Source organism: Nonomuraea antri, from assembly GCF_013283785.1.
Lineage (GTDB): Bacteria > Actinomycetota > Actinomycetes > Streptosporangiales > Streptosporangiaceae > Nonomuraea > Nonomuraea antri.
In genome coordinates, this window is record NZ_JABCPZ010000004.1 from 1 (window position 1) to 114,397 (window position 114,397).

Annotated in this window: 103 protein-coding genes, 4 tRNA genes and 2 pseudogenes; 48 read left to right on the plus strand and 61 right to left on the minus strand. The window is 67.1% G+C overall.

The window, feature by feature from the left end; all coding sequences use genetic code 11:
• Positions 1 to 420: 420 nt before the first annotated feature.
• Entirely contained in the window at positions 421 to 609 is a 189-nt protein-coding gene (locus tag HII36_RS56270) for a helix-turn-helix domain-containing protein (protein WP_236003103.1), read from the minus strand.
• On the opposite strand from HII36_RS56270, the gene HII36_RS56275 reads away from it, so the two are divergent.
• On the plus strand, positions 592 to 858 hold the full coding sequence (locus HII36_RS56275) for a hypothetical protein (RefSeq protein WP_236003104.1): 267 nt from the start codon (positions 592 to 594) through the stop codon (positions 856 to 858). The genes HII36_RS56270 and HII36_RS56275 overlap by 18 nt on opposite strands.
• A gap of 386 nt (positions 859 to 1,244) precedes the next feature.
• Here the strand turns inward: HII36_RS56275 and HII36_RS01935 are convergent, their stop codons facing one another.
• Positions 1,245 to 2,036, minus strand: a complete 792-nt coding sequence (locus HII36_RS01935; RefSeq protein WP_173521276.1) for a helix-turn-helix domain-containing protein — start codon at positions 2,034 to 2,036, stop codon at positions 1,245 to 1,247.
• An 88-nt stretch (positions 2,037 to 2,124) separates the two neighbouring features.
• Here HII36_RS01935 and HII36_RS01940 point away from each other — a divergent pair, with 88 nt between their 5' ends.
• From HII36_RS01940 to HII36_RS01950, 3 genes are all read left to right on the plus strand, one after another.
• Complete coding sequence (locus tag HII36_RS01940; protein WP_173521277.1) at positions 2,125 to 2,505, plus strand: nuclear transport factor 2 family protein; 381 nt, start codon at positions 2,125 to 2,127, stop codon at positions 2,503 to 2,505.
• 155 nt (positions 2,506 to 2,660) lie between these two features.
• Entirely contained in the window at positions 2,661 to 2,924 is a 264-nt protein-coding gene (locus HII36_RS01945) for a Tn3 family transposase (protein WP_328807564.1), read from the plus strand.
• A 144-nt stretch (positions 2,925 to 3,068) separates the two neighbouring features.
• Positions 3,069 to 3,272 (plus strand): hypothetical protein, encoded by a 204-nt coding sequence (locus tag HII36_RS01950; RefSeq protein ID WP_173521279.1) that lies wholly within the window; start codon positions 3,069 to 3,071, stop codon positions 3,270 to 3,272.
• Between the two features lie 33 nt (positions 3,273 to 3,305).
• Here the strand turns inward: HII36_RS01950 and HII36_RS01955 are convergent, their stop codons facing one another.
• Positions 3,306 to 3,830, minus strand: coding sequence for an STAS domain-containing protein (locus tag HII36_RS01955; protein ID WP_173521280.1), 525 nt, complete (start codon positions 3,828 to 3,830; stop codon positions 3,306 to 3,308).
• A 152-nt stretch (positions 3,831 to 3,982) separates the two neighbouring features.
• Between HII36_RS01955 and HII36_RS59100 the strand changes: the two are divergent.
• Both HII36_RS59100 and HII36_RS01965 read left to right on the plus strand, forming a co-directional pair.
• Positions 3,983 to 4,216, plus strand: a pseudogene (locus tag HII36_RS59100) (recombinase family protein); the annotation flags it as partial.
• Between the two features lie 140 nt (positions 4,217 to 4,356).
• On the plus strand, positions 4,357 to 4,821 hold the full coding sequence (locus HII36_RS01965; protein ID WP_236003106.1) for a hypothetical protein: 465 nt from the start codon (positions 4,357 to 4,359) through the stop codon (positions 4,819 to 4,821).
• A gap of 755 nt (positions 4,822 to 5,576) precedes the next feature.
• Here HII36_RS01965 and HII36_RS01970 read toward each other — a convergent pair.
• Positions 5,577 to 5,729 carry a hypothetical protein gene (locus tag HII36_RS01970; RefSeq protein ID WP_173521283.1) on the minus strand — a complete coding sequence of 51 codons (153 nt, stop codon included), beginning with the start codon at positions 5,727 to 5,729 and terminating at the stop codon, positions 5,577 to 5,579.
• Between the two features lie 451 nt (positions 5,730 to 6,180).
• Here HII36_RS01970 and HII36_RS01975 point away from each other — a divergent pair, with 451 nt between their 5' ends.
• From HII36_RS01975 to HII36_RS01990, 4 genes are all read left to right on the plus strand, one after another.
• A complete protein-coding gene (locus HII36_RS01975) occupies positions 6,181 to 6,378 on the plus strand; it encodes a hypothetical protein (RefSeq protein ID WP_173521284.1) in 198 nt (65 codons plus the stop codon).
• 192 nt (positions 6,379 to 6,570) lie between these two features.
• A tRNA-Ser gene (locus HII36_RS01980) sits at positions 6,571 to 6,633 on the plus strand.
• Positions 6,634 to 6,714: 81 nt separating this feature from the next.
• Positions 6,715 to 6,788 (plus strand) — tRNA-Ile (locus HII36_RS01985).
• Between the two features lie 109 nt (positions 6,789 to 6,897).
• Positions 6,898 to 8,502, plus strand: coding sequence for a TROVE domain-containing protein (locus tag HII36_RS01990; RefSeq protein ID WP_173521285.1), 1,605 nt, complete (start codon positions 6,898 to 6,900; stop codon positions 8,500 to 8,502).
• A 283-nt stretch (positions 8,503 to 8,785) separates the two neighbouring features.
• Here HII36_RS01990 and fxlM (HII36_RS01995) read toward each other — a convergent pair whose 3' ends face one another.
• Positions 8,786 to 10,003: a methyltransferase, FxLD system gene (fxlM, locus tag HII36_RS01995; RefSeq protein ID WP_328807557.1), complete on the minus strand. Its 1,218-nt coding sequence runs from the start codon at positions 10,001 to 10,003 to the stop codon at positions 8,786 to 8,788.
• Between the two features lie 278 nt (positions 10,004 to 10,281).
• Here fxlM (HII36_RS01995) and HII36_RS02000 point away from each other — a divergent pair, with 278 nt between their 5' ends.
• On the plus strand, positions 10,282 to 12,090 hold the full coding sequence (locus tag HII36_RS02000) for a recombinase family protein (RefSeq protein ID WP_173521286.1): 1,809 nt from the start codon (positions 10,282 to 10,284) through the stop codon (positions 12,088 to 12,090).
• 27 nt (positions 12,091 to 12,117) lie between these two features.
• On the opposite strand, the gene HII36_RS02005 is transcribed toward HII36_RS02000, so the two are convergent.
• The 3 genes from HII36_RS02005 to HII36_RS02015 form a co-directional block, all read right to left on the minus strand.
• A complete protein-coding gene (locus HII36_RS02005; protein ID WP_173521287.1) occupies positions 12,118 to 12,978 on the minus strand; it encodes a DUF4062 domain-containing protein in 861 nt (286 codons plus the stop codon).
• 599 nt (positions 12,979 to 13,577) lie between these two features.
• Positions 13,578 to 14,156 (minus strand): ImmA/IrrE family metallo-endopeptidase, encoded by a 579-nt coding sequence (locus HII36_RS02010; protein WP_173521288.1) that lies wholly within the window; start codon positions 14,154 to 14,156, stop codon positions 13,578 to 13,580.
• Between the two features lie 4 nt (positions 14,157 to 14,160).
• Positions 14,161 to 14,391, minus strand: coding sequence for a hypothetical protein (locus tag HII36_RS02015; protein ID WP_217369066.1), 231 nt, complete (start codon positions 14,389 to 14,391; stop codon positions 14,161 to 14,163).
• A 70-nt stretch (positions 14,392 to 14,461) separates the two neighbouring features.
• On the opposite strand from HII36_RS02015, the gene HII36_RS02020 reads away from it, so the two are divergent.
• From HII36_RS02020 to HII36_RS02030, 3 genes are all read left to right on the plus strand, one after another.
• The gene (locus tag HII36_RS02020) at positions 14,462 to 14,728 is read left to right on the plus strand and encodes a multiubiquitin domain-containing protein (protein WP_173521289.1); all 267 of its coding nucleotides are present in this window, start codon (positions 14,462 to 14,464) and stop codon (positions 14,726 to 14,728) included.
• Between the two features lies 1 nt (position 14,729).
• Positions 14,730 to 15,122, plus strand: coding sequence for a hypothetical protein (locus HII36_RS02025; RefSeq protein ID WP_173521290.1), 393 nt, complete (start codon positions 14,730 to 14,732; stop codon positions 15,120 to 15,122).
• Between the two features lie 197 nt (positions 15,123 to 15,319).
• Positions 15,320 to 16,552 carry a ThiF family adenylyltransferase gene (locus tag HII36_RS02030; RefSeq protein ID WP_217369067.1) on the plus strand — a complete coding sequence of 411 codons (1,233 nt, stop codon included), beginning with the start codon at positions 15,320 to 15,322 and terminating at the stop codon, positions 16,550 to 16,552.
• 59 nt (positions 16,553 to 16,611) lie between these two features.
• Here the strand turns inward: HII36_RS02030 and HII36_RS02035 are convergent, their stop codons facing one another.
• The 9 genes and pseudogenes from HII36_RS02035 to HII36_RS02070 form a co-directional block, all read right to left on the minus strand.
• A complete protein-coding gene (locus HII36_RS02035) occupies positions 16,612 to 20,073 on the minus strand; it encodes an ATP-binding protein (RefSeq protein WP_173521291.1) in 3,462 nt (1,153 codons plus the stop codon).
• Complete coding sequence (locus tag HII36_RS02040; RefSeq protein WP_173521292.1) at positions 20,070 to 21,305, minus strand: metallophosphoesterase family protein; 1,236 nt, start codon at positions 21,303 to 21,305, stop codon at positions 20,070 to 20,072. The genes HII36_RS02035 and HII36_RS02040 overlap by 4 nt, the downstream gene beginning before the upstream one ends.
• Positions 21,306 to 21,775: 470 nt before the next feature.
• Positions 21,776 to 22,216: a hypothetical protein gene (locus tag HII36_RS02045; protein WP_173521293.1), complete on the minus strand. Its 441-nt coding sequence runs from the start codon at positions 22,214 to 22,216 to the stop codon at positions 21,776 to 21,778.
• Positions 22,216 to 22,665, minus strand: coding sequence for a PASTA domain-containing protein (locus tag HII36_RS02050; RefSeq protein WP_173521294.1), 450 nt, complete (start codon positions 22,663 to 22,665; stop codon positions 22,216 to 22,218). Before HII36_RS02050 ends, HII36_RS02045 begins: the two co-directional genes overlap by 1 nt.
• A gap of 15 nt (positions 22,666 to 22,680) precedes the next feature.
• Positions 22,681 to 23,133 (minus strand): NYN domain-containing protein, encoded by a 453-nt coding sequence (locus tag HII36_RS02055; RefSeq protein ID WP_173521295.1) that lies wholly within the window; start codon positions 23,131 to 23,133, stop codon positions 22,681 to 22,683.
• A 107-nt stretch (positions 23,134 to 23,240) separates the two neighbouring features.
• Positions 23,241 to 23,531 (minus strand): protein kinase domain-containing protein, encoded by a 291-nt coding sequence (locus tag HII36_RS57705; RefSeq protein ID WP_328807565.1) that lies wholly within the window; start codon positions 23,529 to 23,531, stop codon positions 23,241 to 23,243.
• A 26-nt stretch (positions 23,532 to 23,557) separates the two neighbouring features.
• Positions 23,558 to 23,836, minus strand: a pseudogene (locus HII36_RS59105) (protein kinase domain-containing protein); the annotation flags it as partial.
• 138 nt (positions 23,837 to 23,974) lie between these two features.
• Positions 23,975 to 24,340, minus strand: a complete 366-nt coding sequence (locus tag HII36_RS02065; protein WP_173521297.1) for a hypothetical protein — start codon at positions 24,338 to 24,340, stop codon at positions 23,975 to 23,977.
• Positions 24,341 to 24,418: 78 nt separating this feature from the next.
• Positions 24,419 to 26,977 (minus strand): HelD family protein, encoded by a 2,559-nt coding sequence (locus HII36_RS02070; RefSeq protein WP_173521298.1) that lies wholly within the window; start codon positions 26,975 to 26,977, stop codon positions 24,419 to 24,421.
• Between the two features lie 329 nt (positions 26,978 to 27,306).
• Between HII36_RS02070 and HII36_RS02075 the strand changes: the two genes are divergently transcribed.
• From HII36_RS02075 to HII36_RS02100, 6 genes are all read left to right on the plus strand, one after another.
• Positions 27,307 to 29,751: a type I restriction-modification system subunit M gene (locus HII36_RS02075; RefSeq protein WP_173521299.1), complete on the plus strand. Its 2,445-nt coding sequence runs from the start codon at positions 27,307 to 27,309 to the stop codon at positions 29,749 to 29,751.
• Positions 29,744 to 31,021: a restriction endonuclease subunit S gene (locus tag HII36_RS02080; RefSeq protein WP_173521300.1), complete on the plus strand. Its 1,278-nt coding sequence runs from the start codon at positions 29,744 to 29,746 to the stop codon at positions 31,019 to 31,021. The genes HII36_RS02075 and HII36_RS02080 overlap by 8 nt, the downstream gene beginning before the upstream one ends.
• An 86-nt stretch (positions 31,022 to 31,107) precedes the next feature.
• Positions 31,108 to 34,263 carry a type I restriction endonuclease subunit R gene (locus tag HII36_RS02085; protein ID WP_173521301.1) on the plus strand — a complete coding sequence of 1,052 codons (3,156 nt, stop codon included), beginning with the start codon at positions 31,108 to 31,110 and terminating at the stop codon, positions 34,261 to 34,263.
• A gap of 7 nt (positions 34,264 to 34,270) precedes the next feature.
• A complete protein-coding gene (locus tag HII36_RS02090) occupies positions 34,271 to 34,987 on the plus strand; it encodes a M48 family metallopeptidase (RefSeq protein WP_173521302.1) in 717 nt (238 codons plus the stop codon).
• A complete protein-coding gene (locus HII36_RS02095) occupies positions 34,987 to 36,795 on the plus strand; it encodes an N-6 DNA methylase (RefSeq protein ID WP_173521303.1) in 1,809 nt (602 codons plus the stop codon). The genes HII36_RS02090 and HII36_RS02095 overlap by 1 nt, the downstream gene beginning before the upstream one ends.
• Before the next feature lie 15 nt (positions 36,796 to 36,810).
• On the plus strand, positions 36,811 to 38,250 hold the full coding sequence (locus tag HII36_RS02100; protein WP_173521304.1) for a protein kinase domain-containing protein: 1,440 nt from the start codon (positions 36,811 to 36,813) through the stop codon (positions 38,248 to 38,250).
• Between the two features lie 41 nt (positions 38,251 to 38,291).
• Here HII36_RS02100 and HII36_RS02105 read toward each other — a convergent pair whose 3' ends face one another.
• From HII36_RS02105 to fxlM (HII36_RS02130), 6 genes are all read right to left on the minus strand, one after another.
• Positions 38,292 to 39,437, minus strand: coding sequence for a hypothetical protein (locus HII36_RS02105; protein ID WP_173521305.1), 1,146 nt, complete (start codon positions 39,435 to 39,437; stop codon positions 38,292 to 38,294).
• Positions 39,434 to 40,267, minus strand: a complete 834-nt coding sequence (locus HII36_RS02110) for a thiopeptide-type bacteriocin biosynthesis protein (RefSeq protein ID WP_173521306.1) — start codon at positions 40,265 to 40,267, stop codon at positions 39,434 to 39,436. The genes HII36_RS02105 and HII36_RS02110 overlap by 4 nt, the downstream gene beginning before the upstream one ends.
• 15 nt (positions 40,268 to 40,282) lie before the next feature.
• On the minus strand, positions 40,283 to 41,515 hold the full coding sequence (locus HII36_RS02115; RefSeq protein WP_173521307.1) for a lanthionine synthetase C family protein: 1,233 nt from the start codon (positions 41,513 to 41,515) through the stop codon (positions 40,283 to 40,285).
• The gene (locus HII36_RS02120; RefSeq protein ID WP_173521308.1) at positions 41,512 to 44,580 is read right to left on the minus strand and encodes a lantibiotic dehydratase; all 3,069 of its coding nucleotides are present in this window, start codon (positions 44,578 to 44,580) and stop codon (positions 41,512 to 41,514) included. Before HII36_RS02120 ends, HII36_RS02115 begins: the two co-directional genes overlap by 4 nt.
• 94 nt (positions 44,581 to 44,674) lie before the next feature.
• Entirely contained in the window at positions 44,675 to 44,779 is a 105-nt protein-coding gene (locus HII36_RS59110; protein WP_407940730.1) for an FxLD family lanthipeptide, read from the minus strand.
• Positions 44,780 to 44,962: 183 nt separating this feature from the next.
• A complete protein-coding gene (gene fxlM, locus HII36_RS02130) occupies positions 44,963 to 46,171 on the minus strand; it encodes a methyltransferase, FxLD system (protein ID WP_217369069.1) in 1,209 nt (402 codons plus the stop codon).
• Between the two features lie 226 nt (positions 46,172 to 46,397).
• Here fxlM (HII36_RS02130) and cutA point away from each other — a divergent pair, with 226 nt between their 5' ends.
• A complete protein-coding gene (gene cutA, locus HII36_RS02135; RefSeq protein ID WP_173521309.1) occupies positions 46,398 to 46,733 on the plus strand; it encodes a divalent-cation tolerance protein CutA in 336 nt (111 codons plus the stop codon).
• Here the strand turns inward: cutA and HII36_RS02140 are convergent.
• Entirely contained in the window at positions 46,696 to 48,024 is a 1,329-nt protein-coding gene (locus HII36_RS02140; protein ID WP_173521310.1) for an XRE family transcriptional regulator, read from the minus strand. The two genes, cutA and HII36_RS02140, sit on opposite strands and share 38 nt — an antisense overlap.
• A 254-nt stretch (positions 48,025 to 48,278) precedes the next feature.
• Here HII36_RS02140 and HII36_RS55500 point away from each other — a divergent pair, with 254 nt between their 5' ends.
• Together HII36_RS55500 and HII36_RS02150 are read left to right on the plus strand one after the other, a co-directional pair.
• Positions 48,279 to 48,761 carry an ATP-binding protein gene (locus tag HII36_RS55500; protein WP_217369070.1) on the plus strand — a complete coding sequence of 161 codons (483 nt, stop codon included), beginning with the start codon at positions 48,279 to 48,281 and terminating at the stop codon, positions 48,759 to 48,761.
• A gap of 71 nt (positions 48,762 to 48,832) precedes the next feature.
• On the plus strand, positions 48,833 to 49,135 hold the full coding sequence (locus HII36_RS02150; protein ID WP_173521311.1) for a hypothetical protein: 303 nt from the start codon (positions 48,833 to 48,835) through the stop codon (positions 49,133 to 49,135).
• Positions 49,136 to 49,194: 59 nt separating this feature from the next.
• Here the strand turns inward: HII36_RS02150 and HII36_RS02155 are convergent, their stop codons facing one another.
• The 3 genes from HII36_RS02155 to HII36_RS02165 all read right to left on the minus strand — a co-directional run bounded on the left by HII36_RS02155 (position 49,195) and on the right by HII36_RS02165 (position 52,497).
• Positions 49,195 to 49,467: a hypothetical protein gene (locus HII36_RS02155; protein ID WP_173521312.1), complete on the minus strand. Its 273-nt coding sequence runs from the start codon at positions 49,465 to 49,467 to the stop codon at positions 49,195 to 49,197.
• Between the two features lie 111 nt (positions 49,468 to 49,578).
• Positions 49,579 to 51,471 (minus strand): S9 family peptidase, encoded by a 1,893-nt coding sequence (locus HII36_RS02160; RefSeq protein WP_173521366.1) that lies wholly within the window; start codon positions 51,469 to 51,471, stop codon positions 49,579 to 49,581.
• Between the two features lie 18 nt (positions 51,472 to 51,489).
• Positions 51,490 to 52,497: a helix-turn-helix transcriptional regulator gene (locus tag HII36_RS02165; RefSeq protein WP_173521313.1), complete on the minus strand. Its 1,008-nt coding sequence runs from the start codon at positions 52,495 to 52,497 to the stop codon at positions 51,490 to 51,492.
• Positions 52,498 to 52,756: 259 nt separating this feature from the next.
• On the opposite strand from HII36_RS02165, the gene HII36_RS02170 reads away from it, so the two are divergent.
• The 3 genes from HII36_RS02170 (at position 52,757) to HII36_RS02180 (ending at position 55,888) form a co-directional block, all read left to right on the plus strand.
• Positions 52,757 to 53,770: an AfsR/SARP family transcriptional regulator gene (locus tag HII36_RS02170; RefSeq protein ID WP_173521314.1), complete on the plus strand. Its 1,014-nt coding sequence runs from the start codon at positions 52,757 to 52,759 to the stop codon at positions 53,768 to 53,770.
• A 797-nt stretch (positions 53,771 to 54,567) separates the two neighbouring features.
• Positions 54,568 to 55,488 (plus strand): helix-turn-helix domain-containing protein, encoded by a 921-nt coding sequence (locus HII36_RS02175; protein WP_173521315.1) that lies wholly within the window; start codon positions 54,568 to 54,570, stop codon positions 55,486 to 55,488.
• A 61-nt stretch (positions 55,489 to 55,549) separates the two neighbouring features.
• Positions 55,550 to 55,888 carry a ParB N-terminal domain-containing protein gene (locus tag HII36_RS02180; RefSeq protein WP_173521316.1) on the plus strand — a complete coding sequence of 113 codons (339 nt, stop codon included), beginning with the start codon at positions 55,550 to 55,552 and terminating at the stop codon, positions 55,886 to 55,888.
• 71 nt (positions 55,889 to 55,959) lie between these two features.
• On the opposite strand, the gene HII36_RS02185 is transcribed toward HII36_RS02180, so the two are convergent.
• From HII36_RS02185 to HII36_RS02225, 9 genes are all read right to left on the minus strand, one after another.
• The gene (locus HII36_RS02185) at positions 55,960 to 56,520 is read right to left on the minus strand and encodes a C40 family peptidase (RefSeq protein WP_173521317.1); all 561 of its coding nucleotides are present in this window, start codon (positions 56,518 to 56,520) and stop codon (positions 55,960 to 55,962) included.
• A complete protein-coding gene (locus tag HII36_RS02190) occupies positions 56,520 to 57,428 on the minus strand; it encodes a replication-relaxation family protein (protein ID WP_173521318.1) in 909 nt (302 codons plus the stop codon). The genes HII36_RS02185 and HII36_RS02190 overlap by 1 nt, the downstream gene beginning before the upstream one ends.
• Positions 57,428 to 59,740, minus strand: a complete 2,313-nt coding sequence (locus tag HII36_RS58510; protein ID WP_173521319.1) for a type IV secretory system conjugative DNA transfer family protein — start codon at positions 59,738 to 59,740, stop codon at positions 57,428 to 57,430. The genes HII36_RS02190 and HII36_RS58510 overlap by 1 nt, the downstream gene beginning before the upstream one ends.
• Before the next feature lie 41 nt (positions 59,741 to 59,781).
• Positions 59,782 to 61,503 carry a VirB4 family type IV secretion system protein gene (locus tag HII36_RS02200; protein WP_173521320.1) on the minus strand — a complete coding sequence of 574 codons (1,722 nt, stop codon included), beginning with the start codon at positions 61,501 to 61,503 and terminating at the stop codon, positions 59,782 to 59,784.
• Complete coding sequence (locus tag HII36_RS02205; RefSeq protein ID WP_173521321.1) at positions 61,500 to 62,477, minus strand: PrgI family mobile element protein; 978 nt, start codon at positions 62,475 to 62,477, stop codon at positions 61,500 to 61,502. The genes HII36_RS02200 and HII36_RS02205 overlap by 4 nt, the downstream gene beginning before the upstream one ends.
• The gene (locus HII36_RS02210; protein ID WP_173521322.1) at positions 62,461 to 64,011 is read right to left on the minus strand and encodes a hypothetical protein; all 1,551 of its coding nucleotides are present in this window, start codon (positions 64,009 to 64,011) and stop codon (positions 62,461 to 62,463) included. The genes HII36_RS02205 and HII36_RS02210 overlap by 17 nt, the downstream gene beginning before the upstream one ends.
• 31 nt (positions 64,012 to 64,042) lie before the next feature.
• Positions 64,043 to 64,432: a pilin gene (locus HII36_RS56285; protein ID WP_236003107.1), complete on the minus strand. Its 390-nt coding sequence runs from the start codon at positions 64,430 to 64,432 to the stop codon at positions 64,043 to 64,045.
• A gap of 182 nt (positions 64,433 to 64,614) precedes the next feature.
• Positions 64,615 to 65,406: a sigma-70 family RNA polymerase sigma factor gene (locus tag HII36_RS02220; RefSeq protein ID WP_173521323.1), complete on the minus strand. Its 792-nt coding sequence runs from the start codon at positions 65,404 to 65,406 to the stop codon at positions 64,615 to 64,617.
• A 321-nt stretch (positions 65,407 to 65,727) separates the two neighbouring features.
• Positions 65,728 to 65,913, minus strand: a complete 186-nt coding sequence (locus HII36_RS02225) for a hypothetical protein (RefSeq protein WP_173521324.1) — start codon at positions 65,911 to 65,913, stop codon at positions 65,728 to 65,730.
• 366 nt (positions 65,914 to 66,279) lie between these two features.
• Between HII36_RS02225 and HII36_RS02230 the strand changes: the two genes are divergently transcribed.
• From HII36_RS02230 to HII36_RS02255, 7 genes are all read left to right on the plus strand, one after another.
• Entirely contained in the window at positions 66,280 to 67,137 is an 858-nt protein-coding gene (locus tag HII36_RS02230; RefSeq protein WP_173521325.1) for a DNA methyltransferase, read from the plus strand.
• 9 nt (positions 67,138 to 67,146) lie between these two features.
• Positions 67,147 to 68,001 (plus strand): TRM11 family SAM-dependent methyltransferase, encoded by an 855-nt coding sequence (locus tag HII36_RS02235; protein ID WP_173521326.1) that lies wholly within the window; start codon positions 67,147 to 67,149, stop codon positions 67,999 to 68,001.
• Between the two features lie 249 nt (positions 68,002 to 68,250).
• On the plus strand, positions 68,251 to 68,382 hold the full coding sequence (locus HII36_RS57710) for a hypothetical protein (protein WP_268959425.1): 132 nt from the start codon (positions 68,251 to 68,253) through the stop codon (positions 68,380 to 68,382).
• Positions 68,379 to 70,037, plus strand: coding sequence for a recombinase family protein (locus tag HII36_RS02240; RefSeq protein WP_217369071.1), 1,659 nt, complete (start codon positions 68,379 to 68,381; stop codon positions 70,035 to 70,037). Before HII36_RS57710 ends, HII36_RS02240 begins: the two co-directional genes overlap by 4 nt.
• A gap of 427 nt (positions 70,038 to 70,464) precedes the next feature.
• Positions 70,465 to 71,361: a DUF2637 domain-containing protein gene (locus HII36_RS02245; RefSeq protein ID WP_173521327.1), complete on the plus strand. Its 897-nt coding sequence runs from the start codon at positions 70,465 to 70,467 to the stop codon at positions 71,359 to 71,361.
• Entirely contained in the window at positions 71,361 to 71,660 is a 300-nt protein-coding gene (locus HII36_RS02250; protein ID WP_173521328.1) for a hypothetical protein, read from the plus strand. Before HII36_RS02245 ends, HII36_RS02250 begins: the two co-directional genes overlap by 1 nt.
• Positions 71,657 to 73,828, plus strand: a complete 2,172-nt coding sequence (locus HII36_RS02255) for an FtsK/SpoIIIE domain-containing protein (RefSeq protein WP_173521329.1) — start codon at positions 71,657 to 71,659, stop codon at positions 73,826 to 73,828. Before HII36_RS02250 ends, HII36_RS02255 begins: the two co-directional genes overlap by 4 nt.
• A gap of 169 nt (positions 73,829 to 73,997) precedes the next feature.
• Here the strand turns inward: HII36_RS02255 and HII36_RS02260 are convergent, their stop codons facing one another.
• The 13 genes from HII36_RS02260 to HII36_RS02320 form a co-directional block, all read right to left on the minus strand.
• Positions 73,998 to 75,140 carry a hypothetical protein gene (locus HII36_RS02260; protein ID WP_173521330.1) on the minus strand — a complete coding sequence of 381 codons (1,143 nt, stop codon included), beginning with the start codon at positions 75,138 to 75,140 and terminating at the stop codon, positions 73,998 to 74,000.
• 4 nt (positions 75,141 to 75,144) lie between these two features.
• On the minus strand, positions 75,145 to 77,235 hold the full coding sequence (gene fxlM, locus HII36_RS02265) for a methyltransferase, FxLD system (protein WP_173521331.1): 2,091 nt from the start codon (positions 77,233 to 77,235) through the stop codon (positions 75,145 to 75,147).
• 7 nt (positions 77,236 to 77,242) lie between these two features.
• Complete coding sequence (locus HII36_RS02270; protein ID WP_173521332.1) at positions 77,243 to 78,523, minus strand: lanthionine synthetase C family protein; 1,281 nt, start codon at positions 78,521 to 78,523, stop codon at positions 77,243 to 77,245.
• A complete protein-coding gene (locus tag HII36_RS02275) occupies positions 78,520 to 81,486 on the minus strand; it encodes a lantibiotic dehydratase (RefSeq protein WP_173521333.1) in 2,967 nt (988 codons plus the stop codon). Before HII36_RS02275 ends, HII36_RS02270 begins: the two co-directional genes overlap by 4 nt.
• Before the next feature lie 221 nt (positions 81,487 to 81,707).
• Positions 81,708 to 81,851, minus strand: a complete 144-nt coding sequence (gene fxlA, locus HII36_RS02280; protein WP_173521334.1) for an FxLD family lanthipeptide — start codon at positions 81,849 to 81,851, stop codon at positions 81,708 to 81,710.
• Positions 81,852 to 82,485: 634 nt separating this feature from the next.
• Positions 82,486 to 82,926, minus strand: coding sequence for a hypothetical protein (locus tag HII36_RS02285; RefSeq protein ID WP_173521335.1), 441 nt, complete (start codon positions 82,924 to 82,926; stop codon positions 82,486 to 82,488).
• A 178-nt stretch (positions 82,927 to 83,104) separates the two neighbouring features.
• Positions 83,105 to 83,944 (minus strand): SAM-dependent methyltransferase, encoded by an 840-nt coding sequence (locus HII36_RS02290; RefSeq protein WP_173521336.1) that lies wholly within the window; start codon positions 83,942 to 83,944, stop codon positions 83,105 to 83,107.
• 73 nt (positions 83,945 to 84,017) lie between these two features.
• On the minus strand, positions 84,018 to 84,686 hold the full coding sequence (gene tmk / locus HII36_RS02295) for a dTMP kinase (RefSeq protein ID WP_173521337.1): 669 nt from the start codon (positions 84,684 to 84,686) through the stop codon (positions 84,018 to 84,020).
• The gene (locus tag HII36_RS02300; RefSeq protein ID WP_173521338.1) at positions 84,661 to 85,278 is read right to left on the minus strand and encodes a 3'-5' exonuclease; all 618 of its coding nucleotides are present in this window, start codon (positions 85,276 to 85,278) and stop codon (positions 84,661 to 84,663) included. Before HII36_RS02300 ends, tmk (HII36_RS02295) begins: the two co-directional genes overlap by 26 nt.
• Positions 85,271 to 86,437: a radical SAM family protein gene (locus tag HII36_RS02305; RefSeq protein WP_217369072.1), complete on the minus strand. Its 1,167-nt coding sequence runs from the start codon at positions 86,435 to 86,437 to the stop codon at positions 85,271 to 85,273. Before HII36_RS02305 ends, HII36_RS02300 begins: the two co-directional genes overlap by 8 nt.
• Positions 86,438 to 86,564: 127 nt before the next feature.
• Positions 86,565 to 87,443: a helix-turn-helix domain-containing protein gene (locus tag HII36_RS02310; RefSeq protein WP_217369073.1), complete on the minus strand. Its 879-nt coding sequence runs from the start codon at positions 87,441 to 87,443 to the stop codon at positions 86,565 to 86,567.
• A gap of 23 nt (positions 87,444 to 87,466) precedes the next feature.
• On the minus strand, positions 87,467 to 87,991 hold the full coding sequence (locus HII36_RS02315; RefSeq protein WP_173521339.1) for a DUF6879 family protein: 525 nt from the start codon (positions 87,989 to 87,991) through the stop codon (positions 87,467 to 87,469).
• Positions 87,988 to 88,242, minus strand: a complete 255-nt coding sequence (locus HII36_RS02320; RefSeq protein ID WP_217369074.1) for a hypothetical protein — start codon at positions 88,240 to 88,242, stop codon at positions 87,988 to 87,990. Before HII36_RS02320 ends, HII36_RS02315 begins: the two co-directional genes overlap by 4 nt.
• A gap of 425 nt (positions 88,243 to 88,667) precedes the next feature.
• On the opposite strand from HII36_RS02320, the gene HII36_RS02325 reads away from it, so the two are divergent.
• Positions 88,668 to 89,123 (plus strand): YdcF family protein, encoded by a 456-nt coding sequence (locus HII36_RS02325; protein WP_328807558.1) that lies wholly within the window; start codon positions 88,668 to 88,670, stop codon positions 89,121 to 89,123.
• 824 nt (positions 89,124 to 89,947) lie between these two features.
• Here HII36_RS02325 and HII36_RS02330 read toward each other — a convergent pair.
• From HII36_RS02330 to HII36_RS02365, 8 genes are all read right to left on the minus strand, one after another.
• Positions 89,948 to 90,247, minus strand: coding sequence for a hypothetical protein (locus HII36_RS02330; protein ID WP_173521340.1), 300 nt, complete (start codon positions 90,245 to 90,247; stop codon positions 89,948 to 89,950).
• 103 nt (positions 90,248 to 90,350) lie between these two features.
• A complete protein-coding gene (locus tag HII36_RS02335) occupies positions 90,351 to 90,884 on the minus strand; it encodes a helix-turn-helix domain-containing protein (protein ID WP_173521341.1) in 534 nt (177 codons plus the stop codon).
• Positions 90,884 to 91,144, minus strand: coding sequence for a hypothetical protein (locus tag HII36_RS02340; RefSeq protein ID WP_173521342.1), 261 nt, complete (start codon positions 91,142 to 91,144; stop codon positions 90,884 to 90,886). Before HII36_RS02340 ends, HII36_RS02335 begins: the two co-directional genes overlap by 1 nt.
• On the minus strand, positions 91,141 to 91,347 hold the full coding sequence (locus tag HII36_RS02345) for a helix-turn-helix domain-containing protein (protein ID WP_217369075.1): 207 nt from the start codon (positions 91,345 to 91,347) through the stop codon (positions 91,141 to 91,143). The genes HII36_RS02340 and HII36_RS02345 overlap by 4 nt, the downstream gene beginning before the upstream one ends.
• A gap of 297 nt (positions 91,348 to 91,644) precedes the next feature.
• Positions 91,645 to 92,976, minus strand: coding sequence for a DUF3987 domain-containing protein (locus tag HII36_RS02350; RefSeq protein ID WP_173521343.1), 1,332 nt, complete (start codon positions 92,974 to 92,976; stop codon positions 91,645 to 91,647).
• Complete coding sequence (locus HII36_RS02355) at positions 92,973 to 93,941, minus strand: bifunctional DNA primase/polymerase (protein WP_173521344.1); 969 nt, start codon at positions 93,939 to 93,941, stop codon at positions 92,973 to 92,975. Before HII36_RS02355 ends, HII36_RS02350 begins: the two co-directional genes overlap by 4 nt.
• A gap of 1 nt (position 93,942) precedes the next feature.
• Positions 93,943 to 94,164 carry a helix-turn-helix domain-containing protein gene (locus HII36_RS02360; protein WP_173521345.1) on the minus strand — a complete coding sequence of 74 codons (222 nt, stop codon included), beginning with the start codon at positions 94,162 to 94,164 and terminating at the stop codon, positions 93,943 to 93,945.
• A complete protein-coding gene (locus tag HII36_RS02365) occupies positions 94,161 to 94,355 on the minus strand; it encodes a helix-turn-helix transcriptional regulator (protein WP_328807559.1) in 195 nt (64 codons plus the stop codon). The genes HII36_RS02360 and HII36_RS02365 overlap by 4 nt, the downstream gene beginning before the upstream one ends.
• A 190-nt stretch (positions 94,356 to 94,545) precedes the next feature.
• Between HII36_RS02365 and HII36_RS02370 the strand changes: the two genes are divergently transcribed.
• On the plus strand, positions 94,546 to 95,133 hold the full coding sequence (locus tag HII36_RS02370; RefSeq protein WP_268959427.1) for a helix-turn-helix domain-containing protein: 588 nt from the start codon (positions 94,546 to 94,548) through the stop codon (positions 95,131 to 95,133).
• Positions 95,134 to 95,141: 8 nt separating this feature from the next.
• Positions 95,142 to 96,389, plus strand: a complete 1,248-nt coding sequence (locus HII36_RS02375; protein WP_173521347.1) for a tyrosine-type recombinase/integrase — start codon at positions 95,142 to 95,144, stop codon at positions 96,387 to 96,389.
• 108 nt (positions 96,390 to 96,497) lie between these two features.
• Here HII36_RS02375 and HII36_RS02380 read toward each other — a convergent pair.
• Positions 96,498 to 96,583: transfer RNA gene (locus tag HII36_RS02380), tRNA-Leu, on the minus strand.
• A 455-nt stretch (positions 96,584 to 97,038) separates the two neighbouring features.
• On the opposite strand from HII36_RS02380, the gene HII36_RS02385 reads away from it, so the two are divergent.
• Positions 97,039 to 97,572: a hypothetical protein gene (locus HII36_RS02385; RefSeq protein WP_173521348.1), complete on the plus strand. Its 534-nt coding sequence runs from the start codon at positions 97,039 to 97,041 to the stop codon at positions 97,570 to 97,572.
• Positions 97,573 to 97,850: 278 nt separating this feature from the next.
• Positions 97,851 to 99,800 carry a chaplin family protein gene (locus HII36_RS02390; protein ID WP_173521349.1) on the plus strand — a complete coding sequence of 650 codons (1,950 nt, stop codon included), beginning with the start codon at positions 97,851 to 97,853 and terminating at the stop codon, positions 99,798 to 99,800.
• Between the two features lie 162 nt (positions 99,801 to 99,962).
• Here the strand turns inward: HII36_RS02390 and HII36_RS02395 are convergent, their stop codons facing one another.
• Positions 99,963 to 100,154, minus strand: a complete 192-nt coding sequence (locus HII36_RS02395) for a DUF5703 family protein (protein WP_173521350.1) — start codon at positions 100,152 to 100,154, stop codon at positions 99,963 to 99,965.
• 192 nt (positions 100,155 to 100,346) lie between these two features.
• Between HII36_RS02395 and topA the strand changes: the two genes are divergently transcribed.
• From topA to HII36_RS02445, 10 genes are all read left to right on the plus strand, one after another.
• Positions 100,347 to 103,085: a type I DNA topoisomerase gene (gene topA / locus HII36_RS02400; RefSeq protein ID WP_173521351.1), complete on the plus strand. Its 2,739-nt coding sequence runs from the start codon at positions 100,347 to 100,349 to the stop codon at positions 103,083 to 103,085.
• A 35-nt stretch (positions 103,086 to 103,120) separates the two neighbouring features.
• Positions 103,121 to 104,392, plus strand: a complete 1,272-nt coding sequence (locus HII36_RS02405) for a metallophosphoesterase (protein WP_328807560.1) — start codon at positions 103,121 to 103,123, stop codon at positions 104,390 to 104,392.
• 70 nt (positions 104,393 to 104,462) lie between these two features.
• Entirely contained in the window at positions 104,463 to 105,044 is a 582-nt protein-coding gene (locus tag HII36_RS02410) for a helix-turn-helix transcriptional regulator (protein ID WP_173521352.1), read from the plus strand.
• Positions 105,045 to 105,151: 107 nt separating this feature from the next.
• Positions 105,152 to 107,194 carry a dTMP kinase gene (gene tmk, locus HII36_RS02415; protein ID WP_173521353.1) on the plus strand — a complete coding sequence of 681 codons (2,043 nt, stop codon included), beginning with the start codon at positions 105,152 to 105,154 and terminating at the stop codon, positions 107,192 to 107,194.
• 10 nt (positions 107,195 to 107,204) lie between these two features.
• Complete coding sequence (locus tag HII36_RS02420; RefSeq protein ID WP_173521354.1) at positions 107,205 to 108,377, plus strand: DNA polymerase III subunit delta'; 1,173 nt, start codon at positions 107,205 to 107,207, stop codon at positions 108,375 to 108,377.
• Positions 108,378 to 108,694: 317 nt separating this feature from the next.
• Positions 108,695 to 109,222 (plus strand): SigE family RNA polymerase sigma factor, encoded by a 528-nt coding sequence (locus HII36_RS02425; RefSeq protein ID WP_328807561.1) that lies wholly within the window; start codon positions 108,695 to 108,697, stop codon positions 109,220 to 109,222.
• Entirely contained in the window at positions 109,219 to 110,244 is a 1,026-nt protein-coding gene (locus HII36_RS02430; protein WP_173521355.1) for a permease-like cell division protein FtsX, read from the plus strand. The genes HII36_RS02425 and HII36_RS02430 overlap by 4 nt, the downstream gene beginning before the upstream one ends.
• A 382-nt stretch (positions 110,245 to 110,626) precedes the next feature.
• Entirely contained in the window at positions 110,627 to 111,487 is an 861-nt protein-coding gene (locus tag HII36_RS02435) for a PSP1 domain-containing protein (protein ID WP_173521356.1), read from the plus strand.
• Positions 111,488 to 111,871: 384 nt separating this feature from the next.
• Entirely contained in the window at positions 111,872 to 113,194 is a 1,323-nt protein-coding gene (locus HII36_RS02440) for an alpha/beta hydrolase (protein ID WP_328807562.1), read from the plus strand.
• Positions 113,195 to 113,250: 56 nt separating this feature from the next.
• Positions 113,251 to 113,327, plus strand: a tRNA-Thr gene (locus HII36_RS02445).
• 69 nt (positions 113,328 to 113,396) lie between these two features.
• Here HII36_RS02445 and HII36_RS02450 read toward each other — a convergent pair.
• Together HII36_RS02450 and HII36_RS02455 are read right to left on the minus strand one after the other, a co-directional pair.
• On the minus strand, positions 113,397 to 113,732 hold the full coding sequence (locus tag HII36_RS02450; RefSeq protein ID WP_328807563.1) for a tyrosine-type recombinase/integrase: 336 nt from the start codon (positions 113,730 to 113,732) through the stop codon (positions 113,397 to 113,399).
• A gap of 9 nt (positions 113,733 to 113,741) precedes the next feature.
• On the minus strand, positions 113,742 to 114,161 hold the full coding sequence (locus HII36_RS02455) for a GntR family transcriptional regulator (RefSeq protein WP_173521358.1): 420 nt from the start codon (positions 114,159 to 114,161) through the stop codon (positions 113,742 to 113,744).
• Positions 114,162 to 114,397: the final 236 nt, after the last annotated feature.

Genomic DNA, 114,397 nt, shown 5'->3' on the forward strand with positions numbered 1-114,397 from the left:
CCCCCAGCACCCCCGCGCTCCCTGCCTTCAGCACCGTCTTCACGACCGGCACCGACGGAACCATCCGGCACGCGGTGACCATGTCCATGGTGAACCCCTCATTCAGCACGATTTAAGCGATCGCTCAATCAACCCTGACAACAAGCGGAGCGACCGCTCAAGCCGCTTGAGAGCGCGCCTCACGGCGAGCCGGGCCACGGGCCGCAGTCGCGCCGCATGGGTCGTCCAATCCCTGCCGACGTACGGGGTGCCGAGCCCATGGTGGCCCTGGCTCGGCGCCGCCAAGGCCGCGGGAGCAGCGGCCGGCAGATTGCGGAACAACTCGTCCCGCGCTGGGCGGACACACGGCAATGTCACGTGCCGGCCGTATCAGGCCGCTCTCGTAGGCAAGGATGACCGACTGGACCTCGTCGCGCACGTTCAGTTCGGCGATGGCCCTGGTGATGTGGTCTTGGCGGTGAGCGGACTGATGACGAGGTGCTCGACGATCTCGTCGTGGAAAAGTCCGAGCGCCACGAGCTTGACCGTCTCCAGTTCCCGGGAGGTGCGGGCGGCCGGCCGCTGTCCCGCGCTGGGCGTGAGGTCCTGCCGGTGCGCGAACTGCTCCATGACGCGCCGGGTCACGCCCGGCGACAGGAGCGCGTCTCCGTCGGCGACGGCGGCGACCGCTCGGCGGAGTTCGGCGGGTTCGATCTCTTCGGTGAGGAAGCCGCCGGCTCCGGCGCGCAGGGCGGCGAAGACGTGTTCGTCGGTGTTGAAGGTGGTGAGGATGATGACGCGACAGCCCAGAGCGGTCGGGTTCGTGACGATGCGGCGTGTGGCGGTGATCCCATCGGTGCGGTCCGGCGTCCTGGATAGGCCAACCCTTCTGATCGGGGATATCGTCCAGCGCGGCCGATATATTGCATGCCCAGCAGGTGGACCAGTCCGAACACGACGTCGCTGTTCAAGATCCGGTGTCGGTCACCGATCCTCAGGGCGCGGTCCGCCATCCCCCCGGCACGCCACATCGATCATGTGGAGCGAGTCGCGCCCACGCAACTGCGAAACCCGGCCACGGCACGCTTCGTGCATATTGCGGTCTAACCCCTCAGTGCCCGTCTTTGAACCTGTACTGGATCTTGCAGTCGGTCACTGTCGGTTATGGCAGCGTGAACTTTGAAGGCGAGACGCTGTTGGCGTACGGCTTCACCTGCAGGTCCATGTACGGGTAAACGTGCATAGCCAGGATGTGTCTTGGACTCTCATTCAGAGGGTGCTGTGCATCCATTCCGAAAGAAGCGGGCGGTGTGGTCATCGGCGGGGAAGTAGGCCTCGACGGCGATCTCTTCGAGGGTGACGTCGAAGGCGGCGCCGAACGTCGTGATGGTGTTGATGAAACACAGCTCCGCTCCGCGGTGGCAGATGCGGATGGGCAGGGCGATGTCGGCGGGATCGGGCGGCGGCGGATCGCCTTCGGGGCCGTAGGCCAGCAGTTCTCCATATAGCGCGCTCAGCTCCGGATCGCCGGTCTGCGCCACCTGGCGGGCGAGCCGGGGCAACAGGTACGCGCGGACCTGCCCCAGATTGCGCAGGCGCGACGCAAAGCCGCCCGGATGCAGGCCCAACCGCATCATGTTGACCGGCGGTCGCAGCAACGCCCCATCGACGCCCTCCAAGAAGACATCGATCGCCTTGTTCGCGAACAGCAGGTTCCAGCGACGGTCCACGGCGAGCGCCGGATACGGTTCGTGCCCCCGCAGGATCTGCTGCAGGACGTTCCGCGCCGAGGCCAAGTGCGGATCTTCCAACGGCCGCTCCCGGACGACGGGCGCGTGCCCGGCCGCCACCAGCAGGCGGTTGCGTTCCCGCAACGGGACGCCCAGATGCTCGGCCAGGCGCAACACCATCGCGCTGCTGGGAATGGTCCGTCCCGTCTCCACGAAGCTGACGTGCCGGGCCGACACCCCTGCCTGGATTGCCAGATCGAGCTGGCTGAGCCGTCTGCGGTGCCGCCACTCGCGCAGCAGCTCACCCACCGGCCGGTCCTGCGTCATGGGGCGATTATCGCCACGCCTCATCGAGGATCTCGATTACATGCCATGTAATCGACAGGGCCGGGCGGCGGCTGCGACGGTGGCCAGCATGAGCGAAAACAGCAAGGCCGCACGCAACAAGCAGCTCGTCCTGCACGGCTTCAACCAGTTTGCGGCGGGGAACATCGACGTCCTCCGTACCCTGCTGCACGAGGACTTCATCGAGCACAGTCCGGGCAATCCCTCCGGGCGGGAGGCATTCATCGCCTTCATCGCCGAGGCTCCCGTGGCCCGTGCCCGGCTCGCCCTCAAACGGGTCATCGCTGACGACGAGTACGTGGTGATGCACTACCACATGGTCACGGACGATGACCCGCGCGGCGTCGCCGTCGTTGACATCTGTCGGATGATCGACGGGCAGATCGTCGAGCACTGGGATGTCCTCCAGCCGGTGCCGGAAGCCGCCCAGGTTCCCCGCGGGATGTTCTGACGGGCGGCATGGAGCAGCGATCCGCGTCGATTGAGACGGACCGCCGGGAAGTAGGAAATGGCCTGCCAGTAGGAGTGGAACGGCGAACCGGGTTTAGTGTCGGGGAGATTTGGAACGGAATCCGACGTTAACGGGGTTCCCGCTGGAAACGCGGAATCGCATGGTTGAATATGATCAAGGATCAGGCGTTCGGTATCGCGTCGAAAATCGTGTCCGGCACCGACCGGGATTGCCTGCACGCGCTGGATGTCATCTTCGGCTCGGGCGAGGACCGCCGGGCTGACGTGATTGTCACCGATACCGGATATTACAGCGATCTGGTATTCGGGCTCGCGCATTTGTTGGATGAAGAGTACCGGCCGACCTGCCGGACCAGAAGCTGTGGCGGGTGCAGGCCGACGCCGATTACGGGGCGCTGAACGCGCCGACGCGCGGGCGACTGGACCTGGGCAAGGTCATCCGGTGGTGGCCGGACATCCTGCGTCCGGTCGACACCTACGGCCGGATCTTCAAAAGCCTGCATGTGCTGGCGCTGATCGACGGCGTGCGGGACCGACCAAACGGTGGACACGATCGCAAGGAAGGTGGGCTACACCAACGCCTTCGCGCTGAGCGTGGCCTTAGGCGCCGCGCGCGATCGCCGATTCACCGCCAGGACTGTCGGCAAGCTCGCCGGCACGATCCAGCAGCAGGTGCCGGCGCCCGGAAAGGCCGAACCGCTCGTCCGCACCTGCGCCAAGATGCTGAGCACACATGTTGGGTGGTGACAAGGTGAGGGCGCCGGCCTTGGCTCTGTACGTCTACTCGTACCTGCCTAGGGGTACGCCGATAGACGCGGGGGGCGTGAGTTCGGAAGCGTGAATAGACCCCCGACAGGATGTGCTGGCGGGGGTCATGGTGCCGTTGTCGCTGTGTCGGTCAGGCCGATGAGCCGGTGCTGTCGGAGCGTCGGGCTGGGGCGATGCCTGCACCGTCTGGATGGCCTCCTCCACCGATGTCTCGACTTGGAACGCGGTGCGCAGGCCGGTGATCGTCAAGATCCGCTCCCGCAGGGGCGGGATGCCGGACAAGGCCAGGTTGCGCTGTTGTTCCCGGCTCTGCCTGAGCAGCAGGACCAGCACCCCGACGCCCATGGAGTCGCAGAACGTCACGCCTTTCAGGTCCAGGACCAGTCCCGCTGAATCGGTCGTCTGCCAGGCATCTTTCACCTGCCGGTGGACCAAACCCGCCGAGGTGTAGTCGAGTTCGCCAGCCGCGGGTGACGACGAAGCTCTCGTGCAGCCCGATCGAGACGGTGAAGTGTTCGGCGGAATCGCCTGCGTCATCCATGAGGTTGCCTACTTCCCTGCCGTGTTGCGGGCGGGCAATCTTCCGCTTGAGCGGAGGGGGGAACACCTTCCGCAGGCGGGGATAGTGCGGGTGGGAGCGGGGCCGCGCCCTTGCTCAAGGCTCTCTATGAACGTCAGCCGGTGAGCCCATGCGCCAACTCGCCTTGGAACTCAACGCCGACGGGTACCGGACGACGCGAGGAAGCCCGTACACCGGGGTCTCACTCGGGCGCATACTCGACAATGGCTTCGCCGCCGGCCTCATCCGCGAACGCTCAGAGATCCGGGATGCGGAGAGCACCGGAAAACGCATCAGCCAGTACGACATCTGGCGCGAGGGCGCTCACGAGGCGATCGTCTCGGCCGAACTGTGGGAGGCGAACCGCGAGAAGCGACTCGCCAACGAACAGACCGCCCCACGACTCCGGACCGCCGTTCACTCCCTTTCGGGACTGGTGTTCTGCGCCCAATGCCTGAACCGCATGTCCGCCACCAAGGGCGGAAGCACGGGGGCTGCCGCCGAATGCAGGAGAGCGGCACGTGCCCGGGGGCGAGCATCGGCTACAACCGCGTTCAGAACGCCATCCGTGCTTGGGTCCTGGAGAACGCACAGGGCGGAGAGAACATCGAAGCCGACGCGCGGCGCGTGCTCGCCGCGCAGCAGGCGACGGCGGACGTAGAGGCGTGCCAGCGCGAGGTGAAGCGTCTGAAGACCAAGCGCAAGCGGCTGCTCGACTTGTACACAGACCCTGATGGGGGTGTGGGCGAGGAGGACGACAAGGAGCAGGAAGCCGAGATCGACGCGAATCTCACCGCGGCGGATGAGGCGCTGCGCGCCACCAAGGCTGCGGCTGCTGCGGTCGGGACGGACTATGGCGCGATCTTCACCACCCTTCCCGATCTATGTGCTGCCGCAGTGGAGCGAGCACCGTGTCCGCCTGGCGTGATCAGGAGCATCGGTGACGGTCGGGGCCATGACGGTCAATGATCGTGATCTCCTTTGTACTTGTTGAATCACCGATGGCCGTCTGGCGCCGCTCGGTATGATCAGGACGCTGTCTCCTGAAGGGGTTAACACCACCAAGGTGGCAGTGCGGCAACGTCTCGTCGGTGCAGAAGTGGTGAGGCAGGCCGCTTCATTCAGCCACGCCCCTTGTGGCTGAACGAAGTTGTCGCCAGAGGGATCGACTGGTGGACAGCTGACGGCGCTGCCCTTTGACAACACTCGTAGTGCTGCGTTACGCGTGATCGTCTGGCGTGCGTGAAGACGGATCTTTCACACTCGGATTAGCTGCGGGGAGGGTAGATGCTTAGCTCACCTCTGCTGATGGGCTGAGAGAAAACGACCAATGGGGGCCAATCCGGGAGCATGGCTCTCGGGCGTAGGTCCCGCCGGTGTGGCCCTTCTTCTGGTGTTGAGCTTGCTTGCGATCCTGGGCGTCAGGGCAATCCTGGCAGCGGCCCACAAGTACAAGCTTGGCAGTGGAGAGGTTCGCATCTCTTGGAAGGAAATCTCAGTCCGATGGAGCCAAGAGAAGCCACAGGAAGAGTCTGAAGCGTTAGAAGAAGCGCCAGATGACACATCAGCGGTAGAGAAACCGCGAGCAGCTGCCGGCGATACCGTCACCCCGAGCGGGGGTGATGCGGTCGCCTAGACAGGCCCCCTCTTTCTGAGGGGGCCTTCTGCATGTTCGAGCAGGGGAGACTGGGCTCTGCCCACAGCGCGCCGGGGGGCGCGCTGCCTCATTCCTCCATCTCTCGTGCTTGGCGGGCGTGACGGCGGCGTTCGATGTTGGCCAGCACATAGGCGGCTACTTTCCAGAACTCCTCCCAGCACTGCTCTTGGCTAGGAATCTCCTCGGGTTCGTTGGGATGAGGGTCCTCGTTGAGCCTCACCTCCCTCCACACGTCTCGTACAGGGGGCAGGTCAGCGATGGAGTCGGCGAGCGTGATTCCACAGTCGGCGGCCGATTCTGAGGCGCAGACCGGTGCCGTTGCAACGCGGGCAGAAGCGCCAGCCATGGCCGAACAGATAGGAGATGCGGCCGGTGCCCTTGCATCGGACGTGTTCGCGGAACGGGCGGGCGTAGCAGAGGTAGGCGTAACGCACAGGTCGTGGCGGCAAGATGGAACACGCATACTCCCAGCTGGACGAGGAAGACGGCATGCTCAGCCGTCAGCGGGAGACGCAGATAGGCATCGGTCATCTCGGTGGCCATGTGCTCGACCGGCTGCCCGGTGATGCGGAGACAGAGCGCGTGCAGGCACGTCGCGATGGCCTCCTCCCCCGTGAGCCCGCGCCATTCCCGGGCGACGCGATCACCTATATCTTCCACGCCAGGTGGAGATGTACCTCGTCAACGGCGTACTGCAAGATGAGATCTCGAACGACATGGCCGCCGACCTCGACGTGATCGTCGAACAAGCCGACGGCGTCTTCGCCGACCTGGACCCGAACGACCGGGACGAGGAGGAGGCGACGCCGTCGGCCCTCCGTCCAGATGCTCCGTCGAGGAATGACCCGGCGTTCTGGAAGAAGCCGTGACGCAAAAATGTTGGGCGGACAAGTTCTGCTTCATCATATTGATTGACGTTTAATCAGGTGCCCATCAGCAACAGTTCGGCTACGCTGGCCACAGCTCAGGTGCGAAAGCCCCGGTTACTTCTCTGTCAAAGAAACCCATCCGGCGCTGTCCCCGACCTCTGAGCCTCACAACCGAATATGCACCTTCCCGGTGCGCAGGCAACGGTTACTTCCTCTCTCAAAGGAGAGACGCGGGTTCGAATCCCGCCGCTCGCTACGGCGAGCGTCGTCTAGAGGCCTAGGACACTTACGTCACCGTCGCCGACTTTGATCTCGGGAGGGATACAACTTCAGAACGTGCCCGGTGCGCAGGCAACGGCTACTTCCGACTGATAATCGGCTGGTTGCAGGTTCGAGTCCTGCCGGGGACCTTGGTTCTCGTAGCTCAATTGGCAGAGCAGCTGCACCGTCGCCGACTCGATCTCGGGCGCGTTCTTGAGCGAAACCCTCTCGATCACCTACGAGGGGGTTCGTCGCGTCATGAGCAAGTTCAACACCGCCCGCACCCGTACGGCCGCCACCAGCCCGGTCAAGACCGAGGCCACGCCGTTCGGCCGTACGTACGAGGGCGCCCCCGGCTACTCCCGCGACGCCAAGAGCGAGCTGTTCCTGCTGGCCGTGTCGAACATGGTCGGCGAGAACACCTTCTATGAGAAGGCCGGCGCCCGGGACGACCGATTCAGCCGGCTCGTCCACCAGGTCGCCGTCGAGGACGGGGAGTGGCTGGCCCGGTTCCTTCCATGGCTGCGCGGCGAGGCGAACATGCGCTCGGCGCCGATCGTGGCCGCGCTGGAGGCCGTCCGAGCGCGCCTGGCGGCCGGGGAGCATGGCCACAACCGGCAACTGCTGGCCAGCGTGCTGCAGCGGGCCGACGAGCCGGGCGAGGCGCTCGCCTACTGGACCTCCCGCTACGGCCGGGCGATCCCGAAGCCGATCAAGCGTGGCATCGCCGACGCCGTGGCCCGGCTGTACAGCGAGAAGTCGCTGCTCAAGTACGACAGCGACAGCCGCGGCTGGCGGTTCGGCGACGTGATCGACCTCGTGCACCCGAGCCCCGACCCGGGCAAGGCGTGGCAGGGCGACCTGTTCCAGCATGCGCTGGACCGGCGCCACAACCGGGACAAGCCCATCCCGGTGAGCCTGCGCATGCTGGCCGCGCGCGCCGAGCTGATGGCGCTCTCTGTCGAGGCGCGCGCCGCGGTGCTCGCCGCCGAGCCCGAGCGGCTCGCCGCGGCCGGCATGACGTGGGAGTCGCTGGCCGGCTGGCTGCAGGGTCCGATGGGCAGGGGCGCATGGGAGTCGATCATCCCGACCATGGGCCTGATGTCGCTCACGCGGAACCTACGCAACTTCGACCAGGCCGACGTCAGTGACGTCGTGGCCGCCACCGTGGCAGCGCGGCTCGCCGACCCGGAGGAGGTGCGCCGGTCCCGGCAGTTCCCCTTCCGGTTCCTCGCCGCCTACCGGGCAGCGCCGTCGCTGCGCTGGGCCTACCCGCTCGAGCAGGCTCTCGGCCACTCGCTGGCCAACGTGCCCGCGCTGGCCGGGCGGACGCTGGTGCTTGTCGACCGGTCGCCGTCCATGTGGTTCCAGACCATGTCCAAGCACTCCGACATGCCGTGGGCCGACGCCGCCGCGGTGTTCGGCGCGGCCATCGCCCTGCGCGCCGAGGCCGCGGACCTGGTCGAGTTCGGCATCGCGAACGGGCCCGTCCCGTTCAGCCGTGGCGAGTCGGTGCTGAAGGTCGTGGAGCGGTTCCGCCGGCTGGACGGGACGGACATCCCGTCGGCGGTGCGTGCGCACCTGCGCCCGCATCACACCCGGGTCGTGATCGTCACCGACGAGCAGACCCGGCCGGGCTGGCTGCCGTCCAACGGCTACAACTACGGCGGCGGGCACGAGGCGCGCGTCGACGACCTCATCCCGGCCAGCGTGCCGCTGTACATGTGGAACTTCGGTGGCTACTCGCACGGCGCGGCACCGTCCGGGCAGAGCAACCGGCACACCTTCGGGGGTCTCTCCGACCAGGCGTTCCAGATGATCCCGCTGCTGGAGGCCAGCCGCAACGCGACCTGGCCGTTCTAGAGAGTGTGGCCCGGGCCCAACGCCCGAGCCACACTGCTCTGTCGTCATCTACCTGGGGGAGTAGGTGAGTCACGACGACATGCGGCAGCATCATCCGCACGCTGGGCTGCCAGACAAGCCCGGTTCTGGACTCGGGCGACGCGTTGTTCGAGGGTGCGGCACACCACGCGCGGGCGTGGTACCAGAGGGAAGCGTCGCGCCACCTCCAGCGGGGCGGGCGCGAGGCCGATGCGGTGCACGATCCTGACCTCCTGTCGGCAGAGCTCGAGGGAGAGCGTCTTTGTCACCAGGCGACGGTCAGCCGGGTTCCGGGCCGGTCGATCACATATCCGGGTGGCAGCTCGGCCGTGCCTGCCGGGTGGGCGGTGATGCGGGGCTGGGCTGGGCGCGTCTTGTCCCAGGTGTGCAGTAGTCCGGCCAGGTGCTCGGCGAGTTCGGTGCAGGTCGGGCCGTGCGCGATCACGCCGAGTTCGTGCCGACCGGTTCCGCGCGAACCGTCCTCGAACGGACGCAATGCCAGGTAGGCGATGCTGCTGTCGTCGTAAAAGCTGGCCCCGGCCCAGCGCAGCGCGGGGGTGGCGATGCCGCGGTCGCGGGCGTCCGGCCCGGCCGACAGCCGGCCGAAGCGGCTGCCGGTGGTGACCAGCCACAGGTCCAGGTGCTCGACGGGTTGCTCGTCGCGGATCTCGATGCCGGTCCACTCCTGATGGGCGGGATAGGTGAGGGTACGGGACAGATCCGTTCCGCTGGACGAGGCGCGATCGATGCTGAAGGTCACGTCGTCGGCGAGGCGTAGGGTGTGTCCGTCGTGTGCGGTCGAGCCGCGCATGTTGACGAACCCGCACACCAATGCTGAGTTGGACGTCATCAGATCCGGCTGCTGCAGGTCGAGTGCCAGCGAGCGGGTCAGGCCGCTGGGGTGCAGGACGAGCGGTACGACCATGCGACCGTCCGTCGCGAGCTGCTGCCACCAGGCGGGCGGCAGGTCCCATGCACCGGCGGTGACGATGATCCGGTCGTACGGCGCTCCTGCGGGGTGGCCGTCCGCACCGTCGCCGCAGATCACTTCGACCTGCTGGTACCCACTCGCCCGCAGGCCGCGACGCGCCGCCTCGACGATGTCATCGTCGATGTCGATCGTGACGACCTGGCCGTCGGGGCCGGTCAGTTCGGCCATGAGGGCGGCGTTGATACCGGTGCCTGCGCCGATTTCCAGCACGTGCTGGCCCGGTTGGAGATCGAGCTGTTCCAGCATCGCGGCGACGAGGTTCGGGTTGGAGGCCGAGGAGATGGCCGTGCCGTCTTGGCCGTACTTCGTCTTGATCACTTTCGGGGCGTAGGCGTCCTGCAGCTCTTCTCCGGGCAGGAACAGGTGCCGGGGGACGGTCAGGAAGGCGGCTTCGACCCTTTCGGTGGTGAACGTGCCGCGACCGCGGATGTAATCGGCCAGCGCGTCGCGCAGTTGCTCAGGGCTGGGTGTGGGGTCGATGTCACCTGTCACCGCGCCGAGAGTAGCCGCAGGTGGCGACGCCTGGCCGGGGTGGAAGACCAGGTCGGCGGCGGTGGCGGCGTATTGCGCCTGCGTGAGGGCGGGGATGCCCGCACGGTTCCAGGTGAACAGGACGTGGTGGGCGAGTATGTCCCGTAGGCCGCGCGTAAGGCGGCCCTGTTCCGCGAGCGCGGGGAGCTTTCCGCCTGTCTGGTGGAAGGCGTCGGATCAGGCCGGTGCGGCGGCGAGCGGGCTGGTCGCGCTGGCGGCGCGGGCGGTGATGCGCTCAGATGCTCATAGAGCCACGCGGAGGAAAGATCGTCGAACAGCACTTCGACATCGACAAATCCCGCTTTATCCCGCCTCAGCGCCGCCCGGAAGCCGGTGCTTTGCTGGGTGAGCTGAGAAACCCTCGAAGAGCCTTCGACGCCGTCGTCGTCGGGGAGCCGCAGCGTGCCTTCTACGGCAACCAGTTCGGCAACACCTTCGACATCTTCAACCACTTCGGAGTGCCGCTGTGGGTACCCGAGGTGGGCGGCCCGATCGACCCGACCAACGAAGCCCACGAACTCATCATGATGATGTTCGGCGGCGTCAGTAAGGGCGAGCGGAACCGCATCAAGGTCAGAGTCCGGACCGCCATGAGCGCCCTGGCGGAGATCGAGGGACGCTTCCTCGGCGGACGTCCGCCCTACGGCTATCTCCTGACCGATCTCGGGCCGCACCCGAACCCGGCCAAGGCCGCCGACGGCAAACGGCTTCACGGCTTGGACCTCGATCCCTACGCCGCCCTGGTCGTCCAGCGGATCTTCGCTGAGTTCCTGGAAGGCAGCGGTCTCTTCGCGATCGCCGAAGGACTGACGCGAGATGGGATCCCCTGTCCCTCGGCCCATGACCCGAAGCGGAACCGGCACCGGTCAGGAATCGCCTGGTCCAAGGGGGCCGTCCGGACGATTCTCACCAATCCTCGCTACACCGGCCGCCAGGTCTGGAACCGGCAGCGCAAGGACGAAGTGCTGTTGGATGTCGATGACGTGACGCTCGGGCACACCACCAAGCAGCGCTGGAACGACTCCGACAAGTGGATCTTCTCGAAGAAGGCCGTGCATCCCCAGCTCGTGGACGACGACACCTTTCGCAACGTGCAAGACATTCTCGCTGCTCGCGGCAGAGGACCCTGCGAGCACAAACCGCATCGCACCCGCCATCCCTATGCCTTCAAGGGCGCGATCCGCTGCGGCCTGTGCCTTCGCAAGATGCAGAGTCAGTGGATCAACGAGGCCGCCTACTACCGGTGCGCCTTCGCCCGTGAGTACGCGCTGGGCAACAAGATCGAGCACCCGCTCAACGTCTACCTCCGTGAGGACGCCATCCTGCCCCGCGTCGACCGCTGGCTTTCCAAGGTGTTCGCGCCACACCGCCTCACCCAGACGATCGACGACATGTTCGCCGACCAGCCGGATCGCAACCACGACGCGATGACCGAAGCCACCCGCAAGAGGATCGCGGACGTGGAGACCAAGTTGGCCCGTTACCGCGCCGCCATCGAAGCCGGCGGCGACCCGGCCGAGATCGGCCGATGGGTCAACGAGGCCAAGGCTGAACGACTCAAGGCAGAAGCCGAACTGCGTCAGAGCCGGAAGGGTGCCCCGATGTCCAGAACCGAGATCGCCGAGCTGGTGACGGAGATCGGTGACATGGCCAGAGCCGTCGCCGATGCTCCTGTGAAGCGCAAGCACGAGACCTATCAGTGGATGGGCCTGCGCCTGACCTATCACCCCGGACAAGCAAAAGTGAGGGCCGAGATCCATCTCAGCCCTCACGTAGTGAAAAGGTACGTGTCCGAGGACTTAGCGCCACCGGACGCACATGGCCCAGAGGTATCCCCATCCCCAAACATCACATTCCTGTCGCCTGACATGCGAAACCCGCGCCCGGTTGAGCGGTCAGCTGGAGCGGTCCCGTCGGTGGATCGTTCGCGCCAGGCCAACGTTTACCGAGGCGCAGCCGCTTCACCATCCCACGGGCGCCGACTCTATATATCGATCTTGCAGATCGCCTTTAGGCATCAATGCCTGGAGCGACCACAGGATCCGTAGACCTCAAACCGCCTGGCGACGAACGTGTTAACCGACATGGAAATCCTTGAACTGGGGTTGGTCGCTCTCGATCCAGTGCAATCGGACCACAGGCGCGTCGCTTCCACCCACCCAGGGAAGCTCCATGGGGATTGTCCGTGTTTGACCAGCATGAATGACGGTCGAAGCCTCGGACGTCATCAGGAGCAGCCCGGAGTTGCCCAAAACCTCGAAGGACACCTTCTCGGCATCGCTCGTCCCGCGGTTAGTGACCTCCAGCCACCTTCGTGTCCGGTACTTCGGGTTTCCCTTCGTGTCGCTGCCGGAGATCTCACGCTCCCCTTGAGGCTGAACTATGAAATCCACTGTTGGGGCTACGTCATGCTGGAGGACCGGTTCAACTGGGGAAATCTTGGCGAGGTCATGCTCGATGGCCTTCCAAACCTCGTGCTCGAGCTGGCTCGGGTTGTGAAACTCTCCAAGGATGCCCTGAGGTTCGAGTTGCTTTCTGAACTGTCGAAGACCGTCAAGCTGAGCCGTATCGACATCGTTCGGCAGCGGAGCCATGGAGAAGTAGACATGAACCGGCTTTCCGTGGGCAACGGCGCGCTGGATCTCCTCAGCCGTCCCCGAAGCCGCCTCGGGGGTCGGAGAGCCAAGCCTGCTGCCGAAGAGAGCGATGACGATGTCCGAACTATCGACACCTTGAGAGTTGATCAGCGACTGAGGGTGTCCACCGAGCTCAGGTACTGCAGATGTTTCCCAGCGCCACGGCTGGAGGACAACACCCTTGTTCTTCGCGTTCGCGTCATTCCACCCATGAATCGCCTTTTCGACCGCGTCGCGCGCCTCCGCTACATCGGACGGGGATGCGATCATGACACGGAAAACCGTCGCAGTGTAGGCCATGCTAGAAGCTTACGGGAGGCCACCGACGAAACACACGGCACCTGCGTAACTAACAAGCCATCCCGAACAGGCCGGCATGAAGTGCCCATGAAACCTGCGTCTCCTCTGCATTAAAGTGCAGTACGGCGAAGCAGGTCACTCCTGCGGATCAGCTCACGCGGACTTCTGCCCCTTTTCAGTTCTACGGCGTCCAGCTGTAGATGTCGTGAGCCGGTGGGCCGGTAGATTCAGGAAACCCGGTACATCAGGCGCTGATGCTGTCGCTGGTCGGGCAATCACAGCGGAAGGTGCTGCGGGCCCGCTATCGCTTGCTGGCCGCGATGCGGAACCAGCATGCCGACCAAGGGCGAGTTCTCGGCGGCCGCCCGCCGTACGGCTACCGTTTGGCCGACGCGGGTTCGCATCCGAACCGTGCGCACGCTCGGGGGAACCCGCCGCCTGCGCCAGCTGGATCTAGATGCGGCCACGGCGTCGCGCGTACGCCGGTGTCCGCAACGAGGCTCCGCGCCGGGAGCGGAGACAATCCGACGGATGGCTCCCAGACGATCTCTGAGAGCCATCTGACCATCACTCCTCGGTCCGGAGGCGGGCCGAGGCGACTAAAGACGCTTGGCAAAGCCGCGTCCTCGGTTGACTCGGTTGTACGCGCCGGTCTTGTTGAGGCGCCATCTGAGGAGGTCGACGCTTACACCGAAGCGCTCTGCGGCCTGCTCCATAGGCCATTGCTGGCGCGCTATGTACAAGGCTGTTTCTTCTGGGATTAGCAGCACGCCGGCAAGCCAAGCCGCTTCGTCCTCGATGTCTTTACGCCAGTTTCGGCAGCCTCGGTCATCGATGGCTGGTGTCGGGGGGTGATGCAACAAGCCGTGGCTGGCCTCATGCGTAATGTTGTTCGCCTGGCGCCCGAGTGGCTGAAAGTCGTTGTGGACGACCGTGCGTTGGCTTCCGTAGAAGACGGTGACAGCGGAGAAGGCGAAGGTCTCCTTGCTGCCGAATTGGGTATGTGCGAGTGGTGCGTCGGCTTCGAAGTCCGACAAGGGGATGATTGGGATGGCCAGGTGTGCCGCCAGTTGATGAGGGTCCAATCTGTCTACGGTTCGGATGCCAAGTTCTGCGCGTACTTCGCGGGCGATGTCGTTTGCCTCGGTTTTGAAGCCCCGCCGGTATTGGGTGGCCATGGGGCTAAGCGTCCTTCCGCAGTCGCTCGTAGGTCGCCTTGATGAGTTCCTCCAGAGCCACCGCTGCCTCGTCCGATAGGTGGGGATCACTGCGAAGGTACGTCGAGATCATCGCGAGCGCCTCTGGCTTTGCAGTCGTCTCGCTCTCTGAACGGACGAAGTCGTTGGTGTTGAGTCCTGACCATGCAGCAAGTGCGGCGAGTCCGTCGACATCAGGACGCTTGCCCTGCGCCATCCGGGTCAGCGTAGAGGCGCTGACGCCTAGCAATCCGCTATCAGTATCGCAACTATCCAGGAGGATAGGTATGACTGCCATGCCCGAAGCCGAGCAGACGGGTCACCGTGTGGTCGTGATCATCGTCAACGAGCGATCGGTGAACATCGAGGGCCCGCGCGTTACTGGTTTGCAGATCAAGCAGGCCGCGATCGAGCAGGGCGTCCCCATCGAGCTCTCCTTCCTGCTGTCGGAGGAACTGTCCAACCACCACACCAGGTCGGTGGGTGATTCGGACGTGGTCACGGTGAACAAGAACTCCAAGTTCACTGCCGTTGCGGACGACGACAACTCCTGACATGACGCTCAACCGCCAGGTGGCCGAGGGGATTGAGGGGATCCGTCTGCAGGTGGACCCTAGTCAGGTCACGGTGCGCGAAGACAATGAGGGTGGTGCTTTCGTGATTGTGGAGAGCATCACCCTCGGCGGTGACCTGTACCAGCAGACCGAGTCCTGGATCGGCTTCCGGATCACCTTTCAATATCCGTACGCCGATGTGTATCCGCACTACGTCCGTGGTGATCTCGCCCGGTGTGACGGAAGCCCCTTGGGTGAGGCCATGAGTGTCTCTTCATTCGAGGGGCGGCCGGCCATCCAGATCTCTCGGCGCTCCAATCGTCTCAACCCAGTGACCGATACCGCCGTGATCAAGCTGGTGAAGGTGATCGAGTGGCTGCTCACCCGTCCATGAAATCCTGGACATTGACGCTCAGCGAAAGCGTCATGCGCCAGCTACACGATCAGCTGTTTCCTGGAGACGGGGAAGAGCATGCAGCTGTCCTCACCGCGGGAGTGGCCTCCCTCTCCAAGGGGGGACGCCTTTTGGCCCGAGAGGTCATTCCAGCGATCGACGGACGCGACTATGTCCCCGGTACGCGAGGACATCGAATGTTGACCGCTGCCTTCGTCCGGGAGGCGGCCCTGTACTGCCGCGATGAGCGGCTTGCCTACCTCAGCGTGCACTGCCACGGCGGCACGCGATCAGTGTCGTTCTCATCAACTGACCTGCGTTCCCACGAACGCGGTTATCCGGCCCTTCGGGATATTCTGCGTGGCCAACCCGTCGGGGCCCTGGTCTTCGCACAACAGGCCGTCGCGGGCGACCTCTGGCTCCCCGATGGCACACGGCAGGATCTCGCCGAAGCACGCGTCGTCGGACGCTCATGGCGGAGCCTGTACCCGTCGCCACCGGTCTCGCTCGATCTGGCGGACTCAGCCTACGATCGGCAGACGCGCTGGTTCTCCGACCGGGGACAACTTCTTCTCAATCGTCTCAAGGTTGCAGTCATCGGCGCCGGAGGAGCGGGCTCCCTGCTGGTGGAATACCTCGCTCGGCTCGGCGTAGGGCACCTAGTAGTCATCGACCCCGAACGGATCGAGCTCACCAATCTCCCACGCGTTGTTGGAAGCACCCGGTGGGATGCGCGGACCTGGTTCACTCGAGACAACCGCCCTGAATGGATGCGCCGGTTGGGCAACCGAACAGCGACTCCCAAGGTGCGCATCGCCGCACGTGTCGCACGAGTGGCCAATCCGAAGGCTCGTATCGAGACCATCTTCGGCGACATCGCGGATGCCGCCGTGGCGCAATGCTTGGTGGATTGCGACTTCATGTTCCTTGCCGCTGACACCATGCAGGCGCGCCTGGTTTTCAACGCACTCGTCCACCAGTACCTCATCCCGGGCGTCCAAGTGGGTGCCAAGGTCCAAGCAGATCGAAGCACTGGCGAGATCCTCGACGTCTTCAGTGTCCACCGACCAATCACACCGGATCTCGGCTGTCTGTGGTGCAACGGGCTGATCAACGCAGCGCGCCTTCAGGAAGAGGCCCTAGCTCCCGATGAGCGCCGCGCCCAGCGCTATGTCGACGACCCCACAGTGATCGCGCCTAGTGTGATCACGCTGAACGCAACCGCGACTGCCCACGCTGCTAACGACTTCTTGTTCAGTGTGCTTGGTCTCCTGCACCAGGACGCTCAACACGACTTCCAGCGCTGGGTGCCGAGATCAAACGAGATGTACTACGACGGGATTCGCCGGGACCAGAGCTGCCCCGAATGCGGTCTGAAGGGACGCTTTGCCAGAGGCGACGCTGAGCGGCTGCCGACACGCGCGTCTTGACTCGGTCCACATATAGCCCAGCTGAGCGATCGGCTGGGCTATGCGTGCTCGTCGAAGTCTCAGCCGCTCGTGGTCGTGGCGGACGCGAACCGTGGTAGCCGGTGCACGTGTACCCGGCCACTGGGAAGTTCTGTCTGGGCGAGCTCGGCCAGGTGGTCGTGGTGGGTGAAGACGATCGTCTGGAACCGCTCGGACATCTCGTTCAACACGCCCAAGGCGGCACGGGTTCGCTGGTCGTCGAAGGTCATGAAGATGTCGTCGACGATGAACGGAAGCGCACCATCCTCCTCGGCGTACCGCTCCAAAGAGGCCAGCCGCAGCGCCAGGTAGAGCTGGTCCCGGGTCCCCTCGCTGAGTCGGTCGGTGGTCAGCAGCTCACGGCCGCGTCGTGCCAGCACGATAGTGGAGTCCCCGTCCTCGTCGAGCTCCATCCCCCTATAGCCGCCGAGCGTCAACTGCTGGAACAGCAGGCTCGCTCGCGTGAGCACGGGGTCCTGCTGTGCCTGCCGATACCCTTCCATGCAGGACAGGATGATGTTCCGGGCAACCTGCAGGCGGAGGTACTCCTCGCTCTCCTCCAGCAGCGCGGCCGCGGTGGTCGCCACGCTCGCGGCTGCCCGCGTGGCGGTGGCGGAACCATCGAAGCGGGCGAACTCCGTCTTTTTCTCGCCGAGAAGCAGGGACTGACGAGTCCGTTGGTCGTCGAGGTCGGTGACGCGTTCGGTGAGGGTGATTAGCCTAGCTCTGAGCAGGTCCTCGTCGGTTTCGGGAATCTCCGCCATGAGCGTTTCCGCGTCGGCGGGAAGCGCCGCTTTGACCTCCGCGAGTGCCTCCTTGAGCCTCCCGTGGGTCGCACTCCGCTGTACGGCTTCGCTCAGGGCGTCAATGCTGTCCACCTCGGCCCTTTCACAGAGCTGCGCGAGTTCGCTTCGCAGTTCCTTGAGGGTCTCTTCAAGGGCACGTGCCGTCGGACTCAGCTCGGCCTGATCGCCGAGAAGAACGGCCTGCCGATCTGCGGCGGAACGGTTCTTCCCGGCCTCCCGGTAAAGACTTCCGACAAGCTGGTGACGTTCGATCTCATCGTCCGGCATCGCATGACCGCAGGCGGAGGCGGTGGCGGCCAGCAGTGAGTGGAACCGGTCAAGTGCGGTGACGGCCTTCTCGGAGTCACGCTCGTTCCTGGCCGCCTCCGACATCCACGTGGCGACTTGCCCGAGCCGTTCCAGATCGGTGAGGGCGGCGGCAGTGTCCCTGTCTGTGGGAAGTTTTGCCTGTTCGAGTAGCTTCTGCCAGGTGGTCTCCCAGCCGGCCAGGCTCCGTTCGTGCTCGGTGACTTCGGCTTCGGCGGCGGTCAGCTCCTCGCGCGCCGCGACAAGCTGAGCCTTGTACGCGTCGTGCGTACGCGTCAGCTCGTCCTGCTCGGCCAGCCGCTGCTCGGCGACCTCGCGCAGTTCGGGAAGTTCCGCCAAGGCATTCTCAGCCCCTAGGGAAGAAACCTCCTCCGGCGACCTCAGCACCTCGCGGAGCCGTGCGATGTGCAGACCGGCATGCTTACGCAAAGAGGAGAGGCGGGCTCGGGCGTCAGCCAGCTCCCTGAGATTTCCCCGGAGCCTCTCGACACTGTCCAGCGTGGACGTGGCGGCACCGGGTTTGGGCGCAGGGCCGGGGAATCCTTCCCACAGGCGGTCCCACTCCGCGTCCAAGTGGTCGGCCCGGTCGTCCTGGGCAGCCTGCTCCTCGCTGAGCGCGATCAGCGCCTTCTCATCATTGCCGATCTCGAGCTCCAATCGGTAGCGATCGGCGATGCGGGACGCGTCCCGGCGCATCCGGTCGGCGATTTGGTCGGCGCGGTCGATGGCTAGCTCGAAATTCCCAGCCTGATCGTGCCGCCCATCGCGGATCACGAGCCAGAGCTCCTGCCGGGCGGTCCTGGCCTCCCCGAGCTCCGCTTCCGTGGGGGGCGGGTCACCGCTCAGCAGGGTCGCCAGGTCGAGACGCTTGTCATCCAGCCTGGCGATCAGCACCTTCCGCTGCTTGGCCAGCTCGCGCCCCTCCCGCTTCAGGTCCTTGCGTGCCTCCACGTGCTCGTCGATCTGGGGGCGAGTGGGCACGGCCATCACATCAACCTGCTGCGCCGGGATTCGCAGCTCCAGGGCGAGCCGCTCGACAATACTGTCCAGACGCCGGACGTCCTCGTCAGCAGTGGCCATACGGGTGAGCAGGTCCTGAGGGACGGCGTTGAGTGCGGCGTGGAGAGGCTTCGTGTCCTCGATCGCAGTAAGCTCGCTGAGCCGCTTCTCCGCCGCCTCAAGGTTGCGTCGGCGCTGGTCCACTGCCTTACGATCCCGCATCAGGGCGGCGTCGATGGCGGTGCGCTGGTCGTGCAGCTCCTGGATGCGTCTCTGCACCGACGCGGGCACCGTGTAGAGGTCGATGTCGTCCAGCGTCGCGTTCACATGGACCTGGGTGAGGGTGGAGAGTGCCTGGTCACGGAGATCCTTGATGGTGTCGGAGAAGCTCGTGAGCCGTTCGGCCGCTTCCAACGCCGCCTTGCGGTCCTGGTAGAGGCTGTCGATGGAATCCTGCGCGGCAAGGAGATCGTCGTCGACGGCCAGCTCGTTCAGCTCGCCCACGACGTCGTCGAGGCGCCGCCGCGTGTCAGCCAGTTTGCTCTCCGCCAGCCGCAGGTCCTCCCGCAGCAGGGGAAGGCGTACGGCGACGTCCGGCGGAGTGATTGCGCCGTCAGCTTCCAAGGTCTTGAGGTCGGCCAGCAGGGTAGTTCGTCGGTTGAGCGCCGGGAGCGCTTGGACAAGCCGCTCCACACGGGACTGGTCGCTCCTGAATTGCTCCAGCTCCCTGGTGAGTTTCTTGAGAGCCTGCTCGGCGTCCTTGACCTCCTGCTGCCTGTCGAGGTACTCCTGCGGACGCAGGGTTGCTGCACGGACCTGGTTGTGGGCCTGCTTTAGCTCCGCGAGGAGGACGTTGATCCGCGGGTTCTGGCCCCGCCGCTTGTACAGGTCGCCCAAACGCTCCTCGATCGTACGCAGCGCGTCGGACAGGCGGCCTCCCGACCGGGCGGCGGCCAGCGCCTGCTTGAAGTCTCCGCCTCCGCGTGCCAGTGCCTCACCTCCCCGTCGCAGTTCGGCGCTGCCCAGAGCGAACACCGACGTGAAGGTCGACCGGTCGATGCCTCCCAGCATCGTGTTCAGCACCGACTGGTCCAGCGGCTCCCCGTCAACCCGGCGAAGCGGCGTCTTGCGTGCCTTGACCCTGATGAACTCCAACGAGGCGCCTGCTGAGCCCCGTACCAGCGCACCGAGCCGTAGTGCGGCCCTGTCATGGACGAAGTCGTAGTGCGATCGTTCGTCGATGCCATAGAAGAGCTGGTCGAACGCGTGCAACGCGGTCGATTTGCCGGCCTCGTTTGGCCCGGCGATCACGTGGATGCCGGGTGCCGACAGATCCAGCACCATTCTGCTGAAGGGACCGAACGCGATCAGGTCCAGCCGGTCGACTCTCATCGTGTCCGTCCCTCCATGAGCATGGACTCCAGCAGATCGATGGCGTCGTCGCCGAGGCGCTGCAGCCACTCCGGGTCATCGGGACGGATTCCGTCCTGGTTGTGCACGTCCAGCGGCAGCTGAGGGTAGAGAGGGTCTTCGGTGACCATCCGGTGCAGAGCGGTGGTGTCCGAGCGGAGCGCTGCCGCCGTGCGCCGGAGATCGGCGAGCAGTCCTATGGTGCCTTCGCCGGGAGTCTCTGGCAGCCGGGTCTCGATGCGCACCTTCTCCACCCACAGGTCGCCGAGGTCGTTGGCGAGTGAACGGACCTCGTTGACGAACTGGTGCCGCCCGTTCCACAGCCGGAGGTGAGCGCTGCTGCGGCCGACAAGACTGACTCGTACGGCTTGGAGCTTGCCGGAGGGCAAGCCTTTGAGCCGGACCTGCACCAGATCCGCGACGGCATCGAGGTCTCCGGCCCCGGAGACGTCGATGCGCAGATGCTCCCAGCGCGCCACGTCCAGGTCATGGTGGATGGCCGAGCGGACGCGGAGGTCGTCGCCGACCGTGACCAGGGTGCAGCCCTTCGGGCCCGTCTCGCGGGCGTGGCGGCCCTGGATGTTACCGGGGAAGACGATCCACGGGTCCTCCTGGACGACTTCCCGGTTGTGTACGTGGCCGAGCGCCCAGTAGTCGTATCCCTTTCCCATGAGGTGATCCACCGTGCAGGGGGCGTACTTGTTGTGACCGTCGCGACCATTCAGCGCGGTGTGCAGGAGCCCGACGTTGAAGAGGTCCCGGCAAGGAGGGGGGTAACCGAGGGCGAGGTTGTCGGTGATGTCCCAACGCGGGAATCCCTGCCCGTGCACCGCCAGCCCGACCTTCTCGTCGCGTACGGTCTCCGGCTCTTCGACGTCGAGCATGCGCACGTTGTCCGGCAGCGGCAACCGCCGGGTCATCTTGTTCTGTGCGTCGTGGTTCCCCGAAACGAGGTAGACGGCGATGCCCTGTTCACGCAGCAGCGACATCTGCTTGCCGAAGAACAGCCCGGTCTGGAAGTCGGGCCAGTCACCGTCATAGATGTCGCCGGCGAGGAGAACACCGTTAACTGACTCCGAGATCGCAAGCTGGACGAGGTTCTCCAACGCTCGCCGGGAGGCGGTACGCAGTTCCTCGGCCGGTGCGCCCTCGTATACCGACAAGCCACGGAGCGGGCTGTCGATGTGAAGGTCGGCGGCGTGGATCAGTTTCACGCGTTCTCCTCAACCGGTTGATCCTTTAATGATTGATGATGACGTGTACGTAAGGTGGAGGTGGGGCGATAGAGGATATTGATGGTTACGTTCCAATGAGGCGTGACTAGGTGAAATATGAGGTCCTGGTCCTGCCATGTGATGGCCACCAGGCTCGAGTCGCGGCCCTCGACCTGACGCAGAAGCCCCTGCCCGCCAGTCAGGTCGATGAAGGCCGACGTGTCCCCGGTCGGCGGTCAGCCGGTAGGTGCCGATGCCCGGGTGGTGCCAGCAGGGTTGGCCGTGACGGATCTCATCGATCCCAATCTCGCAGTCCGGCTTTGACCGCTTGGGCATACCGCGTCGGCGTAGGGTCCAGCTGACGCATTTTCACCCGGCCTGTGCGACAGCGTGCCCGTCAACGGCGATGGCCCACACGAGCGCGGCAGCCGCAACGTGGTGCGTGTGCCGTCCAAGGACGGTCGTTCGTATCAGAATTCGTTGCGCAGAGCGTCGTGCTCGTCGTCGTCCGACATTGTGGACGGGCCGCCGAAATCGTCGATGGTCAGCCCAGATCTGGATGACATGGGATGATGCGGCGGTAGCCGTGCGAAGCGCGTCTGCTCGTCGAACTCCAGCACCTCCCACTGGAATCCGGTCATCCACGTCTCATCGCGTTGTGCGAAGCCGAGCAGCGCACGGACCAGGTCAGCGCGAGAGCGGGCGATGGCCCATACATGCCGCCTGGCCTCTCCCGCTCGATGCTCCATCAAGTAGTGCTCTGCCCCGGCAATCTTCGCTACCTGGACGTACCAGGACTCGTCTTCCAGCTCGACTAGTAGTGCGCCGATGTACGGCAGGCCGGCCACCGCCCAGTCGAGGGCATCCCGACTGGCGAGGAGCGTTTGCCGGCTGAGGATGAGCGCGGCCATCAGGACGCCTTCGTGCAGGTGAGCACGATGGTGGTGCCGACCTTGACCTTGGTGCCGACCCCGTGGAACTGCTTGGTCACCGTCCAGTTCTCCGGCAGGAGAACCATCGTGTCGTATTGATCCTGCGAGCCGAGCTTGATGTCGCTGAACTCGTTCCATCCCCGGTCCACCAGCCACTGACGGGTGATGGCGGCGTTCTGCCCCTTGAAGTCGGGCAGCTTCACCAGACGGCCCTTCTTTTCCTTGGCGGGAGGAAGAGAAGTGGCTTGCAGCGCCTCGGTGGGGGCGGTCTCGGTGGGGGACGCGGTCGTGGTCGGCGTGTTGCCGACACTTCCTACGGCCACGCCACCGACACAACCCGCGCCCAAGGCGAGAACGGCGATCAGCGCGACCGCGGGGCCGGAGAACCCGCGACGCGCAGGAGGTGGCATGGGGGGCTGGTAGGTCATGGGGATTCCCTGGAATCAGGCGGCCAGCGCCGCGTCAAGATAAGTGATGTCGCGGACCGCGACGTAGAGACGCCAGCTGAGCAGGCCGGTGCGGGAAACCACCGTGACCCGCACGTCGTGAGCGGTCAGCCAGGCGGCGAGGTCTGCGAAGTAGCCGTCGCCGGAGCCGATGACCACTCGCTCGAACCGGAGGTCGATCCGGTCGTTGACGGCCGTCTCGGCGAGCACGCTGTCGGCGCCGTCCCGTCCGGAGCGGGTGAGGATCTGAGCGCCGTGGATCACTCGGCCCACCTCGGCCAGCGATCGGGGGTTGACCCCGACGACGAACTGGTCCAGGGCACCGACCGGCACTCGGCACAGGTAATCCGACATGGTGTCGGCGATCTCCGTCGCAGTGGGCGACGGAGATGCAGCCAGGTTCTCGATGTCCAGTAAGTGGATGGCTCGTCCTGCTCGCAGAGTACGCATCACAGCTCCCTTGCACCTCACGTACAAGAAGAATAGAGACTGTGAACTTAGTATGCAAGCATTTCTATCGTGGCGGCAGCAGAGGTGGTTGTGGTGCCGTTGGGCGTTCATGCGGCGTCTTGTGCATGGCCCGCTGGACGAGCTCGCGAAGAGGCGGGGGACCATGTGAGGTCCGGGTTGGAGTTGATGATCTGGTCCTCGACGGCCCAGACGGACGGACCGTCGAAGGCCGGGCGACCGGTCGCCGCGAAGTACATCGTCGAGCCCCAGTTGAAGATGTCCGATGCTGGACTTGCCTGACGGCCTTCGACCTGTTCGGGCGACATGAAGGCCGGAGTGTCCTTGGCGCTCCCCGACGTGGTGAGCCGTCCGACGGCACGTGCGATCCCGAAGTCGATACCCGCGGGTCGTCGGGGGCGAGCAGGACGTTGGCCGGCTTGAAGTCTGGATGGACGATGCCCGTCTGGTGGATCCCGTTGAGGGCAGCGGCTGTGGCGATGGCGAGTCGGACCAGGCTGTCAGGAGAACGCGGGCCCTCGCGACGGATGAGCTGGTCGAGTGAGGGCCCCTGAACGTACTCGCTGACGATGTACGGCCTGCTGTCGTGGACGCCCACGTCGTTCATCCGCGCGGTTGCGAACCGGGCGGGCCGTGCTGGCCTCGGCGAGGAAGTCGTCCCGCTCAGTGAAGGACACTCGTGCATGCAACAGCTTGACGGCGACCTGCCCGCCGTCCGGAGAGCGAGCCAGGTAGACCTCGCCCTGGCCCCCTTGGCCGATCTTGGCGATGAGTGCGTACGGCCCCACGCACGCCTGTGCCGGCCCGGATGACAGGCTCGGCGTCACCGGCCCGGGCCGGGTTCTCGGAACGGTCGCCGCGGGCGGGATCTTCCGTGGCTGGCCAGAACGAAGAGGTGTGCCACACCGCCGAGATAGGTGCCCATCCAGATCATCGACGTGAGGGTCCAGCGAGCATCCTCCTTCGATACGTTCTCAAGGGCCCACGAGGCCGCGAACACCGCTCCCTCGACCGCGAGATACGCCGCCGCGAAGATCCACAACGTTGTGTTGCGGAGCCGGTAGGCGGCATATCCGATCATGAACGGGATCGGTAACCCGCCGCACCAGCAGGCCGGTATCAGCGCCCAGGCCAGGCTCTGACGCAGGCTCGGCTGGAGGGCGGCCCCATGATCGGGCCTGACAGTCATGAACCGCATGATAGGTAGGCATTCCACGCCAGTATTTGCCTTCACGAGGAGCCGTCATCATGGTCGGGTGGTTCCCCATCACTGCCCCAGGGCAGCCTCCACAGATGGACCGGCCCAGCCCGTTTCGGTCTTCCAGATGATCGACACTTCGAAGAGCGTCTTGATGATCTCGACAGCCCACAGATCCTGCGGCTCCTTCGGCAGGACGAGGAACAGCCGGTCGATCTCCTTGTACTTGCCGCTCGCCCATTCGGCTTCCAGAAGCCGAGGGGCCATGGCGCGGAGTTCTGCGTAGGTGTCGACGCTCTGTGCTGAGATCACGTAGAACCCGAGCCCGCGCTCGTCCTCACAGATGATGTCGGCGTACTCGGTATCCAGCAGGGGCTCGCGTTCGTTGCCGTACAACTCGGCTGCGAGCATGTGCTTGAGACGGGCGTGTGCTGGTTGCTTCCGGCTGGCAGCCGCCTGCTCCTTGAGGAAGGCTCGAAACTCATCCCCGTCAGCGAACCGCTCATTCCGGGACGAAGGGACAGTGTCAGTCTTCTTGATCTCGGTCACAGGCACCTTGACAGGCCCGCCTAGTTCGGCAGGCAGAGGGGATGAATGGAGCACCGTCAGGGACTGCGTGCACCGGGTCAGAGCGACGTAAAGCTGCCGAAGCCCCGTCGAACTCTGTTCGGCGAACAGATGCGGTTCTACCACCACGACGTGGTCGAACTCCAGACCCTTCGCCATGTGCGCGGGCATGACGGTAATTCTCTGTCCCATTCCCGGCAACGCCGACTCCTGGGAAGAGGCGATCCGCTGGGCGAGTTCGTCATGGAACTCGTCCTGCGCCGGAGTTAGGACCGCGACGGAGCGTGCCTGGTTGCCGTCCTTGATGGCCAGCCGCTGGGCCCTGCTGACTGTCTCGGTGAGTATGCGCTGCCGGGAGACCGGGACGATCTCCAAAGTGCCCTGTGACGATGGTCGCACCGAGGTCGGTATCGCCGTGGAGGGCGAGATCTTCGTTCCCAGCATCGCGGCGAAGCTCATGACGTCGGCCGGCACTCGGTAACCGATGCCGAGTTCGGCGATGTGCCAGCCTTCGGTGCCGGCCAGGATGTCGGCCAGGCGCTCCCAAACGTCGTACTGGCGAATTCCCGTGCTCTGCGCCAAGTCTCCGAGTACCGTCATCGAGCCGGACGGGCACCAGCGGGCCAGCGACTTGGCCTGCATGGGCGTCAGGTCCTGGGCCTCGTCGATGACCAGGTGGTGGTAGCGCCGTTCGTCCTCCCCGGTCAGGAGCCATCGGAGCTCCCCCAGGCAGACGAGGTCCTCGGTCGACCACGGTTCGTCCGCGACTCGTTTCGCCTGGAGGCGGACAAGCGCGGCCTGCTCGTCGAGGGTGAGCACGCCGAAGGCCGCGGCCGCGAGGCCGTCCTTGTCGGCGAGTAGTTGCCGATAGATCTGCTCGGCGCTGGACGACGGCCAGATGCGATTGATGAGCGTAGAAACGGCCGCGACCTTCTCCAGTTGGGTGCGGAGCCGGTCGTCGGTCTTCTTGACCCGAGTCGCCTCGGCGTACTGGGTCAGCAGCCAGTCGATGACTGTATCGATGAAGCGGCGGCGGCGCACCTGGTAAGAACCCCTTGCCGCACGAGCCGCCGAGGCCAGCCGGACGAGCTCGGCCCTGTCGATCTCCAGCCGCGCACCGCGGAAGTTGAAGCCCTCCTCGGTGGCGAGATCTTCTCGAATGAGGTTCTCGACCGCGTTGTACAGCACCCTGGCCATCCGGTCATCCGACTTGACCAGGCGGGCGGCGACAGGATCGGTTCCCCGGACGTCGCCTGGCCAGAGCTCGGTGATGTCCACGGTCGCCACGCCGCGGCTGCCCATCCGGGGCAGGACGTCACGAACGTACTGAAGGAACGCCTTGTGGGGGCCGACGACGAGCACTTGGTCAGGGGTGAAGTGCTCGTTGTCCAACAACCAGGTGACGCGGTGGAGGCCGACCGCGGTCTTGCCGGTGCCCGGACCACCCTGGATGACGAGCACACCTTTTCGTTCGTCGGCGACCAGCCGCAGCTGATGGCGCTGGATCGTTTCGACGATGTCACGCATGACGCCGTCGCGAGCAAGATCCAGGTCGGCGAGGAGGAACAGGTCGGGCTCGTCGTCGATGACCGGAGCCGGGACGGTCTCCCCCTTGGCGTTGATCACCTGGATCTCGGTATCGCTGTAGTCGAGGACCTTGGGGCCGTCGCAGCGAAGCTGACGTTGCCGGCGTACCTCCGCGGGGTCTTCGGGCGTGGCCAGACGCCAGGCGGTCGCCGCCTTGGAGGTCCACTTCACCAGTGCCAGGTCGCCCTGGCGGTCTCGCACGGTGGCCCGGCCGATGTACCAGGTGAGCTTGTCGTCGGGGTCATCGAGGAGGTCGATCCGGGCGATCACGAGGGGATGGTGGCCGAGGTCCTCGCGGCGTCCGTATTCCTTCGGCAGGTCCGGATGAGAGGACAGCCCAGCGTCCGGGCAATCGCCCAGGCTGCCCATGCGGAAGTTGTCGATGGCCTTCTGGTCCTGGTCGATGCAGTCGTAGATGTGATCCACGGCCAGCTGTTCCTCAGCGATCACCGCGTTCCGATCGACCGTGCTCATTTGACCTCCGGGAACCAATCGATGCCGGCCATCGGGAGCGATCCAACGTCGGCATGTCGAATCGATCTATCACTCTTCGTGGCCCAATGTCACTACGGGGCGGGAGTCGGTGGTGGTGGCCTTGCGGCGGCTCTCCGGATGACTCCACGTCCTGTGGCTTCGGTACACAGGCATAATGTCTGGTGTTGACGGAAGTAGCAAGAGATATCTAGAGTGACGTCCACAGGTATTCACGTCTGCAGCACGAAGGACCTGCGCAGACCCATGGTCGCTGAGAAACTGACCTCGGTACCCCTGACGCAGACTGACCGATCTAGAGAGGCCACCACGTGGCGAAGCTAACGTTGCCGCAGCTTGAGCGGCACCTGTTCGGCGCGGCCGACATCCTCCGCGGCAAGATGGATGCCTCAGAGTTCAAGGAGTACATCTTCGGGATGCTCTTCCTGAAGCGGGCCTCCGACCAGTTCGATGTGGTTCGCCGCGAGGTTGTAGACAAGCTGGTGGCCGGGGGCAAGAGCCACGAGGAAGCCGAGCAGACAGCCGAGGCGCGCGGCTTCTACCGCGGCGACAAGTTCTACGTCCCAGCGGAGGCCCGCTGGAGCCATATCAGGAACGAGTCGCGTAAGAAGAACGTCGGCGACATGCTCAACAAGGCGCTCGGTGCCCTGGAGGAAGAGAACGTCGCCGCCCTCGAAGGCGTCCTGGAACACATCGACTTCACCCGCAAGGTCGGCCAGTCCACCATCCCCGACAAACGGCTGCAGCAGCTCGTCGACCACTTCTCCCGCGTTCGGCTCCGCAACGAGGACTTCGAGTTCCCCGATCTGCTCGGCGCGGCCTACGAATACCTGATCGCCCAGTTCGCCGACTCCGCCGGCAAGAAGGGCGGCGAGTTCTACACGCCGCGTGGCGTCGTCCGCATGATGGTCCGCCTGGTCAAGCCCAGGCCGGGCATGGCCGTCTACGACCCGTGCGCCGGCTCGGGCGGCATGCTCATCCACGCCAAGGAGTACATCGACGAGCACGGCCTCGACTCGCGCGACCTGACGTTGGCCGGGCAGGAGTACAACGGCGGCACCTGGGCGGTGTCGAAGATGAACATGATCCTCCACGGCGTCCTCAACGCCCAGCTGGAGAACGACGACACCCTCGCCGAGCCCCGGCACCTCAAGGGCGGCGAGCTGATGCGCTTTGACCGGGTGCTCACCAATCCGCCCTTCTCCCTCAACTACTCCTCGGCCGACATGAAGCAAAGGGAGCGCTTCAAGTACGGGTATGCGCCGGAGACCGGGAAGAAGGCGGACCTCATGTTCGCCCAGCACGTCCTCGCAGTGCTGACTCCCGACGGCATCGGGGCCAACGTCATGCCCCACGGTGTACTGTTCCGCAGCGGCAAGGAGAAGGACATCCGCGAGGGCATCATCAAAGACGACCGCCTGGAGGCGGTCATCGGCCTGGCCCCCAACCTCTTCTACGGCACCGGCATCCCCGCCTGCGTCCTCGTCCTGCGCGGCACCGACCCGCGCCCGGCCGAACGGCGCGGCAAGGTGCTCTTCATCAACGCCGACCGTGAGTTCACCGCCGGCCGCGCCCAGAACTACCTCGACCCACAGCACGCCGAGAAGATCGTCGCGGCGTACGAGGCGTATGAGGACATCCCCGGGTTCGCGCGGGTCGTCGACATCGAAGAGCTTGACGAGAACGACTTCAACCTCAACATCCGCCGCTACGTCGACAACACGCCGCCGCCCGAACCGCAGGATGTCCGTGCCCACCTCCACGGCGGCGTACCCAAGTCCGAGGTCGAGGCCAAGGCGGGACTGTTCCGGGCGTTCGGCATTGACCCGGTGATGCTGTTCGCCGAGCGCGACGCCGACTACTTCGACTTCCTGCCCGAGGGCTGGCAGGCCACCGCTGCTCGCCTCCCCGCTCTTGCCGAACCTGCCGTGGCCCGTCTGCGCGAGGCTTTCGACGAGTGGTGGAGCCGCCATAGCAAGCGCCTGGTCGAGCTGCCGAGCACGCGCAAGGTGATGGAGGTACGAGCCGAGCTGCTCGACTCCTTCGTGACCGAGCTGCTGCCCGTGGACATGCTCGACCGGTTCGAACTGGCCGGCGTCGTGGCGGCCTGGTGGGGTGAGGCCCAGTACGACATCAAGACACTCGGCCTCAACGGGTTCGAGGGCGTGGTGGAAGGCTGGCTCACCACCATCGAATCGGCCTTCGCACTGGACGAGGAGGACGTCGAATACTGGGACAAGCAGAAGGTCGCCGCCGAGAAACGAAAGGCTCGTGACCACCGCATCGTTCCCGCACTGATCCCCGACTATCTGGCCGAACTCGAAGAGGCCGAGACTACATACGCCGAGCTGAACGCCCAACTTAAGGCCGCCACAACCAAGCCCTCGGAGGACGAGGAGGAAGCTGACGAGCCCGCCGAGGACCAACTCTCCGAGGTCGAGCTCAAGGCACTCAAGTCCCGTACGGCCGCCGCTAGGAAGAAGGTCACCGCGCTGGAGAACCACTTCCTGCCCCGCCTCCGCATGGCCGCCGGCGCCCTGGACGACTCCGGCCGCCGCACCCTCGTCCTCGACGTGCTCCGGCTACAGGTTTCGTCCCGCTTGGATTCGGGTACGGCCGCCGCCCGCCGATTGTTCGAGAACGCATTCCGTACCTGGTCCGACAAATACGCGGTAACGCTACGCGCCCTGGAGACCCAGCGCGAGAGTGCAACCGCCAGGCTCGACGCCTATCTGAAGGAGTTGGGCTATGTATAAAACTTCCGACATTTCCGTCGGCTGGAAGCGCTTCGCCCTTCGCGATCTAGTTACACATGCAGTTTCTGGCCCCAGCCCTACATGCGAAGAGCGAAATATCTATGGTGATCGTGAGTGGGGACTCCTCAAGACTACCGCCATCACATGGAAGGGTTGGAATATAGGCGCGCATAAAGTATTGCCTGCCGAATACTGGGGGCATCACACACTGGCTGTATCGGTCAACGATATAGTGATTACGAAGGCAGGGCCTCGTCATCGTGTCGGAGTGGTTGCGCATGTAGATCAAGTCATTCCGAGAGTTATAGTTTCTGGGAAGATGGTTCTCCTGCGTCCGAATGTCGACCTAGTGGAGCCGCGAATTCTCGCCGGACTCCTGTCGCAAGCCGCCCCGCAACGGTTTCTCGACGAACGAACTACCGGTATGGCGGAATCGCAGGTTAACTTCTCTAATGGCGCGCTTCTTAAAACGCCCCTGCTTGTTCCCCCTATCGACGAACAGCGGCGGATCGCGGATATTCTCGACACCCTCGATGGACAGATTCGCTTCACGCTTGAGGGCGCCAAAAAGGTCATCGCTCTTCGCTCAGCCATCTCTGACGCTCTGATCCCTGTTCATAGCGATCCTGTGGATCTCGGCGAAGGATGGTCATGTGTTCGACTCGCCGACGTGGTTCGCAGCGTTGAATATGGAATCTCCACTTCGCTCGATGAGGATGCTTCGGGCACACCCATTCTGAGGATGAATAATCTCGCCGACGGCAAGATCAAGCTCGGTGAGGTGAAGTATTCGTCCATTGGTGCGCCCGCGCACCTCTTTCTCCGTGATCGCGACGTGCTTTTCAATCGCACAAACAGTATCGATCATGTAGGTCGTACATCAATCTGGCGGAGTGAGATTGAGCGGCCCACGTCATTCGCCTCCTACTTGGTCCGTCTTAATCCAGACCCCGGTCGCCTCGTTCCAGAATATCTGGTGCGCTGGCTCAACTGTCCTGCTATTCAGCAGCGTATTAGACGCTATGCCACTCCTGGCGTGCATCAAGTGAACATTAATCCCACTAACCTTCGAAAGGCGTTCATCGAGCTTCCGGTAGATCTAGAGCGTCAGCGAAAGATCGATGTCGTCCTAGCCGAATGCGAACGAACCATCGAGCGGTGGCGAGTAGAGGAATCTCGCCTTCACATGTTCAAGCAGGGTCTCATGGAAGACCTGCTGACTGGCCGAGTGCAGGTTTCGGAAGCCGAAGCCGTGCTGGAAGACCTCTGACTCTATGGGCGGCAGCGAGCCGTCCTGGTGTTTGCATGATTGCCGGTGATGACGTTGTTAGCGGAGTTAGCGAGGGGAGTCGGACGGTGACCGACTACGAATACTTGCTCGTCGAGAAGCCGCTCATAGAACAGCTCAAGGACATGGGCTGGGAACATCGGGCGGGAGCCGAGCATGGGGCGGTGGTTCCGCTCTACCCGAGGATGTCGGACCGAGGCAGCTTCGACGAAACAATTCTCGAAGACAAGCTGCGTGAGGCCATCGAGCGCATCAACGGTACCTGGTTGGACGAGCGCAAGGTAAGCCAGGCAGTCAACGCCATCACTCGGATCCCCACGACTAACTTGCTGGAAGCCAACAAGCAGGTCACCGACCTGCTGATCAACGGAATCCCGATTGAAGACCCTGCGACCGGCAAATCCCGGACCGTGCATTACATCGACTGGAAGAACGGTCCGGGCAATAACGAGTTCACCGCGATCAACCAGTTCCGGGTGGACATCCCTGGCACTGGCGGCCACAAGCAGATCGTCCCGGACGTCGTCCTCTTCGTGAACGGCATCCCCCTGGTCGTCATCGAGTGCAAGAAGACCACCGAGAGTAATCTGGACAAGGCCGTGACCCAGCTTCGTCGCTACCGCGACAGCCGTACCGGACTGTTCCGGCCGGTGCAGCTGACGGTCGCGACGAGCGGTGAGGACGCCAGGCTCGGCACGTTAACCGCCAAACTCGAACACTATGTGCCGTGGCGTGATCCGTATCCGATGACGAAGAAGCAGCTCGCCGACCGGCTGGGCAAGGCGGAAGAGCATCTAAGCAAGCAGGAAATCCTGGTCGCCGGCGTGCTGGAGCCGGACAACCTGCTGAACATCGTCCACAACTTCGTCACCTTCATGGCCACTGACGAGGGCGTCACCATCAAGGTCGCCCCCCGGTATCAGCAGTTCCGGGCGGTCGAGCGTGCGGTCGAGCGACTGTTGACCGGTGAGCCGTGGCATCGCGGTGGCATCATCTGGCACACCCAGGGGTCGGGCAAGAGCCTCACCATGACCTTCCTGGTGCGACGGCTGCGGTCGCTGGACGGGCTGGCGCACTACAAGGTCGTGGTGGTTACCGACCGTACCCAGTTGCAGGACCAGCTCACCGAGACGATGGCGTTGAGCAACGAGAAGGTCGACGTCGCCAAGAACACGGCACGGGCCAGGACCCTGCTCGGTCGCAAGGGCCCCGGGCTGGTCTTCGTCATGATCCAGAAGAACCAGAGCGGTCAGCCCAAGGACCGCATGGAGCTGGGCGAGATCAACACCGACGAGTCGATCGTCGTACTGATCGACGAGGTGCACCGCTCGCACACGGCCGCACTGGGCGCCAACCTCCGCCAGGCCATGCCTAACGCCGCCAGGATTGGCTTCACGGGCACCCCGATCATGAAGAAGCGAGGACAGCGGAAGACCAGCGTGGAGCTTTTCGGACCGTTCATCGACACCTACCGCCTCCGAGAAGCCGAAGAGGACGGGGTGATCGTGCCGATCCTCTACGAGGGCATCAAAGTCAAGGGCGCGCTGCAGAACGGTCAGGACATGGACGAGCTCTTCGAGGAGGAGTTCGAGGAGCTGACCGACGAGGAACGCCTGCAACTGCAGGCCCGCTGGGCCAACAAAGGCAACGTGTCGGCGGCGCGAAAGCTGGTCGACGTTAAGGCCAAGCACATGCTCCGGCACTACGTGGACAAGGTGCTGCCCGAGGGCTTCAAGGCGCAGGTGGTCGCCTATGACCGGGAGACGACCGTACGGTATCGGGAAGCGCTCATGGAGGCCCGCGACGAGCTGGTCCGCGACATCGAGAAGCTTCCGCCGCACCTGCTCGCGCGGAGCATCGAGGAGCTGAAGCCGCGCCAGGCCCAGCTCGTGAAGGCCCACAAGCAGCTGGACCTGTTGAAGCGGATGGACTTCGTGCCGGTGATCTCCAAGGGAGACACCGAACACGAGGACCGCTACGCCGAGTGGACCGACGAGGCCAAGCAGAAGACCCGGATCGAGGGCTTCACCCGGCCGTTCGGGGAGAACGACATCGCCTTCGTCATCGTGAAGTCGATGCTGCTGACCGGGTTCGACGCGCCGATCGAGCAGGTGATGTACCTCGACCGGAAGCTGGAGATGCACGACCTGCTCCAGGCCGTGGCGCGAGTGAACCGTACGGCCGGGAACAAGCCTTTCGGGTACGTCGTGGACTACCGCGGCGTGGCCCAGAACCTGGTAGAGGCGCTGCGTATCTACGCCGACGAGGAATTCGAGACCGACGAGAGCCTCGACGTCTCAGGCGCCCTGCGCGACCTGAAGACGGAGATCGGGAAACTGGAGCCGCGCCGGCAGCGGCTCCGGATGATGTTCCGCGACTACACCGACGTCGAAGGCTGCGTGCAGGAGCTGGCGGATCCGCAACTGCGTGACCGGTTCGGCGTCGAGCTGGCCCGCTTCTCCCGGACGATCAACACAGTGCTGCCCGACCCGGCAGCCACGCCGTACCTGGCCGACGCCAAGCACTTTGCGGTCATCAGGCTCACCGCGAACCGGCGCTACCGCGTCGACGGCGGCGAGTTCGACCCCGGCGCGTATGGACAGAAGATCAAGCTGCTCATCGACGAGCACATCACCTCGCTCGGCATCGAGCAGCAGCTTCCACCCATCGCGCTGACCGCGACCAACTTCGCTGAAAGGGTTGAGGCGATGACCGGCGGCTCACGGGCAAAGGCGTCGGAGATGGAGAATGCCATCCGGCATCACATCACCGTCAACGCTGGCCAGGACCCGGCCCGCTACCAGCTGCTGAGCGAGCGACTGGAACAGATCCTCACCGAGCTCAAGGACGACTGGGATGCCCAGCTGCTGGCGTTCAAGGACCTGATGTCCGATGTGGTGGAGGACCGGCGGGACAACCCCCATGAGTTCAGCCCGGCCGAATTCGCTCTCTACGGCGTCCTGCTTCAGGAGCTGGCCACCTCCGACGCGGACCTGGAAGACCAGCGGTTCGTCCGGGCCACCCGCGAGATCATCCGGCTGGCCGGCCGGACCATCCACCGGCACGGCTTCTGGGACAAGCGTCCCGACGTCGCCGACTTCCGCGACGAGATCTTCGAGATTCTCGTGACCGCTGACCTCGGCGATGTCCATCAGCTGGAGAAGGTGGCGGACAAGGCCCGGGACGCCGTCAAGAACAACCACGCGACGATCCCCAAAGCCTGACCCTGGCATGCTGGTGACCGTGAGTGAAATACCGGGAGTCCTGCGAGTCGGCGACCTGGAGGTCGCCGTCTCGGTGAGCGATCGGCGCAAGAGTGTGCGCCTGACCGTCGAACGGGACGCCTCGATCACCGCGGTCGTCCCACCGCAGCTGTCGAAGCGAGATCTGATCAAGGTGGTAGAGGCCAAGAGACCTTGGCTGTACGGCAAGCTCGCAGAGAAACGGGAGCTGGGTGACGCCCCACCTGCCAAAGAGTTCGTGACAGGCGAGGGATTCCGTTATCTGGGCCGTTCCTATCGGCTGCGCCTGGTGGACGCGGGCGAGGTGCGACTCATTCGGGGTCGTCTGGAGCTGCCCAGAGGAGGAAGTGTCAAGGAACTTGTCGGCTGGTATCGCCGGGTTGGCCATCCCTGGTTGTCTAAGCGGGTACGTCCCTGGGCAGTTCGGCTCGGTGTTGAGGTGAGCGGATTGCGGGTTCGACCGCTCGGCTACCGATGGGGATCGTGCTCGCGGGATGGGCAGGTCAACATCCACTGGGCCACCATGCAGCTGCCACCTAGCTTGATCGACTATGTCCTCGTCCACGAGCTCGCACATATCCGCAGGCCCGACCATGGGGCTGAGTTCTGGAGTGTCGTAGAGCGGGCGTTGCCAAGCCATCAGGACTATCGCGAGCGGCTCCGCCGTGCTGGCAATGAGCTTTGGTTGCCGGAGGAGGGGCTCTGATGCAAGACGACGTCCTGGTCAATGCCATTGACATCGCGCGGATGGCCGACGTCGGCCGAGCCGCGGTGAGTAACTGGCGCAAGCGGTTCGACGACTTTCCTCAACCTGTGGGTGGCACTGCCTCAAGTCCTGCCTTCTCGCTGAGCGAAGTGGAACAGTGGCTCCGCGACCACGGCCGTTATGTCGAGGTGTCACCGCTCGAACGGTTCTGGCAGCGACTGCGCAGTAGCACGGACGATCTGCGGCTAGCTGAGGTGGTAGCCGAGGTCGGCGCTGTCCTGCTGGGGGAGAGTGCCAAGCTTGACGATGCCCTGGCCAAAGAGGCCCGGGAGATCGGGCAGGCGGAGGGCTCGACCGCGGTGTTCGACGGGATCTGCGAGCGCTATGTCGATCTCCATTCCCGTCGTCTGCAGGCCACCCCACCAGCAGTGGCAAAGCTGATGACCACAATCGCCAGTACGAAAGGCGGCAAGGTACTCGACCCCGCCTGTGGAATCGGCACCATATTGCTCGAAACCCACGGCAACCAGGTATCGGGCCAGGAGCTGAATGAGAACGCCGCAAGACTGGCCAGCGTCCGACTACGCCTTCATGGCTATGAGGCGCAGGTCGAAGCCGGCGACTCGCTGCGTGGTGACGCCTTCGCGGGCACGCAGTTCGACGTTGTGGTCTGTAATCCGCCGTTCAACGAGCGCGGCTGGGGATACGACGAGCTGACCAGCGATCCACGGTGGGAATTCGGCCTGCCACCGCGCGGTGAGTCCGAGCTCGCATGGGTGCAACACTGCCTGGCACATGTGAAGCCAGGCGGCCTCGTTGTGATCATGATGCCGAGTGCGGCTGCCAATCGCCGTCCCGGCCGGCGAATACGAGGAAACCTGCTGAGGGCTGGAACGCTGCGAGCCATCATCAGCCTCTTCCCTGGCGCCGCTCCCGCCTCCAGCGGCTCCCCCGACCTGTGGGTGCTCCGCAAACCCGCCGGGGTGGATGAGCCGCAGTCGGACGTGCTGATGGTCAACGCGGGCGAGGACCTAGCTCTAGCTGAGAGAGCATGGCGGTCCTACTGCGAGAAGGCAGAGCTGCCGGAGAACAGCCGGGTGGTCCGTATCATCGATCTTCTCGATGAAGAGGTCGATCTGACGACGGGTCATCGAGTGGTGACGCGGGGATCAACCTCCGGCTACCTCGTGATGAGTGATCGACTGTCATCAGTGGTGGAGGAACTCAGGCTTCCCCGGATAACGGCCACATCTCGCCGAGATCTCGCCATGACGATTCTCGGGGAGCTGGCTCGGGCAGGAGTCGTCACCATCATGCAAGGTCCACTCAAACTGCCAGAGGGCGGTGAGCTTCCTCTACTGACGGCGAAGGATCTCTTGCTCAACCGAGAGCCCACCGGCAGTACCAGTGATGCTCCAGGTCTTGTCCGCATTGAGAAGGGCGACGTCATCGCCTCTCTATTCCTTTCCAGTGGCGCACTGCCACGGGTGATGACCCACGCAGGTGCCGCCCTCGGATCGCAGCTTCTACTCTTCCGTACCGATCCGGAGCGTCTCGACCCCTATTTCTTGGCGGGCTGTCTACGTGCCGAGGGCGCTACAGGGAGCCCCCACGGCTCGACTCTCAGGAGGGACCCGCGGCGGGCGTCGCTACCCAGACTTCCCATCGAGGAACAGCGCCGGTACGGGAAGTCGTTCGCTCAACTCCTCGCGCTCGAAGACACGGCAAGAGCGTTGCGGGAGATCAGCGATAATCTTGTTGTTGCCGGGATCGCCGGGCTCCTCGACGGCAGCCTGACCCCGGAGTGACTCCCGGGAGGCCTGGTGTCCCACTTTCTCGGCCGCTATCGGCTTGACCAGTATCGGCTCGGCCTCGGTGGGATGGGCGAGGTGTGGGGCGCCGACGACATCACGCTCGATCGTCGAGTAGCGATCAAGTTCGTCCTTCTTCCGGACGAGGAGTTGCACCAGAGGTTCACCCGGGAGGCCAAGGCTCTGTCCCGCTTGGCTCATCCTGGCGTTCCTGCTCTGTACGATTTCGGTTCCGTTGACGGCCGCCACTACTTGATCATGCAGTTCATCGATGGGATCGGTCTGAACGACGTCATTGCAGAGCACGCCCCGCTCTCCATCGGCTGGGTAGCGTCAATCGGCGCCCAAATCGCGACCGTCCTGGAGGCCGCCCATAAGCAAGGCATCCTGCATCGGGATCTGAAACCGTCCAATCTCATGCTCTGCCGAGACGGTTCCATCCGGGTCCTGGACTTCGGCTTGGCGTTCATGCATGACGCCGACATGACCTCGCTGACCCAGACCGGGCAGCAGCTCGGGACCGCCGCGTACATGTCTCCTGAACAGGTCGAAGGCAAGCGGAGCACGCAGCATGCCGACATCTACTCCTTGGGATGCGTACTCTACGAAGCGGTCACCGGCCGTCGGCTGTTCACCGGACCCAACGACTACAGCGTGAAGACGCAGCACGTCACGACGTCCCCGATGCCTGCTGGACGGCATCGCGCTGACATTCCTCGGGGACTGGACGAGCTGCTGATGGCCATGGTGGAGAAGGACCCGGCTGACAGACCCGCTGACGTTCGCGAGGTGTACGAGCGGCTCATGCCCTACATGTCCGGGGTCGAACCTCTTGGCGACATGACAGATAGCCTGCCGAGCCCCCTGATGCTCTACTCCCGCGCACTGAGCCGGACCACCATCACAGGCGCGCCGCTAACGGAAACCGAACCAAGACCTGTTCGAGACGATTCAAGCCAAGGCGATGTGCGTCGCGTCCGTCGGGACGCACAAACACTGATCCGGGAGTCCCGGTACAGCGAAGCCATCGCAATCCTGGAAGAGGCTCTCGCACACGGACAGGACGCGCCTGGCTTGCGAGATCAACTGGCTGAGGCATACATGACGGCCGGCGACTACTACCGAGCCGCGTTGGAGTATCGCGAGTTGGCCGCCGTGAACGAGCCGAGCCAGGCATTCCACTACCGGCTTCAAGAGGCCACCTGTCATGCCTATCTCGGTGACACCGACCTGGCATTGCATATGATGACTGCCCTTGTGGCCGACGTCCCAGAGGAAGATGATCCGCAGGCGCTGGAGCTTAGACGGCAGATCGGCGAATTGGAAAGAAGCGCCGGGCTCATAGAACAGGCCAGGCGAACCTTTACCGCGCTGCTGTCCGATCTCGACAGAATTTATGGAGCTGAGCACGCCGCCACAGACCGTGTGCGACAACTGCTCGCAACGATCTGACGGGAGCGGATTTGGACTCCCGGACCAAGGACGAAGCGTCTCTACGTGGGCACAGGACGGTTGACGATCTTCGTGGGCACGTTCAGCCTCGCTTCTATCGCGGTCTCGCTTACTTTCACTGCCGAAAAGATGTCGGACATCACCGAGGCCGGGATGGCGCTGAGTCCCAGTCCAGCCTGCTGCACGACTGAGATGAGTTCGTGCTGCTCCGCAAGGCTGAGCAGGTGGCGAGAGCGATGGTGGGCCAGAACATCCTGTGCAACATATCCGTTCGCCGAAGCGAGAACGTCGCTGATGAGGGAGACGAACACACGCTTCGCCGAAAACCAGGTGGTGTCGACGGTCAGGTCGACGATGGCCAAGCCGAGGCGGGTGCGGAAGACCAACAGCTCTGGCGTCGCGTCGAGTTCCAGAAACTGACGCTGCACCTCGACGGCCATGTCGCTGTCCGCACGAGCTGCCGCACGATTGCACAGCAGTTCCAGGCAGCTGCCAACCGAGTGTTCCCATGCTTGGAGGGGCTTACTGTCGGCGACGAGTTTCAGGGCTATGTCTGTCTGCCCGTCGAGGCAGCGAGCTAGGATGGCGGCCTGTCGGCCGTCCAGGAGTCGTTGGCCGACGCCACGGTGTTGCTCGGCATGGGCGACCGCCTGGTCCCATTGCCCCGCGCTGATAAGCGCCCGGATGCCCTCGGCCACGAAGACGCCCCACAGCCACTTGCGGGCAACTCGAAGATCTTCTTCAGAGCGAGTAAAGCCGGCGAACGGGATGTGATGGCCGTCGATGTCGGCGGTGCCGCCGGTGCTGACGGCGTGGAAGAGGTCGTTCAGTAGGAGGTAGCCGCGGCTGCCGTCGTGTTCGCGGATGGCCAGCCGAGCAAGGTTGACAAGGGGCTCGAGGGCGCGGCGGGCACAAGGCGCGTTCAGCGGCCAGGCGCGCAGGTAGGCGGAGAAGTGCCGCCAGCACAGGGAGCGAGCCAGTGCGGTGACGCCGCAGTCGCTCGCGATCAGCGCGGCCTTGTTCATCGCTTCAGCGGCCAGAGCGAGGTGACTCGCCTCTGTGCCTTGGCTGGCCGCGGCGGCGAGGTCGCGCAGCTCGTCGACGCGTGCCTGGAGGGGCAGGCAAGCTGGGCGGGGACGTGCGATTAGGGGGAAGCGCTGGGCGACCTCCTGTATCAGAGCGTTCATCCTTGGCTCCTCGTTTGCTCGGTCTGGGAGGTCGTGGGGTCGCGTCCGAACACGACCTGTTTGGCGGTGTGGGCCAGGACCGCTTGGCTGGCGTAGGGAATGCCGTGCCGGTTCCAGGCGAAGATGATGTGATGGGCGAGGACGGCGCGTAGGCCGCGGTGCAGCAGCCCATTGGCCGACAGAGCCGCGAGTTCGCAGCCGGTGGCATCGAACGCGGCAGACCATTCGGCGGCGAAAGCCAAGGGTCCTCCCTTGCGATAGAGCGGGTCGGCGTCCACGCTCATCAGTCGCCGTAGACCGGTCTCCAGCGCGTGCCGCGGCCCGGGTGGGACCGGTTCAGAAAGGTCACGATGCTCGGCTACCTGTGCCCAGGCGTCGCCTTGCTCGTACCAGTCCAACCCGGCCGAGCGCAGCAGGGTGGTGCAGAGCATGATCGACAGCTCGCGCCTGTGCTCCGCTTCAGGTGCGGCAGCTAGGTAGGTGAGCAGGTGCCGGCTGTCGAAGTGGAAGAGGTCGTGAGCGCACGCCATCGCCTGCCCGCCGCCGAAGGCGCGGACCTCGGGCTCATAGATGACTTCGGTCGCGGTGTCGACGTGGCCTTGCCGGACGAGGTCGTTCAAGCGGTGGCGGAGAAGTGCCTGCGCCCTGTTGCTGCTGGGTACGTAGCGGACGCGCCAGCAGGGTGCCTTCCGCTTGAAGAACCAGGAAGCGATGAGCCGTTCGTCTTCGGCCTTGACCAGGATGGGGGCGAGATGGGTTACGGCGGTACGCTCGGACGTGGCCCAGTCGCGGAAGGTGATATTGACTTGCCGCCACAGGCGGGGATCCATGGGGTTGCCTCCAGGTCAGGCCAGGAGCAGGGCGGTGTCCCAGCTCGACAGCACTGCACCGGTGCCGAGGGCGTGCAGGGCGAGCGCCGCCCCTGCGACGCCGTCGAGGAACCCGGCCTGTGGAGCGGAACGGGAGATCTCCGCTGCGAGTTGGGAAGCCAACGAGGGAAGTTCGGCTCCGAGCTGGGGCGTGCGTGCGTCAGCGGCCATCCGCCAGGCCGACTGGAGCAGCCCGGCTATGCCGTGACAAAGCCCGCTTTCCGTAAGTCGTCCCAGCTGCACCGGGTCGCGCAAGGTGGCCAGCATCGCCCTCTCCGCGGAACGTTGCCGGTTCTCGTCCACAAGCGCCAGGCCGGCCAGCTGCTGGGCACGGGCCGTGCCGCTGACGCCATAGCACCACGACGGCCGGGGACGCTGGGACGGATCGATGCGTTGCTCGCGTGCCTGATCGATGGTGACCGTGCCCGGCCACCACGCTCCCGTGTGGTCGTGCTGCCGCCACGTGTCGGTCCAGGAGCAGATCCGCTCGATCGCCTCTTTAGCCCCGGCGACGGGCACGTCGCGCAGCACGGCCAGAGAGAGGAGTGCCAGGACCGAGGAGATGCCGTGGGACATGCCTAGGTTGCCGTGCCCTTCCGGATAGTCGGAACTCGGCTCTCCATTGGGTGCGACCGATGTCCACCACGGCGGCAGTTCACCGCCTGCGGGTAGTGGCTCAGCCAGGCGCACCAGGTAGGACAGCACGTCGATCGTGATCGACCGGTCCGGATGGCTGCTGAGGTGGTAGGTTTCCAGCCCAGTCAGTCCGCGGACCAGGTCGAACTCCTTCATCTCAGGCTGCTCGCCACGATCGATGCGTGCGTGGGCGGCGGCCAGCCGGGTGCGGGTGATCGCCGTGACCGTGTCGTCCAAGCGTTTCAGCGCGCGCCGATAGCGGCCTGACCTGCCTGCGGCGGCGCGCATGGTGAAGGCCAGCGCGGGAGCTCCGAAGAACAGGTTCGCGTTCGGCGCCGCCGTCAGCGCGCCGGAGGCGGCCGCCTGCACCCAAGCATGGGCGATGCGGGGGTCGCCATGTCCCGAGTGGGCGCGCTCGATGTGCAGCAAGGCGATTCCTGCCGCTCCGGCCCACAGCGATTGGGGCCAGACCAGGCCGCTGCCCGGTGGTTCGGCTGTCCACTGCTGTGGATCGGCGAGCGCTTCGGCGATGGCGTTGGCGGCGGCGAGCGCTTCTGAGGTGGTCTGACTCATGCCTTCCTCCTGGCGCGGGCGGTCCAGCTCAAGGCAGCGGCGCGGGCCAGGTGCAGGCATGTCCGTTCGCTGGCCGGCGAGGGTCCGGCCATGCGGACGTGGTGGAGGTGCAGCAGATCAGGCAGCACGACGGCCGGGGGCAGTGTGCACGCCTCCTCCAGCACGCGTCGATAGGCGGCAAGCGTCTGCCTGCGCCGTACCCAGCAGGAGACGATCCGATCGCCTCCCAGACACGCGGCCAGCGCTTTGTGATTGTCGAGGTTGGCCAGGCTGACGGCTTGGTCGTAGGTGGCGCGGTCGGGAGGGGAGGCATCGGCACGCGAGTGGTCAATCAGCCAGCGCGTTGCAGTGGAGGTGTCGCCGAGGAAGGCAGCGGAGATATCGAGCATGCTGGCGGCGGTCATCGCGTACAGGTTGGGCCCACCCCGAGTAGTGGCCGCGGCCAGCTGGGCGAGGGCTGTGGCCGAGTCGGCGGCGAAGTACGCCTCGGCTGCGTCCATGGCGGTCGAGCCGCCGAAGCGGGCGGTCTCCGGGAAGTAGGTGTCCCACTGCACGCGTCCCGCCAGACCGGTATGACGTACTTGCTCACTCCACTCGGTCACCTCGGCGGCGGCGTCCGCGAACGCGCCGAAAGGCACGGTCAGCCGGATGCGGAGATGGTGATCAGGATCGTGGTAGCGCAGGAACCACCAGCGGGTTTCGCTTCCGAGCGAATCCAGGAGGCGTGGCAGATGGCGAGTGAGGATGGCGTCGTGCCGGTCAGGGTGGGCGTACAGCTTCAGCGACAGCCGCCCATGCTGACCGGGCAGGTAGCCATCCTCTCGGGAGGTCAATTCGCGCGCGAACCGGGGCGGCACGGTGGGCGGGCTGGTCATGGAGAGCGGGATCACGAGCTCGTGGGCGCGGCCGTCGATCCACCCGCCAGCACCCGCCTCGGGGGCGGCACGCAGGATAGCGGTGCCGGCGCGGTCCACCTGGGTGCGTAGGAGGGCGCGGTGTGCGGGCTCGTTGAGGTCGATCCGGAGGTGCTGGTCACCGCCGCCAAGGCTGACGGTCTCGGGCAAGGCCACCTGTTCCCGCCATGCGGTCAGGGCGCTGTCCCAGTTCTCCCAGGCGGCCGAGGGCGCGGGCAGGTCGGCTGATGTCAGCCGCCACCGAGCGGGGGAGATGATCGTACGTCCGTAGCGCAGCGCGGGGACGAACGGCAGTGCGGACGCAGGACCCCAGTCGAAACCGGCGCACGGAGCACGAAGGGCATGCGGTGCCTCGAGGAGGAACCGCGCCAGTGGGTGCGTGTGCTGGATCAGGTTGACCGCGTTGAGGATCACCGGCTCGACGATGCGCCGGCGCGACAGCGACACGACGTAGACACCACGCAGGTCAGCGGTGATGGCGAGGTCATCCAGCGCGAGCACCTGTGCGCGGCCGGGGTGGTCGCCGATCGGCAACACCTCCGGCAGCATTTGAGGCGCGCGGGCTACATTCTCGGTGCCTGCGTACGACGCGGGCGCAGAAACCTGGACCGGGAGCGCATCCTGGGTTCCCGTGGGCAGGCTCGTATAGAGATCGCTCATCCGCTGCCGACGCTCGTCATCGAACAGGTCCAGGAACCGGCCCGAGATGGTGCCCACAGCCCGCGACGCTCCGATGACGGCGAGCGTGAACTCTCCATCGGCCAACGCCTGCATGGTGGGCGCGTCGATCCGTAGGGTCAGCTCCGTGCTGGGTTGAATCTGCGCATCTGGGTTCACCCCGCCGAGTTCGGCGATCAGATCGTCGTCGATCACGATCTCGCGCTGGCCGAGCATCGCGGCCTTGTACGCCAGCACCAGCAGCTTTCGGTCCCGGTCGATCAAGGCGTCACTCTCGGACGCGCGCACATCGTCGTACTGAGCGGGGTAGCCGAGCCCGATATCGGCGTTGACGGCGTCCCGAAGCGGAACCAAGGCTCGCGGGCCGTAGCGGTCCAGGAACCGGGCATGCCAGAGCATCCAGCCCGTGTTGAGGGCGGGGCGGCGGGCCAGACGGACGAGTGCGGACGCTGCTCGGGCCGCCTCAGCCGCCACGACAGCGGGTACTGCCACCTCCCCGTCCAAGCGCAGATCGACGGCGAGTGGCGGGCGCTTGGTGGGGTGGAGGGTCGCCATCGTGACGACCGCTCGCTCGCGATGGATACCCGCTGTGGCAGCGGACGCGCGGTCGTGGTCGGTGAGCTCGTCGGCGATCGTGCGCAATCCTTTCACGAGGTCGGCCACCTCGCCGATCGCTTCCGCGTTCACGGTGTCCAGCTCTCGCAGGAGGTACCGGAGTGGGTCGCAGACGGTCATCGGCGGGCGCAGGTTGGTGAGCAGGAGGCGTTGGGCCACCAGCTCGGCGATGAGGGCATCGATGGTGCGTTCGGCAGTCCGCGGGGATGCGGTCTTCAGCCGGTCCATCAGGTCCGCGACGGGCAGCGGATGATGGGCCAGCCGGAGCGCCGTCCGTACCGGGCCGGTGGCGCGCATGCTCACCTCTCCTGGCGCCCCGCCTACCTCCGTACTGGCGCGGTGTTCGAGCACCAGGCGGCCATCTCGCTCATACGTGAGGTTGTTGGCCACCACTGTCAGGTGTCGCCGCAGAGCCGGCTCGTCTTCCAACCGCTGAACGACAGCCGTGAGCCATTCCGCCGTGACCCGGGCTCTCGGGCGGTGAGCATCTTCGATACGCACTGCTGGGAGGTCCGCTGTGGCGAGAATGCGAGCCGGAGCGACCCCGGCGAAGAAGCCGAACGGTGTGGCGCGGCCTGAGGCGCGCAGCAGGTACCGCATCAAGGAGATCACCGCGCGACGGACGCTCCGATCAGACACTTGTCCACCGGAGCAGATCTTGAGCACCCACCGGGCCAGGTCGGGGCTGGCCTGGGCCACGGCCGTCGCGAAGCCGGGAATGTGCCACGTGCGAGCCAGCCAGGCCCGCCAGGAGGCGGGATCAGCGTCCGGGCTGATCAGGTCGGGCCACGACACGACCTGCCGGTCCGGCCGCCACGCTGCGGCACGCAACACTGCGGCGTCGAGGTATCGGTACATGTGCCGTTCCAGTAACTGTGGAGGGGCGCCCGGCCGGTCGGTGAACCGTGCCGACCGGGCGCTCGGGTTCAGAAGAGGGATCCCACCGCGGCGTCTACGTGCCGCAACTGACGCACGCGGTCCCGCACGTTGAGTTGCAGCCGTCGTCGGTCATGCGGATGAGCTGCTCGGCGGCCACACCGGACTCGACGATGGACACATCCAAGTCGGGCGAGCCAGTCGGCGTCCCAGCCTTGGGTATCCCGGGATTCGCGTCCGGGCGGGATGAGCGTTGCCGCCCCTCCGGTCGGGCGAGTGGTCATGAAGGTCTCTCCTTCGGTTGGGTGATGGGGGTTCCCCGGTGCTCACTGCAGGTCGGTCGACCCTCCGGGAGCCCGGTGGTCTAGGGCCAGGTGACGACGACAGTTCCGTGCCGCTTGGCGATGACGGCGCTGGAGTGAGCCGCCGGCTCGGCAGGTTTGGGGAGGTATTCGATGGATGCTGCGCCGCGCCGGTGGTACTTGCTCGCCCATCGGCGCAGCAGCTCCACGTACCGGCCGGCAAGCTCCTCGGCCGACGGACCGTGCGCGTAGACGCCGCTCTCGTATCCGCTGCTCATGTCGTCGTTCGGGCGTGCAGCGCGATAGGCGAAGCTGTCGCTGCCGATCAGTACGGGCACTCCTCGGAGAGCAGGACGGGAGAGGAGGCCCTGATCGATGACTTGCTGGTCGGCGTGCAGCAACGCCATGTTCGGATCATTCGTGAGCAGGAACAGCATCTGCTCGTCGGGCATGTCGAACACGGCACCGGACCAGCGTTCGATCTTCGGCAGGTGCAGCGCGCGGCGCGCCGCCGCCACATCGATCTTGAGGTCCTCGTCATCCAGACGCAGCACCACCCCGTCGTCGATCGTGACGTTCCGTTCGGTGTGGGAACCGGCTCCTTGGAACGGCACGAAGACGCACAACCCGTAGCCGCGGCTGACCAAGCTGCCCCGGCTGTCGCGATCGAACGCGATCCAGCGCGTCGTACCTTTCAGCCGGAGCGGGACGACGATCCGGCCATCGTCGGTGAGCTGGTCGATCCACGCGGGCGGTATGTCCCAGCTTCCGGCCGTGACGATGATCCGGTCGAACGGAGCAGCCTCGGGGACGCCTTCTTCCGCGTCGGCCAGTACGACGTCGACGCGGTGGTAGCCGGCCTCGTTGAGGAAGGTGCTAGCGCGCTCGACGATGTCGGGGTCGATGTCCACCGAGGTGACGTGTCCGCTGCCGCCAACGAGTTCGGCGAGCAAGGCCGCGTTGTAGCCGCCGCTTCCCACCTCGCACACGCGCATGCCGGGTTTGACCTCGGCCGCTTCCAGCATGGTGGCCTGGAGGTGAGGGGCGGATACGGAGCTGAGCGTCAAGCCGTCGTCGCCACGCTTGACGATCGGCGCGTTGTCCACACCGTAGGCGACTTGCAGCGACTCGCCTGGAGTGAACAGGTGGCGCGGCACGGCGGCGAAGGCAGCGGCTACGGGTTCAGACTGGATCGCCCCTTGATCGCGTAGCTCGCGCACCATCATGGTGCGTAGCGCGGCGATGTCCTGGACGTCGTTGTCGGTGACCAAGGTTGGGTCCCCCTCTGGTTGTCGGGCTGAGCAACTGGTTGATGGTGGCGTTGGCGGGTTGCTACGCCGGTCAGCCGCGCCGGGGCTTGAGGCAGTTGGGCGTGATCATTCTGGGTATCCGTCCAAGCACTGTCAGCGAATGTCACCGACAGTGAATTCGATGGAACCCCGCGCGGCTAGAGGAGGGCAGAGGAGGTGATCGTTTCAACGACGTACGCTCGGAGCCATGACCCGCCATGTCGAAGTCCGCGTGACCGCGGACACCCGGGAAGAGGCCGAGCGCATCGTCAACGCAGCGGTCGCGGGCCGGGTGGCCGCCGGCGCTCAGATCAGCGGCCCCATCGCCTCCACCTACTGGTGGAAGGGCGAGATCCAGCGGAACGACGAGTACGTGATTCTCATGAAGAGCACGACGGACCGGCTCGATGACCTCATCGTGGTCGTCAAGGAGGCTCACTCCTACGAGACGCCGGAGATCGTGGCCGCCCCCATCGAGGGTGGGCTCGCCGACTACCTGGACTGGATCACAGAGGAGACGACTGGCTCGCCGAAGGCCGAGTAGCGGCGTACTCGGTGCGGAACTCCCTCGCGACTTGAGTCCGTGAAGGCTTGAGTTCCGTGGCGACGTTGTCGAGACGTTCCCAGCCGAGCGGAAAGCCCATCGCGGTGGTGGCGTCGAGAGCGGATCGTGCGCAGTTGACCGCCTCGGTGACGTCTCCGAGGCGGTATTGCGCGAGTGCCATCTCGGCTTTGACGACGCACAGCTTCTTGATCTCTGTCGTCGGCCCGAGGTGCAGCGCGATCTCGTCCATGGCGGCGACGGAGTCGTCTTGACGTCTGAGCCGTGAGTAGACGGTCAGCGTCATGGACGCGAAGCGCCCCGGGTCGAGGAAGTACGTCCACGGACGCGCGTTGAAGTCAGCGCCTGCATAGGCATCCGCCGCTTCGCGGATCGAGGACAACGCGGTGCGCTGGTCTCCGAGGAGTGCCGTCTCCTCAGCGAGACGAGCCAGCAGCCAGGCCCGTGTTGCGGGATCACCGTCGCCGAGCCGGTCGAGCCCTGCACGGATGAGCCGAGTGCTCTGAACCCTGTTCCCGCCCACCATGTACGAGCGGTACCCAGCCATGCATGCGGCGATGGAGCCGTCATTCGCGTGCTTCGCCGCGACGTTTGCCAGCTGGGTGTATGCGGCCGTCATTCGTTCGTCGCCCTGTTCCCAGGCGAACCACGCGGCCAGGATGGCGCCTTCTCCGGCGACCACCGCCAACCGGCGTCGGCGATCGTCCGCCAGGCGGCCTTCCAGCAGGGCGCTTACCTCGTTCAAGTGGACAACCAGCGCGGGGTAGAGAGACTTGCCCGGTATGTGCTCTTCGAGCCGGTGGAAGCCCTTGGTTCGGTCTTCGACGTGAGCAACGGTGGGATCGTCTGGCCGGTGGTCTCCGCTGATGGCACGGATGAGGCGTTGGGCTGGATCAAGCGCCGCACCCGCCGTGGCGGTCGCGGCCAACTGCAGAACGGTTCGGCGGTCCACTCGGTGATTGAGCCTCCCTACTGTCCAGGCGAGTGCCAGGTGGTCACTGGACGGCTCAGCCTGCGCTTCGGTCGTCGGTTCCGGATTTCGTGCCCATACACATCGGTAGAGCTCGGCGTACAGCGTGCCAGGCTGGTGCGTTCCGGCCTCATGAAAGCGGATCTCCCGGATGATCGAGCTTCGGCTCGGCAGCATGGAACGCGTCTTGGGGCCGGCCGCGAGCTCGAGCTGACGCGCCAACTCGTTCTGGGTCCACAATCGGCGGACTCGCTTCGTTCGGATGTCCTCCGCCCACTCGGGCCTGACACCGTTTTCGCTCATTTGGGCTCACTTATACGCCGGTGCTATCGAGGGTCCTCCTGAAACCTCCTCCAGTCTCTTCCTGACAAGCCCTATTTCGCAGGTGTTCGCTTTCGGTGACCGGATCGCTACTCGGGTGCAAAGCGCGGACGTCGGTCGAGAATGCCCAGCATCCCCTGCGACTGGACGACTTGACCACCGATGCGGAGTCGCGCCCCCATGGGGCGGTCGCATCCACCCCGGATGCGCCACCGACGACAGGAGGAACATCGCGAATGATCGTCATGATGAACCCGCCGGATCGACGGGAATGGATGCGTGCGCCTGATCGAATGGCGTGGCGCGGCGTGTTCGCTGGTGAACACGATCAGATAGGCGAGGCCCGGCGCATGGTCGAGGCGTTGTTCGCTGGAACAGGCCGAGAGGACGACGCCGGACTTATCGTGTCGGAACTCTCGACGAACGCCATACTGCACACTCGCTCCGGCAGCGCCGGAGGCTGGTTCGGCGTCGAGGTCCGCCTCCCGGAGGATGGTCCGGCCTACCTCGGAGTCTCTGATCTCGGGGGAGCGGGGAGACCACTGCTCGAGCGTCAGCGGGCCGAAGGACAGCTGGCCGTGGGCGGATTCGGGCTCATGATCGTCAGGGATCTCGCCGTGAAGCTCTCTCAGGTCGGTTCTCCCGCGATCGGGCACACGGTCTGGGTCCACCTCGATCTCAAGGCCAAGGACGAGCACGTGGGGGTCGCAGCGGAATGAGATGGTCGGCCTGCTGCTATCAGGCCGACCTTCAACGTACGGAGAAGTCTTCACAACGAAGAGAGGCGATCTTGCAGACCCTGGATTTCGAGAACGTTCTCGAAAGGCTCTACCCGTGGTACGAGGACGACGTGCGCGCCAAACTGTTCGCGTTGCTATGCGATGTGACCTTCGTCTACGCAAGTAGCGACGAGAGCGCCCGCTTCGACCTCAGCCTCGACTGCGCCCTCGACGCCATAGCCGAAAACGTCCACGAGATGCGGGCTGAGCACCGCCTCAGCCCGCTATCCGTTCTTCTGCCCGCTGTCAGTCGGTCGGGTACCGGTGAGTCTCGGCCGACAACGGCGATGCGGAAGGTGATGTCTGAACCCTGAACGGTGTGATCAGCGGTGCCTGCTCGATCTACGGGCGGGCGCCGCACACCGGCTTGGGATCAGGTGCTCGGCTGCTCACCGTCGATCTTCGCTAGCCGATCGCGATACCAGTTGGCATGCGCGTTGCTGCCTTGCTTGCCCGGGGACAGCTTGATGATCGCGTGATCGTCCGGACCTCCGCTCAGGTAGGTCTCGGAGATCACATACGGGGTGCCGTCCAGACGGAAGCGGACGCTTCCGTCTGAGTAGGCCAGAATGCGCACTCTCCGGCCGTCGGGAAGATCCAAGCCTTCAGAGAACGTGATCTCCGGGGCATCGGGGTTTCGTGCCATAACAGACCTCCTTGGGTCATACAGGCTCTGCCGATGAAACCCACGGTATGCCCAGACAAGATCAGAGTCACGAAGACGGAGACTTTGGCGAACCTTTCCTCGAGATGTTGGTCATGTCCGGACGTTGACCGGTTCTGATCCCGAGCCCTCACGCGCGAAAGCTGATGTCATAGCCCCGTCCAGAAGCGGGCGAGCGCGGTCTTCGGCTGTGGCGATCAGGTGGGTGTGGAGGAAGTCGCTGATGGCCTCGTATGCCTTCAGTTCGTTGGTGCGGTTGGTGAAGCCGTGTCCTTCGTCGGGATAGATATCGTAGCGGACCTCGACGCCACGCTCGCGCAGCCGGGTGACGATCTGGTCGGATTCGGCCTGTGGAACGCGTGGATCGCGGGCTCCCTGGATGACGAACAGGGGAGCGGTGATGCCGTCTGCGTACGTGACGGGGCTGCGCGCCAGAAGCTGCTCGGCGTGGGTGTCAGGGTCGCCGAGAACGGTGGCCACGAACGTCTTCCAGGTGGGCGGTGACGCCTTCGCCAAGGTCACGAGATTGCTGGGACCGCATATGGAGACACCGGCGGCCCAGGAGTAGGGAAGACGAGCCAGGCAGGACAGAGCCGCGAACCCGCCATAGGAAGCGCCCATGACTGCGAGGCGGTCGGTGTCGGCCCAGGCGAGGGTCTGGAGATATTTGATCGCGTGGTCCAGGTCCTCCAGGTCGATGCCGCCCCAATCCCGGTAGATGAGCTTCTGGTGGGCGGTGCCGTAGCCCGTGGACCCGGCGAAGTTCGGAGCCAGGATGGCGATCCCCTGGTGGAGAAGGTGCTGGTAGAGGCCGGAGCGGGCGTAGATGGGGCGTTCCTGGGCCTCCGGGCCGCCGTGAACGGACAACAGGACCGGATGTGGGCCGGGGCCGTCCGGGCGGTAGAGCAGAGAGTGAACGTCCCGGCCGTCGCGCGTGGGGTAGCTGATCAGCTCAGGGACGATGGGGTCGATGACACGTAGGGCTGGGGGACGGGTGTCGGTGAGGTATCGGAACTCGTGGCGGGCCAGGTCCAAGACCGCTAGCTCCGCCGGCCTCGCAGCAGAGTCGATCAGGACGACCGCGAGAGACGCGTCCGGTGCCAAGGACAGAGTGAAGATGACGCCGGGCGGGATGTCGGGGAGGGACATCGGGGAGCCGTTGCGCTCCGCGTGCAGGCGGGAGCGGCCCGCCTCGTTGACGGACCAGATGCGAACTCCCGCAGCGATGTCGAAGGCCTCGATGTCCCAGTTCGGACGGGCGATCGAGTGAAGGGCCTTGTCCGCGAGGTCGTAGAAGGCCACAGCGGTGAACTCGCTCCAATGATCGGTGAGCAGGTGGAAGCCGCTGGAATCGTCCGCCCACGCACCGGGTTCGAAGACACCCTCACCGAGAGCGGACGTCATGCAGACCGGCTGCGCGTCCGGGTCGTTTAGGTCGGTGAGGTAGACGGCGATGTCGGTGTTGGAACGGAAGCCCGTCGACAGGAGCCAGCGGCCGTCGGGGGAGAGGCTTACGGCCTCGAACGCGACGCCCTCAGGAGGCACGAAGCGTCGGAGCTCGCTGGTCTCCAGATCGAGGACGATGAGGTCCTGGACCGCAGGGTCGCGATCGTTGGCGGTGTAGGTCAGCAAACGCCCGGTCGGGTCGAACGGGGATTCGGCCAGGACGCGCTGGCAGTCCGGCCCGGAGCTGATCTCGGCGGGTTCCCCGCCCTCCAGCGAGACGAGGTAGATGCGGAACTGCTCGTCCCCGTTCTGGTCGGCGGTGAAGACCAGTTCGTCGCCGGAGGGTGTCCAGGCGATCTGCCGAACCGTTCGGTTGTCGAAGCCCGCCACGCGGCGCGGTTCGTCACCGGTGATGGACACCACCCATAGGTCGTAGCGTCCGGAAGCGTGGCTGGAGTAGGCGACCAACTTGCCGTCAGGCGAGAGCGCAAGGGTGCGCTGGAATCGCTGCTGGGGGACGAAGTCCAGGTAGCCGGGCATGTGACGGGGCCTCTCGTGTCAGTCGATCCAGCCGCGGCGTGCTGCTGCGGCTCCTGCTGCGAAGCGGGTCTCCACACCCAGCTCATCGCGAATAGCGGTCCAGTGCCTACGCATGGTGTTGACGCTGATGTCCATCCGCCGGGCGATCGCCTCGTCGGACAACCCTTGGGTGAGCAGTTGCAGCACCTGCGCCTGCGCTGGCGTGAGCGGTGCCGCGGACTTCGTGCTCCCGAATGGGATCGCCTTTTCCCAGAGCAGCTCGAAGTATTCCCGCAGGGCACCGACGATGACCGGCGAGCGTACGAGCAAGGCCCCGCCCATCCCTGTGGGCGTCAGTGGAAGGAGTGCGACTGCCTCGTCCGCGAGCTTCATCTTCATGCCGATGCGTGGCAGTAGCCGCGCCTGTTCCCCTGCAGCCACCGCCGCCTCGATCGTCTTCGCGCCGATCGGATGCTCCGCGCAGCGGGTCTCATAGATCGCGCGGCACCGCACCTGTCCCTCGAATACGGGCAACGGCGCGTACCCGGTGGAGTCCTCAACTGGAGCCTCCAGGACGTAGTTGTCCAGGGTGAGCCAGTCATGCCGCGCGGCGTTGATGAGGGCGTAGGACAGGCGGCTGATCTCATCCCGATCGGTTACGATCTGTACGAATCGGTCCGCCCCGGAGCTTGATGAGCCGGCAGCCGGCGTCTGGTGGTACTCGCTCAACCGTTTGTGTCCGGCCAGCAGTCGTTCCTGGTCGCCGACGAGACGCCGTGAGAGATCCGCCAAGATGCCCTGCAGCGCGAGTTCCGGAGGAGCGGCTACAAGACGTGGCGGCATCAGCGGGCCGTCCGGCCGGAGGTGCGCCATCCCGCGGGCGGTCAGCTCTGCTACCTGATCATCGCCTCCGAGGAGAGATGCGGCGTCGTCCTCGGGGCAGCCGTCCTGTGCGAGCAGCTTCGAGTACGACGCGAAGATCTCATCCGGAACAACGCCTGTCAGCAGGCGCTGCGCGTTGATCTGATCTTGTCCGTCCAACGTCACCTCCAGACAGAGAGTAGCGGCTTGCGCACTAGTAGTGATGACTCTTCTGGGCCCGTGTCGAGCGGTGAGTGGTTCCACGCGATGGTGGGTTTTCACCACCCGATCTCGCGGCCTCGCAGCCCCGGCGCCCACGGGGTTTTCGTGTTCCTGGACGCCGTGCCCTTGGTCAGTAGCCGCAGTGAGGTGTTTCAGGGGCCCCGATGCGGTGCCGCGCGCGATCTGATCAGTTCGCACAGCCAAGAGCGACAAGGGAGGCAGCATGCGGCGGCAGTTCATCAGAGGGGCGGCGAGAACGCCGTCCGGTCCATCCTCGACACCACTCGGCCTGATCGGGCGACTGATGCGGCTCGGCTCAGCGAACTGGCGTCACCGATCGGCCACCGACGCCCACCTGCCGCTCGCCTCGGACGCCGCTCAAGTGGTTCCCGTCCCCGCGATGCCCTTGGAGCAGCCTGAGGCGGACTGGGAATCCGCGTCAGCACAATCGGCAACGGTGAGCGCGCTGCCGAAAGCCGTCCTCGGTGTGTCCAGAGACGACCGGCGCGGCATGATCCGTCTCGTCGGCCAACGTGCCATCGAGGGGCCCAACCGCTCGATGGGCGGATGGGGAACGGACACGTGGGCTCTCCTTGGACTGCTCGCAGAGCACCGGTCTGCACTGCTGAGCAAGACGGCCGCCTGCGACAAGCTCTGGCCCGAAGCCGACTGTCCGAGCGACCGGTTCGCCGGCCTCCTCAAGGCGACCCGCTCGAAGATGTGCGAGGCACTCGGAATGCCCGGCAACTACGGACGTATCGTCATCCAGTTCGTTGGGGGCACCGGATACCGGATCAATCCAGACCTGTACCACTGCGATGTCTGGCAGATCCGTGACCTCCTCGCCGCAGCGGCCCGGGCGGCAGGCCCGGAGAAGGTCGCCGCGTTGATCGCCGCCACCGATCTCTACACCGGCCCTTACCTCCCTGACGTTCCGCATTCCTGGGCGCGGCGGACGGCTGACGTCCTGAACCGCAGCATTGTCCAGGCCCTTGCCCAGCTCGCCGACCTGGAGGAGCAGCCCGAGCACGAGATCGACTACCTCGAACGCGCCACGGATCTCGATGGCGTCGCCGAGCATCTGTTCCGCAGGCGGATGGAGGTTTACGCCCGTCTCGGCAGACCTCAGGCGGTCCATTATTGCTACGACGAACTGACCGAACAGCTTCGCGCCCGAGGTAGAAAACCTTCTCCGCAAACAGAGCGGCTCTACTGTGGAATCACCGGTGCCGAATGAGAAGACGGCCGGTCACGTCATCGCTGCTGGCGACTTGACGAGAGCCGATGAGGTGAGCCCTGATATGGCGCAGCACGCGTGAGCGTGCGACAAATATTCGCGCGATAAAGGAGGTCGCATGATCGACTGGGATTTATTATGACCTACAGGACCATGGGCGAATGAACCCTTCCTGCGATATGTGACGCAGCTCGTTCTCTGAGACCGAGAGTGGACGCCCATGAGAAGGGACCAACCGGCTGCTATCCGGTTGGTCCCACCCCCACAGAGTACGGGGTCGTCCCGCCGCGAGGAGGCCCGCTTCCCACGCGAAAAGCCTTCGTTGCGCGAACTTTGCGTACGCTCGTTCATCCTGCTGGTCGGTGCGCCGATCGCTCTACCGATCGGCCCGCCGCCTTGATGAGCACCCCTGTACAGGCGGGCCTCTGCGGGTAGCGCCCGCCGACAGGGCTACCGGCGGCCCGCCCGACTCGCCTTACAGGTCGAGAGTCTGGCAAGAGCGAACCCAGCCAGTTCTGTTGGCTCTGCTCTACGCGCTCCATTTTTCTTTCTGTCAGCAGCGGCCCATTATTGGCATTATCTGCTTGGCCTACTCTGCGCCTGGTCAAAATGGCGAACATTCAGAGCCCGGCAGCGCCGCCGATTCATTACCTCGCTTGACGAGTAGGAAGCCGTTATTTTTGGTGCGCATCACCGGGTCGGCTTGCTTCGTGAATGGGATCGAGAAATAGTCGTAATGAGCGAACAATTCAGCCCCCGAAATCCGGGGCTGTGTATCTCAGTCAAGGAGAACGGAAATGACGACGAATACGGTTGGCGAGACCAACGCCACTCTGGTCGAATTCAACCCCGAAGGGACGGCCGCCAAGGTATGGGAGGCACTGAACGCCACGCCTGGCACGTCCACCGCGACGATCGCCGAGGCGGCAGGTGTCTCCCGGCCGACCGCTGTCAAGTCCCTCGCGGTGTTCGCCGAGGCAGGCCGCGCGGTTCGCACCCCCGGTGGACGTACTGACCAGGGTCGCGCCCTCGCTGACACGTGGGCCCCGGTCACCTCAGACGCCGGGGATCAGGACAACGACGTCCCTGCCACGTCGGACCCGACGCCCGAGGCGTCCACCGCACTCGACGTGACCGCCGAGAGCCTCGACGTCCCCGCCCCGAGATCCGCGATTTCGCTCCAGGACGCGATGCGCATCCTGGCAGAGGAGACCGACCGCCGCACGGCGGCCGAGGCGGAACTGGCCCGTGCCCAGGCAGAGGAGGAAGCCCGCCGCCAGCAGGCCGCCATGGCTCTGTCCAAGGCCCGCATGATCGAGGACACGCGCCAGGCCCTGACCGATCTCCTCGGTGCCGTCACCACCACGTACGCCGCCCTGCTGGCCGACGACGAAGCGGCCTTCACCACGGGCCTGGAGGCCATCTACACCGGCACCTCGGGTGTACGCAAAGCCGCCCGCGTCGCCCCGCCCAAGACCGTCGCCCTCGGAGGCTCATCACGTGGCGACCGCAACGCGCCCCGCCCTCTGCGCCCGGATGTCCTAGCCCACCTGGCGAAGCACCCCGACCTCGCCTTCACCGCCAACGAGATCGCCAAGGTACTCGGCCGTTCCTCCGGAGCTGTCGCCAACGCCCTGGACACCCTCACGCGTAACGGCGAGGCCGAACTCGTCGGGGAACGTCCCAACCGCTTCCGCGCCGCCCCGCAGGACGCCTGACCTCCCCACCCAACCGGGCCTGGGCCGCCCGGCCGGGGCCCCGCCATGTAGAGGAGAAACAATGCCCGATGAGATGTTCGCCCTTCTGGGGTGGGCATGGGATGTAGACCTGGCCACTCGCCTGGCCCGACGCCACCCAGTACGCCCGGCTGCTATCCGGACGTTGACCGGCGTCAAGGACCTCATCCGAATCGATCCTGATCACGCCATGACCGTCGACCTGACCCGGCCACTTCTGATCGTCCCGCTGCCGTGCGCAGCGCCTCCTGGGAACCGCCTAGTGATCGACGGCTGGCACCGCATACACCGCGCCCTCGACTTGGGCGTGAAACAACTGCCCGCGATCCTCTTGGACCCGGGCGATGAACGCACCTGCCGCCTTCGCGGCGGCGGCATCTGACACACAGCACTCGGGGGCGGGTCGGCGCTGGCCGACCCGCCCCCGCACGTCTGCCACGGCGGGTGCGCTCGTCAGGAGCGGCCCGGACGGGCGTACCCGATGATGCCCCGACGCGTGGTGTATCGGCTCACGCGGACCCGCAGGCCCGTTCGGGGTGCCTCGATCATGCGCTCGGTGTCGAGGACGAGGCCGACGTGTCCGGGATAGTTCGCGCTTCCGTCCGCACCCTGGAAGAACACAAGGTCGCCGGGAGCTCGGCGATCGGGCGGGACGTGGGTGAGGGCCTGCCATTGCTCACCTGACGTGCGCGGGATGGCGATTCCGGCCCGGTGCCAGGCGTAACGGGTGAGGCCGGAACAATCGAAACCGACCGTGTTCGCGCCTTGGCCGATCCCACGGGTGGGACCGTCGATCCCGCCGCCCCCGTAGGAGTAGGGGGTGCCGAGCCAGCGGAGTGCCGCCGTGATCGCGGCCGAGCCGCCCGTCCCGTTGACCAAGAGCGGCGCGCAAGCAGTACCGCAGGCGTTGGCCGGGGCGGGGGCACCGTGCCCCGGTAGCACGGCCGCCATGACGCAGATGATCACGGCGACCAGCATGAGCGCCCCGGACGCCGTTGCGGCGACCACGGGCATCAGGCGAGGCCACCGCTTGCGCCGGTGGAAATGATGGCGTCACGTAGGCCGGTCATACGGCGGCGGGGGCCGGTTGATCCAGCAGGCAGCCACACGGGCCCAGCGGGGCCATCGGCGGCCGTCGTGGGCGTGTGTACGGCGGTGGCGACGGGGATCGCGGGAACCGCCAGGAGCTTGCGGAGGTTGGCTTCACGCGTGGCGTTCGGAAGCCAGAACAGGACGGGCGTCACGATGCCCGTGGCTTCGGCGAGAGCGGTGTAGCCGTCGAGTTTGGCCAGAACGCGGGAGAGCGGTTCGGTGCCGGTGTCGTGTTCCAGGAAGAAGTCGATCGAGTCCGGCTGACCGGTCGGGGCGGGCTCGGTCCAGCGGCCGAAGGCATCGGGCCGGGCCAGATCCCCCCAGAGGGCGGCACAGCGGCGTTCAGGCCACCATTCCGCGACCGCAGCCCCGTTGGCCACGCGGCGAGCCGTCGCGTGAAGCTGGGCGAAGAACTCGTTGACGCCTATCTGATGATTCAGGCGGGACGAGAAGGCGATCGCGCCGGCGGAATCGGGCCGATAGCGAAGTTCAGAAGGGGCGATGCCGCGCTGGGCCGCGAGATGGTGCGCGCCGGTGGCGCCGAGGATCCAGTGCCACGGGCGGCTTCCGGTTGGGGCCCACGGCCGGAAGCGGTCGAGGGCCCGCAGTTCGTACAGATCCAGGAGGCGATGGCGAGCGCGGTGAACGCTGGGGAAGAAGATCGCGGTGAGCTGGTCGGTGGTGAGGACGCGGTGTTCCCAGACGGCGTCGAGGATCTCGGCGTCTCGCGGGGTGAGGCGTTCGGCGAGATCCGCGATGAGGGCCGGGGTGACGCGGAGGCGCTGGTGCCGGGAGGGAAGCAGGCGGCGGTGCGTGTTCGGACGGGTCATCAGATGCTCTCCTCGCTGGTGCGGCGCGGGTCGGTCGGGATGCGGAGTTTGGGCTTGCTCGTGGTTCGGACCTCGGGGCGGGCGTATGCAGCACGTGAGGCCGCGCGAACGGCTTCCTGACGGCCGGGGATGGGATCGGGGAGAGGGCGGGTGCGGAGAGTGAACGCCGAGGATGGCCCGCCTTGGCCGGTGATGATCCGGCCGACGGCTTGGTACGCGCCCAGGTGGGACAGGTCGTGCGCGTTGAGAACGGGGCCGACATGGCGGGCGAGGTCGTGGGCGTCCTCGGGAGAGGAGGTGAAGTAGATCTTGTTGCGGGCGTCGGCGGAGACGGCTTCGCGCAGGTCCCTGGGGAGCTGGGACAGGTGCTGGTGGGCGAGTGTGAGCGAGAAGCGGTAGGCGCGGGCCTCGGCCAGGAGGTCGCTGACCGAGATGGGCATGTTGAGGAAGTTGTGGGCCTCGTCGATGTAGGCGGCCGCGTCTCGCCGTTCGTCCTCGGCCAGGCGAACGCGCGGGGTGATGGCCTGCCAGGTGTGGGCGAGGAGAAGGGAGCCGAAGAGGCGAGCGGCATCTTCACCGAGAACGCCCTTGGGGAGGCGGGCCAGGACCAGGCCGCCGGTATCCAAGGTGCGGGCCAGGTCGAAAGTGGAAGGTCCGCCTGAGAGTGCGTCGCGGACGAACGGCCGCAGCAAGACGGCGCGAAGCTTGTTCATAACGGGGCTGATCACCGAGGCGCGGGCCGCGGGGGACAGCTCGTCGTACGCGGACCAGAAACCTCGAAGGAGCTCGTCGTTGAGCTGGCCGACGATCCGGGCGCGGAAGGGTGTGTCGGTGAGGAGCTTGGGGACGTCGGCGAGAGTCGCCCGGTGGTGCTGAGTGCGGACGAGGGTGAGGCAGGCCGAACGCATGAGGTCGTCAAGGCGTGGCCCCCAGGACGAGGCGAAACAGCGATGGAAGATCGTGACGATCGAGTCGACGGCGAACGCCGGGTCTGGTCCGGCGAGGATGTTGAAGCAGGGCGGATTGCCTGGCTCGGCCGGGTCGAACAGGACCGTCCGCTCGATGGCGCGCTCTGGAAGGCGGTCGAGGACGTCGTCGATGAGGTCGCCCTTGGGGTCGATGACGAGCGCACCTCGGCTGGCACGGGCGTCGGACAGGATGAGGTTGGCCAGGAAAGTGGACTTGCCGACACCGGTCTGACCGAGGACGTGCAAGTGCTGGCGGGAGGCGGCCACGGTGACGCCCACCGGGCGCGGGTGCCCGGTTTCGGCATCACCCAGAACGCGGACGTCCTGGCCGTGTGTGGGGACGTCGGGCGCGGGCGGGACGGGCCGGGCTCCAGCGCGGGCGATGCCGGGGGCGGCCTGGTCGTAGGGCAGGTGGGCGATCGCGGCGAGCTCGCTGACGGACAGGAGGTAGCCGATGTTCATCCGGCGGTTGGCCATGCGGCCGGGCAGATCGAGGCCACGAAGGCGGCGCAGGTACTGGTGGCCGGAGGCGTAGAGCGCGAACGTGGCCGCGATCTCGTGAGCGCGTCCACGCAGGCGGCCTCGGGCGTCGGGACGGTCACTCGTGACGGCGTAGGAGATTTGAACGGCGAAGCGGGACTGGCTCGCCTTGGCGAGGATGGCTCGGATCTCCTCGGCGCGTTCAGGGAACATCCGGGCCAGTTCGCTCGGCCGGGCACGGCTCAGGCTGCCAGGCGTGATCAGGTCGAACAGCTCGGACCTGACGCTGCCGGACGTGCCGTTCCGCAAGACGGAAGCAGCGCGGTACGCCGCTGACAGCCGCCGTCCGGTCACCGGGCGGACCAGCACCTGGACAGCGGCGCGCTCGCCTGGGCGCAATCCCGACAGCGCGCCGAGGAGGGCACGCAGCGGGTCGTTGCCGTGCGTCGTCGCGAGTGGGTAATGGTCAGCCCGGGCCAGGACCATCCGACCTCGGGAAGTCGTGGCGCCGCGCCGGGCGGGTGGTTCCGCCGGGCGGGTAGTCACAGCCGCGCCGGGCCATGCTGACCGGATCGCCTTCTCCACCAGCCCAGGCGGGACGAGGCCCGGCACCCACAGCTGAACCCGCACGCCGGAGGCGTCGGCCACGTACTCCCAGGCCAGGTGGGGCTGCCCGAGCAGACAACGCTTCCAGCGCGGTGCGGTCAACCCCATCACCTGGGACCACCAGGCAGCCGCGCTGCCGGATTCGACCTGCGGTGGGATGGCGATCTCGACCAGCCGAGCGTTGCGTGCGAAACGTGCATTGCGCCACCGCCACAGCACGGCCCGGACTGCGACGAGCACGAAGAAGGCACCGATCACGTATGCGCAGAGAACCGGATCGGGAAGAGTCGGAGACATGGCTACTCGGCCGGGTCCGTGGTCGCGAGGGTGTGCTCGGACGCGCTGGCAACGGCTGAGAACGCAGCCCGATCTCCGATGCCACCGCAGACCAGGCCCTCGCCCTGGCCGGCCGAGAGTAGGAAAAGCCGCTCACCTTCGGTGAGATCGAAGGCTTCGGCGATCTCATCGATCGCCTGCGGGGCTTGCCGCAGCAGAATCTGCGTACTGGCGTTGGCGACGACGGCCTTGCCGAGGTCGGAGCCGAGCAGATCGGCAGCGTCCTGGGTGACTACAGCGAGGCCGGCCCAGTGCTTTCGGGCGGACTTGGCGAGCCGGTAGAGGAACCGCGCGCCCTCGTTCTCGCGCATGAGCGTCCATGCCTCGTCGACCACGACCAGGCGGCGGCGCCGGTCAGCAGGGTTGGACACGCGCCGCCAGATCGCGTCGAGCGCCAGGAGCATGCCGATCGGCCGGATCTCCTCGGGCAGATCCCGCAGCGAGAACACGATCAGGTGACCGTCGGGGCGGGTCGTGGTCGGCCCGGAGAACAGGCTGCGATAGGAACCGGACACGTACGGGGTGAGCAGCGCGGCCAGTTGGGACGCTTCAGGCGAGTCGGTGGCTTCCAGCATCGTCGCCAAGTCGGCGAGCAGCGGTGCGGGACGCTTCCACGTGCGCTGGTCGGAGGTGATGCCGTGGGCCGCGTAGGTGGCGATGACCGCCTTGTCCAGCACGGCCTTCGCCGCCGATGTGAGCGGTTCGCCGAGCATGGTCGCGACGAGAGTTTGGAGGAACATCGCGCGCCGGTTGAGCGCGTCCTCTTCAGCCGCGTCAGGCAGGTCGAAGGGGTTGAAGCAGACGCTGGGCATGCCAAGGCCGAGAACGGTTCCTCCGACGGCGTCCGACAGGCGCCGGTATTCGTCTTCGGGATCGACGATGCACACCTCGACCTGGTAGAACAGCAGCCGCAGCACTTCGAGCTTGGTGAAGTACGACTTGCCTGCGCCCGAGCGGGCGATTGTCACGGAGTTGTAGTTGTCGTGGGCGAACCGGTCCCACAGCACGACGCCGGAGGAGTAGACGTTCAGCCCGAACAGCACCGGCGTCTCACTGAGCCTGGGCCGCAGATCCGGCGAGGCGAACGGGAAGGCCGCCGCGAGTGCCGAGGTGTCGAAGGTTCGGCGGGTCTTCAGCGCGTCGGTACCGAGCGGGAGCGTGGTCGTCCAGCCCTGCATGGCACGGAAGGTCGTCGGGTGCGCATCAAGCAGAAGGGAAGCCGCCAGGGCTCTGACGTGCTGAACTTCTGCGTCCAGTTCCGCCGAATCCGCAGCATGGACGGTGAGGTAGAGGCCGACGCGGAAAAGACGGCCGTGCCCTCGCGCGAGGGAGGCGGCCAGCGCCGCGGCGTCATCGGCAGCCGCCTCGGTCGCGAAGTCCGGCATCCGGCTGCTCACGGAGGCGGACTCCAGACGGGCGAGCTGGCGGCGCAGCCGCTGCGCGGCGATCAGCGGAGGTATGGGCTCGATGTGCAGAGACACATCGAGGTGTCCGGGATAGCCGGTCAGCGGTTCGAGCCAGCCCGCACCGACCTCGCGGGGGTATCCGGCGATCGCGAACGACGCGCACACCCCGTCAGGGAACTCGACCGTGCGCGCGTTGATCTTCAACGAAGACGGGCCGGGCAAGGCAGTGGCGGTCTCGATCAGCTCCGCGGGGTCGCCGGCGAGTCGAGTGAACTTCATCGGACGTCGTCTCCAAGCGTGATCAGCTCATCGGGGCGGGCAGTCCCGATCGGTTCCAAGCGACGCGGCGACAGTGATCGCATCAGCAGATCGCGAGCGTCCTCGGCGCCCATGACGGAGGCGTGCACGCCTAGAGCGAGCAGCGAGCGGGCCGCCTCCTCAGCCCGGCGAGCCACGATCGCTGCCGAACTGTCCCGACGCGCCGCTCTCCGGGACCCGCGCCTCCACATGGACGGCTGCTCGGCGTCGTGGTGACGGACGACGATGAGGACATCGCGGGTCAGCAGGTCCCGCGTGCCGCTGAGCTCGGTGAGGAACTCGGCGTGCCGGTGGGCCGCCTGCTCCAACGCTGGATCGGCCAACTGCCCGGCGGCTCGGCTGATCGTGTCAGCGAGGTCGGACAGGTCGACCGGCCGAGCCTGAAGAAGAATCTGCACAGGTGCGTCCAGCGAGTTCAGCCAACCGGCGAACACACCTACGAGTGCCGCCTGCTCATCACTGGTCCGCAGGCCGAAGGCCACAGTTCCGGCTTGGACGACCGCGGCCGTTCCGCCTTCGGCCAACTCCATGACCCCGTCCTCGCGGATCGCCCGAACGGGGAGCCGCAACGCTCCGGGCAGGCGTCCCCGTACTCGGCACCAGGCCGGCGGCTCGGGTACTCCTTCCTCAGCGGTGACGAGCTTGCGGTCACGCCGCAGATGGGCGAGCGCATGAACGGCGAGCCGATCGAGGCCCAGTCCGTCTCGTCTGCCGAGCGCCAGCGCGCAGCCGCAGGCGATCACCGGCAAGACGATCGCCGCGAGCACGGGAACAGGCAGCCGGTCACCGGCCATGAGATACACCCAGGCAGCCAGCACGGCCGTCCCCGCCAGAATCGCGACCTGCCGGATGCTCAGACTCGCAATGATCTTGTCCGGCGCTTCCACATCGGCCGGGATCCTCGCGACGAGCCGCTCACTACTTGTCTGACGCACGACGCGCCGCCTTTCGATGAGAACGAGGTGCTTCGAGCCGCACCGTGACCTGCGACGGACTGCGCCGCGTACGACCCGATCTGGATGGATGCGGCGGAACGTCCGGCTGCCGGTGGCTACGGGCGGACGACCGGTCATGACGGCCCGGCTGCGGGCAGGCATAGCCCAGGGGACCAGACCCGCCAGCGGTCCCATCAGTCGTCCCGTCAGGCCGCGTTGCGCGGTCATGGCGAACGCGTCCCACGCGGGCGTTCCCGTTGCCCGCACAGCCCCCGGGGGCCGTCCCGGACGGACGACGGGGATGGCGCGGCGTCCTCGCACACGGCCCACCCGCGCTCGGACCGCGAGCGCCAGGACCACCACCGGGACCGCCACCCGGAGGACCGCCGGGCGGACCGCTCGGCCCGCCACCCCCGCCGCCACTGGGCGGGGTGGGCGGCTTCGGCCGCCGCGCCGCGCGGGCGGTACCGAGTCCTCTCCCGAGCAGCATGCTCAGCCCGCGATAGACGACCAGGGACTTCACCAGCTGTGAAAGCATCTGAGGCTTGTTCGCCTGCCAGATCGTTCGCGCCACCCAGCCGGGAATCTTGAGAAGTACGAACAGCAGGCATATGGCCATGAGCAGGTCCGTCATGTCTGCCGACGTCGGCACCCAGAATGAGTCATCGTCACCCGGGCTGGGAGAGAACAACAGCTGCAATGCGGTCACGAGCACCAGGGACTGGCACATCTGGATCGCCAACAGCCCCGTGATCGCCCGCCACCACAGCCGGGCGAGCCCGTCCGTCATCGGCAGGGCGTGAAAGATCAACGCGAGAGGCGCTGCCGCGATCACGACCATGGTGAGCGCGAGCCGAACGACGTAGGTGAACATCACGCCGACGGCCAGGACGACCACGACCAGCGCCACGATCGCGAAGAACACACCCCTGGTAGCGATGCCCGCCAGGACGGCCTTCTTGATCGCATCGAACACCGAGGCAGGATCGATCCGACTGGCCCCCTCCGACAGGAAGGCCTGGCTCAGCCCGTTCGCCAAGACGATCGCGTGCTCGATGGCGATCAGGCTCAGGTTCGCGGCCAAGAACGCCCACACCAGCCGTGGCAGCAACTGTCGCGCCGAGGCTTCTCCGGGCAGCGCCTGCCCGACCATGAGCATCACACCCGCGGCCGTCACCAGAAGCACGAAACAGGTGTTCGCGATCGTGCGCGACAGCTCCCACAACTGCTTGGCCCGAGCCATTTCGGGAGAGCTCAGCTCCGGCGTCGCCAGCACGGTGGACCCGAGCATCTCGAACACCGGCTTGGCCGCCGACTCCACCAGATGCGTGAACCATGCGTCCACTGCCTGGCGAGCTTCGCAGGCCACATCGATGAACCCGCAATCGGCCTGTTCCGTCAATTCGGCGGACGGCGGTGTCGGGCTGGGAGCAAGGGACGGTGTCGTGGACGGCACCGGCGTCGGAGTGACGGCGAGTGCGGGCCCACCGACGAGTGCTGAGGCGAGCCCCGCACCGACCAGCAGGACGAACAACCTGAGCGCTCGTCGGATGGCGCCGGACACGTCAGGCCCCCACGATCCGCTGCAGGATCTTCACCAAGACCGGCGCGAGCATCGCCACCCCGTACCCGAGCGCCCCGTACCGCAGCGTCTTCTTTGCCGCCTCGACCTCTCCCGGGTCTCCACCGGCCAGGATGTAGCGGACTCCGCCGATAGTGAAGAACAGCGTGGCCAGCCCGACGAGGAGCCCGATCACCACGTTGCGCAGGTTGATGATGACCTGGTCGAGCGAGGTCGAGGCCATGTTGGTCATCGCCTCGGCGATCCCCGGCACGGTCAGCGCGGCCACCACGCACCCGCCCGTCCACATCAGCGACGCGACACCGCGCCGGATCCAGCTCGTCCCCGCCGGGACTCGGACAACGAACAGCGGACAAGGCCGCAACGACTTCATGACATGGCCTCCAACTTGAGAAGTCGTGAATGGGCCGCCAGCCGTGATCACAGGCCCAGAGCGATCCGGGAAGGGTGTCCTCCTTCAAAGGACGAGGGACGCTGGGCTCGATGGGAACGGGCGACCGTCCCCCGAAACTCACCCCGAGCCGCGATCACGGCTGACATGAATGAACCACCGGCTCAGCCAGCGAGATTGGAGCCGAGTCCGTCACAGCTGACCGAGACTTGACCCTCCTCGATCGCCCGCGCCAACCGTGCCTCGGCCGCCCGCCGCCGCTTGTACAGCCGATCCGCCGGCAGCCCCAGGCGGGCCGCGTACGCCCGCAACGGCTGCCCCTCCAAGCGCGTCGCATTGATCAGCTTCGCCTCGTCTGGGCTGATGATCCGACACCGGACGGCCTCGGCGAGCACCATGAACGGCTCCGCGGCCACAGACACCTGCTCCGGCGTCTCGGCGCAGACCTCGATGGAGGCGAGCTCACGCGCCCGAACCCGAAGCGCACCCTTCCTCGCCCACATCAGCAGCCGAGGGAGGATGTTCGGCCGGTCGAGATCGATTCGGCGGAGCTGTTCGACGAAGTTCGTCACCATCTCCGAGACGATGTCGTCGACCACGTGCGCTGGGCAGCCCTGGCTGGTCCGCGCGGCCAGATTCTTCAGCCCCGGCATCGCCATCCCCACGCACGCGATCACCCACGCTGGACCGTCGCAGCGCGAGCGCCGTATCAGATGCGCCCAGACGTCGTCCTTCAGCTCGTCACCGGCCTGCGGCGCGAGCAACATCTCCTTCAGCTCGTCGAGAGCGATCGCACGCTGGGGCACTCCATGCCCGATGAAGCGGCCGTCCACCGAGAGCGGGCTTGGGCCGACGACCAGGAGTCGGAATGCCCTGTCGGCTGCGCTCAGGGCGTTCTCGGTGAAGTTCTTCGAGGTGGTGCTGTCCGGTAGGTCGAGGCCCATCGTGTCCCCCATGGGTGGCGCCTGGATTGGTCGATCCAGGTCTCCACCACGGGCTGGGGAGAACTCGGAGCAGCAAGAGAAGAAGCGCGGGAACCATGAACGTGCCGTATGAGCTCCCATCGGGGTTCTGACCAGGGCCAATAGACAGGCATCGAGGGCGCGCTCAAGGGATGCCTCAAGTCCGCCAATCCGATGCCGACCTGCGAGAAGGCGCTTCTTCGATCGGTCGGTCAAAGTTCTTGCCAAGGTGCCGCGTGGACTCGCGACGACGGTGAGTGAGATCGGGGCGCAGTCCGTTGCAGTGCGAACCGCTACTTCATCGCCAGGCTCTTGTCAGGGTTGCTCGCCGGGCTGACTTGTGGAAACGACACGCACAATCCTTCCGGCCTCGATATGCCTGAGCAGGTCAGGGAGCGAGCAGTCCTCGGGGCGGAGAATCACGATTACTCTTCCCTGGTCATCCGTCGTATAGGCATTCACCTCTTCCGGTTCCGGCTTTTCACGGGCGTTGTCGGTCATGATGCATCACCCTCTTCCTCTTGATCGCGCGGGCAGGATCAGCGGGACCGGCGGCGCAAGGGGCAGCATGTGGTGGTGTCACGGGCCGCACGGACTTGGTAGCGTCAAATACCGCTCTAAGTGATCGCACTATCACACAGTGTCGCCATGCTGATTCCAGCGTCTGGAACGACATGCGTCAGCAAGTTGACGATTTGACAGATTCTGATTGGGTCAGGACCTCCCCCAGGGCCAATCCAGTTGGACACGCAGGACGAGGGGATTTCACCTGGAGCAGGGCGTTGAGGGGCAAGGACGGTTCCAACCAGCGCTGATCTTCCGGTGTTTCAGTACATGGGAACGGGTGACCGTCGCGGGTCACCGTAGATGAGCAAGAACGAACGATCACGGCCGGAGAACACGCGAACCGCCGAGAGGCGGTTGGTGCCGCTCTCGGTCTGGCTGTGTTCCGACACAACTTCCGAAGAATCCAGCGCCAAGGACAGTCCGCGTGCTGACCAGGACCTATGTGGGCGGCATCGCCAGGCCGTTGGGCGGGAGCTGGCGCGGCATCTGATCGATGCCTGCACCAGTCCGGGTGGGGTTGTCGCGGACGTCTTCGCCGAAAGTGAGACGGTGCTGGTCGCCGCGGCGGAGATGGGACGGCTGGGAGTCGGATGCGTTCCGCGCCTTCCGGTCGCGCAGCACCTCGTCGGCCGTCTGCGGCAGCAGCTCACGGCGGAGCAGCGGGCGGCGGTGAGGCTGCGCCCGCACGGGCCGCATCAGCTTCGGGAGGCGCTGCTCGGTTTCGAAGGGCGGGTCGAGCTGCTGATCGCGGCGCTGGCGCCGTACCCGGAAGGCGGGCGACCCGCCACTGCGGAACTGATGCCGTGTCCTTCGTGCAGGGTGGAGCAGCCGACGCTCGGGGCTCCGCAGCTCGACCGGTTCCTGGATGACGCGCGGCACGTCCTCGCACCGGGCGGCCACTTGGCCGTGATCACGACGGCCCGGCACGAGCGGGGCAGGTTGGTGGACTTGGCGCCGGGCCTCATCCGGCGGGCGGCAGGCGCCGGGCTCGCTTACGTGCAGCATGTCATCGCGGTGCGGGTCCCGGTCGAGGGAGACGCCCTCGTGGTTCAGCCGGGCCCGGCGGAGCTGGCGCAACTGCGTCGTGCTCAGTCTGCGGAGCTGCCACCGGTCGTGTCCGTGCACGCGGACGTCTGCCTGTTCACCCGTACCGGCTGAGGTGGAGAGATGAACGAGAACCTTCTGCCGTCGGTGCTGGCCACGGGCCAGGTGCAGTCGCGGGTGCAGAGGCGGGGCCGGTATGTGGCGGAGTCGATGCGGCATCCGGGCAAGATGCTCCCGTCGATCGCTTCCCAGGTTGTCTCGGCGTTGAGCGAGCCGGGGGATTTGGTGGTGGATCCGATGTGCGGGATCGGGACCACGCTGGTGGAGGCGGTGCATCTGGGGCGGCATGCGGCGGGGATGGAGTACGAGGCGGACTTCGCCGGCCTCACCGCCGCGAACGTCCAGCATGCTCGTTCCCAAGGGGCCACCGGGTATGCGCGGGTGGCTTGTGGGGACGCGCGGAGCATCGCGACGGTGTTCGCGGACCTGCGGGGGATGGCCGCTCTGGTGCTGACCTCTCCGCCATATGGGGTGCGGACGCACGGTCATGTCCGCTGCGGTAGCCGGGAGGGTGGTGGGCCGGTGAAGAAGTTGAACCACCGCTACTCCACCGACAAGGGCAATCTGGCCCATCAGCGGTTGCCGCAGTTGATGGAGGGCTTCGGGCAGATCCTGGCCGGGTGCGGGCAACTGCTGCGGCCGGGCGGGGTGGTCGCGGTCACGGTTCGGCCGATCCGGGTCGGCGGGCGGCTTGTTGACCTTCCCGGTCAGGTGATCGAGACTGCGGAGGCGGCCGGCCTGGTGCCCACCCACCGCCTGGTGGCGTTGCTGTGCGGGCTGCGTGATGGCGGGCTGGTGAACCGGGCGTCGTTCTTCCAGATGCTGGAAGCGTGGAGAAGCCGGGAGAAAGGCCAGCCGGTGTGCGCGGCGGCTCATGAGGATCTCCTCCTCCTTCGCAAGCGGGGCGGCCAGGAATGAGGGGCGCCTTCTCCGCTGGCGAGACCAAGAGCGGGAGATGCCCAACTTCGTTGTCCACAAGCTGTGGGCGGCCGTCGCCGGCTGGGCGAACGGGAGGCAGTGTCCAGCGGTGATTGACATCGATCGTCGAGGCGAGCGGTCATGTAGGACCGCCGGGGTGGGGCGGGCCCGTAGGGCCCGAACCGGTCGCCGGTGGGCGCGGGGACTCGTTCCGAGCCGGGGCGGGTCGTGAGCGGCGCAGGTGGCGGAGTGCGGTTGGTGGTGCCGGGGGAGGAGGTGAAGCTCACCCCCGGCGCTGCCGGGGTGTTGCTGCGGATCCTGGTCAAGGCCGCCGTCCGCATCAAGCAGCCGCAGAGCGTGAAAGAGGGGCAGCAGAGATGACGATCAGGTTCGGCTTCTATGGCCGGGTGTCGACCGAGGACAATCAGGACCCGGAGGCGTCACGGGCCTGGCAGTTGCATCGGGCACGGGCTTTGATCGGACTGAGGGGCGGTGAGATCGTCGCGGAGTTCTTCGACATCGACAAGTCCCGTTCGATCCCCTGGCAGCTCCGGCCGCATGCGGCGGCCCTGATCGAGGAGCTGAAGGACCCTCGGCGAGGCTTCGACGCGGTGGTGATCGGGGAGCCGCAGCGGGCGTTCTACGGCAACCAGTACAGCCTGACGTTCCCGCTGTTCGAGCACTTCGGCGTGCCGCTGTGGGTGCCTGAGGTGGGCGGGCCGATCGATCCGGCCAACGAGGCCCACGACATGATCATGGGCGTCTTCGGCGGGCTGTCGAAGGGCGAGCGGAACCGGATCAAGATCCGGGTCCGGGCCGCCATGGCGGCCATCACCGCGACCGAAGGCAGGTTCCTCGGTGGACGTCCGCCGTACGGGTACGTGCTCCAGGACGCCGGTCCGCACCCGAACCCCGGCAAGGCGGCCGACGGGCGCAGGCTGCGGCGGCTGGTGGCCGATCCGGCCACCTCGCGCGTGGTGCGGTGGATCTTCAACGAGTTCCTCAAAGGCCGGGGTTACCTGGACATCGCCGAAGACTTGACCATGCAGGGCATCTTGTCGCCGTCGGCCAGCGATCCGGGGCGGAACAAGCACCGGGACCAGCGGGCGTGGTCGAAGTACGCCATCCGGGTCATCCTCACCAACCCGCGCTACACCGGCCACCAGGTATGGAACAAGCAGCGCAAGGACGAGGTCCTGCTGGACGTCGAGAACGTCGCGCTGGGGACGACGACGAAGCAGCGGTGGAACGCCAAGGACCTGTGGATCTGGTCGGAGCATCCCGTTCATGACGCGATCATCACGGTCGAGGAGTACCAGCGCGTCCAGGACATCCTCGCCACGCGCGCCAGAGGCCAGTACAGCCAGCGCCCCCGCCCCACCCAGCGCCCGTACGCCTTCCGAGGCGTGCTGTTCTGCGGGTACTGCGAGCGGCGGATGCAGGGCAACTGGAACAACCGCCAGGCCTACTACCGGTGCCGTTTCCCCGCCCAGTACGCCATCACCAACGAACTCGCCCACCCCAAGGTCGTCTATCTGCGGGAGGCGGAGATCCTGGATGAGGTGGACGGCTGGCTGGCGACCGCGTTCGGGCCGGGCAGGCTGGAACACGTGATCGCGGCGATGGCCGAGCAGGCGATCGACCCGAACGAGGCAGCCCTGATCGACTTGCGGAAACGGCTGTCTCAGTGTGACCGCAAGCTCGGTCAGTACCGATCCGCGCTCGATGCCGGAGGCGATCCGGTCGAGATCAGCTCGTGGATCAACGAGACCAAGTACGAACGCGCCCGCTTGGAGGGGGAGCTGAAGGCGGCTCCGGCCGCGCAGCGGATCACCGTCGAGGAGATCAGATCGATGATCGAGGAGGTCGGCGACCTGGTGCGGCTCGTCGGAGAGGCGGACCCGGATGACAAGGCCGAGCTCTACACCCGGCTTGGGCTGAAGCTCACGTACTACCCGGAAAAGCAGTATGTGGAGGCCCGGATCGAACCGGAACCCCCACATGTGCGTGCGGTGTGTGTCCGAGGGGGGACTTGAACTCCCAGGATCATGGGGGCATCGGGGGACATGTGCGGGCATCCGCATCCATCTTGAGCTGCCCGTACGCCGTTTCCTGATCTTCGCTGGGGCATCCAGGAACATCCGGGAACATGGGCGGCGGTATCAGCCGGAGTATCACGCGGGGGATCAGGCGCGGGCACCTCCTGGCGCAGGTTGAGGGATCTGCAACCCGCGACGAAGTCGAGGGCGGCAAGGCCATTCAGCGTCGCTGCCCGGACGAGGTCTCGGTCACGCGCCCGCGCGGCAAGCGTGTCCATGAAGTCCGGGACCGCCCAGACGCATGTCTCACGAGTTGACCCCGCTGGCCCGCCAACCCAGCGGCAGTTAGGTGGCCGGGGGCCGGTGACTCTAACACCGGGCCCCGGCCTAGACCCAGCCACCTGACCAAACCAGGAGCCAGGCCATGAGCCAGTACCCTTCCACACCCACGATCGGCGCGGAAGCGAATCCCGCCGACGAGGTTCAGCCGAAGCGCGTCCGGCGCTTCTTCGCTAACCCTTTCCGTCACCGCCGTAGCCACGCCGTGCCGGCCGCTGCGCGGCCCGTTGAGACCGGCGCGGGCCGTCTCGGAGACCGGGTCATCCTCGGCTTCGCGGTGGCTGTCCTGCTGGCGGTCGCCGCCGCTGCGGCCTACGTCTCGTACCACCACTTCTACGGCCTGGCCATCGCCCTCGGGGAGCGGCACGACATGGCGATCCTCTACCCGGCGATGTCGGACGGCGTGATCGTCATGGCGTCGCTGGTGATGGTCTACTGCTCGCGCCGCACTATCCGCGTGCCAGTCCTGGCATGGGTCGCCCTCGCCCTGGGAGGCGCGGTCACCCTGGCCGCGAACGTGGCCCACGGCTGGTCAGGCGGACTCGGATCGCGCCTGGTCAGCGCCCTGGCGCCCCTTGCCTTCGCGGGTGCGTACGAGCTGCTGATGTGGATCGTCCGCAACACCCGCCGCCCGGCCGCCGAGCCGCCGGCAGAGGAGGTGGAGGAGCACGTGTGCCAGCCCATCGAGACCGTCGTGGAGGTGGAGCGCGTGGTGCCGATGCTGGCCGCCGACCGGTACGAGGCCGCCCGGCTGGCCTACCTCGACAGCCTCGGCGAGGGTAAGCAGCGCCTGGGCCGCCGACCGCTGATGAACCGGTGGGGACTGGAACAGCGCGAGGCCGAGGAGATCATCGCGGAGGCGGATCGGGAGCAGGCGCAGGCCGCCGCAGTCAAGGAGCCCGAGACACCCGGCGCAGAGGCCGCCGTGCCGTCGCTGACCGGTGTGGAGCCGACCGGCACGAGCGAGGCGGAGGCGGCGTGATGACGGACTTCCTGATCCCGGTCGCGGGCGTGTGCGTGTTCCTGCTGTGCGCCACGCGAGAGGCGGGCGCGGACGCCCGGAGCGCCGGGCAGATGTGGGCGGCGGTGCGTCGCGCCGGATGGAGCCGTACGGCCTTCACCATGACGCGCGTCGCCGTGGTGGTCGTGTTCCTCGTTCTGGCCCAGGTGTGCCGTCTGGTCGGGCACGCGGTCACTGGGGTGCGGGTCGTCGTAGAGGCGCTGGCCGTGCATGTCGAGATCCTCGGCTCGTTGGTGACGCGGACGGAGGTGCGGGCATGACTGCCACGGAGGAGATGAGCGACGGCATGGTGATCGCCTTCCAGGACGAGGACGTGCGCCTTGCTGCCGAGGTCGCGCTGGGCAAGGCCGCCCAGGAGGCTCCGGAGGAGGGTGACGGCGTCCTTGAGGGCACTGTGGTTCTCGTCGATCAGGCGCACGGGCCCGAGCCGACGGACTTGCTCGCCGAGCTGGCCGCGCGCCGCCAGGAGCGGCAGCCGCTGATCCCGCTGTGGCTGAGGTCGCGGGCCGATGCCTTGCAGGTGTTGAAGTGGCAGGCCGAGCACACCGGCTACGTGCTGGCCTACCACGCGCTGCGTACCCCGAAGTACGCCGCCAAGCTCGCGGGACGCTCCCCGGCCGGCGCCTGGCGGCTGCTGGTGGCGCTGGTGCGGTGGCTGTTCGACCTGGAAGGCCGCCCGGTCCGGCGGGCGGCGGCCACCAAGGAGGAGGTCGCGGAGTACCTGGCCCTGTCGAGGCAGCGCGACGACCGGGTCAAGGCGCGCCTGTGGACTCTCCTCGTCGGCGCGATCACGGCGGTCCTGGCCGGGATCTTCGTCGCCGTGGCCGCGCCCACCTGGGTACAGTGGGCGATCCTCGGCGTGCTCATCGCTGGGGCTGGTGTTCTCGGGACGCCCGCCGATCAGCCGCTGCTGGACCGGGCGGTCGTCCCCAACCGGGTGCGCAAGCTGACCAGTGACCAGGTGCTGGACGCGCTCGGCTCGCTCGGCATCTCGGCCATCAACCAGGCGCTGGGCAAGAACGGGCGCGGCATCACCTTCCCCGCCCCGATCATGCGCGACGGTCCGGGCTGGCGGGCCGAGGTGGATCTCCCGCTCGGCGTGACCGTGGCGGAGGTGCTGGACAAGCGCGACAAGCTCGCCTCCGGCCTGCGCCGCGCGTTGGGCTGTGTGTGGCCCGAACCGGTGTCGGAGGAGCACCCCGGCCGGCTGGTCGTGTGGGTGGGCGATCAGGAGATGCGCAAGGCCCGGCAGCCCGCCTGGCCGTTGGCCACGTCGGGGCAGGTCAGCCTGTTCGAGCCGGTCCCGTACGGCAACGACCAGCGCGGCCGGCCGATCTCGATCCTGCTCATGTTCGCCAATGTGCTCATCGGCTCGATGCCGCGCTACGGCAAGACCTTCGCGCTGCGGGTGCTGCTGTTGGCCTGCGCGCTGGACCCGCTGGCCGAGCTGCGGCTGTTCGAGCTGAAGGGCACCGGGGACCTGTCGGCGCTGGAGAAGGTGGCCCACCACTACGCCAAGGGCGCCACCGACACGGCGAAGGCCGCCTGCGTCGCCTCGCTCGCCGAGGTGTACGCCGAACTCGATCGGCGCGCCGAGGTGATCGATGGCCTGCCGCGCCACCAGGCGCCCGAGTTCAAGGTCACGCCCGAGCTGGCCGCGCGGCGCGACCTCGGCCTGCACCCGATGGTGGTCGCGATCGACGAGTGTCAGGAGCTGTTCGCTGACGACGAGTACGGCGAGGAGGCCGCCAAGTACGCCACCGCCATCATCAAGCGCGGTCCCGCCCTGGGCATCATCCTGATCCTGGCCACCCAGCGCCCGGACAAGGACAGCCTGCCCAAGGCCATCTCCGCAAACGCGGGCATCCGGATCTGCCTGCGGGTGATGGGCTGGCAGGAGAACGACATGATCCTTGGCACCGGCATGCACCAGGCCGGGGTCAAGGCCACCATGTTCACCCGCAACGACCAGGGCATCTCCTGGGCGGTCGGCATCGCCGACGACCCGATCATCGTCCGCTCCGCCTACCTGGACGGGCCGACGTCGGAGCTGATCGCCGAGCGAGCCCTCCAGCTCCGCCAGGCGGCCGGGACGCTGTCGGGTCAGGCGATCGGGCAGGAGCCGCCCCAGCGGGCCTCCTACGACCTGCTGGCCGACATCCTGACCGTGACCACGGCCAAGGAGGAGAAGGTCTGGAACAGCATCGTCGTGGACCGGCTCGCTGGCTTCCGGCCGGATGCCTACGGCCAGTGGGCGGACCTGGAGGACGACGCCAAGACCGCCACACTGACCGCCCGCTTGAAGGAGTACGGCGTCCGTACCGACGACACCTGGGGCCGCGACGGCGCTGGCAAGGGCCGCAACCGTAAGGGCTTCAACCGCACCGACGTTGCCGAGGCGCTCAGCAAGCAGAAGGCTCAGCCCTAGCACCCGGGTCACCTCGCCGAACGCCTCCGGGCCTGTTTCCGGGGCGTTCGGACGGGGTCGCTAGAACGCTAGGTCCCAGCTCAGGACGAGGTTTCACTGCTAGCCAAGCCGCTAGACCTCGCGGTCGCACCCGCTAGAACTGCGTGTTGGGAGACCCAGTGGCAGCCGGTTAGACCAGGGTCGGCGGCGGTGACCTAGTTTCAGATCCAGATGACCTGGTAGGCGTATTCAGGACCGCCTCCATCGCTGCCTCACTTCTTTCCAGGGCAGAGAGGAGCGTGGACATCAGCACAGGTGGGATGGTGCCGACTCCGAGTCCGGACGCATGAACTACGGACGTCAAGGCCGCCCGCGCACCCCCGCTGATGAGCGCGGCGGCTGCCTCGTCACCGAGGATGTCCCGTGCGACGTAGCCATCCGACGCCTGGATGACCTCCGACGCCAGATGGTCAACCAACTCAGTAGACCCGGACTCGCTGGCGCCGACGAGGTGGAGCAGGGTAAGACCCAGCCGTACGCGAAAGACCAGCAGGCCGGGATCGGGAGCGAGCGCCAGGTACCGCTCTCGGGCCTGAGCGGTGTGGATCGCACCGCCGTTCTGGCCGAGGCAGAGCACGGTGAGGCATGCCGCGACGGCTTCCTCCCAGGGTTCGCTGGCGCTGGTGTCATTGAGCAGCGCCAACGCGGTGTCCGGGTCGCCGGCGAAAAAGTGCGCCAGGACGGCGACTTGGCGGCCGTCCAGCAGACGCTGGCCGATGCCGCGCCGGCGGCGCAGGTGCTCGTGGGCCTCCCGCCACCGACCTACGCTCGTCAGCGCGCGGGTGCCGTCGGAGAGGAGGACGGTCCACAGCCATGTGCACACGCTGTTGTGGTCTCCGTCGGTGGCGGTGAGGGATGCCGCCGGTACGACCGTCCCGTCAATCGTGGTGTCCACGCGTGCGGAGACGGCGTCGGCCAGGGTGGTCAGCAGGTGGAAAGCGGCATCACCGTCGCCGTCGCGGACGGCCAGCCGTGCCAGGTTGACGAGGGGTTCGAGACCATGGCGGGCGGCCTGCGCGTCCAGCGGGCGGGCGCGCAGGTACACGGCGGCATGACGGTGGCACCACTGGCGGGCCAGCTCGGGCAGCCCGACGTCGGAGGCCAGCAGCGCGGCTTGGTTCAGCACGGCCGACGCTCTGGTCCGGTCCTGGTTGCGGGCGGCGGACTCGGCGAGGGCGCACAGCGTCTTCACCCGCCTGTCGAGTGGTGGGCACCCGGGGCGGGGGCGGGCCACGAGGGGGAAGCGCCGCGCGAGCGGGCCAGTGGCGTCCATGCTGTCAGTCCCAGATGACGACGATCTGGTGGTGTTCCCGGTCGAGGACGAACCGGCCGGCTGCCGGGTCGTCGGGGACGGGCTGGTCGGGGATCTCGAAGCGGGCGGTCAGGTCGCGATAGTCGCTGTCCCACCGGCAGATCTCCTCGGCCACCTGGTCCATGAGCTTGGTATCGGAGGGGCCGTGCCCGACGACGCCGATCTCGTACATCTTGCGGCCGTTGTCAGGCTCGACGGGCCGGATGGTGAGGTAGACGAGATCGCGGTCGCTGACGGTCGCCATGGAGCCCCATGGGAACATGGGGGTGACCACGCCGCGGTCCTTGGCCTCGGGCGCGGTGTTCATCCGCATGAGGGCGTTGTCCAGGCGCAGGCACAGCCACAGTTCCAGCCATTCCAGTGACACCTCACCGGGGAACAAGACGCCCGTCCAGTCCTCGTGGCGCTCGCCGTCCAGCACACCGGCCAGGGCGATCGGGTTGACCACCTGGTCCTGGTGGACTTGCAGGGTGACGTCCTGCTCGGGGGTGAGGTGGATGTAGCGTCGGGCGTCGTCGCCGGTGCCCCGCAGCGGCATGAACACGGTCTGCTGGCTGTCGATGCTGTGCCAACAGTTGTCGTTGCGCTCGAAAGCGATGCTGCGGGAATTGGTGCCGCGCAGCCGCACCGGCACGACCAGGCGTCCGCCTGGGGTGAGCTGCTCCATCCAGGCGGGCGGGACCTCATAGGCGCCCACCGTGGCGATGATCCGCTGGTAGGGGGCGTTCGCGGGGTGGCCGAGCGCGCCGTCGCCGAGGACGACCTCGACATTGCCGATACCTGCGGCGGCCAGGTGCTCGCGGGCGCCAGCGACTAGGTCGTCATCCACGTCGATAGTGGTGACATGGCCGCTGTCGCCCACGATGGCAGCCATGAGCGCCGCGTTGTAGCCGGTGCCCGCACCGGCTTCCATGATCCTGTCGCCGGGTTGAGCGGCGAGCTGTTCAAGCATCATAGCGACGGTCCCCGGCTGGGAGGCGGCGCTGATGTTGACCCCGTCCTGATCCTGCTTGGTGTAGACGGCGTCGTTGGCGTACGCCTGACCGAGGTCGACGCCGGGCAGGAACAGGTGGCGCGGGGTACGCCGGAACGCGGCCTCGACGGCAGCGGTGCGGATTACCTGGCGGTCGAGGAGCCGCTTGGTCAGATCGTCGCGGAGCTGGTCGCCGGAGGCGTCCGAACGGTCGTCGCTGATAGTGGTCATTCGATTCACCTTAGTTATCTGGTGGGTGGTGGGAAGCGGTGACACGATGTCGTCGTCTCGGAGGAACACGGTGTCTGCCGCCAGCCTGGCCAGCGCGATCTGGTCGCGCAGGGTAAGGCCGGCGCGGTTGGCGTGGAAGATGATGTGGTGGGCGAGCACGGCTCGTAATCCGCGGGTGAGCTGCCCTTCGGCCGCCAGGCCGGCCAGGGCGCGCCCGGTGTCGGCGAAGGCCGTCACCAACGGCTCGTAGCCGGTGAGGGGGCCACCGCGGGTGGCGTCGCACAGGTGTGTGGTGTCGGCGGTCATGAGCCGCCGCATCTCGGCGCGCAGGCGCTCGGCCTGGTCGGCGGGGACGATGTCGGCCGCCGATGGGCGTAGCTGGGCCACCTGGGCCCAGACGTCGCCCTGCTCGCACCAGTCGAGCATGGCGGCGCGCAGCATCACGCCGCACAGCACCACACTGGTCTCCCGCTGTCCCAGCACGGGTGGGGCGGGTTCGGCCAGGCGGCGGAGCACGTGGAGGCTGTCGTGGTGGAACAGCGTGTGGGCGACGTCCATGGCGGCTTCGCCGCCGAACGCCCGCGTCTCGGGCTCGTAGATGCCCAGCGACCAGCCGATGATCCGGCCGTCTTGGGTGAGGGTGTCCAGCAGGCTGACGAGCGAGGCGGGAGGGCGGCCGAGGTCGCGGCAGCGCAGCCGCCAGGGCGTCTTGCGGACGAACCACCAGTCCTGGATGAGGCCCATGTTCTCGGATAGGGCCAGCACGGGCAGCAGGGCGTGGGCGGCGACCTGCTCGGCGGTGTCGGCGTCGCGGAAGGCGATGTTGTACTGACGCCAGATCGTGGTCGGCATGCGCGAGTCAGTCCTTCGAGGTGGCGATGAGCAGGCAGGTGTCCCATCCGGAACTCGGGGCTGATCCGGTAGCGGGGGCGAGCACGGCCAGAGCGATCCCGGCAGCGCCCTCCAGCAGGGAGGGTCCGCCTTGGCCTCCGAGCAGGGCGGTCGTCACGTCATTGGGGTCGGCGCCGGACGGCAGGACCTCGTCCAGCAGGACGGGCAGGAAGGTGTGGAGCTGGGCGGAGGTGTCGGGGTAGGCGTCGACGATGACGCGAGTGGCCAGATGCGCGATCCCCGCGAAGCCGTGGCAGAGTGACAGATCCGTGGTGGCCGTGCGCTGCGCCGGGTCCCCGATGGCCTGGGTGAGAGCGTGGCCGGCCAGGTTCAGCCGTTTGGCGTCGCCCATGGCCAGGGCGGCGAGTTGCTGGGTGCGCACCAGCCCCGCCGTGCCGTAACACCAGCTCGGCCGCTGCGGGCCGAGGGGTTCTCGCCCGGCGTGCAAGTGGGCCCGTTTTATCAGGTACGGCCAGCGGAAGCCCTCGCGGGTGTCTTCGCGCCACCGGTCGAACCACTGGCAGATGCGCAGCATCGCCTTGAGGTGCCCGGAGGCGGTGACTCCGCGCCGGGCCGCCAGCGCCAGCAAGGCCAAAGGTCCGCTGATGCCATGCGCGAGGCCGAAGTTGCCGTGGCCGCCCGGGAAATCCGGGTGTGGGCGGCCGTCCGGGCTAGCCAGGGTCCACCAGCCGGGCAGCGCCTCGCTGGCGTCCTGGATTGGCTCGGTGAGCCGTACCAGGTACTCCAGTACCGCGTGCAGCGTCTTGCCGTCGGGGTCGCGGCGCAGTAGGTAGGCGCCGAGCCCGGTCAGGCCGCGGATCACGTCGAACTCAGCCAGGTCGGGCAGGCGGCCGGCGTCGATGCGGGCGTGGGCGGCGTCCAGGCGGTACTGAGTGTCGGCGGTGATCGTCTGGTCGAGGGACTGGAGCGCCCGCTCGTAGCCGGGGAGGTGGTCGGCGGCGCAGGCGATGGCGTGCGCGACGGCGGGGGTGCCGTAGTACAGGTGGCTGTCGGGCCCGGAGGTGACCGGTTCGCTGGTGATGTAGGTCAGCCATTCATGGACCGGCTGCCAGGGGCGCAGGCCGGCGGCGGCCAGTTCGATGTGCAGCAGGGCGAGGCCCGGCGCACCGTGCGCCAGGGATTGCCGCCACCACGGTCGTGACGTCAGGCCGGTGGGCGCGGCGCTGGGAGTGGCCGTCCGATCGGCGACGGCGACCGCAAGTTGGATGGCTGGGTGCGGGCCGGTCACGATGCGGCTCCTTCGGCGCGGACCCGCCAGGCGAGCGCGGCGCAGCGGGCCAGGTAGAGCCCGGCGGCTTCGTCGTCGAAGTCGATACCGCAGGCCCGCACGAAATGGACGTGGAGCAGCGAGCCGAGCACGTCGTCGAGGGGGATTGCCTCGGTCTCGTGGCTGGGGAAGTGGGCGCGGTAGCCGGTCAGGGCTTCGTTGCGCGGTTGCCAGGCGGCGACGATCGCCTCCCCGCCTTCCCGGGCGCGGAGTTCCGCCCAGTCGTGGCGCGGGTCGGCGATCCGGACGGCTTCGGTGAACGTCGGACGCGGCACCCGGCACGGTGCGGAGGCCGGGATGTTGCTGATCAGCCACTGCATGCCCACCGCGGTGCTGCCGGTGAAGGCGGCGGCGATGGCCACGCTGTTGGCGGCGATGAGCGCCTGCCGGTGGGGCCGTTCCGGCAGGCGCAGTTGGGTGAGCACCGCGGCTGAGTCGGCCGCGAACACCTGCTCGGCCGCGGCCATCGCGTTGCCGCTGCCCCACCGGCCGGTCTCCGGGTAGGAGGTGGGGTAGGTGAGTTCGCGCAGCAGGCCCGCCTGGCGCAGCTCGGCCGCCCAGGTGCTCACCATCCGGGCGGTTGGACCGAACGCGGCCGGGCCAGGCAGGACGATACGCAGACGCAGGTGATGGTCGGGGTCGCGGTAGCGCATGAAGCGCCACATGGGCCGGTCGAGCCGGGCGAGCAAGTCCGGCAGATACTCGGCCAGCACGCCGTCCTGGCGCAGGAGATCGCCGTACAGGTGAGCGAGCAGCACCGTCGAGCAGGCAGGCAACTGGCCCCGGTCACGACCGACGATTCGTGCCCGCGTCGGAACGGGGAGGGGTGGCCAAGGCGGCGGGTCGACGGCGGCCAGCGGCACCACCAGCTCGTGCGCCCGGCCGCCGCACCAGCCCACGTCCTCCGGCGTCGGAGCTTCGGCGAGAACGGCCTGCGATGCGCCGTTCAGATGGACCCGGAGCAGCACCCGATGCGCGCTCTGGCCGAGGTCGAGCGGCAGCAGCCGGTCTCCCTCGACCAGATGCACCCTGCGGGGCAGCCGGCGGCAGGCCCGCCAGCCGTTCACCGCGTCATCCCACTCCGTCCACGCCTGGGAGGCGGTGGGCAGTTCGTCGGCGCGGAGCCGCCACCGGGCTGCCGAAAGGACGGCACGCCCGTAGCGCACGCGCGGCAGGAACGGCAGGTGTTCGGCAGCGCCCCACGAGAACGTGCTCACCTGGGCGTATTGGGCGCGGCTCAGCTCGGTGAGGAACCGGGCGAGCGGTGGCGTGTGAGTGCGCAGGTTCAGGGCGTGCAGCGCTGCCGCCTCCAGCCGCTTGCCCAGCCGGGGCGCGGCCAGGTAGAGGCGGCGGCCATCACACCCGACGTACAGATCCTCCACTCCCAGCACCCCGTCACCGGGAGTACGGTGCTCGCCGAGGCTGACCAGGACGGGCCAGGTCTGCGGCGCGCGGGTGACGTGCGTGGTAGCCGGATCGAGCGGCGGGAAGGACAACTGCGCGGCCACGGTGTCCTCGTCCCCGCCGGGCAGGCCGGCCAGCCCGTCCGCCAGGCGCGCCCGATCCTCGGGGGCGAGGATGTTGAGGAAGCGGCCGGTCAGCACGCCGGCGGCGCGGGAGACGCTCACCACGTGGACGGTGAAGTCCCCGGATGCGATCGCGGTCTCGTCGGGTGCGTGGACGCGTACACCCACTTCCAGGTGGGATGGCGGGCGCAGCCGCTCCGAGCCCGGCCGCAAGGCGGACACGAGCTGCTCGTTTAGTACGACCTCGTGGCAGCCGTCCAGTACCGCGCCCTGGGCGAGGGCGAGCAACTGCTCGTCCCGGCTGGAGAGCGGCGAGCGCCGCTCCGGCGTCACCGTGCCCGGGTAACCGTCCGGCCAGCCGATACCGCAGTCGGCGACGACGTCGAGCACCGGGACGAGCGAGCCGATGCCGTACCGCTCGTAGAAGCGCTGGTGATAGGTCCGCCAGGCGGGTGCGCCCACGGGGTAGGGACTCAGGTAGGTCAGGGCGAGAGCAGCCTGCTCCACCTCGTGTACGACCTGACGCGGCAAGGCCACAGCCGCGTCCAGCCGCAGATCCAGCGCCAGCAGGTGCCGCCCGGTAGGGGAAACGTCACGCATCCGCTCGGGCAGCTCTGAGCGGATGGCGCGGCTCTGACCGGACGACTCTCGGTTGTGCTGCCCGATTCGGGTGTGGATGTCTCTCAGCTCCACCACGCCGCCCGCAGACGGCTCTGAGGTGGCGCAGGAAGCGTCCAGCTCGCTGATCAGGTGACCCAGGGCATCTGGCACGGTGGCGGGCGCGTGCAGGCTCGTGAGCAACGCTCGACGGCGGACCAGCTCGCCGAGCATGTCCGCGATCACGCCCGGCGGTGTGCCGGGAGACCCGGCCCGCAGTTTGTCGGCCAGCTCACCCACCCGGACCGGAGTGCGAGCCGCCGCCATGACAGCCTGCACCGCCGTGGTGTTGCGCAGCGATACTTCCACGGCCGCCGCCCCGCGCTCACGCGCCTGGTGCACGTACGGCACGATCAGCCGGTCCCCGCGTACGGTCGCGGTGTTGTTGGCGACCACCGGCAATCGAGCCAGCAGCGCCGGGTTGCCCTCCAATCGGTCGATGACCGCGGCCAGCCAGCCAGCGTCGGCGGCGGCGACCACGTGATGTGCTCGGCCCCAGCGGGACGCCTGCCTCGCGTCGAAGACGACGGGGGCCACCCCCGCGAGGAGCCCGAAGGGCATGGCCCGGCCGGTCATGCGCAGCAGGTAGCGGGCCACGGACAGCACGGCGCGCCGGGTCTCCCGGACGTCGGGATCCGGTCGGGCGCACAGCGCCTGGACCTGCTGGGCCAGCACGGGACTGGCATGCTCCAAGGCGTCGGCAACCTGGCCGATGTCCCAGACCTGTCGCAGCCAAGTCACCCAGCAGGCCACCCGCTCAGGGGAGGAGTCGGTGATGTCCGGCCACGGCGGAAGGCGCAGCTCAGGGTGGGCGACGGCGCGTATCAACGCCGCTCCGGTGAATCGGAAGCCCGCCGGGTGGGCTTGGCGAAGCACGGTACCTCCGAGGGTCGGGGGCGGTGCCGCCGCCGCGAGGGTTCACGACGGCGACACCACCGGGACACGAGGGTGCGGACCCTGGATCAGGAGCCGCCGTCCGTGACGCAGGCGCCGCAGGTGCTGGTGCAGTTGTCGTCGGTGACGTTGATCAGTCCGCCGGGGTCGGCGACCTCGACGGTGCGGGCGTCCAGGTCGAACTCGTAGGCGCTGTTCTGGCTGGGTGACATGGCGTCCTCCACCGTTGAGACTCCCCGGACCGCGTCGGCCCAGGGTCTTGCTCGCAATGGCCCGCACATTCAGCGGTGCCACCGCGTCCGCCACGAGTGGCGGAGCTTCTGCACAGGAGGGTGATCAGGTTGTTCGGGCAGGCCGAATGCGGCGAGCGAGCGGCGGTTGCCCTCCGAACAGGTCGGCCGGCCACGCCATCGCGGCTCTGCGTCTTCTTGGCGGTGAAGAGCAAGACGAGGACCAGGCCGGCGGTGATGAGCGGGCGGACGAGCGCGGGGCGGATCGTGGCGTCCTCCGGCAGGTCGGGTCTCCAGGGACCCCCGTAGACGAGGAAGAGCAGGTCCATGCGGGATGCCTCCAAACTGGGGGTGGAGGTCATGTGGAACTCGCCCGGAGGTTGCCGAGAATGGCGGACTGGTGAGACAACGCGGAGTTCAGCGAGATGCCGTCCGGCCGCTGGATCTCGTGGAGGACTCCAGCCCTCTGCATGATGGCGGTCGGCGGCCGTCGCGAAGTAGCGATCCACCACTCGCGGTCGGCGGCATCCCATCCGCGGACGATCGTCCAGCCGGGGTAGGTACGGCGTAGTGCGGCGAGTCGGAGGTGCGCCAGCGTCGTTGGGTGCATGAGTGATCACCAGGTGGTGTGAGGATCTCTCAGGTAGGTGATGGGGGTGAAGTAGCTGCGGGACGGTGGCGGTGGACGCCATTCCGGAGCCGGTCGCGTACCCGCCGTCTTCACGCGGCCAGGCAGCGTTTCTCGAAGGACGGGCCACGGGTCCTGCCCATGGCGGGGCCGGGGTGAGGCGGCGGGCTGGGGCGAGGCAGGTTGCCCGATTTCGATCGCGAGCATCAGCTCAGCGTTGTCGAGGCGCTCGCGCATCTCGGTGGCACTGCCGGCCTCCTCGATGACGGGTTCGCTGGATGGGCCCATGTAGATGGCGAGGAGCGTCCGGTGGTAGGGCGCGTACATAACGCACCAGGCCGGGTGCTCCTGCTGGAGGGCGTCGGCGTGAGCTGTGCCCCTGGCGTCGGCAAGGGCGCCGCTCTCGATGTTCTCGAAGAGCACGATCATGACTCTTTCAATGGGACGAATGCCTTTGGGGACGCAGACCGGACGCGCAACGTCGGCGACGTCCGGCCTGCGTCATGAGTGCGAGACGGCGGGGACGACAACACCGGGCCGCCCGCACTGGGCGTGACAGCACAACTGGCGATGGGTCGCATTGCGTGGCCGCCCCGCCATGCCATGGTCAGCAGTCCTTGCGCTCCGCCATGACCATGAGGAAGTGCGGAGCGTCGCGGTTGGGAGTGCGGTCTCCTACCTCGGGCAGGAAGTCGGTCGTACGCACCACGCCTGGCTCCAAGATGGCGAAGTCTCGAATCAGCGCCGTGATCTCGTGCCTGGTCCGCACGTAGATCGGGACGCCGCACTGCTCCTGGTAGGCGGCTCTGCCTCGCTCGACGCTGTCCGGATCCATGCCGTCGCTGGTGACGTGCGTCAGGACGATGATGCTGCGGGGCGCGAGACGAGCCCGGAGGGCGAACCTGAGATCGGTGCACTGCTCGTCCGTCAAGAAGTGCAGGACGGCTCCCAGGACCACCACGGCCGGCCTGTTCAGGTCGAGGTGCCTGCTCATGGCGTCGAGCACCTTGGCGCTGTGGCGGAGGTCCTCCTGCGCGACATCGACACCAGGCCCGCGCAGCAGCGCCCGGCAGGTCGTGGCGACCAGCTCGTCGGAGTCCAGGGCGAGCCATTGGACGTCCGGTCTGATGCCGGCGGCGACGTCGTACAGGTCCGGCAGTTGGAGGGCGTCCATGCCCTGTACGGGTCTCCCGCATCCGAGATCAGCGAACTGGGTGTGCCCCCGGCTCGCCAGGTGGCGGACGGCGCGGACTAGCGCGGCTGCGTTCTCCTGGGCTACCTCGTCCACATTCTCGTGGATGGTCTTCTTGAACTCCTCCGCCGCGGCCCGGTCAGGGGCGAAGGCGTCTCTGCCAGCCCCACGCAACGCGGCGTAGGTGCGGGCGGGGACGGCCTCGTTCGGGTTGAAGCGGTCACCGGGTGGCGGTGTGAGAGGGACTTCGGTCATGAGGATCCCGCCTGATCGTGAGCGAGGGCTGAGATGGGAGATCGGGTTCGGCGTCCGGTGTGGGGGTGAGGCGTCACCACGCGTCGTTCTTCGGTGGCTGATCGTCGGGAATGGCGAAGAACTCCCGAAGCCGGCTCCTGATCTTGAGCGCGACCTCGTGGGGGTTGCCGGTGCCGACGTCGATGCGCAGCACGTCGTATCCGGCCTGGATGAGCCGGTCGCATGCCTGCCGGTAGAAGTGGGCTTCGGCGTGGCTGGAGCTGGGTGTGAGCTGGAAGCGGTTGTGTGCGCCACGCTCGGCCAGCCGCGCCGCGATCACCTCCGGGGACCCTTCGAGGACCACGGCGAGATCGGGCCGGTCCGCGAGAGAGTTCAACCCCCACAGGAACACCGGGTCGACGCCGTCGAATCGCTGCATGACCAGGGCGGATGGTACGTACCTGTCGCACAGGACGATGTCGCCGGCATCAAGGCGGGGTTGGATCTCCGTCTCAAGATGGTGGTAGCGGTCGGCGGCGTAGAGGCAGGCCAGAGCGGGACCGGTGATGGTCTCGGTCAAGTCGCGGGCGATCTTGCCGAGTATGGCGTTGGAGGGTTCGGCGGTGGTGTGGACGTGCTCGCCATCGGCCACCAGGAGCTGGGACAGGTGCGCGACGATGGTCGACTTTCCGGCACCGGACGGGCCGTCAATGCTGATGAATAGACCACGTCGGCGATCAGAAAAGGGTCTCAGCCGTGTCATCGGTCGGTCCTTTGCGAGGGGATGCTTCCGTGCTGGTCAGGAGGGCGGCGAGCGGCAGCGGCTGCGCGCCGGGCGGGCTCGCGAGGTGCGCCAGGAGGCGGGCGCAGACGAGAGCGTCGTAGGCGGCCCGGTGAGATCTCAGGCCGGCGGGCAGCTCGGCGGTGAGATCGAACTCGTCCGCCAGCGCGCCCAGCTTGTAGGAGGGGCGACCCGGTAGGAGACGCCGAGCCAGCTTCAGGGTGTCGATGATCTGTGCGGGCCGGAAGCCGGGCAGCTCCCGGGTGAGCACGTCGAGATCTACGTGAGCGTTGTGCGCCACGAAGATGCAGCCGTCGAAAATGGCCTGGATGTCAGGGGCGAGTTCGACGGCCGAGGGAGCACTCGCCACTTGCTCGTTGGAGATGGTGTGGATGCGGCGGGCCAGCGGCGTGATCGGCCGCGGTGGCTTCACCAGCCAGGTGAGAGGGTCTCCGACGAAGCCTTCGTCGATCAGGGCGATGGACAGCTCGACCAGGTCGGGAGGCCGCTGCCCGTTACCTTCCACGTCCGCGACCGCGTAGCGGAATCTCGTCCACGTGTCCGGGTTAGGCATGTGGGTTCTCCCATCCGATCTCGGCCCTGCCGTGTCGCCGTTGCCGGTGAGGGTGGTCGGCGTCGTGGATCTGGAAGGCGAACCGGTGCTGGAGGTAGTAGCGCGGCTGCTCGGTTGGGAGTCCGGCGACCTGTGCCGCGCGTTCGGTGACCTCGATGATCCGGAGGCCAGCCGCCTCGGGCAGCGCGGAGGCGGCTTGCTGGAGCTGGTGAGGCGTGGGGACGTGGTGGGCCTGGGCGCACAACTTGTGTTGGGCGGCCGGGCAGATGTCGCACAGCTCGTTGATGCCGTAGTGGCCGTTGTAATCCGGCAGACCGTGCACGTACGAGACCGCGCAGGAGGTCTTGCGGAACAGCGGCGGCGCGTCCGCCGGCCGGCGAGCGAACCCTGCGAGCACGCGTTCTTCCAGCGTCTCGGGGACGATCTTGCGGCGGGCGGTCCCGTCGTAGGGCTCGGGTAGGCCGTTGGCGCGGTAGTAGTCCGCGATCTCGTCCCGGTAGAACAGGCCGGTGAACACCGCGGCGTCGGCCCATCGCGACATGGCCGCTGCGCGGGTGAGGTGGGCGGGGGTGTCGTTCAATCCAGGTACCAGGGGTCGCCAGTAGAAGATCGTGCGATACCGGCGGGACTCGCGGGCTGTGGCCATTCGCATGGATCGCACGGCGATCTGTGACGGATGGGGCTCGATCCGCTGGTCGTCGATTCCGGAGTAGGTGAACAGAAGCGTCACCTTCAGGTGTCTCAACGCGTTCAGCCGATCGCAGTCGCCGCGACGCAGGCGAGCGCGGGTGATCACGAGCACGTGGTTGGTGAGTTCGCGCCCGTCGAGGTTCTCCAGCACGGCGAACAGGTGGTCTCGAACGTCCGGCAGGAAGGGGTCGGTGGCCCGGTTGAAGACCTGCACGGGGGTGTCGTGCGGGCGGAAGTACCGGTGGGTGACGAGCTGTTCGACGGCCTCGGCGTCGGTCAGCAACGCCTGCGGCCGGCGCGCGTCCCATAGACCGTAGGTGTGCCGGATGCAGTACGCGCAGCCGAGCGGGCAGCCTTGCACGTGGTTGAGCGACAGGCCCGACTTTCGGTACTCGACGACGTCGCGGGCGCGCTCTTGTAGGGCGGCTGCGGCTTCCTTGCTCAGCAAGGGGACGAAGGTGGGGCTCACGACACTCTCCAGAGGTCAGGCCGCGGATGTCGCCGTCAGCGTGACATGGGGCCGAGGAGAGCAGCGAGGAAGATTCTAGAGATTTCTCGAATCTGGATGGCTGACCGGAAGGTGACGAAACATTGAGCTACAGCGCCGTGGCGGTTTCTCCGTCGTCGTCGGGTAGTGCCGATCGAAGTTCCTCCATCACCTGGGTGATGACGGCGCGAGCGGTGGCGCCGTATGCCGCGACGGACGCCATCGCCCCGAAGACCTTCTCGTGCAGGTCGATCTCCTGGGCCTGGGTCAACGTCAACTCGGCCGAGAAGATCTCTACGAGCACCTGACGGTCATCGAAGATCCAGAAGCCGCACCCGGGGGCGATGACGAACGGCGTGCCGAACGGGATGATGCCGAGCCGCACGTTGGGCAACGTCGAGGCGGCCACCAGCCGATCGAGCTGGGGCAGCATCAGCTCCGGCGGGCACAGGCGGTACCGGAGGACGGCCTCGGTGATCACGAAGTGGAAGCGCTTGCGCGGGTCGTAGAGGATGTCCTGCCGGGCCAGCCGGGCGCGTACGGCGTCGTCGATGTCGTTCGTGATGCCGAACACGGTGATGGCCTGGGCAAGCCGGTGACGGGCGTACCCAGCCGTCTGGAGCAGTCCGGGAACGAAAGCGGGCTCGAAGACCCGGAGACGAGTAGCGCGCCGCTCCATGTCGGCCCAGGTGCCCTGATGATGGCGGGTGCCCCCACTCAGGAGGCGCTGCCACTCCGCGTGCGCAGACTCCATCGTGCGCAGCATGGCCAGCACCGAGGCACTGTCCTGCTCGTCTCCGGTCGTCGCGCTGACCCACCCGGTGATGTCCGCCTCGGTGGGGGTCTGCTTCCCTGTCTCCAGTTTCGAGATCTTCGAGGCAGGCCACGAAAGACGCTCGGCGAGTTCCCGGCCTGTCAGGCCGGCGGACGCACGCAGGGTGCGCAGCTTGTTGCCGAGCGCCTCTCTGGCCTGCTGGACGCTGGTCACGCCCCCCTTTCTACTCAGACGCCCTACTCTCGTGCCAAGTCGGAGAGGAACTGGTCACGAGTGACCGCCCGATGCCAGGCATCGTCACGGGCCGCCGCCAGCTCGACCACGGTGGCCGGATCGGTGACGATCTCGGCACCGAGCAGCACGTCGTCTTCGTCGAACTTCAGCCGGGCGACCCACTTGGAGTCGAACAGCCAATAGTCGAGGTCGGGTAGCCCATGAGCCTGCGCCCGGTTCAGGTAGCGGATGTCCTCGCCGGCCTCGATGGCGAACTGGGCGCACCACAGGCCGAAGCGGGAGTAGTCCGAAAGCGGGACGGACACGACCCGCACCCGGCGGACGGACTTGCCCTTGGCCGCGTGTTCGGCCATGAGGTCGAGCCAGGGCCGGTTCCAGGCCAGGTCATCGGGCTCGCCAGCGAGGAACTTGCGGACCGGCTCATCCTCGCCTGGAGCGTTGTAGCGCTCCCGCGGCTCCAGCCGGAACGCCGTGTGCTCGAATGACCTGAACAGATCACCGAACGCGTCGCCGGAAACCAGGGTCAACGCCCCTCCTCGGCGCCTTCGTCGGCCGCCGCGGTCATGGCGGCGTCATGGGCGGCGGGAGCCTGGTAGAAGCTCAGCAGCTCCAGCGGGATCTCGATGTCGACCTCCCCGGAAGGCACCTCGCCCAGGTCGGCGAGTGCCTGCGAGTCGGTGACGCGGTAGCCGCGCACCACGAGACTGCCCCGGTCTGTTGCCCACAGTGTGGGCGAGCCGCCGTTCTGCGAGGTCGAACCGAGGAACGTAATCCTCATACCTGCCTCCGCGAGAAGAATTCGAGAACATTCACTACGAGGGGACTACGAGGCGGTATAGCCGTCAAGCCTCCCGGGGCGATTGCTCTAGGTCGTCGTCGTCCAGGCACATCCGGAAAGTCAACTCCAACGCGAGGCGAGTCATGATGGCGACGTACGGCTCTGGCCGGTCAGTGGACGCGTCGCCCACCACCACTGCAGGCAGGAGTGAGAGTGAACGTCAATCAACAGGCCATCACCGACGAGCAGTGGCAGCACGTCCGCACCATTTGGGACTACCACCAGATGCACCACGACCTGCGCCAGTGCGATGTGGCCATCGGCCTGGGCAGCCACGACCTCGGGGTCGCGCGCGCGACGGTCGAGCTGTATCGGCCGGGTGGTTCCCTCGGATCGTCTTCTCCGGCGCCACGAGCCCCACCACCGTGGCACGCTTTCCCCGCGGCGAGGCCGTCCAGTTCCGCGAGCACGCGCTCGAACTCGGCGTGCCCGACGAGGCGATCTTGCTGGAGCCGAACGCCACCAACACCGGCCAGAACATCGCACTGTCCCGCCAGGTGCTGGCCGACGCGGGCATCCAGCCCGGTTCGGTGCTGCTGATCTCCAAGCCGTACATGGAGCGCCGAGCGTACGCCACGGCACGGAAGGTATGGCCCGAGGCCGAGGTGGTGTGCGCCTCCGAGCCGCTAGAGCTGGACGACTATGTCGGCTCGATCGGCGATCCGAAGCTGGTCATCGACATGCTCGTCGGCGATCTCCAGCGCGTGATCGAGTACCCCAAGCTCGGCTACGCCGTCGAGCAGCCCGTCCCAGGAGAGGTTCGTGACGCCTATCAGGCTCTCCTTCGTGCTGGGTTCGATAGCAGATTCCTGCCGTCCTGACTGTGCCGCACCTTCCAGGAGCCCTCTTTCCTGGGCGTCGTAGGGGCAACGGTGAGGGGCACACCTACTCTTCGATGATCAAGCCCTACCGAGCGATTGCTCCTCTCCTGGGCGATCTCAGCGCGGGTCGGGCGGCCCCACTACGGGAGGCCATCAAGATGGGGGCGCGAGTCACCATGCGCCGGTATGGGACAAGCGGCTGCCGTGTCGAGCCTGAGCCCTGTCCATCTCGCGCGCGCGTGCGCGGAAATGCCTCGCGAAAGTCCCGATACACCCCTCGCTGTCGGTCGGGGTGGGGTGGCTTGTTCCAGTATCCGCGGTGCTTACCGTCTCAGAGCCCACGCCGCGCATTGGGTTGTCGGCCGTCTGGATGTAGCCGTTGGACCACGGGCGACTTCTCCGGCCAGCGGCCCGTGCCGTGCGATGGCCGACACCGAGGCGCCGGCGCGGCGCTCAGTTGCTCGGGCCTGGGTATCCCAGGGTCGAGGCCACGGCTGAGCCGCTTGTGCTCGTGCACCACGAGGGTGACCGCGATCCCCGCCGACCGTAGTTCGCGGGCCAGGGCGGCGCCCTTGTCGAGTTCGGGACGGGCGGTGGCGCGGGAGTACCGATCCGCACGTGTCCCCGCCGGGTTGGTGCCTGATCATCGGGCTGGGTATGGGCTTCCGCGCACCACGGGGGGGGTACGTGACCTCGCGCGCGTGCGCATAAGGGCTCCCGAAACTCCCGATACATCCGTTGAGGCTTCCCAGACAGGTTTGAGGCATGGAAGGGCGGACGCCATGAGCGCCACGACCGTCCTGCCTTGAAAATGGCGACCTGCTTCATCCGCTCACGAACCGAGTCTTGTCCTCCACCCCATCAGACTCGGGCCATGGGGCAGCGGTCTCCGTCATCGGGAAGCAGGTGGCAGTCCGTGATCTGTAGACCACCGCGTTCTTGGGAAAGAGCAGCCTCTGCCTGCCCTCCCAGAAGCTCACACTCCCTATGGGATCGCCCTCGTAAAGGTTCTCAGCGACGCTGACGATCTCATCTCGCTCGGCCTCAGCGCCCTCGGCAGGAGCGTCGCACGCGACAGATCGGTCATATCCCGGGATCACTCTGGAGGCGGGGGCCATCTCCATACTGTCCTGCTTCCTCTCATCAACGGGAGCATGGAAGCTAGGACATTTTCTCGCTAACGTCGTATCAGCAGGTCAGAGGCTATTTACCTCGTGGAAGGCCGGATCAAGGCAGGCGCGGAGCGCCCCCGGCATCCGCCGCTCTGCCTTCCGCCTCCAGCCGCCGAGCCTTGGCCTTGGCGACTCGGTCGATGATGTTCTGGATGATGGCCGGGTCGGTGCCGACGTTCACCGGACCGCCTTGTGGGCCCGACACCTCGACGGCCTTCACCGGCCGCCAGTCTTCAGGGAACATCCGCGACAGGAGATCCAGAGCGACGCGGCCGTTCGGCTGGCTCCAGGCCCGCTCCCGCGTGCCGTCCGGCCGTTCGGCCTCCCGCACAAGCACCCCGCCCACAGCATCGGCGAACGCGGCGGCGACTAGGACGTCGGCCGACCTTCCCCGAGCACGGCCGATCGCCTCCCGGAAGCCACGCAGCTCGGCGGGAGCATCTTCCTCCTCACCCTGGGCCAACCAGCGGTGAACCGTTGAGCGGCCCACGCCGCACAGGTCAGCCGCCGTGCTCAGGAAGTGGCCGGCCTCCAGGTGGCGGCAGATCTTGTCCTGAAGTTCGGGGGTGAGCTTGCTCGGGCGAGCCATCACTCATCCTCTCGGGTTCGTGCGGTCAGCAGACGGCGGGCGTGCTCGGCTCCTCGCCGGGCGATGCTCGCATCTCGTACGCCACCGCTCCGGTGGGTGGGTACGGCGGGACGGGCGGCGGTGGGACGCAGGCCGTGGCGCACGACCAGGCTGACGGCGTCGGCGGCCCTGCGACCGGAGTCAGAGACGCCCCATTCGGACAGGAGGACGGCCAGGGCACGTTCGGCGGCCGTGATGGTGGCGGCCTGAGCCTTGGTCATTCAGTGGCCTCCTCGGGGACGTAGAGGAGGCCAAGCATCGCGGCGAGCTTGGCCGTGGGGATCAGGATCTTCCGGCCGATGCGGATGGACGGGAGGTCCCCCCGCCGTACCGCCTCATACGCGGCGTCGCGGTGAAGGCCCAGGAGTGCGGCGGCCTCGGCGACGGTCATCGTGGGGCGTTGGGAGAGCCGCTTGTCGGTCACGCTCGGATGCTTAGCAGTTTGGTCGGCTTGCGTCGCGGTCCATCGGCCTTCGTCGGCCTTGCGCTCCTCGGGCAGGGATTACGAAAGAAGAAGAAAGAAGTCGCCACGTGGCGGAGGGCTGGGGCCGAAGCACGGTAGGTGGGCGGGGCTGACCTGCATCAGGTCTTCGGCGTGACTCTGGAATCGTGCTTGCCCTGCTTGGCCCTTCCTTCGTAGCGGACGAAGAAAGGGCCTCGGGGCTGTGCGCCGCTACGCTGGTCACAGACTGGGTGGCGGAGCACGAGGGTTCTTTCTTCTTTATTCGTCAGGCGTGGACCCCGGTGCCGTCACATGTTGATACCGCACGGCCGGGCGTCCCCCGGTCGGTGTGGTCACCTTGGCGTACTGGCCGCTGACGACGAGGGCGGCGAGCATCTCGTCCAGGGCCTGCTTGGGGACGTTCCGAGAGAACAGCGCCGAGACCTCCGACCGAGTCAGTCCGGCGTCCCCGGCCTGGTCGAGGTGGCGGCGGAGGCGGTCGAGCTTGGGGTTTCGCATGCTCTTGTCGAGGACGAACACCGCCGAGGCGATCGAGTACCTGATCAGGGCGGCAGCCGCGGTTAGATGGTCGGCGCTTATACGGTCTCGCCCCTCCAAGGCCGCGTACAACCCCGCGATCCGCAGGCAGTACGGCGCTGAGCGGCGGGTGAACTCGGTCCAGGCGTAGTCCTCGTCGTCGGCCGCCGTGAACTCGTCGTACAGCGTGCCCGCCCAGAGGGCCTGGGCACCCGGGTCAAAGGCGATACGGCGGACCTGACCAGCCGCAAGGATGCCCTTGTTGAGCTTCCCTCCGATCTCGGCCAGTACGTCGCGGTCCACCCCCTCCGGGATGGGCAGGCGCTTGGACCGTTCGACGTAGACAGGCAGGAAGCGGTTGTAGGAGCCTCCGGCCATGTCGCTCTCGGCCAGCCTCAGCCGGAACTCCTTCGGGGTGATGTGGCCGATGATGGCCGCATGTGGGTTGGTGGCCCGGTAGGCCGATCGCGTGAGGACAGCAAGGGTGCGACCATCCCACGCCTGCCGCAGGATGGTTCCGAGCGAGGATCCCTCCCGCTTGGCGCGGGCCATCACCGTGGCGAACTCCGGCTCGACGACCACCAGCCGCTTGTCCATCGTCCCGCCCGTGTCCTCCTGCGAGTCCGGGTCACGAATGCGATCGATCAGCCCTTCGCCCGAGGATAGGCCGGTGGCGCAGATGTCGCCGTAGCCCAGACCGGTCTCGTGCATGAAGATCTCGGCCGTGTCGGTGGCCTGCCCCTTGCGGCCCGAGCCTGTCCGGCCGAACAGCAGCGGCCAGATCAGCAACGGGTGCCGGGTGTTGCCCACCTGGGCGAACGGGTTGGTGCCGATGAGAGCGCCGCACGCAGCCAGCGCCGAGGCGAGCACGCCCACCGGGTCGGCTTCGGTACTCGGGTCGGCCGCGTCCACCAGCTCGCCGAGAATGCCGTAGAACATGGTGCGGTCGGCGACAGGCGGGCGCGTCGCGAGCGGACCGTTCGCCCCCTCGGCCGGGTCCTGGTGGAATGCCTCGACTCTGGTCTCGGCGTCGTGCTCCTCCAGGAGGGTGACGGCGTTGTGTCGCCGTGTCATGAGTTCCTCCGGCGTGGCTGGCGGGTTCCGGCTTCAAGGCCGGAGCGGATGGTGGAGGCCGCCTCACGCGGTGGCAGGCCGATTTCATGCGCGGCAGCGTGCAGCATCTCCTCGACCAGCCCAAACGGCAGCAGGTTCGCCGTCACGAGCTGCCCCAAGGCGAAGGCCGCGGAGTTCACCGCGTGGTTGCGGGTGCCCGGTACGGCGTCCAGCACGTTCTGGACCTCCTCGCGCAGCGCGGCCTTTGCGTAACCCGCGCCACGCCCGTCGAGCGCGACGAGCAGCCGCCGAGCTGAGATGTGATCCCGCCTCGGCTCGGCCCTGTCGGGGGCCAGTCGTTCGGCAAGCCACTGGGGCAGCTCCGCGACCGGTTCACCGTTGATGACGTCGTACGAGCCGACGCCGTCCGGGAGATCCACGAAACTGCCCGGCCCTACGACGTAACCGCCCTGCGCTCGGGTATCGATCAGCCAGCCGAGCCGGCCGGCGGTGTTCCCGAGGGACAACTCGGCGGGCGGGGTGAAGTACAGGTGGGTGCCCCCGCGCCGGGTGCGGACGGTGAACGTGTCGAACGGCAGCGGCTGCTCCGCGACCGTGCAGATCAACGCCAGCACGTCCGCGCCCTCGTTGACGCCCGGCTGGTCCCAGGGAGAGGGCGGCCGTTCGTCCGTCTTCGGCGTGTCCAGGTCCACCACGACAAGCCCTGACGGGCCGCAGGAGATGCCGATGTTGTACGGCGCCGCCGACCAGCAGCGGCGGATCAGCTCAGGGTCGGTCGTGGCCTCTCGCTCCCAGTTCGTGAACCCCTTGAGCGGACGCTTCCCGCCCGGGGTCAGGGGGAAGACGTGCCAGCCGCGCTTTGCCGCAGCCAGGGCGTACCCGAGGGGTCGGTGTATCTTGGGGATCTTGGATTCAGGTATGGAAGTGAGAGGCGGGTCCGCTGCGAACGGGCCCGCCTCTGTCATGTCAGGCAGCATCTACATCGGCCTCAAGGGAGTCCGCAGGCGGTTCAAGAAGGGCCTGCACCCGTAGCCAGGCAACCGGGATGCGCCACGTCGCGCCCAACCGAACGGCGGGAATCTGGCCGTCCGCGATGGCCCGGCGAACGGTGCGGTCGTCGGCCCGCAGGAGGCGGCTAACTTCGGGCACGGTGGCGAACAGCCGCTCGTTCATCTCCTCGGTCTTCACGCGCTTACCTCCCCGTCAGCACCACTGCTCAGCCACGCCTCGACTTCCGCGTGCCGATAGCGGATCAAGCGGGGCCCCAGACGGATGGGACGCGGGCCGATGCCCAGCTCAGCCCACCGCTCCAAGGTCCGGACGGAGACGCCGCACCTCTCGGCCACCACCAACCGTGACACCAATGTTTGTTCCGACACTTTCGTTTCTCCCTCAAAGTCGGGGCGTTGCGGAACAAGATCTACTCATGTAGCTTCTGGGGTGTCAAGTCGCCTTGTGGCGGTATAACGTGCCGCCGTGGAACAAAGAGAGTGGACGACTCGCATGACCAGGCAGGTAGGGGCGCAGGTGGCACGCCTTCGGGCGCGTCCAGGGCCGGACGGGAAGCGGATGACCGCCCAGGCCCTCGCCGACCGCTGCGGCGAACTTGGGCTCCCGATGGACCGATCAGTGATCGCCAAGCTGGAGAAAGGACTGAGACAGTCGATCACGATCCCCGAACTGATCGTCTTGGCGAAAGCCCTGGACGTCGCCCCGGTCAGGCTTCTCTTCCCCCTTGAAGAACAGGGCAAGGTCGAGATCCTGCCGGGCAGGGAGGTGCCGACCTGGCGGGCCGCCGAGTGGTTCGACGGCTCCGACGACGACGCGCTGGAGGCCAAGGGGTGGGACCCGCACACCTGGCGCAGCCCCGATCCGATCGTCATGGCCTTCCGGTGGCACCGCCGGCATCTGGAGTCATGGTCCGCCATGCAGAAGCTCCTGGCCGGACAACGAAAGGAGGCCAAGGAAGCGACCGACCCTGACATGAAGCGCGGGTTGACAGAGGTGGTGACCGAGAACGAGAAACTTCTGAAGAAGACTGCGCAGGACCTGGCCTGGGTCCGTCAGAACATGCGCCAGCTCGGCGTCGCCCAGCTTCCCGAGATCCCGTCCGAACTCCGATCTATCGATGTCCTTCCACTTGATCCAGAACCTTAAGGAGGCACGTGAGTAACTCACCGAAGCGCAGAAGGTCCCCCGGCGAGGGGTCGGTCTTCGCGTACAAGCTGGCCAACGGCCAGGTGAGATACGGCATCAAGTTCATGACCAAGCTGGCGGACGGGACCAGTAAGCAGGTCCTGCGCCGCCGCGACGAGAACAACCAGCCGTGGCTGACCCAGAAGGACGCCCAGAAGGCTCTGCGTGACGTCCTCGGCAAGGTGGACAAAGGCGAGTTCGTCCAGCCCAGCAAGCAGACCCTCGGCGCGTACCTCGACGAGTGGGTTGCCGGGCTCAGGCTCGAATCGTCCACCCTGGCCAGCTACAAGAAGAACATCCGGCTCCACCTCAAGCCCTACGACATCGGCAAGGCGACCCTCGCGGCGCTGACCGGGCCGAAGTTGACCGCGCACTACCGTTACCTGGAGGAGAGCGGCCGGAAGGACCACAAGGCTGGCGAGGGGCTGTCGGCCCGCACCGTGCGGTATGTCCACACCATCCTGAGCGCCGCGCTTTCCGAGGCTGTGGACGCCGGCCTGCTGGCCCGCAACCCGGTGGACAAGGCCAAGCCGCCGACCGCCAAGCAGGCCAAGGCGCCCGAGATGCACCCGTGGACGGCGGTCCAGCTCAAGGACTTCCTGACCTGGTCGCGCGACCACAGTCACCTGCACGTCGCCTGGCACCTCCTGGCGCACACTGGCATGCGCCGTGGCGAGCTGCTCGCGCTGCGGTGGCGGCACATCGACCTGGAGGCCGGAACGGTCAGCGTCCGCCGATCGGTGGGCGTCGTGCGGGTCAAAGGGGAGAAGGCCATCGTGAAGGAGGGGGACACCAAGACCGCCAAGCCCCGCGTGGTCGATCTCGACTCCGCCACCGTGGCGTTACTCAAGGCGTACAAGCGCGAACGGGGCGGGATGGCCCTACAGCTCGCCCGGGACGACGCGCTCGTCTTCGGCGACCAGGAGGGCAACCACCGGCACCCCGAGCGGTTCTCACGCGGTTTTCAGGACCAGCTCGGGCGCTGCGCCAGGGCGTTCGAGAAGGCCGGCCGCGAGGCGCTGCCGCGCATCCGCGTGCACGACCTCCGCCACACCCACGCCACGATCCTCATCGCAGGCGGCAAGCCACTGAAGATGGTTGCCGAGCGCCTCGGCCACGCCGACCCCGCCATCACTCTCCGGGTCTACGCTCACGTCATGCCCGGCAATCAGCGAGAGGCCGCCGACTGGTTCGCGGCCCTGGTCGAGAGCGCGTGATCCTCGTGCTCAGGCCCACAAGTATCAGCGGAGTATCACGGCTCGTTCTGGAGGCAGAAATGAAAATGCCCCGAGCCTGTGACCTGCACATTCTCGGGGCTTTCCCGGTGTCCGAGGGGGGACTTGAACCCCCATGCCCATCACTGGGCACTAGCACCTCAAGCTAGCGCGTCTGCCTATTCCGCCACCCGGACTTGGTGCCTGCACGCGGGACCGTCATCTCGCGTCGGCTCCGTAAGGTTAGCAAACTCTGCGGGGTGCGTCATACCGGGATTCCGCGCGGACGCCCCGAGAGGCCACTTGAGCCGGCCGGCGTGAGTCTCGCGTGGGGTAACGATAGGCCGCTCGCGGGTGAATCCAGGGCCGCAGCGGGTGTGTTGTGGCGGTACGGGGGCTTTGTGGTCAGGGGCTCGTGGGGGATTTCTGGGCGTCTCTTGAAAAGCCGTTGCGACGACCATGGGTGGTGCTACGGTTACGGACCGTTGAGGGTGAGTCCACGGGCCGACCTCACGAGGTGAGGTCGGTTCTGGAGCTGGGAGGTCACGTGGCACGAACGGCAGCGCAACGACTGAGGGCGATGGCCCTCGGTGCGCGCCGTGTGCCCGTGGCCGGTTCGGCGCAGGGCACGTGCACGGATCGGGCTGACCGGATGGCGCGGTTCGCGGCCGGTGCTCGTCGGCTCGTCGCGCGGGCAGTCGTGACCGGGGTCCTGGTGGCCGCCGGGTGGCTGTTCGCCGTCCTGTTCGGGATGCTTTCCGCCGCTCCGGCGGCCGCGGATGCCACCGCGGCGCCGGGCTCGGGCGCGTCCCTTGCCGATGCCTCAGCCGGCGGTGCGCCTGCCGCCGTCCGGTCGGACGCACTCGAAGCCGTCACCGGCGCGGCCCATGCCTCGGCGTCCGAGAATGCCGAGGCGATGGCCGGAATCACGGTCGACGGGCTCAACAGCCAGCAAGACCCCGGGCTGCCCGCACCATCCACCGCCGGAAAGATCGCGGACACCAATGGTCTGGTGCCCAACGGTGGCAATGGCGGCAACGGCGGCGCGTCCGCCGGGTCCGGTTTCTGGGACGTCGCGAGGTCCGTCTTCGACCCGCGGCTCGAGGCACGGCGCGCCGTCCTGGCGCGCGAGCTTCCTCCCATCGTCCGCACAGCGGCGGACGACCCTTCCTTCTCACCTGACTGATCCCCGCCACACAGTTCACCGAGCGGAGAGCGGGCAAGAGCGCGGGCAAGGTTCCTGCGGCCGAATTCTCTCCGCCGGCGGGTGACACGTCAGTTCATCTGGTTCGTGAGTCCGAGTGCACCGCTGCGTGCCGGGCGTCGCTGTCGCGGCGCGGGCACCGCGCACCCGGCTGATCTCCGCGAACCGTCAGGTAATCCCCCTAAGAACCACTAGGAGCATTCATCATGCGTACGTGGGCGAAGGCATCTACCCCTGCGGCCCTGCTCGCGGTTGCGGTCATGTCTTTCGGCAGCGGAACCGCGCTCGCCGACACCTCGGGCAACTCATCGGTCGGCGGCGGTAACCAGGTCAACCTGCCGATCTCACTGCCTATCGACATCAGCGGCAACTCCGTCGCCGCGGCCGGCGAGTCGGACGCGTCCTCCCAGGGCGGCGCGACGGTGGTCAACACCGGCAAGGGCGGCATACCGAACAGGACCTCGGGCAACTCGAGCGTGCTCGGCGGCAACCAGGTCAACGCACCCATCAGCGCCCCGGTCAACGCCTGTGGCAACGCGATCTCGCTGTTCGGCAGCTCCGACGCGGGCTGCAAGGGCGGCGCGACCGTGCAGAACTCGGGAAGGGGCGGCGCGGGCGGCAACCGTACCTCGGGCGACTCCAGCCTGCTCGGCGGCAACCAGGTCACCGCGCCGGTCTCGGCCCCGCTGAACGCCTGCGGCAACGCGCTGGCGATCTTCGGCGACGCCACCGCGGGCTGCAAGGGCGGCTCGGCGGTGCACAACACCGGTACGGGCCCCGGCGGCAACAGCACCTCGGGCCGGTCCTCCGCGCTCGGCGGCAACCAGGTCATCGCCCCGGTCAGCGGGCCGATCAACATCTGCGGCAACGCGGTGGCGGTGTTCGGCGAGGCGTTCTCCGGCTGCAAGGGCGGATCGTCCGTCACCAACCACGGCGGGCCGCGTGACCACGGCTACATGGCCGCGCCGAGCTCGAACGGCAACGACACCGACGGACGTTTCGGCGCCGGCAGCGGCAACCAGGTGATCTCCCCGGTCAGCCTGCCGATCACGGCCTGCGGCAACGCGGCGGGCAACGCGCCCGCCGGGTGCGCGGGCGGCTCCTCCGTCGAGAACGACGGCGGCGGCTCGGGCGCGGGCGGCAACACCACGTCAGGGCGGTCCGGCGTGCTGAGCGGCAACCAGGTCGTCGCGCCGGTCACCGCGCCGGTGAACGTGTGCGGCAACGCGGTGGCCGTGCTCGGCGAGGCGTTCGCCGGCTGCCGCGGCGGCGTCTCGGTCAAGAACGGCGGCCGGGGCGCGGGCGGCAACGTCACCTCCGGGCGGTCCGGCGTCGGCTCGGGCAACCAGCTCGTGGCCCCGATCACCGCTCCGGTCAACGTCTGCGGCAACGCCGCCGCGGTGCTCGGGCTGTCCGAGGCCCACTGCAAGGGCGGCGCGGTCGCCTCGCCGCACCACGGCGTCGGCGGTGGCGGCAACCTGACCTCGGGCAGGTCCGGGGTGCTGGCGGGCAACCAGGTGATCGCGCCGATCACCGCTCCGGTCAACGTCTGCGGCAACGCCGCGGCCGTCCTGGGTGACGCGGCGGCCGGTTGCCTCGGCGGCTCGCACGTCGGCGACCCGGGTCACGAGCCCCGCGACGCCTTCGACCGCTTCGCGCAGAGCAGCGGCAAGGTCGAGGCGGGCAAGGGCGGCGGCGGCCTGCTGCCGGCGCTCCCCGTCGTCCCCGCGCTGAGCGGCCTGCAGGACGTCGGCAACGTCACCCAGCAGATGCGCGCCGGCGGCGGTGGCCTGCCCGCGCTGCCCGTCGTCGGCGACGTGTCGCAGACGCTCGGCCTGCCCGCTCTGCCGTCGCTGCCCGGTCTGCCCGGCCAGGCGCAGACCCCGGCCGAGCCCGCCGCTCCGGCCAAGCCCGCCAAGCGGGGCAAGACGCCTGCCGCTGACCGGGCCGACGCCGCGACCCCGGCCGGCTCGTCCTCGCCGCTGGCGCCGGCGACCGACCTGGTCGCCTCCACCCCGGTCGGCGGCGCCGTGACCTCGGCCGCCGGCAGCCTGCCCGTGGGCGGCCTGGGCCTGATGAGCGCCGCTCAGCCCGCGGGCGTCACCGGGATGAACTCCAGCTCGCTGCTCGCGCTGGTCGTCGGCGGGATGCTGGCCGCCTCGGCCACGCTGTTCGCGAGCGCCCGCCGGTTCCGGTTCGGCAAGAAGTGAACATCGGGTCGGATGTAACACCAGGCAGGACGTAACACCAGATGCGGTTGCTGCTCATCCGCCGTGAGCAGCAGCGAGAGATGCTTTGCCCGTTCCGGGGGCGCGGCCCGGGGCGGGCAAAGCCATGTCCAGGTTCGGTCACGCAGGCATGTCCGGGTTCGGTCACGTGGTGAGGGTGCTGCGGACCCGCATGACCTTGCGGCGGAGCCGTACGTGGCGGCTGCCGTCGGGGTGGAGCCGCACCCGGGCGAGCTCCCACTGTCCGTACTCGGCGTGTTCGGTCAGCAGTTGACGTGCTGCTTCACGAGTGAGGTCGCGCGGGATGAAGATATCCATGTAGGAGTAGTCGAGCACAACGATTAGTCTCCAGGGTGAGTCAGGGCGCCATGCCGCTCGCTGGGCCTTATTCTGCGTGCTTGTGGGTGGACCCGGAAGCTAGTGGGTAGCCCCGGGGGAAGGAAATTTCCGCGAGTCGGGTTACCTTTCAGATCTGTGCCGGCTCCCGGTAGGGGGATTTGCAAGCGAACAGTGAGGTAGGGAAGCAGCGTGCCAGCCAACAACGGCAGCACCGGCGGAACACGCCTGGTGATCGTCGAGTCGCCCGCCAAGGCGAAGACGATCAAGGAATACCTCGGTGCTGGCTACATCGTCGAGTCCAGCATCGGCCACATCCGTGACCTGCCGGAGAAGGCCGACGAGATCCCCGAGCAGTTCAAGGGGAAGCCGTGGGCACGGCTGGGCGTGAACGTCGAGCACGAGTTCGAGCCGCTGTACGTGGTCAACCCCGACAAGAAGGCGCAGGTCAGCAAGCTGAAGCAGCTGCTGAAAGACGCCGACGAACTCTACCTGGCCACTGACGAGGACCGTGAGGGCGAGGCCATCGCCTGGCACCTGCGCGAGGTGCTCAAGCCGCGGGTGCCGGTGCACCGCATGGTCTTCCACGAGATCACGCCGCAGGCCATCCGCGACGCGGTCTCCAACCCCCGTGACCTGAACCTCCGGCTGGTCGACGCGCAGGAGACCCGGCGCATCCTCGACCGTCTCTACGGGTACGAGGTCAGCCCCGTCCTGTGGAAGAAGGTCAAGCCCAGGCTGTCGGCGGGGCGGGTGCAGTCGGTGGCGACGCGCCTGGTGGTGGAGCGCGAGCGGGAGCGCATGGCGTTCACCGCCGCCCACTACTGGGACCTGCAGGCGCTGTTCGACACGAACAAGGCGGAGGAGCGCCCGCGCGACTTCAACGCGACCCTGACCGGGGTCGACGGCAAGCGGGTGGCCCAGGGCCGCGACTTCGGCAGCACCGGGCAGCTCAAGAACGCCGACGTGCTCCACCTGTCCGAGGCCGCCGCCGCCGAACTGGCCGGACGGCTCCAGGGCACGTCGTTCGCGGTCAAGTCGGTCGAGCGCAAGCCGTACACGCGCAAGCCTTACGCGCCGTTCCGTACGACGACGTTGCAGCAGGAGGCCAGCCGCAAGCTGGGCTTCTCCGCGAAGTACACGATGCAGGTCGCGCAGCGCCTGTACGAGCAGGGTTTCATCACCTACATGCGTACCGACAGCATCACGCTGTCGGAGACCGCCATCGCGGCCGCGCGGTCGCAGGCGATCAAGCTGTACGGCGCCGCGTACGTGCCGGACAAGCCGCGCGTCTACTCCAGCAAGGTGAAGAGCGCGCAGGAGGCGCACGAGGCGATCAGGCCGTCGGGCGAGGAGTTCCGCACGCCGGGCGAGACCGGGCTGAACGGCGACATGTTCCGCCTGTACGAGCTGATCTGGCAGCGCACCGTGTCGTCCCAGATGAAGGACGCGGTCGGCGAGTCGATCAGCGTCAAGGTGGGCGGCAGGTCGTCCTCGGGCGAGGACGTCGAGTTCAGCGCCTCGGGCCGGACGATCACGTTCTACGGGTTCCTCAAGGCCTACGTCGAGGGCGCCGACGACCCGTCGACCGACCGCGACGACTCGGAGAAGCGGCTGCCGAACCTGGCCGAGGGCGACGTGCTGAGCGTGTCGCGGCTCGACGTGGCCGGCCACTCGACCAAGCCGCCCGCGCGTTACACCGAGGCGTCGCTGGTCAAGGAGTTGGAGGATCGGGAGATCGGGCGTCCTTCGACGTACGCCTCGATCATCGGGACGATCCTGGACCGCGGCTACGTGTTCAAGAAGGGCACCGCGCTGGTGCCGTCGTTCCTGGCGTTCGCCGTGGTCAACCTGCTCGAGCAGCATTTCGGCAACCTGGTCGACTACGACTTCACGGCCGAGATGGAGAAGGTGCTCGACGACATCGCCAACGACCGGGCGGAGCGCGTGCCTGAGCTGCAGCGCTTCTACTACGGTTCCGGCGACGGCGACGAGGGCCTGAAGGAGATGGTCACCGACCTCGGCGACATCGACGCCAAGGAGATCAGCTCGTTCCCGATCAAGGGCACGGACATCGTGCTGCGGGTCGGCAGGTACGGCCCGTACCTCGATCGTGAGGGCGCGCGGGTGAACGTGCCCGAGGACATGACCCCCGACGAGCTGACCGGGGAGAAGGCCGAGGAGCTGTTCTCGCGGCCGACCGGCGACCGCGAGCTGGGCCGCGACCCGGTGAGCGGCAACATGATCGTGGCCAAGGACGGGCGGTACGGCCCTTATGTGACCGAAGTCCTGCCCGAGCCGCCGGCCGAGGAAGAGGCGCCGAAGCGGCGGACCAAGAAGGCCGACGCGCCGAAGCCGCGCACCAGCTCGCTGTTCAAGTCGATGTCGCTGGACACGATCACGCTCGACGACGCGTTGCGGCTGCTCCAGATCCCGCGCGTGGTGGGCGATCTGGAGGGCGAGCAGGTCGTCGCGGCCAACGGCAAGTTCGGTCCTTACATCAAGAAGGGGACGGACTCGCGGTCGCTGGCGTCCGAGGAGGACCTGCTCACGGTCACGATCGAGCAGGCCAAGGAGCTGTTCGCGCAGCCGAAGCAGCGCGGCAGGCGGGCGGCCGCCGCCGCGCCGCTGCGTGAGCTGGGCGAGGATCCGCAGTCGAAGAAGCCCGTGGTGGTCAAGGAAGGGCGGTTCGGCCCGTACGTGACCGACGGCGAGACGAACGCGTCGCTGCGCAAGGGCGACACGGTCGAGGACATCACGATCGAGCGGGCGGCCGAGCTGCTGGCCGAGCGGCGTGAGCGGGCGCCGGCGCCGAAGAAGACCACGAGGAAGGCGCCGGCGAAGAAGACCACGACGGCGAAGAAGACCTCGAACACGAAGACGACCACGGCGAAGGCGACCACTGCGAAGAAGCCCGCGGCCAAATCGTAAGTAGCATCATTTGTGTGGCCTTTGTATTGATCTTCGTGGGTTTGGTGCTCGCGGCCCATCTGTATGTGTGGCACCGGCTGGTGCGTTCCACCACGCTCCCCGGGGGGCGGCTGCGTAAGTCGCTGTCCTGGGGAGTGGTGGGATTGTTCCTGCTGGTCGTCGCCACTTTTCTGGGGACGCGGCTGGAATATGGGAAATGGCTGGCATGGCCGGGGTACGTGTGGATCGCCCTGATGTTCTACCTGGTCGTCATCCTGGCCGTGCTGGAGATTCCCCGGGCCGTGGTCGTGGCGTTCCTGCGCAGGTCCGAGCGCCGGGCCGAGGCCGGGGTCGCAGCGGTTCCGGCTGAGGCCGCGGCGGTCGCCGTCCCTGCTGGTGGTGGGCCTGCAGGTGGGCCTACGGGGGGTGGGGCCGCCGAGTCGCTGGACGCCGCGCCCGCTGCGGCGGAGGGCACGTCCGGCGTTCCGGACGCGGTCCTGAGCAGGCGGTTGTTCCTCGGGCGCACCACGGCGGCCGTCGCCGGCGTCGCCGCGCTGGGCACGGTCGGGTACGGCATGCGCACCGCGCTGGGCGACCCGGTGATCGAACCGGTCAAGGTGACGCTGCCCAAGCTCGACCCCCGGCTCAGCGGGCTGCGGTTCGCCGTGGTCAGCGACATCCACCTGGGGCCGCTCACGGGCAAGGCGCACACCGAGCGGATCGTCCGGATGATCAACGGGCTGGAGGCCGACGTAGTCGCCATCGTCGGCGACCTGGTCGACGGCTCGGTGGCCGAGCTGGGCCCGCTGGCCAGGCCGCTGCGGGGGCTCGAGTCGCGTTACGGGTCCTATTTCGTGACGGGGAACCACGAATACTTCGCACCGGGCGGGCCCGTCGAGTGGATCGAGGAGCTCGACCGGCTCGGCGTCCGCTCACTGCGTAACGAGCGGGTGGAGATCAAGCACCAGGGCGCCGTACTGGATCTGGCCGGCGTGAACGACGTCGGCGGGACGTCCTCGGGCGACGGGCCCGACTTCGTCAAGGCGCTCGGCGGGCGTGACACCAGCCGGTCCACGGTGCTGCTCGCGCACCAGCCGATCCAGGTCGCCGAGGCCGCGAAACACGGCGTCGACCTGCAGCTGTCCGGGCACACGCACGGTGGTCAGATCGTGCCGTTCAACCTGGTGGTGGGCCTGCAGCAGCCGGTGGTGTCGGGGCTGGCCACGCGCGACGGCGTGCAGGTGTACGTCACGCGCGGCGCCGGTTTCTGGGGCCCGCCGGTACGGGTGGGCGCGCCGCCGGAAATCACGCTCTTGGAACTTAGGTGACTTATCGTTAATCGCTGGTGACCTTGAGCCACCTGGGCGTAGTATCCATCCGGATACCCGGGAGGTGGCCATGATCTCTTCCTCGGCCGAGGGGGTGCTGCGGCGGGCGGTGCTGAAGCCCGCGCCCGACGTGGCGTTCTGGGCCAGGCGCGGCGGGCTGCTGTTCAAGCAGGCCAGACACGCGGCCAGCATGAACCAGCAGGCCCTGGCCAGCGTGAGCGGCACCTCGCGCACCACGTTGTCGGCTTATGAGCACGGCAGGAAGTCGCCCACGCTCGAGACCGCCGGCCGCATCCTCGACGCGGCCGGGTTCCGGCTGGTGCTCGAACCGAAGGTGGAGTTCACCCGCCACGTGGGCGACGACGGTGTCGCGTTCCACGTGCCCGACGTCCTGGTGCGATTGCCCGTCGGCCAGGCGCTCGGGATCGTCGCGTTCCGCGGGCGGCGCTACCGGCTGGCCGACCGGGGCGAGCGCGGGCGGGCGTACGCGGCGCTGCTGTGCGCGGGCGCGCCGCGCGAGCTGCTCGACCACGTCGACGGCGCGTTCCTGGCCGAGCTCTGGCCCGAGCTCGAGCTGCCGTCCTGGGTCAGGGCCGCGTGGCGGCCGCTGATCGAACAGGTACGACGAGCCGGTGATTTTCGGGATGTGTAACATACGCGTGCCTTTTCGACGTAATACTCTCAGCGACGAGCAACCCGGTATATCCGGCTCGTCGTTTGCCTTCCCACTGCCTGCCGACACCTGGATACGCTGAAACCATGACTGCCCCTGGCCGCCGCCGCCCGGCTCACGTGCTGGCCAATGCGCCTTTTCGCAGGCTCTGGATGGCCATGTCGGTGTGCAGTCTCGGCGACTGGCTGAACATCCTGGCGCTCACCGCCCTGGCGGGAAACCTCACCAAGGGCGACTACCGGGTGCAGTCGCTGGCCATCGGCGGCGTGTTCATCGCCAAGATGCTGCCCGCGATCCTGCTCGGGCCGCTGGCGGGCGCGTTCGCCGACCGCTTCGACCGGCGACTGACGATGTTCTACGCCGACCTGGCCAGGTTCGCCGTGGTCCTGTCGATCCCGCTGGTGGGCAGCTATCAGTGGATCATCGTGGCGACGATCCTGGTCGAGTGCGTCAACCTGTTCTGGGTCCCGGCCAAGGACGCCACGGTGCCCAACCTGGTGCCCAAGGAACAGCTCGAATCGGCCAACCAGCTCAACCTGCTGGTCACGTACGGCAGCGCGCCGGTCGCGGCCCTCCTGTTCGCGGTGCTGTCGGTCGCGGGCGACGTGGCGAGCAGCCTGCTGCCCATGCTGACCGGCACGCACGCCACGGGGCTGGCGCTGGTCGTGAACGCGGCTGCCTACCTGGTGTCCGCCTTCCTGATCTTCACCTTGCGCGACATCCCCCGGCGCGACGGGGCGATCTCGACGCCGTCGGTGCTCAAGCAGATCGTCGAGGGCTGGCGGTTCGTGGGCGGCAACCGGCTGATCCGCGGGCTGATCATCGGCATGCTCGGCGCGTTCGCGGCCGGTGGCGCGGTGGTCGGTGTCGCCAAGATCTACGTGGGCGCGCTCGGCGGCGGCGACGCGGCCTACGGCGTGGTGTTCGGCGCCGTCTTCGTCGGCATGGCACTGGGCATGTTCTTCGGGCTGCGGCTGCTGCGCGAGCTGTCGCGGCGGCGGCTGTTCGGGCTGTCCATCACCGTGGCGGGTGCGGTGCTGGTGGCCATCGCGCTGATCCACAACCTGGTGATCGTGGTCATGCTGACCGTGCTGCTCGGCGCCTGCGCCGGCATCGCCTGGATCATCGGCTACACGATGATCGGCCTCGAGGTCGAGGACTCGATGCGCGGCCGCACGTTCTCGTTCCTGCAGTCGACGGCCAGGGTGACGCTGCTGCTCGTGGTGGCCGTGGCCAACCCGCTGGCGGCGTTGTTCGGCGAGCACCTGTTCAAGGTGGGGCGGCTGGCCTACCAGTTCGACGGGTCCAACCTGGTGCTGATCGTCGGCGGCGTGCTGGCCACGGTCGTCGGCATCCTGGCGCTGCGTCACATGGACGACAGGAAGGGCGTCCCGCTGGCCGACGACCTGTTCGCGGCGCTGCGCGGGGAGAGCTACCAGCGCGAGGCCGAGGAGCAGGTGCCCGGCCTGTTCGTGGCCTTCGAGGGCGGCGAGGGGTCGGGGAAGACCACCCAGTCGAGGCTGCTGGCCATCTGGCTGCGCGACCAGGGCTACGACGTGGTGCAGACCCGCGAGCCCGGCTCGACCAAGATCGGCATGAGGCTGCGCGCGATCCTGCTCGACGCCGCGGAACGCGGGCTGTCGGCCCGTTCCGAGGCCCTGCTGTACGCCGCCGACCGGGCCGAGCACGTGGAGAAGGTGATCAGGCCCGCGCTCTACCGGGGCTCGGTGGTGGTCACCGACCGCTACGTCGACTCGTCGCTGGCCTACCAGGGCGCGGGCCGGGCGCTCGAGGCGGCGGACGTATCGAAGATCAACGCCTGGGCGACGGGCGGGCTGGTGCCGCACCTGACCGTGCTGATCGACACGCCTCCTTCGGTGGGGCTGACCAGGCTGGGCGGGGCCGCCGACCGCATCGAGTCCGAGCCGCTGGAGTTCCACGAGCGGGTGCGCAAGGAGTTCCGCGCGCTGGCCGCCGCGGCCCCCGAGCGCTACCTGGTGGTCGACGGCACGCTGACGCAGCAGGAGATCACCCGCGAGATCCAGGACCGGGTCCGCGACATCCTGCCCGACCCGGTGCCCCAGGAGTCCGAAGACGCGACGGGCACGATGCCGGCCATCCGCGACTAGCCTTGACGCCGTGACTGTATTCGACGACCTCATCGGGCAGGACCAGGCCGTAGCCGTACTGTCGCGTGCCGCCGCGGCGGCCGGCGAGGTCGTCACGGGCGGGCGCGGCGCGGGCATGACGCATGCCTGGCTGTTCACCGGGCCGCCCGGCTCGGGCCGCGAGGAGGCCGCGCGCGCGTTCGCCGCCGCGCTGCTGTGCCCCTCGGCCGGCTGCGGCCACTGCGACCAGTGCCATCAGGTGCTCATCGGCTCGCATCCCGACCTCGAGTCCGTACGTCCGCAGGGGCTGTCCTACAGCGTCAAGCAGACCCGCGAGCTCATCCTGCGTGCCGCCGGTGCGCCCACCCAGGGGCGGTGGCGGGTGATCCTGTTCGAGGACGCCGACCGCGCCACGGAATCGGCCGCCAACGCGCTGCTCAAGGCCATCGAGGAGCCGCCGCCGCGCACCGTGTGGCTGCTGTGCGCGCCGGCCCCCGACGACCTGATGATCACCATCAGGTCCCGCTGCCGGGTCATCAACCTGACCACGCCCGCCGCGGAGGCGGTCGCGCACGTGCTGGCCACCCGCGACAACGTGCCGCCCGAGACCGCCCGCTTCGCCGCCCGCGCCGCGCAGGGCCACATCGCCAGGGCCCGTGCGCTGGCGCTCGACGAGGACGTCCGCCGCCGCCGCGAGGCCGTGCTGGCCATCCCGCGCGCGCTGAGCGGGGTCGGCGAGTGCATCACGGCCGCCGAACGCCTGGTCAAGACCGCCGAGGAGGAGGCGGCCGCGGCCACGGCCGCGCTCAACGAGAGCGAGACCGCCGAGCTCAGGAAGCTGTACGGGGAGGGCTCCACGGGCAAGGGGCTCAACCGCGGCCTGGTGCGGGGCGGCGCCGGGGCGCTGAAAGAGCTGGAAGACCGGCAGAAGTCGCGGGCGACCAGGATCAAGCGCGATTCGCTCGACTCGGCGTTGCTGGAGCTGGTGGCGTTCTATCGGGACGTGCTGGCGATGCAGTTCGGGGCCGGGGTCGAGCTGGCCAACGATGATCTGCGGTTCGATCTCGACCAGCTGGCCAGGGGGTCCACGCCGGAAGAGACGTTGCGGCGGATCGACGCGATCATGCGGTGCCGGGAGCGGCTGGAGGCGAACGTGAATCCGCAGATCGCGGTGGAGGCGATGATGCTCTCGCTGCGCTCTTGAGGTGTGGCGGTCTGGGCTGGTGGTGCTTTGGCTGGTTGTGAAGGCTGGTCCTGAGCTGTTGGTCCTGAGCTGTTCGTCGGGGCTGAGAGGCTGCTGTGGTAGGTGGGCTGAACCTGCGAGCCGGTCACCCGGGAACCACAGTCGGCAGGTCCAGAGGCGTCGTCGCGCTGTAATCCGCAGGCCGGCCGGGGATCGGCCGGGCAAGGGGGACCGGCCAACCGTGGTGGAGGACGGGGCGGTTGGCAGTGGGTGGCCGTGGGTCGGTAAATAGTCGGGAGCCGGAAGCAGCAGACGGGGCGCTCGAACGTCTCTGTTATGTGGAAGCCGAACTGCTCTCCTTGAGCGAGACCCGGGAGCGACAACGGGTAGACGTCGCGGCGATCTTCGCCGACCACCATGTGGGCCTGGTGCGGCTGGCCCTGCTCATGGTGGGAGACCAACCGACCGCCGAAGACGTCGTGCAAGAGGCGTTCGCGCGTACCCATGCGGGCCGAGCCCGGCTGCGCGATGCCGATAAGGCGCTGGCCTATGTGCGCTCCGCCGTGCTGAACGGGTGCCGTTCGGTGTTGCGCCGGCGGGCGACCGTCTTTCGTAAGGCGGTCCCATACGACCCGCCGGTCTGGTCGGCGGAGAGTGCCGCGCTGATGAGCGAGGAACGCCGGGAGGTGCTGCTGGCCGTGCGGCAGTTGCCGCGCAGGCAGCGTGAGGCGCTGACGCTGCGCTACTACCTCGACCTGTCCGATCGCGAGATCGCCGAGACCATGAGGATCAGCGCCGGCACCGCCAGATCCACGATCGCGCGAGGGCTGGCCGCCCTCGGCCGAGCACTTGGGGAGGGTTCATGAACAGTCCGATCGAACAACGCCTGCGCGATGCGCTGACCGAGGCGGGGGCCAGGGTTGAGCCTGAGACGATCCGCCCGCTGCGCGTGCCGGCGCGCCGCCGCAGCTGGGCGGATGTCCGGCTGCTGACCGCTGCGGCGGTGGTGATCGCGGGGGCGACGACCGCGCTCGCGCTGGGGTTGTCAGGCGGCGAGGACCGAGTGGTGGCGGCAAATCCCGAGCCGAGCCGGGCGGATCTGTCCGTGTTCCTGTGCTGGAAACCAGCGGACACCCATTCGAAGTTCTGCCAAGGTACGAGCGTCACCAGTGAGCAGAAGCAGGCGATCGAACTCAGGCTCCGGTCCATGCCCGAGGTTGCGGTGGCCGTCTTCGAAGATCGTCAGACGGCGTATGAGAACTTCCGGCGCACCAACGCTGGCAACGAGGCTCTGCTGGCCACGGTTTCGGCCGGTGACCTGCCGGAATCGTTCCGCCTGAAGATCCATGACGGCGCCGACAAGAAGCGCATGATGACTGAGCTTCAGGGCCTGCCCGGCGTGGCTCAAGTCATCGATCCGGCGGAGATCGACTCGATGTCCGAGCCACGTCTGAACATCTCGGCCTTCCTGTGCTCACGCCAGAACACCACGCCTGCCTGCCGGGCGGAACGGCCCGCCTCGGACGGCTCGGCAGAGGCAGCAGCAACCGGTCAGGCCCCGACGACCGCCCAGATCAAGGCACTGACCACGAAGATCCGCGCAATGCCGGAGGTCGAATCCTGGCACTTCGAGGACCAGAAGGCGGCGTACGAGAAGTTCAAACGCATCAACGGCGATAATCCGAGCCTGATGAAGGCCATTCGGGTTTCGGATATGCCCCAGTCCTTCCGCTTGATCCTCAAACTGGGGGCCGATCGGGGCAGCGTGGTCGAGCAACTGCGCGGGCTGGCCGGCGTCGCGGAGGTGGTCGACCAGAAGTGCATGTACGAGCGGATCGAGCCGCTGATGCTCTTCGGTCTGGACCGCGAAGACCCCACCGCCTGTTAGCGGCGGAGGCTCGAGCGGCTGGGCTGCTCCAGGTGAGGGCGAGGCCGGTCTTCGGGGGCGAGGCCGGTCTTCGGGGCGTGACCGATCGCTGACGAGGTCCTCGAGCCATCTGGATCGCTCATGACGTAAACCGAGGGGAGTGACCGAGATGGGCCGGGCCGACCACGGCGCCACCCCTGCGGCCACCGGTCGGAGTGCTGTCGGGGCGGAGGCCGCGTGGGAATCGGGTCGTTCGCGGCGCCGTCGAGGCGCGTCGTCGTGACATGGCTGGAAGCCGAGGTGGCGGGGGCTCTCACGCTCATCGTCCCGGCCCACGTAATGTGGCAGCGGAAGGCCGTAAGTACCCCCGAGGCCGTCAGGAGGCGAGCTCTAGCCCATGGGAATGATCATGGCAGTGAGCTTCACACGCTACGGGCGCCTCTACTACCTCGATCCCGGCGGGCACAGCCCCAAGGTGGGCGACAAGGTGCTCGTACCGACCGACTGGGGACCCGAGGTGGCGGAGTGCGTGTGGGCGCCGCAATATACGAGCGAAGACATCGACGGGCTGCCGGTCTGCGAGGGGCCGGCCGCCGAGGAACACCTTTCCCGAGACGAAGCCAACAAGCGCCGCCGGGCCGAGGCACGCAGCGTGTCCAAGCGGCTGATCAAACGACACTCACTTCCCATGAAGGTCGTGGGAGTCGACTATCTCGACAAAGACAACGTGTACACGGTCTACTTCTCGGCCCCGCATCGGGTCGACTTCCGCGCTCTCGTCCGAGACCTGGCTCGCAACCTCCGGGCCAGGGTGGAGCTGCGGCAGATCGGTCCCCGAGACGAGGCCAGACTCCAGGGCGGCATCGGCCCCTGCGGCCGTGACCTGTGCTGCGCCACGTTCCTGAAGGACTTCGAACCGGTCTCGGTACGCATGGCCAAAGACCAGGACCTCCCGGTCAACCCACTACGCATCGCCGGGGCGTGCGGGCGGTTGATGTGCTGCCTGAAGTACGAGCACCCGCTCTACACCGAGTCGCGCAGCCGCATGCCGCGCGTCGGCAGCCGGGTGAGCACCCCGCAGGGGGACGGCAGCGTGATCGGCCACAACGTCCCGTCGGACACGGTCACGGTCCGGCTGGACGACGGCGGCCGGCGATGCGCCTGCCCGTCGGCGTCGGTCTGCTCGCCACGCAAGCAACACGACAAGATGTACGGCTCAGAACCGGCTTCGGAGGAGCAGGCAGGCGGGATGGAGGAGGAGTAGTACTCGCAGCGGCCCGGTCCGGCACGGCGACCGGGACCTTGGCCGTCGGCACGACGGCCGGGACCTTGGCCGATGGGTGGCCGTCGAGAGGCGCGTAGGATCCGGTGCGTGTGGGGGCGAACTGTACGAGTCACGGCGGCCGCTACCGCCACGGCGATGTTGGCGTTGCTGCTGGCAGGCTGCGCGGAGGTGACCGCAAACGGGCCCTCGATGTTCGGGACGTCCCCGGGAGCCTCGGGCGAGTCGGCGCCAGGAGGGACACCAGCGACCACCGGGACATTAGCCACTGATCGGGCGACGGAGACGAGAGAGGGCGCCTCGTCGTCCGCGGGAAGGCTCGGGTGGACCGACTGCGACGGCGGGTTCGAGTGCGCGAAGCTGCGGGTGCCGCTCGACCATGACAATCCGCAGGGGGAGCAGATCGAGCTGGCGGTGACCCGCCTGCCCGCGACGGGCGACCGGATCAGCTCGCTCGTGATCAACCCCGGCGGCCCGGGCGGCTCCGGTGTCGAGTACGCCAAGGCCGCTCGCCTGCTCTTCGGTGACGAAGTGCGTGAGCGGTTCGACATCGTCGGATTCGATCCGCGCGGGGTCGGAGGATCGGCGCCCATCGACTGCCTGGACGATGCCGAGCTCGACGCGTTCCTCGCGCTGGACGCTTCGCCGGACTCCGTCCAGGAGCAGGAGGCGCTGGCGGAGGGCGGCAGGCGGTTCGCGCAGGGGTGTTCCGCGCGGTCAGGGCGGCTGCTGGCGCACGTGGGGACGGTGGACGCGGCGCGAGACCTGGAGTTGCTGCGCCAGGCCCTGGGCGATCAGAAGCTGACTTATCTCGGCAAGTCGTACGGGACGTTCTTGGGGGCGGTGTATGCGGATCTGTTCCCCGGCAAGGTCCGGGCGCTGGTGCTCGATGGCGCGCTCGATCCGGCCGCTTCCCGGGTGCGGGTCAACGCAGATCAGGCGGTGGGGGTCGAAGGGGCGCTTCGGGCGTACGCGGCGGATTGTCTGACCAGGGACGACTGCCCGTTCCGGAGCCGTACGGTCGATGGCGCGCTGAAAGAGGTGTCCGAGCTGCTCAAGCGCGCGGACGCGCAACCGTTGCCCAGCGAAGGCGGACGGAAGGTCACCGAGGCGCTGGCCACGCTCGGTGTGCTGACGCCCCTGTACGACCGCAACGCCTGGCCGGAACTGACCGAAACCCTCCGGCTGGCCATGGACGGCGACGGCACGCTGCTCCTGCGCAACGCCGACCAGCTCATGGGCCGCCACGAGGACGGCACCTATTCGAGCCAGACCGAAGCCAACATGGCCGTCAACTGCCTGGACGGCCCCTACCCGGCCGAGCCCAGCGCTTTCGCGAAGGCGGCGGGAGACGCGTCGAGCCAGGCGCCCAGGTTCGGCCCATATGTCATGTGGAGTTCCCTTCCCTGCGCCTCCTGGCCGGCCAAGCCGACCTTCATCCCGGGCCCTCTGGTCGCCAAGGGAGCCGCTCCCATCCTGGTCATCGGCACCGAACGCGACCCGGCCACGCCGTACAAGTGGGCCGAGGCACTGGCGAAGCAACTGGAGCCCGGCGTGCTCCTCCGCTACGTCGGCGACGGCCACACGGCCTACTCCACCGGCTCTCCCTGCGTGGACGAGGCCGTCGACCGGTACCTGCTGACGGGCCTGCCGCCGAAGGACGGCACGATCTGTCCGTCCAAAGGGTGATCGGTGGGAGCAAGAACCCCTCAGGCTCCTGTAGACTCGTTCACGCTGTACGGCACGCCGCCTTAGCTCAGTCGGCCAGAGCACTTCACTCGTAATGAAGGGGTCTCGGGTTCGAATCCCGAAGGCGGCTCCAGGTCAGAAGCCCCTCAAGGTCTCTTGGGGGGCTTCTGAGTGTCTAAGTGAGTGACTAAGCGTCCCTGCTTCATGTCTTGAAGATCCGATCCATGGCCACCGCGCCCTCCTGGAGAACCGGGCGGATCTGCTTCCGGTAGACCAGTTCAGTCACTGCCGTGCTGCTGTGGCCTACCAGCCGGGATATCTCTTCCAGCGGGATGCCTTGGTCAGAGAGCAAGGACACGAAGCTATGCCGCAGTTCGCGGGGCGTCCACCGTTTCGGGTCGAGGTCGGTCTTGGCGATGACGGCGCGGAAGGCACGTCGGACATTGTGGGAGTCCAGCGGCGTGCCCACGGTTGAAGCGAACACAAGACCGTGCTCCATCCATCGCTTGCCTGCTGCTTCCTTCTCGCCTGAGCGCACCGCGCCTGGTCATTGATCGCTCGGCGCTGGGCCAGCGTTTATCGCCGAGCGGGCCAGCACTTCGGTGCGGCCATCCGCGTAGGTGACCACCAGGACGGGCTCACCTTCGGGCAGGTCCAGGGTGGTCCGCTCCTTGGCCGTCGGCATCCTGGCCGTGATCCTCGCCGGTTCTTCCAGGCTCACCACAGACAACTCCGGCGGCTGGCGAACGGTGCTGCCACGCCGGTTCTCCGTGTCGATGAGCCCTTCTGATCGAAGGAGCCGCAGCGCCTGGCGGATCGTGGCCTTGCCCGTGCCGAACTCCTCGGCCAGGGCGTCTTCGTTCTTGAGCTTGTCTCCGGGCCGCAGCTCGCCCGCTTCGATCTGGGCTCGCAGGAGGTCGGCCACCTGCCGGTAGAGCGGCGTGAATGAGTTCGGGTCAACGCGCACCGTCCCATGATTCTGTCGCTATAGCCCTTGTGCACCTTTACGCTATTGCGTAATAGCGTCAAGAGAGCGTGGTGACCAACTCCGTGGGGTCCGCCATGACCACAGCCCTCCGTGTCCCCTACATCACCGCCTGGTCGGGGGAGACCGTGCCTCACCCCCTGCGGTTCGCGTGGGCGGACGAAGCGGCCGGCCTCCGGCTCACCTACGCCGACGCAGCCTCAGGACTGGATGTTCGG

What these genes read in the sequence shown, in the direction of transcription:
- HII36_RS56270 (WP_236003103.1), bottom strand. Translation starts at nt 609, where the DNA reads ATGGAGCAGTTCGCGCACCGGCAGGACCTCACGCCCAGCGCGGGACAG.
- HII36_RS01935 (WP_173521276.1), bottom strand. Translation starts at nt 2,036, where the DNA reads ATGACGCAGGACCGGCCGGTGGGTGAGCTGCTGCGCGAGTGGCGGCAC.
- HII36_RS01940 (WP_173521277.1), top strand. Translation starts at nt 2,125, where the DNA reads ATGAGCGAAAACAGCAAGGCCGCACGCAACAAGCAGCTCGTCCTGCAC.
- HII36_RS01955 (WP_173521280.1), bottom strand. Translation starts at nt 3,830, where the DNA reads ATGACGCAGGCGATTCCGCCGAACACTTCACCGTCTCGATCGGGCTGC.
- HII36_RS01965 (WP_236003106.1), top strand. Translation starts at nt 4,357, where the DNA reads ATGCAGGAGAGCGGCACGTGCCCGGGGGCGAGCATCGGCTACAACCGC.
- HII36_RS01975 (WP_173521284.1), top strand. Translation starts at nt 6,181, where the DNA reads ATGTACCTCGTCAACGGCGTACTGCAAGATGAGATCTCGAACGACATG.
- HII36_RS01990 (WP_173521285.1), top strand. Translation starts at nt 6,898, where the DNA reads ATGAGCAAGTTCAACACCGCCCGCACCCGTACGGCCGCCACCAGCCCG.
- HII36_RS02000 (WP_173521286.1), top strand. Translation starts at nt 10,282, where the DNA reads ATGCTCATAGAGCCACGCGGAGGAAAGATCGTCGAACAGCACTTCGAC.
- HII36_RS02005 (WP_173521287.1), bottom strand. Translation starts at nt 12,978, where the DNA reads ATGGCCTACACTGCGACGGTTTTCCGTGTCATGATCGCATCCCCGTCC.
- HII36_RS02010 (WP_173521288.1), bottom strand. Translation starts at nt 14,156, where the DNA reads ATGGCCACCCAATACCGGCGGGGCTTCAAAACCGAGGCAAACGACATC.
- HII36_RS02015 (WP_217369066.1), bottom strand. Translation starts at nt 14,391, where the DNA reads ATGGCGCAGGGCAAGCGTCCTGATGTCGACGGACTCGCCGCACTTGCT.
- HII36_RS02020 (WP_173521289.1), top strand. Translation starts at nt 14,462, where the DNA reads ATGACTGCCATGCCCGAAGCCGAGCAGACGGGTCACCGTGTGGTCGTG.
- HII36_RS02025 (WP_173521290.1), top strand. Translation starts at nt 14,730, where the DNA reads ATGACGCTCAACCGCCAGGTGGCCGAGGGGATTGAGGGGATCCGTCTG.
- HII36_RS02030 (WP_217369067.1), top strand. Translation starts at nt 15,320, where the DNA reads ATGTTGACCGCTGCCTTCGTCCGGGAGGCGGCCCTGTACTGCCGCGAT.
- HII36_RS02035 (WP_173521291.1), bottom strand. Translation starts at nt 20,073, where the DNA reads ATGAGAGTCGACCGGCTGGACCTGATCGCGTTCGGTCCCTTCAGCAGA.
- HII36_RS02045 (WP_173521293.1), bottom strand. Translation starts at nt 22,216, where the DNA reads ATGGCCGCGCTCATCCTCAGCCGGCAAACGCTCCTCGCCAGTCGGGAT.
- HII36_RS02050 (WP_173521294.1), bottom strand. Translation starts at nt 22,665, where the DNA reads ATGACCTACCAGCCCCCCATGCCACCTCCTGCGCGTCGCGGGTTCTCC.
- HII36_RS02055 (WP_173521295.1), bottom strand. Translation starts at nt 23,133, where the DNA reads ATGCGTACTCTGCGAGCAGGACGAGCCATCCACTTACTGGACATCGAG.
- HII36_RS02065 (WP_173521297.1), bottom strand. Translation starts at nt 24,340, where the DNA reads ATGACTGTCAGGCCCGATCATGGGGCCGCCCTCCAGCCGAGCCTGCGT.
- HII36_RS02070 (WP_173521298.1), bottom strand. Translation starts at nt 26,977, where the DNA reads ATGAGCACGGTCGATCGGAACGCGGTGATCGCTGAGGAACAGCTGGCC.
- HII36_RS02080 (WP_173521300.1), top strand. Translation starts at nt 29,744, where the DNA reads ATGTATAAAACTTCCGACATTTCCGTCGGCTGGAAGCGCTTCGCCCTT.
- HII36_RS02090 (WP_173521302.1), top strand. Translation starts at nt 34,271, where the DNA reads ATGCTGGTGACCGTGAGTGAAATACCGGGAGTCCTGCGAGTCGGCGAC.
- HII36_RS02095 (WP_173521303.1), top strand. Translation starts at nt 34,987, where the DNA reads ATGCAAGACGACGTCCTGGTCAATGCCATTGACATCGCGCGGATGGCC.
- HII36_RS02105 (WP_173521305.1), bottom strand. Translation starts at nt 39,437, where the DNA reads ATGAACGCTCTGATACAGGAGGTCGCCCAGCGCTTCCCCCTAATCGCA.
- HII36_RS02110 (WP_173521306.1), bottom strand. Translation starts at nt 40,267, where the DNA reads ATGGATCCCCGCCTGTGGCGGCAAGTCAATATCACCTTCCGCGACTGG.
- HII36_RS02115 (WP_173521307.1), bottom strand. Translation starts at nt 41,515, where the DNA reads ATGAGTCAGACCACCTCAGAAGCGCTCGCCGCCGCCAACGCCATCGCC.
- HII36_RS02120 (WP_173521308.1), bottom strand. Translation starts at nt 44,580, where the DNA reads ATGTACCGATACCTCGACGCCGCAGTGTTGCGTGCCGCAGCGTGGCGG.
- cutA (WP_173521309.1), top strand. Translation starts at nt 46,398, where the DNA reads ATGACCCGCCATGTCGAAGTCCGCGTGACCGCGGACACCCGGGAAGAG.
- HII36_RS02140 (WP_173521310.1), bottom strand. Translation starts at nt 48,024, where the DNA reads ATGAGCGAAAACGGTGTCAGGCCCGAGTGGGCGGAGGACATCCGAACG.
- HII36_RS55500 (WP_217369070.1), top strand. Translation starts at nt 48,279, where the DNA reads ATGATCGTCATGATGAACCCGCCGGATCGACGGGAATGGATGCGTGCG.
- HII36_RS02155 (WP_173521312.1), bottom strand. Translation starts at nt 49,467, where the DNA reads ATGGCACGAAACCCCGATGCCCCGGAGATCACGTTCTCTGAAGGCTTG.
- HII36_RS02160 (WP_173521366.1), bottom strand. Translation starts at nt 51,471, where the DNA reads ATGCCCGGCTACCTGGACTTCGTCCCCCAGCAGCGATTCCAGCGCACC.
- HII36_RS02170 (WP_173521314.1), top strand. Translation starts at nt 52,757, where the DNA reads ATGCGGCGGCAGTTCATCAGAGGGGCGGCGAGAACGCCGTCCGGTCCA.
- HII36_RS02175 (WP_173521315.1), top strand. Translation starts at nt 54,568, where the DNA reads ATGACGACGAATACGGTTGGCGAGACCAACGCCACTCTGGTCGAATTC.
- HII36_RS02180 (WP_173521316.1), top strand. Translation starts at nt 55,550, where the DNA reads ATGCCCGATGAGATGTTCGCCCTTCTGGGGTGGGCATGGGATGTAGAC.
- HII36_RS02185 (WP_173521317.1), bottom strand. Translation starts at nt 56,520, where the DNA reads ATGCCCGTGGTCGCCGCAACGGCGTCCGGGGCGCTCATGCTGGTCGCC.
- HII36_RS02190 (WP_173521318.1), bottom strand. Translation starts at nt 57,428, where the DNA reads ATGACCCGTCCGAACACGCACCGCCGCCTGCTTCCCTCCCGGCACCAG.
- HII36_RS02200 (WP_173521320.1), bottom strand. Translation starts at nt 61,503, where the DNA reads ATGAAGTTCACTCGACTCGCCGGCGACCCCGCGGAGCTGATCGAGACC.
- HII36_RS56285 (WP_236003107.1), bottom strand. Translation starts at nt 64,432, where the DNA reads ATGAAGTCGTTGCGGCCTTGTCCGCTGTTCGTTGTCCGAGTCCCGGCG.
- HII36_RS02220 (WP_173521323.1), bottom strand. Translation starts at nt 65,406, where the DNA reads ATGGGGGACACGATGGGCCTCGACCTACCGGACAGCACCACCTCGAAG.
- HII36_RS02225 (WP_173521324.1), bottom strand. Translation starts at nt 65,913, where the DNA reads ATGACCGACAACGCCCGTGAAAAGCCGGAACCGGAAGAGGTGAATGCC.
- HII36_RS02230 (WP_173521325.1), top strand. Translation starts at nt 66,280, where the DNA reads ATGAGCAAGAACGAACGATCACGGCCGGAGAACACGCGAACCGCCGAG.
- HII36_RS02235 (WP_173521326.1), top strand. Translation starts at nt 67,147, where the DNA reads ATGAACGAGAACCTTCTGCCGTCGGTGCTGGCCACGGGCCAGGTGCAG.
- HII36_RS02240 (WP_217369071.1), top strand. Translation starts at nt 68,379, where the DNA reads ATGACGATCAGGTTCGGCTTCTATGGCCGGGTGTCGACCGAGGACAAT.
- HII36_RS02245 (WP_173521327.1), top strand. Translation starts at nt 70,465, where the DNA reads ATGAGCCAGTACCCTTCCACACCCACGATCGGCGCGGAAGCGAATCCC.
- HII36_RS02250 (WP_173521328.1), top strand. Translation starts at nt 71,361, where the DNA reads ATGACGGACTTCCTGATCCCGGTCGCGGGCGTGTGCGTGTTCCTGCTG.
- HII36_RS02255 (WP_173521329.1), top strand. Translation starts at nt 71,657, where the DNA reads ATGACTGCCACGGAGGAGATGAGCGACGGCATGGTGATCGCCTTCCAG.
- HII36_RS02260 (WP_173521330.1), bottom strand. Translation starts at nt 75,140, where the DNA reads ATGGACGCCACTGGCCCGCTCGCGCGGCGCTTCCCCCTCGTGGCCCGC.
- fxlM (WP_173521331.1), bottom strand. Translation starts at nt 77,235, where the DNA reads ATGCCGACCACGATCTGGCGTCAGTACAACATCGCCTTCCGCGACGCC.
- fxlA (WP_173521334.1), bottom strand. Translation starts at nt 81,851, where the DNA reads ATGTCACCCAGCCAGAACAGCGCCTACGAGTTCGACCTGGACGCCCGC.
- HII36_RS02285 (WP_173521335.1), bottom strand. Translation starts at nt 82,926, where the DNA reads ATGATCGTGCTCTTCGAGAACATCGAGAGCGGCGCCCTTGCCGACGCC.
- HII36_RS02290 (WP_173521336.1), bottom strand. Translation starts at nt 83,944, where the DNA reads ATGACCGAAGTCCCTCTCACACCGCCACCCGGTGACCGCTTCAACCCG.
- tmk (WP_173521337.1), bottom strand. Translation starts at nt 84,686, where the DNA reads ATGACACGGCTGAGACCCTTTTCTGATCGCCGACGTGGTCTATTCATC.
- HII36_RS02300 (WP_173521338.1), bottom strand. Translation starts at nt 85,278, where the DNA reads ATGCCTAACCCGGACACGTGGACGAGATTCCGCTACGCGGTCGCGGAC.
- HII36_RS02320 (WP_217369074.1), bottom strand. Translation starts at nt 88,242, where the DNA reads ATGAGGATTACGTTCCTCGGTTCGACCTCGCAGAACGGCGGCTCGCCC.
- HII36_RS02330 (WP_173521340.1), bottom strand. Translation starts at nt 90,247, where the DNA reads ATGGAGATGGCCCCCGCCTCCAGAGTGATCCCGGGATATGACCGATCT.
- HII36_RS02335 (WP_173521341.1), bottom strand. Translation starts at nt 90,884, where the DNA reads ATGGCTCGCCCGAGCAAGCTCACCCCCGAACTTCAGGACAAGATCTGC.
- HII36_RS02340 (WP_173521342.1), bottom strand. Translation starts at nt 91,144, where the DNA reads ATGACCAAGGCTCAGGCCGCCACCATCACGGCCGCCGAACGTGCCCTG.
- HII36_RS02350 (WP_173521343.1), bottom strand. Translation starts at nt 92,976, where the DNA reads ATGACACGGCGACACAACGCCGTCACCCTCCTGGAGGAGCACGACGCC.
- HII36_RS02355 (WP_173521344.1), bottom strand. Translation starts at nt 93,941, where the DNA reads ATGACAGAGGCGGGCCCGTTCGCAGCGGACCCGCCTCTCACTTCCATA.
- HII36_RS02370 (WP_268959427.1), top strand. Translation starts at nt 94,546, where the DNA reads ATGACCGCCCAGGCCCTCGCCGACCGCTGCGGCGAACTTGGGCTCCCG.
- HII36_RS02385 (WP_173521348.1), top strand. Translation starts at nt 97,039, where the DNA reads ATGGCGCGGTTCGCGGCCGGTGCTCGTCGGCTCGTCGCGCGGGCAGTC.
- HII36_RS02390 (WP_173521349.1), top strand. Translation starts at nt 97,851, where the DNA reads ATGTCTTTCGGCAGCGGAACCGCGCTCGCCGACACCTCGGGCAACTCA.
- HII36_RS02410 (WP_173521352.1), top strand. Translation starts at nt 104,463, where the DNA reads ATGATCTCTTCCTCGGCCGAGGGGGTGCTGCGGCGGGCGGTGCTGAAG.
- tmk (WP_173521353.1), top strand. Translation starts at nt 105,152, where the DNA reads ATGACTGCCCCTGGCCGCCGCCGCCCGGCTCACGTGCTGGCCAATGCG.
- HII36_RS02430 (WP_173521355.1), top strand. Translation starts at nt 109,219, where the DNA reads ATGAACAGTCCGATCGAACAACGCCTGCGCGATGCGCTGACCGAGGCG.
- HII36_RS02435 (WP_173521356.1), top strand. Translation starts at nt 110,627, where the DNA reads ATGATCATGGCAGTGAGCTTCACACGCTACGGGCGCCTCTACTACCTC.